The following is a 114016-nucleotide window of genomic DNA, read 5'->3' as shown; positions in this document are numbered from 1 at the left end:
CGCGCAGCCGGGACTGAGTACCCGTACTGAGCAGGACCGGCTGAGCAAGACTGGGCCCGGACGCCCGGGCCTAAGGTAGTTGCATGCGCTATCTACCACTCGGGACGTCCGGGCTGCTGGTGTCGGCGATAGGCCTGGGGTGCAACAACTTCGGTGGTCGGCTGGACGCGATCGGAACACGCGCGGTGGTCGACGCCGCGATCGAGGCCGGTATCACGCTGTTCGACACCGCCGACGGCTACGGCGGACGCGGGGCGTCGGAGACGTTGCTCGGTGAGGTCCTCGCCGGCCGTCGCGACGACGTCGTCCTGGCCACCAAGTTCGGGCACCAGCGCACCGACATGGGGTACGGCGCGGCGGCCGGAGCCAAGGGCGGCCGGGCGTACATCCGGCGTGCGGTCGAGGAATCCCTGCGGCGGTTGCGGACCGACCACATCGATCTGCTCCAGCTGCACACCCCCGACCCGGTGACGCCGATCAGCGAGACACTCACCGCGCTGGACGAGCTCGTGCGGGCCGGAAAGGTCCGGTACATCGGGCACTCGAACTTCACCGGCTGGCAGCTGGCCGAAGCCGCCCACGTCGCCCGCGAACAGGGCACGGTTCCGTTCGTCTCGGCGCAGAATCACTGGTCGCTGCTGGAGCGGGACGTCGAGCGCGAGGTGGTTCCGGCGGCCCGCCACTACGGGGTCGGCGTGCTGCCGTACTTCCCGCTGGCGAACGGATTGCTCACCGGCAAGGTGCGCCGCGGCCGGCCGGTGCCGGAGAACTCCCGGCTGGCCAGCCGCGACGGCTACATCACCGACGAGAAGCTGGACCGGGTCGAGGCGCTCGCGAAGTGGGGTGCGGAGGCGGGCCGTTCGCTGCTGGAGATCGCAATCGGCGGACTGGCGGCGCAGCCCGGCTGCAGTTCGGTGATCGCCGGTGCGATGACCCCCGAGCAGGTGCGGGCGAACGCTGCCGCGGGGGCGTGGGTGCCGACCGCCGACGAACTCGCCGCGATCAACGAGATCGTCCCGCCTCCGGCGGCGGCCTGACGGCTGGGCGCCCTGCCGCGGCGGAATTGTCGGACGGGCGGGTGAGAATCAGGACGTGCTGATCGCGCTCGTTCCGGGGTGGGGTGGCGGCGGCTCGCTGGCGGAGATCGACGCGGCGGGCCAGGTCGCCGGCCCCGTGCGGTGGTGCGCTGACGGGGCGGTGCTCGCCCGGGAGGTCGCCGCACGGGAACGGGCCGTCCGGCCGCGCTGGCTCTGGCCCACCGCCGCCGCTGCATACCCCGCGCTGCTCGAGGCCGGGGTGCGGGTGGAGCGCTGTCACGACTTGGAACTCGTCGAGTCGCTGCTGGTCGGGTACGAGGGGCACTGGGGTGAGCCACGGTCGCTCGCCGCGGCGCTCGCCCGGGCTCGTGGCCTCCCGATCCCGCGGGATCCGCCGCCGCGCCCGCGGGACGTCCAGCCGGTGCTCTTCGCCGCGGACGTGGAACCCGCGGCCGATACTGCTGTCCCGCCCGGCGACGAACCGGTCGCCGTGGTGGCCGAGGTCTACCGAGCTCAGCTGGCGCGGATGGCCACGGTCGCGCACCCCGACCGGTTCCGGCTGCTGGCCGCCGCCGAGTCGGCCGGTGCGCTCGCCGCCGCGGAGATGCGGCACGACGGCTTGCCGTGGGCATCCGAGCGGCACGACGCGCTGCTGGCCAAGCTGCTCGGTCCGCGTCCGCTCCCTGGTGACCTGCCGGTGCGCCTGCACGAACTCGCCGCCGAGGTGCGCGGGGCGTTCGGTGGCCTGAAGGTCAACCCGGACGCCCCGGCCGACGTCGTGCGGGCCTTCGGACGGGCCGGCATCCAGATTCCGTCGACCCGGTCCTGGGTGCTCAAGCGCATCGACCATCCGGCCGTCGCGCCGATCCTCGCGTACAAAGAGCTGTCCCGGCTGTTCGCCGCCAACGGATGGGCCTGGCAAGACACCTGGGTCTCCGGCGGCCGGTTGCGGCCGGAGTACGTGCCCGGCGGTGTCGTGTCCGGGCGGTGGGCCACCCGGGGCGGGGCTGCGCTCCAGCTCCCCAAGGCGGTCCGGCAGGCAGTGGTGGCCGATCCGGGCCACGTCCTGGTGGTGGCGGACGCCTCGGCGCTGGAACCTCGGGTGCTCGCCGCACTCTCCGGCGACCGGAAGATGGCCGAGGCCGCGGCCGCCGGCGACCTGTACGACGCGCTCGCCGCCGATGCGTTCGACAACGACCGCGCCCGGGCCAAGCTCGGGATGCTGGGTGCTCTCTACGGCCAGACCAGCGGCGAAGGCGGCCGGTTGGCGCACGTGCTCCGCCGCCGGTTTCCGGACGCCCTGGCGGTGGTGGACGGGGCGGCGAAGGCGGGGGAGGAAGGGCGCCTGGTGCGGTCGCGGTTGGGTCGCACCTGCCCGCCGGTCGGTGGGTCCGCGGACTGGTCGGAGGGCGGCGAGGGCTCGCCCAGTGGCGAGGGTTCACCCAGCGGCGTGGGTTCACCGAGAGGCGACGGCGCCACCGGCTCGGCCGACGGCGATCATTCCGGTGACCGCCCGGGCGCGGATCCGGCCGCCGTAGACCGGGCGCGGCGTGCCGCCCGGGGGCGCTTCACCCGGAACTTCCTCGTGCAGGCGACCGCGGCGGAGTGGGCCCTGATCCTGCTGGCGGGCTTGCGACGACGTCTGCACGCGATGGAGCCGGGGCCGACCGATCCGGACGGTGCGCGGCTGGTGTTCTTCCAGCACGACGAGGTCGTCGTGCACTGCCGGGAGGAGGCGGCCGACGAGGTGCGGCAGGCGGTTCTCGCCGCCGCCGACGAAGCCCGTCAGCTGCTCTTCGGCCCTACTCCGGTCAAGTTTCCCCTGGACCTGGCCGTGGTGAAGTCCTACGCGGACGCGTGAGCCTCGTTCCGGGACTCGAGCAGGGCGAGAACCTGGTTGTGCACCCGCCGCTCGATGACGAACGAGAGGAACGGGACCGTCCCGGCCAGCATGACGCCGATGATCTTGCGCACCGACCAGCGCAGCCGCAGCGCGAGGTCGAGCGTCACCGCGAGGTACACCATGTAGAGGAAGCCGTGGATCGGGCTGACCACCGCGCTGACCTCCGGAGTATCGCCGAGGTACTTCAGCGGCATCGCCACGAGCACCAGCACGAGCAGACCGACGCCCACGACGTACGCGGCGATCCGGAAGCGGGTCAGCGCCGACTTGACTGAGCGGTTCACGGGGAGGTCCTCCGGGCTGGAACGTCGACGGCTGGAACTTCGGCGGCTGGAACTTCGGTGACGGTACTCGGGGTGTTCAGCGCGGTCAGGTACGCGTTGTACGCGGCCAGCTGCTCGTCGTCCGGCTCATCGCTCCCCGGCGGCGGTGGGGCGACGGTCGGCCGGTACCGCCGCCGGACCTGCACGGTGCGCTGCCCGCCGGCTGCAGCGTCCGCCGGCGCGTCGGTTGTGGTCGTGGCGTCCGACTCGGCCGGTGGGCGCAGCTCCAACCGCAGCATCCGATACCAGGCGTATCCGACGAAGGCGGCGAAGGCCGGCCATTGAAGTGCGTAACCAATGTTCTGGGCACTGCCGGTGAGCGAGTTCGCGCGGCCCCACTGCCACCAGGCGAGCCCGAGGCACACCCCGATCAGCACGATCGCCACCGCATGGCGGACCAGCCACCGCGGGGAAAGTAGGAGCGACCGCACACCCCGAGGCTACCCGGCCTGTGCTGCCTCGTGTGGCGGCGTCCCCAGCTCGTGAGATCGGTCCCACGCCTGGTCGCGGCCTTGACGCCTACGCGAGGTCGAAGAGTGCGTCGACGCCGGTGATCTCCAGGATCCGGAGCACCGCAGGAGACGGCCGCGCCACCTGGAACTTCCCGCCGACGTTGCGGGCCTGGTGCCACAGCGTCACGAGTACGCCCAGGCCGGTCGAGTCGATGAACGACACGTCGGCGAGGTCGACGGTGAGGGTCGGGGGAGGGCCCGACGCGCGGAGCGCAGCCGTTCCTGCGGTCCGCACCTGGCCGGCCGTCTCGAGGTCGAGCGCACCGGCCGCGCGCAGCACGATCTCGCTCCCGACCTGCTCGGTCGTGAGCGACCAGGGCGTGTTCTCCAGCATCGGCTCCTCTCCGCCCTCGATTCGGCCGACCGGACCATTGTCCGGCACGATCTGATGACGGTGGTACAACGACCGCGGACGGTCATACGCCGGCATCGGGGTCCGTGTTTCGCTTCGGAGCGTAGTGCGGCACGTACTCCTGTCCGGAGAGTGCGCCGATTGCGGCCACGATCTGGTCGGTGACCGCACGCCGCGCCCTGGCCTTCCCGGCCTGACCTTTGTACTCGTCGAACATCATCGGCTCCCCGAAGCGGATTCCGACCCGTACCGGGCGGGGAACCGTCCGGCCGGGCGGCAGCGCCCGCTCCGTGTTGAACATCGCCACCGGGACGACCGGCACCTCGGCGGTGAGCGCGAGCCACGCGACGCCGGTGCGACCGCGGTACAGCCGGCCGTCGGGGGAGCGGGTGCCCTCCGGGTAGATACCGAACAGACGACCGGAGCGCAGCACGTCGAGGCTGGCGTCCAGCGCCTCCTGGGCGGCTCGGTTGTTGCCCCGGTTCACCGGCACCTGCCCGGCGCCGCGCATGAATCGCGCGGTCAGCCGGTCGATCGGCCGGGTGCCGGTGAAGTACTCCTGCTTCGCCACGTAGACCACGTCGCGATTCAGGACGAGTGGGACGAAGACCGAGTCCATGATCGAGAGATGGTTGGACGCGAGGATCGCGGCGCCGTTCGTCGGAACGTGCTCCTTACCCTCGACCCAGGGACGGAACGCCAGGTGGAGGATGGGGCCACCGACCTTCTTGCTCAGGCCGTACGCCATGGGAATTCCTCCTCAGGCACCGCAGTGATTCGCGATCACCCTAAGGCTCCTTCGATCGCGATGTGGCGGCCGGGAGGGGAAGTTGTCTGGCAAAGAGTGACTCGATGCACTCAGGGCGCGACGGACGGTTGTGACTCCGTGTCGCGGTGGATGGCGTCGTGCAAGGTGGACAGCCGGGCGCCGGTGCCGCCCCAGCGGCCAGCGACGATCTCGGCGGCGATGCTCACCGCGGTCTCCTCCGGGGTCCGGGCGCCGAGGTCGAGGCCGATCGGGGACGCCAGCCGGGCGGTCTCCGCAGGCGTCAGGCCGGCCTCGTACAGCCGCTGCAGCCGATCCTCGTGGGTGCGGCGCGAACCCATCGCCCCGACGTAGGCCGTCGGTAGCCGCAGGGCCACTTCCAGCACCGGCACGTCGAACTTCGGGTCGTGAGTGAGGACGCAGAGCACGGACCGCTCGTCCACCCGGCCGGCGTCGGCCTCGGCCCGCAGGTAGCGGTGCGGCCACTCGACGACCACCTCGTCGGCGTCCGGGAAACGCTTGGGAGTGGCGAAGACCGGACGGGCGTCGCAGACCGTGACCCGGTACCCGAGAAACGACCCGATCCGGGCCAGCGCGGCCGCGAAGTCGATCGCGCCGAACACGATCATCCGCGGCCGAGGAGCGAAACTGGACACGAACAGCGTCAGGTCGTCGCCCCGTCGCTCACCGTCGTGGCCGTAGTGGACGGTCGTGGTGCGGCCCGCCGCCAGCAGCCCGCGAACGTCGTCGGTCACCGCTTCGTCCAGCCGGGCCGACCCGAGCGTGCCGGCCACCCGGTCCGGCCAGACGATCAGCCGACGACCGACCCGGTCGTCGCCGGTGGGCGCCGCGGCACTGGCGATGCACGTCACGACCGCGACCGGGGCCCCGCCGCGGATCGCCGCGACGACGTCGCCGAACTCCGGAAAGCTCTCCCTGTCGAGCCGCTCCACCCAGACGTCGAGGATGCCGCCGCAGGTCAGGCCGACCGCGAACGCGTCGTCGTCGGAGACGCCGTAGCGCTCCAGGCTCGACTCGCCGGTCGTGATCGCGTCCTGGGCCCGTTCGTAGACCGCGCCCTCGACGCAGCCGCCGGAGACACTGCCGACCGCGGTGCCGTCCGGGCCGACCAGCATCGACGCACCGGCCGGCCGCGGGGCACTCTTCCAGGTCGCGACGACGGTGCCGACACCGACGGGCTCGCCGGCGCTCCACCAGGCATACAGGTCATCGAGCACCTCACGCATACGCCACCGCCTCCACGTACGGGCTCATCCCGCAACTATGACCGCTGTGCGGCGGGAGTGCTACGCGGCGTTCACGTCGTAGACGTAGCCGTAGAAGAAGCCACCGAGGAGCAGCGCGCCGACCCCGATGACGAAGATCCGGTTCCGGAAGGACATGCCCGGCATCCATTTGCGCTGCGCCCAGTTGAGCAGCAGGCCGGCCAGGATCACGAACACGATGATGATGAACGCGTTCGGGTTGTCCCGCAGCGTTCCATCCTCCTGACCGAGCAGCAGCACGCTCACCACGCTACGGCACCGGACAAATGCGCCGGGCGTCCACGAGGTGAGGGAACGTGAGTTCGGGCACGGCCGCGCCGACTCGGCCCGGCGGGGCGGGCCGGTGGGACAGAATCCGCGGATGGCTACTCGCTGGAAGAAGGCGGCCCCACCGTTGCTGGCCGGCCTGCTCGGCACGATGGGCGTACTGCACTTCGTCGCGCCGAAACCGTTCGCACGGATCATCCCGAAGGGTCTGCCGGCGCCCGACGCGCTGGTCGCGATCAGCGGGGCGGCCGAGCTGGCCTGCGCCGCGCTGGTGGCCGTGCCCAGGACCCGGCGCGTCGGGGCGCTGGCGTCCGCGGCGCTGTTCGTCGGCGTGTACCCCGCGAACGTGCAGATGGCGCTGGACGCCCGCCGGTCGTCGGACAGCCGCTACAAGGCGATCGCCTACGGACGCTTACCGTTCCAGGCGCCGCTGATCGCGTGGGCTCTGGGCGTGGCTAAGAACGCCCGCTAGCCCAGTCGAGTAGCTGCTCGGCGGGCCAGGTGTTGACGACCTTCTCGGGGTCCACGCCGCACGCTGCGGCCCGCGCGCACCCGTATGGCTGCCAGTCGAGCTGGCCCGGCGCGTGCGCGTCGGTGTCGACGGCGAAGTAGCAACCGGCCTCGACCGCCAGCCGCAGCAGGCGCTTTGGCGGGTCGAGGCGCTCCGGCCGGGAGTTGATCTCGACCGCCACGCCGCGCTCGGCGCAGGCGGCGAACACCGCGTCGGCGTCGAACTGGCTCTCCGGACGCTTGCCCTGCCCGGTGGCCTCCCGGCCGGTGACCAGCCGCCCGGTGCAGTGGCCGAGCACGTCGGTGTGCGGGTTCTCGATCGCGGCCAGCATCCGCTTCGTCATCACGTCGGCGGGCGCCCGCAGCTTGGAGTGGACGCTCGCCACGACGAGGTCGAGTCGGGCCAGCAACTCGTCTTCCTGGTCGAGGCTGCCGTCCTCGTTGATGTCGACCTCGATACCGGTGAGGATCCGGAACGGCGCCAGCTCGGCGTTCAGCTCGGCCACCACGTCCAGCTGCTTGCGCAGCCGGTCGGCCGAGAGCCCGTTCGCGACGGTCAGCCGCGGCGAATGATCGGTGAGGACGACGTACTCGTGGCCGATGTCGCGGGCCGCCTCGGCCATCTCCCGGATCGGCGAGCCGCCGTCCGACCAGTCCGAGTGCGTGTGGCAGTCACCGCGCAGCAGGGTCCGGAGCGCGGTGCCCGCCTCGTCCACCGAGGAGCCCGCGGTGTCCTCCAGCCGGCGCAGGTAGACCGGTACCTCGCCGCCCAGGGACTCGGCCACGCACCGCGCGGTCACTTCGCCGATGCCGGGTAGCTGCTTGAGCGTCCCTGCTTCGGCCCGCTCGCGCAGCTCGTTCTCGTCCAGCTTCCCCACCGCTGCGGCCGCCGAGCGGAACGCGCGCACACGGTAGGTCGCCTCGTGCGCCCGCTCCAGCAGGAACGCGATCCGCCGCAGGTCGGCGACGGGGTCACGGGCCTGATCGGTCACGACCTCACCGTACCGAAGGGGCCTGCCGGATGCAGGACGCCGCGATGCCGCATGCTTGCATCATGACCGCACGCAAGAGCATCGAGTGCTGGCTGATGGACATGGACGGGGTGCTCGTCCACGAGGGCATCCCGGTCCCGGGTGCCCCGGAGTTCCTCGGGAAGCTGGTCGAGAAGGGCCGGCCGCACCTGGTGCTGACGAACAACTCGATCTACACGCCGCGTGACCTCTCCGCGCGTCTGCAGCGAGCAGGCATCGCGGTGCCGCCGGAGTCGATTTGGACGTCTGCGCTGGCCACCGCGCGTTTCCTCGACGACCAGCGGCCGGGCGGCACCGCGCACGTGGTCGGCGAGGCCGGTCTGACGACCGCGCTGCACGAGATCGGCTACATCCTCACCGACGCCGACCCGGACTACGTCGTGCTGGGCGAGACGCGGAACTACAGCTTCGAGGCGATCACCACCGCCATTCGCCTGATCGATCGCGGCGCCCGGTTCATCGCCACCAACCCCGACCCGACCGGGCCGTCGCACGAGGGCGCGCTGCCGGCCACGGGGGCCGTGGCGGCGCTGATCAGCAAGGCGACCGGTGTCGAGCCGTACTTCGTCGGGAAGCCGAACCCGCTGATGATGCGATCGGCGCTCAACGCGGTCGACGGGCACAGCGAAAGCACGGTGATGATCGGCGACCGGATGGACACCGACGTGATCGCCGGCATGGAGGCCGGTCTGGAGACGGTGCTGGTGCTCACCGGCGTCACCCGCGCCGAGGACGTCAACCGGTTCCCGTTCCGGCCGTCGCGCATCCTGAACTCGGTCGCCGATCTCGTCGACGAGGTCTGAGCTTGCCCCCTGCGTGACCGGCTCGCCGTGGCACGATTGACGGCGAGATGGCGGGTGATCGAGTGGACGGCGAACAGCGACCCGACCGCCGCCCCGACGACGGTGAGACGCGGCGCCCGGTCGTCGATCGCCGGGTCGCCAGGCGCCTGGCGAACCGCCAGGTCATCGAGGACGCGGCCCTCCGGCTCTTCGCCGAGAAGGGCTTCGAGGCGACGACCGTCGACGAGATCGCGAGCGTGGCCGGGGTGAGCGTCCGGTCGTTCCACCACCACTTCCCGACGAAGCGGGACGTGCTGGTCGGCGACCTGAGCGAGCAGGCGGACGACTTGGGTGTCGCGCTGGCGGCCCAGCCCGACGGGCAGCATCCGCTGGTGGCGCTTCGAGCGGCGCTGCACCGGATCGGCTTGCAGCAGGACGTGCGCCACCGCGAGCGGACGCTGCTCCGCGCGCGCATCCTGCGGGCCGAGCCGCACCTGGTGCCGCTGGCGCACGAGCTGTTCCGGGGCTTCGGCCGGGTACTGGCGGAGGACGTCGCCCGCCGGGCCGGTCTCGATGCCGAACGGGACGCATACCCCCGCCTCGTCGCCTCGGTGGCGGTGGCGGCGCTCGGTGCGACCGTGATGTCGCTGGCACCGGAGCGGTGCGATCAGGCTGCGCTCGCGGAGGCCATCGACAACGCGCTCGGCTGCGTGCTCGCCGGGCTGCCCGCTCCGATGCCGGCCCCGACGCCCACGGCGTCGCCCTCGTCGTCGTCCTCGTCGTCCGGCTGAGGATCGGTCGCCCGGCCGGCGGCCGAAGGCGTCGGAAGATCGAGCGACGCCGCCGAGGACGCGGGGAAGATGGCCTTGCCGAGCAGCAGATAGCGGGCGAGGCCACCGACCGCGGACGCGACCAGCATGACGGTCAGCTGCAGGCTCGTGCCCGCGTCCGTCACCGTCAGGTCGAGGACGAGCAGCGCACCGGTCGTGATCAGGTACGACAGGACTACGGTGCCGGCCGCGGCGACCCGGGGAGGCAGGCCCCGCCGGTCGCTCCGGAACGTCCAGGAGCGGTGCGCCTCGTTCGAGAGCAGGGTGGAGACGATCGCCGCGACGGTGTTCGCCGCCGCGGACGGCATCAGCCCCAGCAGCGGCACGAAGATCACCGCCGAGAGCAGCGTCGAGGCGCTTCCCACCAGCACGAAGCGCACGAAAGGCCAGGCGTGCCGCCGGGCCAGCTGCCGTGCCCTGGCGACGGCGTTCGTGCGGGCGCGGCTCGGCTGCACCACGGCGAGCGCGACGACCAGCAGCGCGCAGCCGATGATGCCGTCCAGCCAGTAGTGGTTGCCGGTCACCACGACGATCACGACGGTGAAGACCGGATGCACGACCGCGAGCCACCGCCAGCGGCTGCGCACGGTCGCCACCAGCGCGATCGCGACCAGGGCAGCCCAGGCGACGTGGAGCGACGGCATCGCGGCGAACTGGTTGGCCAATCCGGTTCCGACCGGGCCGTAGACGGACTGGCCGTAGACGTGCGCGGTGTCGATCATGCCGTGGTCGGTGAGCATCCGCGGCGGGGCCAGCGGATAGATCACGTGCCCGACCAGGGCCATTCCGGTGAGCAGCACGAGCGTCCAGCGGAACCACGGATACGCCGACGGACGGCGTACGAACATCCAGACCAGGACCAGCAGCGTCGCCGGGAAGTGGACCCGGGCGTAGTAGACACCCATCGCCTCGACCAGCCACGGCCACTGCAGCGCGAACTGCTGGACGTCGTACTCGCTGGGTAACCCGATCAGCCGCTCGAACGTCCAGACCGATTCGGCGTGGCCGAACGCGGCGCCGGTGTGGTGCGCGGCGACCAGACGTCCGCCCATGTAGACCAGGTAGAGAACGGCGATCAGTGGCACTTCCCGGAGTGCGCGGTGCAGAAGCGCACTACCCCGGGGCGGCTCGACGACGACCAGTCCGGATGCGGGGGACAACCACAGCGACCTCATGCGCCACCTCCTACGCAACCGACACTACTGCGCAATGCAAACTAGTACTCAGTGCGCAGCACCGTCTGTTACGCACCGTGTTCGACGATGCGCGGTATGTATGGAGGAGGATTTCGGCGCCGGCTTGGGGAGGCTCCGTATCGTCGCTGCTCACGACTCTTACGTTCTACTAATTTTCATTCTCTGCAAAGTTGCTTTATACATGTGCTTCATCACAGCGCAAGATTCCCGACACTTGCGTAACATCACCCACGGCTACCGGACGGGCCGCGATCGCTCAGTCGGTCTGCTTGGGCGGGCCGCTGGAGGCCCGGACGACGAGCTCGGGGGAGAACCGCACTTGGCGGTGGACGTGCTGGTCGGTCGCGTCGGCCTCGGCGAGGAGTAACTCGGCGGCGGTGCGTCCCAGGAGATGCCGGGGCTGGCGTACGGAGCTGAGCGGTACCGCCGCAGCGGCCGCGAACTCGATGTCGTCGTAGCCCACGATCGACAGGTCGCCGGGGACCGAGAGGCCGCGCGCCACCATCACCTGCAGGACGCCGAGCGCGAGCAGGTCGTTGGCGCAGAAGACCGCCGTCGGGGGAGTGCGGAGTCCGAGCAGCCGTTCGCCGGCGTCCCGCCCGGACGCTACGTTCAGCGCCGCCCCGGCGATGATCTCCATCTCGCCGCCGGCGATCGCGCCCCGGTAGCGGTCGGCGCACTGCGCCAGGCTCATCGGTCCGCTGACGTACGCGATCCGCTCGTGGCCCAGGTCGCGGAGGTGGGCGGCGGCCAGCTCGCCGCCGAGGACGTCATCCACCGCGACCGAGCAGTGGTCGCCGTCGCTCGCGTGCCGGTCCACGAGGACCACCGGCACACCGCGCTGGCGCATCCGGGCCAGCCGGTCGCCGTCGACGTCGACCGGCGTGATCAGCACTCCTTGGACGCGCTGCTCCTCGAGCAGGTCCAGGTAGGCCTGTTCCTTGTCGCGCCGCTCGTCGGAGTTGCAGAGGATCACCGCGAGCCCGGCTTCGTTGGCCGCGTCCTCGACGCCGCGCGCGACGTCGGTGAAGAACGGGTTCGTGACGTCGAGGACCACCAGGCCCAGCGTCCGGCTGCGTCCGGCCCGCAAGTGCCGGGCCGACTCGTTGCGCACGAAGCCCAGTTCGTCGATCGCCCGCCGGACGCGTTCCCGGGTAGCTGGTGCCACCGCCTCCGGACGGTTGAGGACGTTGGAGACGGTGCCGACCGACACGCCGGCTCGCTCCGCGACTTCGCGGATGCTCGTCGTCCCCATGTGTGCCTCCTGTGCGCGGCCTTTGTCTCCGATGGCGCGGCCTGCGCCGGAGCGTACTGGTTGACCGAGCTGGTTTGAAACGTCTCAACCGATTACGAACGGTGCTCGCGACGTGGTCGCCCGTTAACCGCCCGGGTCACGAGAATGTCACGCAGCCGAAACCATTGACACGTGATGGCGCTCACTCGTACGGTCAGCGCCACCGCGTTGAAACGATTCATTCAACGGTCACCAGTTAGCACTGCTGCAACGGAGCGTGTCCCGTGTCCCACAGCGAGCCCTCCCGGCCGCTGCTCTCCCTGGAAGGGGTGGGCAAGACGTTCGGAGCGTTACGTGCGCTCGACGGCGTCTCGCTGGACCTCTACCCCGGCGAGGTGCACGCCCTCATGGGTGAGAACGGCGCCGGCAAGTCCACTCTGGTCCGCATCCTCGCGGGCGTCCACCGCCCCGACGCCGGTGTGGTCCGGCTCGACGGCGAGGAGATCACGTTCGCCGACCCGGCCGCCGCGCGCGACGCCGGCATCGCGGTGATCTACCAGGAGCCGACGCTCTTCGGCGACCTCTCGGTGACCGAGAACGTCTTTATGGGCCGCCAGCCGCTCGGCCGCTTCCGGTCCATCGACCGCAAGGCGATGCGCGAGCAGGTGGGGGCGCTGTTCGCCCGGCTCGGCGTCGCGCTCGACCCCGACCGTCCGGCCAGCGGCCTCTCGATCGCCGACCAGCAGCTCGTCGAGATCGCGAAGGCCCTCTCGCTCAACGCGCGCGTCATCATCATGGACGAGCCGACCGCGGCGCTCTCCTCCCGCGAGGTCGAGCGTCTGTTCACGGTCGCGCGGACGCTGCGCGCCGACGGCGCCGCCCTGGTCTTCATCTCGCACCGGCTCGACGAGGTCTACGCGCTCTGCGACCGGGTCACGGTGCTGCGCGACGGCAAGTTCGTCTCGTCCGACCCGCTCGCCGAGGTCACCGAGGACGAGTTGGTCCGCCGGATGGTCGGCCGTGACCTGGACGCCCTGTTCCCGAAGCTGGACACCACGCCGGGCGAGGTCGCGCTGAAGGTCGAGCGGCTCACCCGCGAGGGCGTCTTCACCGACGTCTCGTTCGAGGTGCGGGCCGGGGAGATCGTCGCGCTGGCGGGCCTGGTCGGCTCCGGCCGCAGCGAGGTCGCCCGGTGCGTCTTCGGCATCGACAAGTACGACGCCGGTTCGGTGACCGTTCGCGGTAAGGCGCTGAAGGGTTCGCGTCCGACCGCAGCGATCGACGCCGGGCTCGCGCTCGTTCCCGAGGACCGTCGCCAGCAGGGCCTGGTCATGGAGCTCTCGATCGAGCGCAACGCCACGATGACGCAGATGGGCGGGCTCTCCCGCTTCGGTCTGCTCAGCGGACGGGCGGAGCGGACCCGCGCCAAGGAGTGGGCCACCCGCCTGCAGCTGAAGTACCGGCGCCTCTCCGACGCCGTCGGCGTGCTTTCCGGCGGTAACCAGCAGAAGGTCGTGCTCGCCAAGTGGCTGGCGACGCAGCCCCGCGTGCTGATCGTCGACGAGCCCACCCGCGGCATCGACGTGGGGACCAAGGCCGAGGTGCACCGGCTGCTCTCCGAGCTGGCGTCCGAGGGCGTCGCGGTCCTGATGATCTCGTCGGAGCTCCCGGAGGTGCTCGGCATGGCCGATCGAGTGCTCGTGATGCGGGAAGGACGGCTCGCGGCCGAGTTCGACCGCGCCGACGCAACCGAGGAGACCGTGCTGTCCGCGGCCGTCGGTCGGACGGGACGGGCCGCATGAGCACGGCGGTGATCGAGAAACAGCGTTCCGCCGCTGCGCTGCTGGGCCGCCTCGCCCGGGCGCGCGAAGCCGGCCTGGTCGTCGCCCTGTTCCTGCTCTTCGGCGCCACCGCGATCGTCAACCCGCGGTTCATCGGCGTGCAGAGCCTCAAGGACATCCTGCTCAACACCGCGATCGTCGCGCTGCTCGCCGTCGGTCAGACGCTCGTCGTCGTCACCCGCAACATCGACCTCTCGGTCGGTTCGGTGCTGGGGCTCTCGGCGTTCGTCACCGGTCTGCTCTTCGCCGATCACGACATCCCGATCGCGGTCGCGTTCGTCGTCGGCATCGTGATCGGCGCCGTCTGCGGCGTGATCAACGGTGTGCTGGTCGCGGTCTGCCGCATTCCGGCGCTGGTGGTCACGCTCGGGACGATGTACGTCTTCCGGGGCCTCGACTACTGGCTGGCCGAAGGACGGCAGATCAACGCCGCCGACATGCCCGAAGCGTTCCTGAAGCTCGGTAGCGGCTCGTTCGTCGGCATCCCGATCCTGGTGCTGATCGCGCTGATCCTGCTGGCCGTCGCCGCGTGGGGCATGCGCAACCTGCGCTCCGGGCGCGAGCTGTACGCGATCGGCTCCAACCCGGACGCGGCCCGGCTCGCCGGTATCCCGGTGGGGCGTCGGCTGTTCGTCGCGTTCGTCCTCACCGGCACGCTCTCCGGTCTGGCCGGTGTGCTCTGGGCCGCCCGGTTCGGAACGATCGACGCCACGGCGGCGACCGGCTTCGAGCTGAACGTGGTCGCCGCGGTCGTCGTCGGTGGTGTCGCGATCTTCGGTGGTAGCGGAACCGTCGTCGGCGCGGCGCTCGGTGCGCTGCTGCTCTCCACGATCGGAAGCGCGCTGGTCGTCCTGAAGGTCGAAGCGCTCTGGGAGCGCGCCATCACCGGCGCGCTGCTGCTGCTCGCGATCACCCTCGACCGGGTGCTGGCGATCCGGGCCGAACGTGCCCTGCGCGCCAGTGCCAGCCGCGGCGCCACGACGGTGCCCACCAACGGCAACGGGAACAGCGCTGCCGCGCCGCCGCCGGAGTCCGCGCCGGTTGCTGAAAACCTCGCCGAGGGGAGCACGACCCGATGAGCACCACCGTCCTGCCCCCGGCGGACACGTCCGAGCCGCGGCCGTCGGCCTTCGCCGAGCACTCGCCGCTGCGTCGGCTGCTCTCCTGGGAAGGCGCGATCACCGCGCTGCTGATCTTCGCGGTACTGGTCGCGTCGTTCGGCGTCGAGGGCTTCGCCGACTCGTTCAACCTCGCCAACGCCCAGCTCGACATCGTCGAGATCGCGATCCTGTCGCTGACCCTCACGCTGCTGGTCGTGATCGGCGAGATCGACCTGTCGATCGCGTCCAACCTCGGCATGTGCAGCGCGCTGATGGGCGTGCTGTGGAACGGCGGCCTGTCGATCGAGACGATCATCCCGATCACGATCCTGGTCGGCGCGCTCGCCGGTGCGCTCAACGGCTTCCTGGTCACTTTCGTCGGCCTGCCGAGCCTCGCGGTCACGATCGGCACGCTCGCGCTCTACCGCGGCCTGGCCTACGTGCTGCTGGGTGACAAGGCGGTCGCCGACTTCCCGGTGAGCTACACGACCTGGCCCAGCAAGACGCTCGGCAGCCTGCCGATCCCGTACCCGACCGTGCTCGTGATCGTCCTGGCGATCGTCGTCGGCGTCATCCTGCACGCGACCCCGGTCGGCCGGTCGCTCTACGCGATCGGCTCGAACAAGGAGGCCGCCCGGTTCGCCGGCATCCGGGTCAAGCGGATCACGTTCTGGCTGTTCGTCGCGTCCGGGGCGTTCGCCGGCCTGGCCGCGATCATCTACACGCTCCGGTTCTCCAGCGCCCGCGCCGACAACGCGAACGGGCTCGAACTGACCGTCGTGGCGGCGGTGCTGCTCGGCGGCGTCTCGATCTTCGGCGGCCGGGGCACGTTGCCCGGTGTTCTCGTCGCGGTGCTGCTGGTCGGCGTCCTCCGCAACGCGCTCATCCTCGACGACGTCGAGTCCGAGACGTTGATGCTCGTCACCGGTGGGCTCCTGATCATCTCCGTGCTCGCTCCCAACGCCGTCACCTGGGGACGGGAGCGCTGGCGACTACGAAGGCTGGCCCAGAAGGCCGCCTCGACGTCTTGAACTTCCATCTCAAACCCCCACCACCACCCCGAAAGGGATCGACAATGATGTTGCTCCGTGCACGGAGAGCCACCGCGCTCTCCGCCGCGCTGGTCGCGGTGACGCTCGCCGCGGCCGCCTGCGGTGGCACCACCAAGGACTCCAACGAGGACACGGCCGCCGGCCCGGCGTCGTCCGCCTCCGCGAACCCGGACGCCCCCCTCAAGGAGGGGCTGAAGATCGCGTTCCTGCCCAAGCAGGTGAACAACCCGTACTTCACCGTCGCCGACAAGGGCGGCGAGAAGGCGGTCAAGGAGTTCAAGGGCGAGTACAAGGAGGTCGGTCCGTCCGACGCGAGCGCCTCCTCGCAGGTCCAGTACATCAACACGCTGACCCAGCAGGGCCAGGACGGCATCTGCGTCTCCGCGAACGACGCGAACGCGGTCGTCCCGGCTCTGACCCAGGCGCGTCAGCGTGGCGTCAAGGTCGTGACGTTCGACTCGGACGCCGCGAAGGCCGGCCGGGACGCGTTCGTGAACCAGGCCGACCCGGAGGCCCTCGGCCGCACCGAGGTCCAGCTGCTGGCGAAGCAGATCGGGGAGAAGGGCAAGATCGCGATCCTGTCCGCGACCCCGAACGCCACGAACCAGAACGCCTGGATCGAGTTCATGAAGGACGAGCTCAAGAAGTACCCGGGCATGCAGCTGGTGAAGGTCGCCTACGGCAACGACGACGACCAGAAGTCGTTCCAGGAGACCCAGGGTCTGCTCCAGGCCTACCCGGACCTGAAGGGCATCATCTCGCCGACGACGGTCGGTATCGCCGCGGCCGCGCGGTACCTGTCCAGCTCGCCGTACAAGGGCAAGGTCGCGCTGACCGGTCTGGGCACGCCGAACCAGATGCGTCAGTACGTCAAGGACGGCACGGTCAAGGAGTTCGAGCTCTGGGACCCGGCCAAGCTTGGTTACCTCTGCGCCTACGCCGCGGCGGCGCTGTCGTCCGGTCAGATCACCGGTGCCGAGGGCGAGAAGTTCAAGGCCGGTGAGCTGGGCGAGTACACGATCGGCAAGGACGGAGCGATCCTGCTCGGCCCGCCCCAGGTCTTCGACGCCAAAAACATCGACCAGTTCAACTTCTGATGTGGGCGGCCCGCTGAGGGCCACGCTGCCGAGCCGGCGCGACAACTTGAGTATTCACCTATACGCGGCGTCGTCGCGCCGGATCGGCACCGAGGCCCTCAGCGGGCTCCAGGTTCGAACAGAGGCAAAATGCAGCGGGTTTGTTTGCTTGGTCAGGTCGACCCGAACCGGCTCGACGAGTACCGGGAGCGGCACGCCGCGGTCTGGCCGGAGATGCTGGCCGCGCTCCGCAAGCACGGCTGGACGAACTACTCGCTGTTCATGAAGGACGACGGTCTCCTGATCGGTTACCTGGAGACCGAGGACTACGAAGCGGGGCTGGCCGGCATGGCCGGTGAGGAAGTCAACGCCCGCTGGCAGGCCGAGATGGGCCCGTTCTTCGTCGGGCTCGGTGACCGGCGCCCGGACGAGGGCTTCTTGGTCGTCCCCGAAGTTTTCCACCTCGACTGAAAGAACGCGCCATGACGGACCCTCGAGTCACTGAAGTACTCAACAGCCAGCACATCGAGCTGCCTTCGTGGGCGTTCGGCAACTCGGGGACCCGGTTCAAGGTGTTCGCCCAGGCCGGCGTCCCGCGCGACCCGTACGAGAAGATCGCCGACGCCGCCCAGGTGCACAAGTACACCGGTGCCGCCCCGACGGTCGCGCTGCACATCCCGTGGGACAAGGTCTCCGACTACGCCGACCTGGCCCGCCACGCCAAGGACCAGGGCGTCGCGATCGGCACGATCAACTCGAACGTGTTCCAGGACGACGACTACATGCTGGGCAGCGTCACCAACCCGGACCCCCGCGTCCGCCGGAAGGCGACCGACCACCTGCTCGAGTGCGTCGACGTCATGGACGCCACCGGCTCGCGGGACCTGAAGCTCTGGTTCTCCGACGGCATCAACTACCCGGGCCAGGACGACATCCGCGCCCGGCAGGACCGGCTCGCGGAGGCGCTCGCCGAGGTCTACGCCCGGCTCGGCGACCACCAGCGGATGTTGCTGGAGTACAAGCTGTTCGAGCCGGCGTTCTACGCCACCGATGTCCCGGACTGGGGCACTGCCTACGCGCACACGCTGGCGCTGGGCGAGCGGGCCGTGGTCTGTGTCGACACCGGACATCACGCCCCTTCGACCAACATCGAGTTCATCGTCGCGTTCCTGCTGCGGGCGAACAAGCTCGGCGCGTTCGACTTCAACTCCCGCTTCTACGCCGACGACGACCTGATGGTCGGTGCGGCGGACCCGTTCCAGCTGTTCCGCATCCTGTTCGAGGTGCTGCGCGGCGGCGGCTTCGACCGCGACCCCGGTGCGCTCGACGAGATCGCGTTCATGCTCGACCAGTGCCACAACATCGAGCCGAAGATCCCCGGCCAGATCCGCTCGGTGATGAACGTCCAGGAGGCCACCGCGAAGGCGTTACTGGTTGACCGGGACGCGCTGGCCGCGGCCCAGGCCGAGGGCGACGTGCTCGGCGCCAACGCGGTGTTCATGGACGCCTACAACACCGACGTCCGTCCGATGCTCGCCGAACTGCGGGCGGCCAAGGGCCGCGACCCGGACCCGATGGCCGCGTACAAGCGCTCCGGCTACGCCGAGCAGATCGTCACGGACCGCGTGGGCGGTCAGCAAGCTGGCTGGGGCGCCTGACCCCGCTTTCCCGGCGCGCCGCGCCGGGAACTGAGCCCCGGCTCGGGCGGGCCGGCCAGGAACCCCCGCCCGAGCCGGTAACGACGTCACACCGCACTCCGACAGCGAGGGAAGTCGAACAACATGACCAGTCCGACGGCCACGAACCCCCAGGCGGCGACCCCTAGCGTGGTCGAAGCGCTACTGGCCCGGTCGAACCGGCTGGGCGCGGACCCGCGCAACACCAACTACGCGGGGGGCAACACCTCCGCGAAGGGCACCGAGACCGACCCGGTCACCGGCGGTCCGGTCGAGCTGCTCTGGGTCAAGGGCTCCGGCGGGGACCTGGGCACGCTGAAGGAGTCCGGCTTGGCGGTGCTGCGCCTGGACCGGCTGCGCGGGCTCGTCGACGTCTACCCGGGCGTCGAGCGCGAGGACGAGATGGTCGCGGCGTTCGACTACTGCCTGCACGGCCGGGGTGGCGCCGCGCCGTCGATCGACACCGCGATGCACGGCCTGGTGGACGCCGCTCACGTCGACCACCTGCACCCCGACTCGGGCATCGCGATCGCGACCGCCGCCGACGGTGAGGCGCTGACCAAGGAGTGCTTCGGCGACAAGGTCGTCTGGATCCCGTGGCGTCGCCCCGGCTTCCAGCTCGGCCTGGACATCGCCGCGGTGAAGAAGGCGCACCCGCAGGCGATCGGCTGCATCCTGGGCGGACACGGCATCACCGCGTGGGGCGCGACCGCCGAGGAGTGCGAGGCCCGCTCGCTGGAGATCATCCGCACCGCGGAGGAGTTCATCGCTACCCGGGGTTCGACCGAGCCGTTCGGGGCGGTCGTCGCCGGGTTCGAGCCGCTGCCCGACGACGAGCGGCACGCGAAGGCCGCCGCGCTCGCCCCGGTGATCCGTGGCCTCGCGTCGACCGACAAGCCGCAGGTCGGGCACTACACCGACAGCGACGTCGTGCTGGACTTCCTGGCCCGGGAGAAGCTCGCGCCGCTGGCCGCGCTCGGCACGTCCTGCCCGGACCACTTCCTGCGCACCAAGGTCCGCCCGCTGGTGGTCGACCTGCCGGCGACGGCGTCGGTCGAGGAGATCGTTTCTCGGCTCGCCGAGCTGCACGCCGAGTACCGCGAGGAGTACCAGGCCTACTACGACCGGCACGCCGACGCCGACAGCCCCGCCCTCCGCGGCGCCGACCCGGCGATCGTCCTGGTGCCGGGCGTCGGCATGTTCAGCTTCGGTGCGAACAAGCAGACCGCTCGCGTCGCCGGTGAGTTCTACGTCAACGCGATCAACGTGATGCGCGGTGCCGAGGCGATCTCCACCTACGCCCCGATCCCGGAGTCGGAGAAGTTCCGGATCGAGTACTGGGCCCTCGAAGAGGCCAAGCTCCAGCGGATGCCGAAGCCGAAGCCGTTGGTCGGGCGGGTCGCGCTGGTCACCGGTGCGGCGTCGGGCATCGGCAAGGCGATCGCGGCCCGGTTCGCGGCTGAGGGCGCCTGCGTCGTCATCGCGGACCTGGACGCTGCCAAGGCCGCCGCGGCCGCCGAAGAGCTGGGCTCGTCCGATGTGGCCGTCGGGGTGGCTGCGAACGTCACCGACGCCGCCGGAGTGAAGGCCGCCTTCGACGCCGCCGCGCTCGCGTTCGGCGGCGTCGACCTGGTCGTCAACAACGCGGGCCTGTCGATCTCCAAGCCGCTCGCCGAGACCAGCGAGGCCGACTGGGACCTGCTCCACGACGTCTTGGCGAAGGGCTCGTTCCTGGTCTCCAAGGAGGCCGCACGGGTGATGACCGCTCAGAAGATGGGCGGCGACATCCTCTACATTTCGTCGAAGAACTCGGTCTTCGCGGGCCCGAACAACGTCGCTTACTCGGCGGCCAAGGCCGACCAGGCGCACCAGGTCCGGCTGCTCGCGGCCGAGCTGGGCGAGCACGGCATCCGGGTCAACGGCATCAACCCCGACGGTGTCGTCCGCGGCTCCGGCATCTTCGCCGGTGGCTGGGGCGCCTCCCGGGCCGCCGTCTACGGCGTCCCGGAGGAAGACCTGGGCAAGTTCTACGCCCAGCGGACGCTGCTCAAGCGGGAGGTGCTGCCGGAGCACGTCGCGAACGCGGCGTTCGCGCTGGTCGGCGGCGAGCTGACGCACACCACCGGCCTGCACGTTCCGGTCGACGCCGGCGTCGCGGCAGCGTTCTTGCGATGAGCCCGACGCTGTTCGCCGCGGTCGACCTCGGCGCGTCCTCCGGGCGCGTCGTGGCCGGCCGGGTCGGGCCGGACACAGTGGAGCTGACCGAGGCGCACCGGTTCGTCAACGAGCCGGTGCGCCTGGCCGGGACACTGCATTGGAACATCGCCGGGCTCTACACCGAGATCCTGCGCGGCCTGCGGTTCCTCGGCCGCGACCACGGCACGCCGGTCAGCGTCGGCGTCGACTCCTGGGCTGTCGACTACGGCCTGCTGGACGCCGACGGCGCGTTGCTGTCGGCTCCGGTGCACTACCGGGACGGCCGTACCGACGGCGTGGCCGAGACGATCAACGGCCAACTCGGTGCCGACGCGCTCTACCAGCGCACCGGCCTGCAGATCTTGCCGTTCAACACGATCTACCAGCTGGTCGCCGCACGGGACACGGCGGCGTACCGGACGGCCGACCGCCTGCTGCTGGTGCCGGACCTGATCGGCTACTGGCTCACCGGTGCGATCGGCGCGGAGGTCACCAACGCGTCGACCACCCAGCTGCTCGACGTCCACGACCGGACCTGGGACGTCGACCTGGCCTCGTCGTTGGGCCTCCGGCCGGAGCTGCTGCCGTCGCTGCGCCAGCCCGGGGACTTGCTCGGGCGGTTCCGGGCGGACGTCGCGGCCGAGGTCGGCTTCGATGCTCCGGTCGTCGCGGTGGCGTCGCACGACACCGCGTCGGCGGTGATCGGTGTCCCGGCGGTCGGCGACCGGTTCGCGTACATCTCCTGCGGTACCTGGGGGCTGGCCGGGCTGGAACTCGACCGTCCGGTGCTGAGCGAGGCCAGCCGGGAAGCCAACTTCACCAACGAGGCCGGGATCGACGGAACGGTCCGCTACCTGCGGAACGTGATGGGGCTCTGGCTGCTGCAGGAGTCGGTGCGCTGGTGGGAGCGCGAGGGCCGGCCCGCCGACCTCCCGACGTTGCTCGCCGACGCCGCCGGAGTACCGGCCGGCCGGACCGTCATCGAGGTGGACGACGCCCGCTTCCTGCCGCCCGGCGACATGCCGTCCCGGATCGCCGCGTACGCCCGGGAGACCGGCCAGCCGGTGCCGTCCGCGCCGGACGAGATCGTCCGCTGCATCCTGGACAGCCTGGCGCTGGCGTTCCGCCGCACGATCCGGGAGGCCATGGCGCTGGCCGATCACGCGGTCGACGTCGTCCACGCGGTCGGCGGCGGCGCGCGGAACGCGCTGCTGTGCCAGCTGACCGCCGACGCGACCGGCCTGCCGGTGGTGGCCGGCCCGGTCGAGGCGACCGCGCTGGGCAACCTGCTGGTCCAGGCCCGTGCCGCCGGGCTGGTCGCCGACCTGGCGGACGCCCGGCGTCTGCTCGCCGCCACCCAGGCGACGGTGTGCTACGAACCGCGACCCGGTATCGACTGGGACAGTCTGGCCAGTCGACTGGCGTCGACCGCTGCGAAGGTGTGAGCTGGTATCACGATGCGTGTTGCCCTGTTCCTGACGTGCTTCAACGACACCGTCTTCCCGGAGACCGGCAAGGCGGTGGTCCGGCTGCTGGAGCGGTTGGGGCACACGGTGGAGTTCCCGCTGGCTCAGACCTGCTGCGGCCAGATGCACTTCAACACCGGTTATCAGCGGGAAGCGATCCCGCTGGCGCGGAACTTCGTCGACGTGTTCGGCGAGTACGACGCGGTGGTCGCGCCGTCGGGGTCGTGCGCCGGGATGGTGCGGCACTTCTATCCGCGGCTCGCCGAGGTGGCCGGCGATCCGTCGCTGAGCAGCGTCGGGCCGCGGGTGTACGAGCTCAGTGAGTTCCTGATCGACGTCGCGAAGGTCGAGGACGTCGGGGCGTACTTCCCGCACCGCGTCACGTACCACCCGACCTGCCACTCGCTGCGGATGCTGCACGTCGACGACAAGCCGCTGCGGTTGCTGCGCAACGTACGCGGCCTGGAGCTGCTCGAGCTGAGCGGCGCCGAGGAGTGCTGCGGGTTCGGCGGCACGTTCGCGGTGAAGAACGCCGAGACGTCGACCGCGATGCTCGCCGACAAGGTCCGGCACGTCCTGGATACCGGGGCCGAGGTCTGCACGGCCGGTGACAACTCCTGCCTGATGCACATCGGCGGCGGGCTGTCCCGGCTGCGGACCGGCGTCGGCACCCTGCATCTGGCCGAGATCCTCGCGTCCACCGAGGACGATCCGTACGGAGTGCACTCATGAGTACCTTCCTCGGGATGCCTCCCGTCGGCCAGGGGCACCTGCACGGGCGACCGTTCCCCGGCGAGGCACGCAAGGCGCTCAGCAACGACCAGCAGCGCGCCAACCTGCGGAAGGCCACCGGCACGATCCGCGGCAAGCGCGCCGCGGTCGTCGGTGAGCTCGACGACTGGGAGCAGCTGCGGCTGGCCGGTGCGGCGATCAAGGATCAGGTTCTGTACGACCTGCCTGCGCTGCTCGATCAGTTCGAGGCGGCGTTCACCGCTGCGGGCGGGGTGGTCCACTGGGCCCGGGACGCGGACGAGGCCGGGCGGATCGTCACCGGCCTGGTGCAGGACGCCGGCGCGAAGCACGTGCTCAAGGTCAAGTCGATGGCCACCCAGGAGATCGAGCTCAACGAGGTCCTGGAGGCCGCCGGAATCACCGCTCGCGAGACCGACCTCGCCGAGCTCATCGTCCAACTGGGCCACGACCAGCCGTCGCACATCCTGGTGCCGGCGATCCACCGGAACCGGGCGGAGATCCGGGAGATCTTCAAGCGGGAGATCCCGGGCGTCGACCCGAGCCTCTCCGACCGCCCCGCCGACCTCGCCGGGGCTGCCCGCACCTACCTGCGCGAGCAGTTCCTCGACGCGACCGTGGCGATCTCCGGCGCGAACTTCGCGATCGCGGACACCGGCACGCTCTGCGTCGTCGAGTCCGAGGGCAACGGCCGGATGTGCCTGACGCTGCCGAAGACGCTGATCTCCGTGGTCGGTATCGAGAAGCTGCTGCCGACCTGGCAGGACCTCGAGGTGTTCCTGCAGCTGCTGCCCCGGTCGTCGACGGGGGAGCGGATGAACCCGTACACCTCGTTCTGGACCGGTGTCACCGAGGGCGACGGCCCGTCGGACGTGCACGTCGTGCTCATCGACAACGGCCGGACGCGGGTGCTCGCGGACGAGATCGGACGCCAGGCGCTGCGCTGCATCCGGTGCTCGGCGTGCCTGAACGTGTGCCCGGTGTACGAGCGGGTCGGCGGGCACGCGTACGGCTCGGTGTACCCGGGGCCGATCGGCGCGATCCTGTCGCCGATGCTCACCGGATTCGGCGCGCACGCGGACGTGAACACGACCTTGCCCTACGCGTCGACGCTCTGCGGGGCGTGTTTCGAGGCGTGCCCGGTCCGGATCGACATCCCGGAGGTGCTCGTCCACCTGCGCGCCGCCGCGGTCGACGCCAAGCGGGAGAAGAAGGTGCCGACCGCCGAGCAGCTGGCGATGAAGGCGCTCGGCTGGGTGTTCGAGAAGCCTTCGCGTCTGGCCGCCGCGCAGAAGGCGGGATGGGCCGGCTCGGCGCCGCTCGGCGGCAAGCGTGGTCGCATCGGAGCGTTGCCCGGTCCGGTGATCGGCGGCTGGACGTCGGCCCGGGACGCGCCTGTGGTCCCGAAGCAGAGCTTCCGCGCCTGGTGGAAGAAGTCCCGCCGGGCCGGGCCACCCACCACGACGCCGAGCCCACCGCCGGATCCGGAGCTGACCACGGGGGAGCCGTCGTGACCAGCGCCAAGGACGAGATCTTCGCCCGGCTGCGGGCCGCGGTGGACGAGCACCCGGGCCGGGGCGTCGGCCCGGTGCCCCGCGAGTACCACGGCGCGGGCGGGGTGGCGTCCGCCGAGGTCGACCTCGACCTGCTGGTCGAGCGGCTGGAGGACTACAAGGCGACGGTTCGCCGCACCGACCCGGCCGGACTGGCGGCCACGGTCGCGGCGGCACTGGCCGATCGCGGCGTGCGGCGGCTGGTGGTTCCCTCGGGCTTGCCGGAGGAGTGGATTCGCGACGTGCCGACGGCATCCGTCGAGTTCGTTGCGGACTCCCCGGCTCTCGGGTCGCGGGATCTGGATGCCACCGACGGGGTGATCACCGGGGGCGCGGTGGCGATCGTCGCGACCGGCACGATCGTGCTGGACGCCGGACCCGGCCAGGGGCGGCGGGCGCTGTCGCTGGTGCCGGACTACCACCTGTGCGTGGTCGCCGCGGACCAGGTCGTCGACGCCGTCCCCGCCGCTGTGCGGCGCCTGGACGCCACCCGTCCGCAGACCTGGATCAGCGGTCCGTCGGCCACCAGCGATATCGAGCTCAACCGGGTCGAGGGCGTGCACGGCCCGCGGACGCTGGAAGTGATCGTGGTCAGCGGCTCGTGAGCAGCTGGGCGTGGCCGGCTTCGGTACCGATGCCGGCGCGCGCGTCCGGGTTCGCGCGGTAGTACCGGATCGCCGCGGCGACCAGAGTGTGGTCGGTGGCGACGGCTCGCAGGTCGATCCAGACCCAGTCCCAGGCGTCGGTGCTCGCAGGGTCGTCGGTTCGTTCGGGGTTCTGGGTTCGTTCAGAGTGCTGGGTTCGTTCGGGGTTCTGGGATCCCTTGGGATCCTCGATTCGTCCGGGGGCCTCGGGATCCTCGGGGGCCGAGGGGGTTACCGGAAGGGGCAGGTCCCGAGCGCCGGGGGCGGGGTCCGCGGGACTGTCCGGCCCGATCGCGTCCCAGGGAATCAGCCGCGGCCGGAAGACACCGACGCGCAGACCGTCCGCGTCCAATTCAAGGTACGGCCGAAGAAACGCGGGCCCCGCCCATCGCACGACGAGGAACACCGCGACCGCCAGCCCCGCCGCGTCCATCGCCGGATTCGGCCAGGTGTTGCCGATGCGGGCGCCAACCAGGCTGATGCACAGGATCAGCCCTGCGCCGTGCGGTGCCTGCGGGCGGGGCGTCGCGAGCACCGGCGTCCCGTCGTGGGTACGCAGAAGGAACGCCTTCGGCAGGGTCCGGGACCGCCACCGGAGCCGCCGGAACGCGGCCTGGTGCGCGGCCGCGAGCACGACCGGTAGGGCGTGAGCGATCAGCGTCGCCGGGGGATCCCAGCCTCGCCTCGCCGCCCAGAACGCGGTGGTCACCCCTACCGCGGCGCACACCACCGCGGTGATGCGGCTCCGCCGCACGAGCGTCGCGGGCGGGGGAGCGATCACGTGGCGACTCTAGTGAATGCGCGCTGCACTCGACCGTGATCGAGAGGGTATGCACGTCCCACACGCCGCGGGCGATCGTCGTCTAGCAGCTGGGCGCCGGTCGTCGCGGCTATCCACCATTCTTCTCGGGCCGACCTCGTCCGCGCGGCGCACCCGACCTGCATGTTCCCCGGCTGCTCGCAGCCGTCCTACCGCTGCGACCTCGACCACAACGTCCGGCGCGTCGACGGCGGCCCTACTAGCGCCACCAACCTCGTGCCGCTCTGTCGACGCCATCACCGCGCCAAAGACGAAGCCGGCTGGGACCTCGTCCACGACCCGGTTACCGGATCGTGCACCTGGACCAGCCCTGCCGGCCACAGCTACACGGTGGACGCGCCCGTCCACGACACCGGCTTCTACCCGGGCCGTGAACCGACCGATTGGTCCACTCCGTTGATCCCGCGACCTGCACCCGCCGGGACGCGCGCCCCCGCAGCCTCCGCAGCCGACCCGGACGAGCCTCCGCCCTTCTGACCGATACGGCACCGCTCCCGGTGCCGGGCCTCCACTCCACGAGGCCCGGCACAGCCGCGTGTCCCGAGGCAGGATGGGTGGGTGGGCAACCTCCTGGCGGTCAGTGACCTGCACGTCGGCTACAAGGAGAATCGGGACGTCGTCCGGTCGCTGCGTCCGCGCGCCGAGGACGACTGGCTGATCGTCGCGGGAGACGTCGCCGAGCGGCTCGACCACGTCGCCTGGACGCTGAAGGTCCTGACGCTCTCGTTCGCGAAGGTGATTTGGGTACCGGGCAACCACGAACTCTGGTCGTCCCCGAAAGATCCGGGCGCACCCCGCGGCGAGACGAAGTATCGGACGCTGGTCGAGGCGTGCCGCGCGCTCGGAGTGACCACGCCGGAGGATCCCTACCCGGTATTCGACGGCGGCGCGGAGCCAGTGACGATCGCGCCACTGTTCACGCTCTACGACTACTCGTTCCGCGCTGAGGGACTCACCGCCGAGCAGGCGCTGGCGCAGGCCTACGACGCCGGGGTCGTGGCCACTGACGAGGCTCTGCTGCACCCCGATCCGTACCCCACGAGGGCCGACTGGTGCCGGGCCCGGGTGGAGCACACCCAGGCCCGGCTCGACGCCGAGCTGCCGTCGGACCAGCAGACCGTGCTCATCTCGCACTGGCCGCTGCACCCGACGCCGACCAAGCGCCTGCGCTACCCCGAGTTTGCCCAGTGGTGCGGGACGACGCTCACAGCGGACTGGCACCTGCGATACCGGGCCGCCGTGGCGGTCTACGGGCACCTGCACATCCCGCTGCGAGACGTCGTCGACGGGGTGCCGTTCGAGGAGGTGTCGCTGGGTTACCCCCGCGAGTGGCAGCCGCGTTCCCGTCCCCACGGCCTCCCCCGCCTGATCCTCCCCGCGGCTTAGGAGTCGTCGTCCTCCAAGGACTCGAGGACGACCTGCCGGAGCCAGTGCACGTACCGATCTCCCACCGTGGCCACGAGACCGGCGGCCAGCCAGATCATCGCGGGAACGACTTCGTCCCCGAGCGTGTCGAGCAGGTCTCCCACGGTCAGCTCACCGGATTTGCCGTAGAGCTCCTGCTGCGCAACAGGGTCTTTCACGCTGCACACCGGGATCGCCACCACGGCAGCCAGCCGGGCGTACTCGCGGCCGAGAGCGCCGTCGACCCATGCGGTGGCGTCGCGCAGATCGACCTCGTCGATACCGGCTCGTCGGGCGGCGAACAGCAGAACTAGGGCGCACCTCAGGACAGCCGTGTAGGCGGCCGCACCCGCTTCGTCGTCCGCCTCCTCGGAGACGCGTTCGGGGAGTTCGAGGATGGAGCGCGCCGCCGTGGCCCCGGCGGTTCCGGCGACCAAGGCGGAGATGATCTCGTACAGCTGCTCGGTGGCCTCCGCGCAGTACTCCGCACAGGGGTCGCAGGGTGCCTGGTCCAAGTGCCGGGAGAGCGCAGCCTCGTAATCCTCGACCTCCTGAACCGAGTAGAGGCGCTCGTTCTCCTCGGTGACGAAGTATCCGACCTCCACCGCCGCGCGCACGAGAGCGATGAGGTACTCGTCCCCAGACCTCTCGGCGGCCGCGGTCAGTGCCTCGTTGGGATCGCCCGTTCGCTCGACGACAAGAGCGGCGTGGCGTTCCGCCCGGCGCTCCCGTTCGGCCAGTCTGCGTGCGCGCTTCGGCATGTTCATCGGGGCGGCACCTCGCTCTCGGCAACCGGAGTGATTCGGTGCCGCCCATCGTCCAGCTAAGCGGACGTGGCCCACGGGTTGTCCACAGGCCGATCGAGAATCCCGTGCGGGTCAGACGCGGGCCAGCGTTTCGGCGATGAGCTTGCCGTAGCGGGCCAGGTGGCGATCGGCCGTGAAGAGGTCCAACGCCCGTTCGCGGCCCGCCGCGCCGATCTTCTCGGCGTAGTCGCTGTCGGTGAGCAAGCGCCGCAGCGCGTCGGCGAACCCTGGTAGGTCGGTCGCCTCCACGAGCAGCCCGGACTCGGCGTCCACGATCTGCTCCAGCAACCCGCCGACCGTGCTGCCCACCACCGGCGTTCCCTTGAGCATCGCCTCGACGACCGTGAGCCCGAACCCCTCCGAGATGCTCTTCTGGGTGACCACCGCCGCGTGGCGCTGCAGCGCGTTGATCACCAGCGCGTTCTCCTCCAGGTCGGTCATCGGGATGCACGCCAGGTGGATCCGTTCCCGCGCCGAGCCGGGCAGCGCGCGCCACGCGCTCATCGCCTCCAGCATCTGCTCGGCGCCCTCCGGGTCGTCGGCGTATCCGCTGATCGCCGGCCCGACGAGCGCCAGGTGTGCGTCGGTGTCGAGGAGGTGGTCGGCGAAGGCCCGCGCGACACCGGGCATGTCCTTCATCCGGTCCCATCGGGAGATCTGGACGACGAGCGGAGCGTCCGCCGGTGCGGGCGGTCCGGCTCGCAGGATGTCGGCTCGCCGGGTGACCCAGCCGGTCGAGCCGTCCTTCCGGGGGTAGGCCAGCGGACCGGGTTGCTCGCCGGCGATCAGCCCGTAGTGCACCAGCACGTCCCGGACGAACGCCGGCTCGAGCGGCCGGTTCTTCGGCGCCATCGGGTCGATCGACGACCGCACCGTCCGCAGCCGGCTCCGATCCATCCACTCCGGTGCGTACCCCACCCGGGTCAGCAGGTAGGTGTCGGCAGGCTCGGCGTACCGCCGGATGAACTCCCACCCTTCCACGTCGTGCGGGGTGCTGACGTCGACGCCGATGTGGCAGCGCCAGAGCACCGGGACGCCGAGCTGTTTGGCGAGCGGCACCAGCCCGGCGGGCTGCGGGTCGTGCACCACGACGATGTCGTCCGGGCCGACGATCTCCGCGAGCCGGTCCGCCACGCCCTGGTGGACGGCGAAGTAGTCGGCGTGCTCGGCCTCGCCCAGCGGACCGTCGTCCCCGGGTAAGCCGTAGATGTGGTTGTGGATCCGCTTGGTGATCTCGAAGAACCGGTCGTCGCCCTCGATGACGTGCCACTGGGCGTCGATGCCGAGCCCCCGGGCGTAGGAGACCAGGCTCTCCAGCATCTCGGCGACGCCGCCGCCGGCCGGGGTCGAGTTGATGTTGATGATCTTCCGGCCGTCGAAGCGCGCGGCGGTCTCCCGTCCGGCCGCGACGAACGCCGCGAACCGCTCCGCGCCGATCACCTGCTCCAGCAGCTGCGGGTCGCGAGCCGGGGGCGTGACGTCGTACAGGCGGTGCGCGCTCATGAGGCTCGGTCCTTCCGAGAGGCAGTGTCCACGTCGGGCGACGCTTCGGAGTGCGGTGGTGAGGTGCGGGGCGGGTGGTATCGCCACGGCCGGACGTCGATCGCGCTCATCCCGGCGCGTGCGGCCGCGAGGAGTCCTTCGTCGCTGTCCTCGTAGACCAGGCAGCGCTCCGGCGGCACCCCGACCCGCTCCGCCGCGAGCCGGAAGATGTCCGGCTCCGGCTTGCCCGCGCGGACGTCCTCCCTGGTCACCACCGTGTCGAACAGTCCGTCGAGGCCGAGCGTGCGCATCGTCGCCCGGATCACCGGCCCGGAGCCGCCGGAGGCGACCGCCAGCGGTATCCGTCCGGCGTGGGCCCGGGCGATGTCGACGACGACCGACAGTTCCCGTACCGCCCCCGGCGTCTGCAGGAACAGGGCGTCCCGCTCCGCGCTGACGGCGACGGCGTCCAGGGACCCGGCGGAGAGCACGTCGATCATCTCGTCGGACGACATGCCGGTCCTGGCGCGGTACCAGTCTTCGTCCAGCGTGATGCCGTAGCCGGCGAGCGTTCCGGCCAGCGCCCGGTAGTTCGCGGACGTGCTGTCCACCAGCGTGCCGTCCCAGTCGAAGACCAAGCAGTCGGCGTCCTCGGGCCGTGAGATCAACGGCACCTTCCACCTCGCCCTCTTCGGCCGGCGCCGAATCGACAGTACGAATCCCGGTGACGAACGGACAAGGGAAGTATCCGCCATCCGCCAATGGCAAGGTGATGAAAGACTTGCTCGAAAATTGTCGTGCGGTGATAACAGGCCCAGCCTGATTGTAATTATTCACAAGCGGCTTGACGGCTCCGGAAAGAAAAGTTATGGCCAGGAATTTGCCTCGATTCAGAAATTCGGATATTGACCACTCGCTGTCATCTGCATACGGTCTACTCGCCAGTAGGTGCCGGACGAGAAAGGCCATGAGGTGACGAGTCCGTCGGCGAAATGGGAAGTCCGGGCCGAGCTCGGAGTGCATTACGAGATCGTGGAAAGTGTCGATCTGTTGTCGGTGGACAATGTGGCTCTGCTCGGTTCGGTGGATCGATCGGACCCGAGCGACACCCAGCTGGTGCTGGTCGACACCACGATCGACCGGCTGTACGGCGACCGGCTCCGGGCGTACCTGGAGTACCACCGGGTGCCGTACCACCTGGTCTCGCTCCCGAGCGCGGAGGAGCAGAAGACGATCGACCTGGTGCTCTCGGTGGCCAGCGCGATGAACGAAGCCAAGGCGTTCCGGGTGCGCAACCCCCCGATCGCGATCGGGGGCGGCGTCATGCTCGACATCGTCGGCCTCGCGGCCAGCCTGTACCGGCGCGGCATTCCCTACATCCGGGTGCCGACGACGTTGCTCGGCCTGGTCGACGTGAGCGTCGCGGCGAAGACCGGGGTGAATTTCGAGGGATTTCGTAACCGGCTCGGTTCGTACTCGCCACCGCTCCGGACGTTGATCGACCGGAGTTTTCTCGCCACCCTCCCGACGCGTCAGCTCCGCAACGGAATGGGCGAGATCTTCAAGATGGCGCTGATCAAGGACGCGAGGTTGTTCGGGCTGCTGGAGCGGTACGGCGCCGAGCTGATCGAGGGCAAATTCCAGGATGCCGCGCCGCCCGGTGGGACGGCTGCCAGCGGTGGACCGCCCCTCTGGACGGGCGCAAATCCGGCGGACGAGGTGATCGGCCGGGCGATCCAGGGAATGGTCGAGGAACTGCAGCCAAATTTATGGGAAAAACAACTCGAACGCAGTGTCGACTACGGGCACTCGTTCTCGCCGCTGCTGGAGATGCGGGCGCTGCCCGACCTCTACCACGGTGAAGCGGTCACGCTCGACTGCGTGTTCTCCGCGTTCCTCGCCGCGCACCGCGGCCTGCTGCGGAGCGACGAAGTCCACCGGGTCGTGGCGTGCGCCCGGTCGCTCGGCCTCCCGGTCTGGCATCCGCTGTTCTGCGACGCGGACGCGCTCGGCGAGGCGCTCGCCGACACCGTCCGGCACCGCAACGGCGACCAGAACCTGCCGGTGATGGCCGGCATCGGCTCCGCGCGGTTCCTCAACGACGTCACGCCGGCCGAGCTCGATGCCGCCGCCGCCGCGATGGCGGAGCTCGCCCCGGTCGGTGCGCGATGAGCGCCCCGGTACCGGGCCTGGATGGGCGAGTCGTACTCGTCACCGGCGGCAGCACCGGCATCGGCCAGGGGGCCGCCGAGGTGTTCGCCGCAGCGGGGATGCGCGTGGTGATCGCCGCCAGGGACGCCGAGCGGGGTGAGGCCGCGGCCGCCGCGATCCGCGACGCCGGGGGAGAAGCCCGGTTCCACCGCGCCGACATCACCGACGGAAACGACGTCCGCGCGCTCGTCGAGGCGACGGTGGCCGGCTACGGCAGCCTGGACTTCGCGTTCAACAACGCGGGCGCTGCGCACGGCGGTGGCGTCGCCGACCTCACCGAAGAGGCGTTCGACGCCACGTTCGCGGTCAACTCGCGCGGACTCTGGCTGTGCCTGAAGTACGAGATCGCGCAGATGCGCAAGCAGGGCCACGGCGGGATCGTCAACAACACGTCGGTGCACGGCTTCCGTGCGGTGTTCGGAGGCGTCGCCGCGTACATCGCGTCCAAGCACGCCGCGGTGGCGCTCACCCGGGTGGCCGCGATGGAGGAGGCGGCGCACGGCATCCGCGTCAACGGTGTGGCGCCCGGCCCGATCGAGACCGCGATGCTCGCCGAGTCCGAGCGCACGGTCGGCGGGGCCACGGCCTGGAAAGCGCTGATCCCGGCCGGGCGGGTGGGCCGGGTCGACGAGGTCGCCGGCGTCGCGCTCTGGCTGTTCTCGTCCGCCGCGAGCTACGTCAACGGCCAGGTCGTCGCGGTCGACGGAGGCTTCCTTGCGAGTTGATCGAGCTGAAGCCGAGTACGACTACGTGGTGGTCGGCGCGGGGCTCGCCGGGTGCGTCGTCGCTGCCCGGCTCGCCGAGGACGCGCGAGTTCTCGTCCTGGAGGCGGGGCCGTGGGTCGAGGACGACCGGATCACCCGGCCGAGCGGCTGGCCCTGGCTGCTCGACTCCGACTACGACTGGCGCTACCGCACCGAACCGCAGCGCCACCTCGGTGGCCGGGTCCTGTCCTGGCCGCGCGGTCGGCTGGTCGGGGGCTCCGGCGCGATCAACGCGCTGGTGTGGATCCGTGGTGCGGCGTCCGACTTCGAGGCGTGGGCCCGCTACGGCGGGCCCTCCTGGGGTGCGGACGCCATGGGCGAGCGGTTTCGCGCGCTGGCGGCGTCGGGACGGGTGAGCGTCGAGCCACAGCACCGGCCGCACCCGTACGCGCTGGCGTTCGTCGAGGCGGCGACCGCCGCCGGGTTCCCGGCCAACCCGGACTTCAACGTGGGGAGCCAGGAGGGCATCGGCCTGTACCGGATCACCCGCCGCGGACCGAGCCGCCACCACACGGTCGAGGGGTACCTCCGTCCGGCGCTGGCCGGCGGCAACCTCACGGTGGTGCCCGACTCGCCGGTGGAGCGGATCGTCGTCGAGAGCGGCTGGGCCGTCGGAGTGGTCAGCGGTGGCCGCACGTACCGCGCAGCCCGCGAGATCGTGCTCACCGCCGGTACGGTCGCCAGCCCGCAGCTGCTCCTGCTCTCCGGGATCGGGCCGGCCGCGCAGCTCCGTTCGTGCGGGGTGACACCGTTGTACGACCTGCCGGGCGTCGGCGCGAACCTGCACGACCACGTGCAGGTCTCGGTCTCCTACCGGACGCGGGAGACGGTGCCGCTGGCGCGCGAGTCCAACCTGGGCGAGGCCGGCGGCTTTGTCGCGAGCCGCCCGGGACTGCCCGCGCCGGACATCCAGCTCTCGTTCGCCCCGATGGAGAACCTCAACCACGCCGACGCGCTCGGCGGTGGTTTCACGATCGGTCCGGCGGTGACCCGACCGCGCAGCCGGGGCACGCTCACGCTGCGCTCTCCGGCCCCCGGCGACCCGCCCCGCCTGGACCCGAACTACCTCGCCGACCCGGACGACGTCGAGACGCTGATCGAGGGTGTTCGGATCGCGCGCGCGATCGCGGGTACCAAGCCGCTCGCCGACCTCCGCGTGGACGGCGCCGCGGACCGTTCGCCGGAGCCCAGCCGCCGGGAACTCGAGGCCTTCGTGCGGGCAGGCGCGGAGACCCAGTTCCACCCGGTCGGTACCTGCCGCTTCGGCACCGACGACGACGCGGTGGTCGACCCCGAACTGCGGGTGCGCGGCGTGGAGGGCCTCCGGGTGGCCGACGCCTCGGTGATACCGGAGATGATCACCGGCAACATCCAGGCCGCGACGATCGTCGTCGCCGAGCGCGCGGCGGAGCTTCTGATCGGAGGACGCTCGTGAGGTGGGGAGTGCTGGGCGCCACCGGGTACATCAGCTCGCTACTGATGCCGGCCATTCAGGCGTCCGCCGGAAGCAGTTTGGTGGCGGTCGCCAGCCGGGACCGGCGCGGAGCAGAGGCCGTGGCCGACCGCTTCGGCTGTCGGGCGCAGCCCGACTACGCGGCGCTGGTGGCCGACCCCGACGTGGACGCGGTCTACGTACCGCTCCCCAACACCGAGCATCTGGAGTGGACGCTCCGCGCGCTGGCCGCGGGCAAGCACGTGCTGGTGGAGAAGCCGCTGGTGCTGCGCGGCGCCGACTTCGCGCGCATCGCGGACGCGGCCCGGGCAGCGGACCGGCTGGTGATGGAGGCGTTCATGTACCGCTTCCACCCGCAGCAGGCGCGGGCCGCCGCGCTGCTGGCCGAGGGCGCCGTCGGCCCGCTCCGCCTGGTACGGGCGTCGTTCGCGTACCCGATCGCCAGCGGGAGCGGGAACATCCGCCTGGACCCCGCGCTGGGCGGGGGAGCGACGTGGGACGTCGGTGTGTACGCCGTCGACGTGGCCTGTGCGGCCTTCGACCGCGCGCCGCTCACGGTCAGCGGGCAGTCGACCGTCCGGCCGGGGGAGTCGGTGGAGACCAGTCTGGCCGGGGTGCTGGACTTCGGTGACGGCCGGCGGGCGGTGCTCGACTACAGCATCGACTACGGGCCCTGCGCGGAATACCAGCTCCAAGGCGAGTCCGGCACGATCGTCGTGCCGAACGCCTGGGCGAAGGACGGAGAGCCGGGCGGGGTGATCGTGCGCACCGAGAAGGAGACCTGGAGCGAGGAGCTACCGGTCGTCGACCACTACCAGCTGCAGGTCGAGGCGTTCGTCGAGGCGGCGCGGGCCGGTGCGGCCAGCCCGCTGCCGCTCGCCGCGAGCGAGCGCACCGGCCGGGTGGCCGCGGCATTGCAGGCGGCGGCCGCGGACGCCACGCCGGTGACGGTGGCCGCTTTCAGCTGGTAGCGGTTCACGGTTCGACGACACGGACCACCCGGACGATCGGACCGACTTCGAGCGTCGCCACGTTGCCCCACTCCACCACCAGGTCGCCGTCGGCGGTCGAGTACTGCAGGCGCCCGCCGCGATGCAGATCTTGGTGGAACCGGCGCAGCGCGTCCTGGGGCGAACGCGCCACGATCCGAACCACCCGAGCCGTGCCGTCGATGGCCACCCGTACCCAGAATTCCCGAGCGGTCGCCGGGGGGATCCCGGTGCTCGCCGAGGCCACGTCCGCTGCTCGTTCTGACGGGTGTTCGCGCTGCATAGCGGCACAGTATCGAACGGAAGTTCGAAGCGTCGTGCGGGTGGTACCGGCGAGTTCGCCGAGACCGCAGGGGTGATTGAGTTGTTCGGGACGAAGGCCGCAGGTCGATTCACTCACGTTCCTTCGGCGTCTGGTCATACCGATTCCCAGCAACTCGTGATTTTCTGCAGATCACTCTTCAGAATTGAATAGGCACCCTCAGCGACGAGGGTTGCGTCCTACTGGTCCGTGGCGACGGGATCGGAGACAAGGGCATGGGGCGTTACGTCAAGGAGCGCGGCGAGGGCGCGCAGACGTATTACTGGTACCCCGGTCAGAAGGTTGACTGGGTACACGCCGGTATCGCCGTAGGCAGCGGGTTGATCGCGGCGGCGGCGATCCGGGTGGCCACCGGCAGCACGATGTGGGCGGCGGCGGTCGGGTTCTCGGTGTCGGCCGGGCTGGCCGGTACCTACCTCGGCCGGCGGGACGCGCGGGCGCTCGCCATCACGAACGTGAACCGATTGTCCGGCATCGTGCTGCTGGTCATGGCGTTCGTGCGGGCACTGGCCAAGGGCTCCGGTGCCGCCCTGGCCGCGATCGTGATCGCGCGGACGGCGACGCCGGGCTTCTGGACGGAGTGGGCCTTGCCGCTGGTACCCGCGGTGATCGGTGCGGTGGCCCACCATCTCGGCATGTTCTACGAGAACCTGGAGAAGGTGTCCCAGGTCCAGGTCAAGGCGTCCGAGTCGGAGATGGCCAAGTCCGCGGCCGAGCGGCGCGCGGCCAGGGAGGCCGCCGCGGCGAAGGCGCCCACCGAGCAGATCCCGGCCGTGCCGGAGCGCCAGGACGTCGCACCGCCCGCCGTCACGGCGTCGCCGTCCGCGGCCGCGCCGCAGGGGGTGGCCGCGTCGCTGCCCGGCGAGGTGGACGAACGGCCGGAGCCGACCGCTTTCCGTTCCGAGGGCGTCCCGACGAGCGGGCGGCGTGCGGTGTTCTCGCGTCGTCGGCCGGGTCTGAGTGAGGTGTACTGAGCCGGGGAATCCATCGGCGGGTTGACGTTTCCGAGGGCCCGCTGACGTCGTCCCCGCGGTTCGGCACACTCGGGGCATGCAGAGGTGGGGTTCCGGCGACGGTTGGCTGACGAGGGCCCGCCGTAACGGCGCCTACGAACGCTTCGTCGACCGCACCGACGACGTCATGCTGGTGCTCGCCCTGGTGTTCGTCGTGGTGCTGGTCTGGCCGTTGCTCAACCCCGACCTCCCGCCCGGCCTGCGGGAGGTCCTGCACTGGGCCGACGTCACGATCTGGGCGGTGTTCGCGGCCGAGTACAGCGTGCGGCTGCTGCTCGCCCCGAACCGGTGGCGATTCGTCCGGGAGCACATCCCGGACCTCGTCGTGGTGGCGGTGCCGCCGCTGCGCGGCCTGCGGTTCCTCGCCGTGCTGGCACGGCTGCTCGGTCTGGTCAGCATGGTGGGGCGGCTGTCCAGGCAGAGCCTGCAGGTGCGCACCGGGACCTATACCGGGATCCTCGCGATCGGCGTGCTGTTCACAGGTGCGGTGACGGTCTACGACGCCGAGCGGACGCATCCGGACGCCAACATCCGGACGTTCTCGGACGCCCTCTGGTGGGCGATGACGACGATGACGACCGTCGGGTACGGCGACCGATTCCCGGTGACCACCCAGGGCCGGCTGATGGCGGGCGTCCTGATGCTCGCTGGGATCGCGATCCTGGGCATCGTCACCGCGAGTATCGCGGCCTGGTTCATCGGACAGTTCTCCGCCGTCTCCGAGGCGGTGGAGAACGCGGTCGAGTCCGTCGAGTCGGTGGAGGACGCCGTCGAGTCGGTGGAGGACGCCACCGAGGAGACCGCGGAGGAGGTCGAGCGGGTCGTCGATCAGCAGGCGGAGCTGCTCGCCGCAGTGAGAGATCTCTCTCACCGGCTCTCGCGTTTGGAGAGTCGAGTTGACGATGCGGTGCGGCATCTTGACGCCCCGCGACACGCCGAAAAGGGCGGAACCGGTACAGAACCGGCTCTGATGCGCGACGATCAGGGCATCTGACCGGGTAGAACAGCTTGGCACGGCACCCGCCCCGAGGGCATCATGAGTGTCGACCACCTGAGTGGATGAGGGCGTTGGGGAAGGCGTACCTCGTTCCTTCGGGAGGTCTCCGGTGCCAGCACGTGGCGTTCTGTACGTCCACTCCTGCCCGCCTGCGGTGTGCCCGCATGTGGAGTGGGCTGTCGCACGGGTCCTTGGCGTGCCCGTGAACTTGAAGTGGACGGCGCAACCAGCCGATCCCACGACCCTGCGTACCGAGTCCCAGTGGACCGGTAGTCCAGGGACCGCGGGCGAGATCGCCACTGCTCTGCGCGCCTGGCCGATGACCAGGTTCGAGATCACCGAGGAGCCCAGCCCGGGCGTCGACGGCGAGCGGATCATGCACGTCCCGGGCCGGGGCGTCCACCGCAGCACGATGAGCGCCAACGGCGACATCATGGTGTCCGAGGACCGGCTCCGGAGCCTGCTGGCGACCGCGGCAGGTCCGGACGCGCTGGCGCACGGCCTGGAGAAGCTGCTCGCGGCCGAGTGGGACCTGGAGCTGGAGCCGTACCGCCATGCGGGCGACGGCGCCCCGGTCACGTGGCTCCACCGGACGGGCTGAGGCGGACAGGATGAGTACGGTGGGGAACCGTGCCCCGCACCGCACCGATCCTGCCGACCCGGTCCGACCGGCCGGGCCGAGGAGGGCCACGCCGGTCACTGCTGTTGGCGATCGTCGGCGTCGTCGTCCTCGGTCTCGTCGTCAGCGGCGTCTGGACGGCCTGCACCGGCCCGGACGACCGCGACGACGCGGCCACTGACCGGACGGCCGCGCCGTCTCCGTCGCCGTCCTTAGTCGTGCCGACCGGAGACCCCGCCACCCAGGCGCGCGCCATCGCTGGTCGGTTGGCCGACGTGGATTTGGTCGGGCAGATGCTGATGCCGTTCGTCTACGGCGACGATCCGGACGACGTCACCGACGCCACCCGGAAGTTGAACCTGGCCCGGACCGGTGCGGGGACGCCGTCCGAGATCGTCGCGAAGTACCGGCTCGGCGGCGTCATCCTGGTGCGCCGGGCCAGCGACGACCCCACGGCCGCCACCAACCCGGCATCCAACGTGGGGACACCCGAGCAGGTGCGCCGGTTCACCGACGGGCTACGGAAGAGCGCCGGGAAGCTGCCCGCGGGTGTTCCGCTGATGATCGGCGTCGACCAGGAGCACGGCACCGTGACCCGGATCCGGGACGGCGTCACCCGACTGCCGACCGCGATGGCGTTCGGTGCCGCCGACGACCCGGCGCTCACCGAGCAGGCCGCTCACGTGTCCGGTACCGAGCTCGCGACCCTCGGCATCGACGTCGACTTCGCACCGGACGCCGACGTGATCGGCGGCCCGGGCAACGTCGTGATCGGGTCGCGTTCGTACGGTGCCGATCCCACCGCCGTCGGCAAGCAGGTGACCGCGACCGTCCGGGGGTACCAAAAAGCAGGAGTGGCCACCGCACTCAAGCACTTCCCTGGCCACGGGCACACCGACGTCGACAGCCACGAGGCCCTTCCGGTGCTCGGGCAGGACCGGCGGACGCTGGAGCGCGAGGACCTGGCACCCTTCCGCGCCGGGATCGACGCGGGTAGCGAGATCGTGATGTCCGGTCACCTGGACGCGCAGGCGATCGACCCGGGGACGCCCGCCTCGCTGAGCCGCAAGGTCCTCATCGACCTGCTGCGCGGGGAGATGGGCTTCACCGGCATGGTCGTCACCGACGGCCTGGACATGAAGGCGCTGACCGACAAGTACTCGGCGGGTGAGGTGGCGGTGCGGGCGGTGCTGGCCGGGAACGACCTGCTGCTGTTGCCGCCGGACGTCGCGGCGGCGCAGCGGGCGCTACTGGCGGCGCTGAAGTCCGGACGCCTGCCGCGCGAGCGGGCGGTCGAGGCGGTCACCCGGATCCTCACCGTCAAGCTGACGCAGCGACCCACCCCGTCCGGCCTCGAGACGTTGCGGTCCCCCCAGCACCAGGCCGTCGTGGACGAGGTGGCCGCGAAGGCCGTGACGGTGTTGCGCGGGAAGTGCGACGGCGCGCTCGTTCGCGGGCCGGTGACGATCACCGGTGGCTCGGCGGAGGCGCGGGACTTCCTGACCGCCGCGCTCGGCAGGCAGGGTGTGCGGGTCGGCGCGGGCGGTGACTCGATCCACCTGACCGGGTACCTGGACGGGGCCGCGGATCTGCGGCCGGCGACGGTCACGGTCGCGACCGACACGCCGTACCTGCTGGCGTCCGCGAAGTCGCCGACGCTGGTGGCGACCTACGGCAACGTCGAGGCGTCGATGAAGGCGCTCGCGGCGGTGCTCACCGGGAAGGCGAAGGCGGGAGGCCGCTCACCCGTGCCAGTGAGCGGCCTGCCCCGTTCCGCCTGCTGATTCGCACCTGTTTCTGAATGGGCCGACGACTAGAGCGGGATGTTGCCGTGGGCTCCGCGCACCTCGGGGACGGACGCCAGCGCCTGGGCGAGCCGGCGCCGCGTGTGCGCGGGGTCGATCATCTCGTCGACCACTCCGAGCTCCAGCGCACGCTGCACACCGCCGGCCTCCTCCTCCTGCTTCGCGACGAGCGCGGCCCGGAGCGCCTCCCGTTCTTCGGCGGGCGCCGCGGCCAGCTTCTTCCGGTGGAGGACGTTGACGGCGGCGACCGCTCCCATGACCGCCGTTTCGGCGGTCGGCCATGCATACACGGCGGTCGCCCCCAGAGCCCGGGCGTTCATCGCGATGTACGCGCCGCCGTACGCCTTGCGCGTCACGAGCGTCACCCGGGGCACCACCGACTCGGCGAACGCGTGCAGCAGCTTCGCTCCGCGCCGCACGACGCCGTCCCACTCCTGCGCCACGCCAGGCAGGTAGCCCGGGACGTCCACCAGGACGACGAGCGGAACCCCGAACGCGTCACACATCCGGACGAACCGGGCTGCCTTCTCTGCGGCGGCCGAATCCAGGCAGCCGCCCATCCGCAGCGGGTTGTTCGCGAGCACGCCGATCGTGCGCCCGGCCAGCCGGCCGAGCGTGGTCACCATGTTCGGCGCCCACTTGGCGTGCAGGTCGACGCCCGGCTCGTCCAGGATGGCGGCGACCACCGGCCGCACGTCGTACGCGCGGTTCGCTTTCTCCGGCAGCAGCTCGGCCGGGTTCGGTCCGTCGACCGCGTCGTCCACCGAGAGCCGGCCCTGGCGGCCGAGCAGGACAGCGAGGTCCCGGGCCCGTCCCAGCGCCGCCTCTTCGGACTCGGTGACCACGTGCACGACGCCCGACCGGCGGCCGTGCGGCTCGGGGCCACCCAGCCGCGCCATGTCGACGTTCTCGCCGGTGACGCTGCGCACGACCTCGGGTCCGGTGACGAACACCCGCCCGGCCGGACCCATGATCACGATGTCGGTGAGCGCCGGTCCGTAGGCCGCGCCACCGGCGGCCGGGCCGAGCACGACCGAGATCTGCGGCACCTTGCCCGAGGCCCGCACCATCGCGGCGAACACCGTCCCGACCGCGTGCAGCGCGGAGACACCCTCAGCCAGCCGGGCGCCGCCGGAGTGCCAGACGCCGATCACCGGGGCGCGCTCGACGACCGCGGTGTCGATGGCCTCGACGACGTGCTGGCAGCCCAGCGTCCCCATTGCGCCGCCCATCGTGGTGGCGTCGGTGCAGTAGGCGATCGTGTCGACGCCGTCCACCTGGCCGCGCGCGGTCACCACGCCGGAGCCGTCCGGCCCGGCGATCAGCCGGAGCGTGTTCGGGTCGAAGAGGTTGCGTAGACGCAACTCCGGGTCACGGAAGTCGACCGCGTCCTCGAGGACGGTGGACGGATTACTGGCGAGCACGGTCACGATGGAGCTCCTTCAGGACGAGGCGCTCCCGGCGTCGGCTCGGGCGCGGCAGTGCGCGCACGACGACGGAAGACAGGACAAAAAGGACAGCGCCCCGCGCCAGAGCGTCCGCCACACGAAGTTGCTGTTCGAGCGCCGCCAGGCGCGCGCAGTTGTCTGAAACCTGGAGCCCGCCCAGGACGAGGCTGGCGTCCGCGCGCAAGGCCGCCTCGACCTTCTGGCGGTCTCAAGTCCTTGCGCGCGGCCGTCAGGCTCGCCCCCTGGGCGGGCCGCCCACTACAAAGAGCGGAAGGCTAGGGCTACGTTGTGTCCGCCGAAGCCGAACGAGTCGTTGATGGCTGCGGTGATCGACATCTTGCGCGCCGTGTTCGCCGCGATGTCGAGGCAGACCTCGTCGTCCGGGTCCTCGAGGTTGATCGTGGGCGGTACGACGCCGTCCCGGATCGCGAGGATGGTCGCGATCGCCTCCACCGCACCGGCCGCGCCGAGCAGGTGCCCGGTCATCGACTTGGTGGCGGTCACAACGGGGTGATCCCCGATGGCTGCCTTGAGGGCTTTCAGCTCACCCATGTCGCCAGCCGGAGTCGACGTCGAGTGGCCGTTCACGTGCTGGATATCGGCGCCGGTCAGATCGCCGTCCTCGAGTGCCTCGCGCACGGCACGCGCCTGTCCGGTGCCCGAGGGGTCCGGCTGGACGATGTCGTAACCGTCCGCGGTGATGCCGGCGCCGGCGAGCACCGCGTACCCGGAGCGTCCGCGCGCGCGGGCGAACTCGGCACGCTCCAGCACGACCATGCCGCCGCCCTCACCCAGGACGAAGCCGTCCCGGGCCTTGTCGAACGGACGCGACGCGCGCTCCGGCTCGTCGTTACGGGTGGACATCGCTCGCATGGCGGAGAAACCGGCCATCGGCAGCGGATGGATGCAGGCTTCCGCACCGCCGGCCACGACGACGTCCGCCTTGCCGGAGCGGATCAGCTCCAGACCCATGGCGATCGCCTCCGCGCCGGTCGCGCAGGCGCTGACCGGTGCTCGGACGGCGGCCTTCGCACCGAGTTCGAGGCCGACGTGCGCGGCCGGCCCGTTCGGCATCAGCATCGGGACGGTGAGCGGGGAGACCCGACGGGGGCCCTTCTCCCGCAGCACGTCCCACTGGCCGAGCAGGGTGAGCGCGCCACCGATGCCGGAGCCGACCACAACGGCGAGCCGCTCGGGATCGACCTCGGGGGCGCCGGCGTCCTGCCACGCCTCACGGGCGGCGACGACGGCGACCTGCTGGACCCGGTCCATCCGGCGGGCCTTGACGCGTTCGATGACCTCGGTGGGTTCGACCGCCAACCGGGCGGCGATCCGCACCGGCATCTCGGCGGCCCATTCTTCGGTGAGGGTCTTCACCCCGGACCGGCCTTCGAGCATGGCCTGCCAGGTGGTGGCGGTGTCGCCACCGAGCGGGGTGGTGGCACCCAGCCCGGTGACGAGCACCTCGACCTTGGACGAAGCGCCGGAACCGCCCGGCGCCGTTGCGGCGGAGACCTCAGCGGAGGGGCGCTCGGTCATATCGCTCAGGCCTGCGCCTGGGAGATGTAGGCCACCGCGTCACCCACGGTCTTCAGGCCCTGGACGTCGTCGTCCGGGATCTTGACGCCGAACTTCTCCTCCGCGGCCACGACCACCTCGACCATGGACAGCGAGTCCACATCCAGGTCGTCGGTGAACGACTTGTCGTCCGCCACGTCCTCCTTGGAGACGTCCGCGATCTCCTCGAGGATCTCGGCCAGCCCGGCGCGGATCTCGTCGTTGCTGCTCACAGTGAGTGTCTTCCCTTCGTTGTGGGTGCGGGGTCCGAACGGCTCAAGGGCTCTGTAACTGAAGAGCTAAGGCACAGTTACCACTTGGCCGGCGTAAGTGAGGCCGCCGCCGAAGCCGAAGAGCAGGGCCGGGCCGCCGGACGGCAGCTCACCCCGTTCGACCAGCTTGGACAGGGCCAGGGGGATCGAGGCCGACGACGTGTTGCCGGACTCGATGATGTCCCGGGCGATCACCGCGTTGGTGGCGCCCAGACGTTTGGCGATGTGGTCGATGATCCGCACGTTCGCCTGGTGCGGGACGAACGCGACCAGCTCGGTCGGGTCCACGCCGGCGCGCTCGCACGCCTGCCGGGCGAACGGCGCCAGCGCGGTGGTGGCCCAGCGGAACACCGCCTGGCCCTCCTGCCGGATGTAGCCGCCGTCGTCGATGTGGAGCACGTCGCCGCGCGGACCGTCACTGCCCCAGTACACCGGGCCGATGCCGTTCTGCTCGGACCCGGTGACGACCGCGGCACCGGCGCCGTCGGCGAACAGGATGCACGTGGTGCGGTCGGTGAAGTCCATGACATCGGTGAGCTTCTCCGCGCCGATGACCAGCGCGGTCTTCGACGCACCGGAGGTGATCGCGTGCTGTGCGGTCGCCAGCCCGTAGCTGAAGCCGGAGCAGGCGGTGTTGACGTCGAACGCACCCGGGGCGTTGATCCCGAGCCGGGCGGCGACCTGGCTGGCGACGTTCGGCAGCATGGTCGGCGGGGACAGCGTCGCGACCACGACGAGGTCGACGTCGGCCGCCTCGATGCCCGCGTTCGCCAGCGCCTTGCCGGCTGCGGCGACCGACATGTCGAGAGTGGTCTCGCCCTCGGCGGCGAACCGACGGGCCTTGATCCCGACCCGCTCCTGGATCCACGCGTCGTTGGTCTCGACACCCCACTCGCTGGCGAGGTCGTCGTTGGTGACGACCCGGGCCGGCTGGTAGTGGCCGAGACCGACGATGCGGGCGCCGGGTCCAGAGGTGAAGCTCATTCTGCGGCCTCCGAGCGAGCGGCGGGGTTGAGGCGAGCGAGCGGCTGACCGGTGGCGACCGGGTCGTCGGCCTCGGCGGCCCACTCGGCGAGCACGCCGCCCGAGCGGGTGGTCACGCTGACCGGGCCCTGCCGGGTCTCGATCTCGCCGACCGCGGCGCCGGGCGCGACGACGTCACCGGCGCGGAGCGCGGCGGGCCGGAACCGACCAGCGGCTGGTGCGACCGCCACCTGGAACGTCGGGGCGGGTTCGGAGCCGTCCACCGCTGCGTGCTCGGCGATCAGCGCCGCCGCGGCAGGCAGGTCGTCCGGCGTGTTGACGGTGACGACCTGGACGCCCTTCATCGCGCGCTTGGCGAGCCCGGCGAGCGTGCCGGCGGGCGCCAGCTCGATGGCGGCGGTGACGCCGAGGTCGAGCAGCGTGGCCTGGCAGCGGTCCCAGCGGACCGGCGCGGTGACCTGACGGACGATGCGGGCGAGCGCCTCGGCGCCGGTGAGCACGGCCGTGCCGTCGGCGTTCGAGAGCAGCAGGCGGGCCGGATCGCCGGTGGCTACCCCGCCGGCGACGGACGCCAGCGCCTCTTGCGCCGGACCCATGTACGGGGTGTGGAACGCACCGGCGACCTGCAGTGCGATCACGCGGGCGCGGGCCGGCGGGTCGTCGGCCAGCTTGGCCAGCGCGGGCAGCGGACCGGCCGCGACGATCTGGCCGGCGCCGTTGCGGTTCGCCGGGCTGAGCCCGAGCGCGTCCAGGCGCTCCAGGACGTCGGCCTCGACGCCGCCGAGCACGGCGCTCATGCCGGTCGGTTCGAGCGCGCACGCGGCGGCCATCTCCCGGCCCCGGACGGCGGCCAGCGCGACCGCGGCTTCGGGGGTGAGGACACCGGCGAGCGGCGCGGCGGTCAGCTCACCGATGCTGTGGCCGGCGACGACGGTCGCCTCGGTAGTCGGAAGGAAGGAACCGACCATCAGGCCGGCAGCCACGAGGAGGGGTTGGGTCTTGGCGGTGTCCCGGATCTCGTCGGCGTCGGCCTCGGTTCCCAGATGCACGAGGTCCAGACCGGCGACCGTCGAGTACCAGCGGAGCAGAGCGGTGGCCCGGTCGGCGCCGTCCCAACCGGTGAGCCACGGGGTGAGGAATCCTGGCTTCTGCGAGCCCTGTCCGGGGGCGAGTAGGGCGAGCACGTAATGAGCCTTCCAACTGAACGGCCGCTTTCGCGGTATGGCGAGCCACTAACTCCTACGCAGGTTTTTGGAGGTTTCCTCCAAAGGATGGCAGGTGCCGGTGACGCGGATCACCATCGGGCCCCGGACGCCAGCGATTGATGGTCTGAATCGGTACACCAGGTGCGGTTGTCACGACTGGCCGTGCATCCGTCCGATCGCGAGCGCCAGCCGCAGACTGAACGCATCACGCGGATTGGTCGGCGCCAGGCCGGTGATCTCCCCGATCCGCCGCAGCCGGTAACGCACGGTGTTGGGGTGAACGAACAACATTCGTGCGGTGCTCTCCAGGGCGCCACCGCTGTCGAGGTAGACCGAGAGCGTCTCGACCAGCGTCGGGCCCGCGGCGTCCAGTGGCTTGTAGACGTCGGACACCAATCGGCGGCGGGCCTCGGTGTCGCCGGCGAGGACGCGCTCGGGCAGCAGATCGGCCGCCGCCACCGGCCGGGGAGCCGCCGGCCAAGCCGCGACCGCCCGCCAACCCGCCTCGGCGGCGCGTGCGGACTCCGGTGCGCCGGAGAGCGTCGGCACCGCGTGGCCGACGACGATCGGCCCCGGCCCGAACTCGGCCAGCAACATCTGGGTCGCGCGCACCGGGTCGTCGGCGCCGCCCAGCACCGCGACCAGCCGCTGGCCCTGGACGCCTGCCAGCACGTCGAGCCCGGCGCGGCGGCCGGTGTGCACGAGGCTGTCGACGATCTGGTCCGAGTCGCTCACGGTCGCGGAGTTCGGCGCGGTGCCGATCACCACCGCCACCGGCGACAGATCGGTCCACCCCAGGGCGGCCGCGCGGCTGGCCAGCGCGTCCGCCGGGTCACCGCGGAGCAACGCGTCCACCAGCAGCGCTTGGAGCCGCAGGTCCCAGGCTCCGCGGGTCTCCGCTGCCCGGGCGTACACCTCGGCGGTCGCGAACGCGATCTCCCGCGAGTAGCGGAGTATCGCCTCCCGCAGCTCGGCCTCCTCGCCGGGTGCGGCCAACTCGCCGGCCTGCTCCTCGGCGACCTCGACGGTGATCTTCACCATCGCCAGGGCCTGCTGCAGCGTCACCGACCGGGCCATCTCCCGCGGCGCCGCGCCGAACACGTCGCCGGTCACCTTCGGGCGCATCTGCGGGCTGCGCATCCACTGCACGAGCGAGCCGATACCGGCCTGCACGACCAGCGTGACCCACGAGCGCTGGTCAGCCGGGAGCGACCGGAACCAGGGCAGCGTGTCGTCCATCCGCGCCACGCTGCGGGTCGCCAGCGCACCGGATGCGCGTTCGATCCGGCGGAGCGTCGCGACGAGCGGGGCGGTGGTCACGGGCGAAGCGTGCCATGTCGCGGGCGCGCCCGGCGCAGGTGCTCCCGGACTGGGACGAGCGCGGTTGGATAGGGCTTATGAGTGAGATGTTGCCAGGGGGAGGGGCGCCGGGCCGGCTGCTGCGCTACGGCGACGGTCCGGACCAGGTGGCCGAGTACTACCCGGGCACCGACCCGACGGCGCTGGTGCTGTTCGTCCACGGCGGCTTCTGGCGGGCGCGCTACGACCGGACGCACGCCCGCCCGCTGGCGGCCGCGCTGTCCGAGGCCGGGTTCGCGGTCCTCCTCCCGGAGTACCGCCGCGTAGGGCAGCCCGGCGGCGGGTGGCCCGGCACGCTGCACGACGTCGCCACCGCGGTCGACGAGCTCCCGGCGGCGGTGGCGCCGCAGCTGCCGCTGCTGGTGGCCGGGCACTCCGCCGGTGGGCACCTGGCGCTCTGGGCGGCGGCGCGTCACCACCTGCCACCGGACGCACCCGGCGCCCGCCCCGCAGCGCAGGGGATCCGTGGGGTGCTCGGGCTCGCGCCGGTCGCGGATCTGGCGTCCGCCTCTCGGCTCGGCCTGGGTGACGGCGCGACCGACGCGTTCCTCGGCGGTAGCCCCGCCGACCGTCCCGACCGTTACGCGGTCGCCGACCCGACGGCGCTGCCCCCGCCGGGTACGCCGGTGACCGTGCTGCACGGGCTCGCGGACGACATCGTGCCCACCGACGTCGTCCGGGGGTACGCCGCGGACGGACGGGCCGAGTTCGTCCTCCTGCCCGGCGCGGACCACTTCGGGGTGATCACGCCCGGCTCGGAGGACTGGCCGCACGTCGTCTCGGCGCTGCGAAAGCTGGCCGACGAGGCGAAAGGCGCTGAGGAACGGCAATAATCCGTTAAGTGCCTTAGTGCACGTAAGCTCCCCCCTAACGTCAGGCGTTACGGGGGGTATGAGGTGCGGGAAGGTTCGAGGAAGCCGGCCGTCGCTCCGACCGGAGTGGAGCGGACGCTCGGCGAGGACGAGTTGATCGTCAGCAAAACGGACCCGAAGGGGATCCTGACCTACGTCAACGACGTGTTCCTCCGGATCTCGGCCTACCCGGAGGACGCGGTCCTCGGCCAGCCGCACAACATGATCCGCCATCCCGACATGCCGCGATGCGTCTTCAAGCTGCTGTGGGACACGATCAAGTCCGGGCAGGAGATCTTCGCCTACGTCGTCAACCTGGCCGGGGACGGCGCTCACTACTGGGTCTTCGCCCACGTCACGCCCTCGTTCGGGCCGGCCGGCCAGATCGTCGGGTACCACTCGAACCGGCGGAGCCCCGATCGGCAGGCGATGGAGGTCATCCGCCCGCTCTACGGCCAGCTGGTGGCCGAGGAGCGTCGGCACTCGCGGCCCGCCGACGCGCTCACCGCGTCGACCGCGATGCTGCACGAACACGCGGACGCCGTCGGCGGCTACGAACGGTTCGTCTGGTCGCTGGAGGCGGCGAGGGTGGGCGCCCGGTGAGGTCGCGAGGGAGTGCCGACGGCCTGTCCGAGCTCGAGGTGTACCGGGCGGTGCTGCGGGGGATCGCGGCGACCTGCGAGGCCGGCAGTAAGGGCGACTTCGAGGCACGGGTGCCCCGGCTGCCGGGCGAGGACCGCTACCCGGACGTCGCCACGACCCGGCACAGCCTCAATCATCTGCTCGACATGACCGACGCGTTCGTCCGGGAAGCCGGAGCGTCGCTGGCATCGGCCACCGAGGGCAGGTTCCACCGGCGGTTCCTGGAGCGCGGCATGCAGGGCGCGTTCCGCACCGGCGCCCGGTCGATCAACCAGGCCCGGGACACCATGCAGACGAGCGCCCGCCGGGCCGAGGACGTGACGGGGCACCGGCTGGAGCTGGCCGCGGAGTTCGAGACCGCCGTGCTCTCGGTGGCCGAGCACGTCGCCGCCGCCTCCACCGAGCTGGGAGCGTCGGCGCAGACGCTCGCGACGGCGACCCGCAGCGCGGTGGACGCCACCGACCAGGCCACCGGCACGATCCGGACGATGAGTGAGGCCTCGGCGCAGATCGCGCAGATCGTCCAGATCATTACGAAGATCGCGGCGCAGACGCGGCTGCTCGCGCTGAACGCGACGATCGAGGCTGCCAGGGCCGGCGAGGCCGGTAAGGGCTTCGGCGTGGTGGCGACCGAGGTCAAGCAGCTCGCGGACGAGACGTCGCGCGCCAGCGAGCGGATCCTCGAGCAGGTCACCGACGCCGGATCGCGGACGGACGACGCGGTGGGGGCGATCCGCAGCGTCACGGCGTCGGTCTCGGAGATGGACCAGATGGCGGCCGGTATCGCCGAGGCCGTGGAGGGCGGCGGCGGGGTGGGTGGCCTGTCGCAGATGGCCGAGACGCTGAGCAGCGAGGTCACGAAGTTCCTGGGGATCCTGCGCCAGCAGTGATGAGCGCACCGATCCGGCGTGTCACATCCGTGTAATTACGTCACCGAAGTTCTAATCTGTGCACATGGCGAAGCATCGTGCGATATGTCCTTCTTTGGTCACCGTCGCGTCTCTCCTGACCCTGCTGCTCGGGGCCGCGGTCATGGCCGAGGTCGCGGTCGCTGCGGTGCCTGCTCTGCTGGTCTGGCAACTGGCCGTGGCCTGGGTGGCGTGTTCGGTCGCTCTCGGGCTGCGCGAGGGGCGCCGCTGGGCTCTGTACGCCACGGCGGGGCTGGCCGCGGTCAGCCCGGGCCTCGCGTTCGTCGCCGCGGACGAGGTCGGGCCGGTGGCCGCGGCTCCGTTCCTGCTGGCGCCGACCGCGCTGGCGCTCCTCATCCCCGAGCGATCGGCGCGCTGGTTGCGTCGTCGTCGGCCGGCTTCGAACTCCACCGGGCGGACGACCGTCAGCGCCCCGGTCCGGACGTCGGCCGGCACCCCGATCCCCGCATCGGCTGCGATCGCGGTCCAGAGCGACTACGTACTCGTCGGCGTCGCTCCGGGTGGCCGCGTGAGCGGCTGAGTTACCCGGGGTCGAGGGCTCCCCGGGCTGAGGGCCGGTCGACGACCGGTCGGGGAGCCACGGCCGGGCAGCGCGTGCGCGCTGCCCGGCCGCTTCGTGTTCGGGTCCGGCCTGGGCGCCGGAGCGGTGTGCACTTGGGCCGCCTATGGGTCGCCGGAACGCACACCGCTCGGCGCTGTGCGTACAGCGCTCGCGGCTCAGATGTCGCGGAGGCGGGGGAGGACCCGCTCGGTCACCTGGCTCGTCCAGGCGGACGGGTCGTCGGTGTTGCTCGGGCTGAGCCAGACCTGCTCGACGCCGACCTTCGCGTACGCCTCCATCGCGCGGAGGAACGCGTCGGTGTCGCCGAGCGGATCGAGGCTGGTGATGATCGTCTTCTCGATCTCGTTCACGTCGCGGCCCTCGTCCGCGCAGTGCCGGGTGAGGACGTCGATCTTGTGCGCCACGGTCTCGACGTCCGGCGCGAACAGGTTGCACGCGTCGCCGTACTTCGCGACGAACTTGAGCGTCTTCTTCTCGCCGGAGCCGCCGATCATCACCGGGGGACCGGTCCGTCGACCGGCGTTGGGCCGCTGGATGGGTTTGGGTTCGCAGATCGTCTCGGCGAGGTGGTAGTGCTTGCCCTGGTACGGGCCGTCGTTGTCGCTGAACATCTGCGCGGTGATCTGCAGCGTCTCCTCCAGCCGCTCGAATCGCTCCGCGGTGGGCGGGTACGGGACGCCGAGCGCGTGGTGCTCGCGCTCGTACCAGGCCGCGCCGATGCCGAACATCGCCCGGCCACCGGACAGCACGTCCAGCGTGGCGACGGTCTTCGCGAGCAGGCCGGGGTGCCGGTAGGTGACGCCGGTGACGAGCAGGCCGAGCCGGACCTTGCGGGTGATCCCGGCGAGGAATCCCAGTCCGGTGTAGCCCTCCAGCATCGGCTCGGTCGCCGGGGCCATCGCCTCCATCTGGAACCAGTGGTCCATCAGCGTGAACGTCGTCGCGCCACCCTCGTCGGCGGCCCGAGCGGTCGCGGCGAGCAACGGCGCGACCGCGGTGTTCCCGCCCGGGTAGGAGAAGTTCGGATAGTGGATCGCAAGTTTCACGACCCGAACCTAAATCCCCTCGCCGCCCCCTGCATCTCGCCACGTGGGCGTGGTGCGCCTGCGGGGTGCGCGCCGGGGGTAGGCCTTCGCGGCTTCAGCGAGCCGCTCCGCATGCTCGGCCTGGCGTCGCCAGTGCCCGTAGAGCGCTCCCCGGGCGGCGAGCCGGTCGAACGTCGTGATCGTCTCGGCCGCGACGAACGCCGGCTCGGCGTCCCGCCAGGGTGTGCCGGGCAGCGGCATGAACGTGTGCGCGTGGACCCGGCCGCCCAGGTCGGCGACCGCCTCGGCGAGCCGCAGCGACGCCTCGGCATCGGCCGCGTCCTCGCCAGGCATTCCGAACAGGAAGTCGACGTTCGGCCGGAATCCCGCCTCGGCCGCGATGCGTACCGCGTCGAGCACCGGCTCGGCGCCGTGGCCGCGCCGCGACGCCGCCAGCATCCGGTCGGATCCGGACTGCGCCCCGATGATGATGTTGTCGTTCGAGACGTACTTCCGGAGCATCCGCATCGCGTCCGGCGTCACGTGCTCGGGCCGCACCTCGGACGGGAACGAGCCGAAGAACACCCGGCCGTGCGGCGGCAACTCGGCCCGGACCGTCCCGAGCAACTCCTCGACCGCGTCCAGGTCGGGTTCCTCGGTCTGGGTGCCGTAGGAGAGCGACGTCGGCGTGGTGAACCGGACGTCCTTCATGCCGGCGTCCACCATGGCCTTCACGTGCCACCGGACGTTCTCCACGCTGCGGTGCCGGAACCGGGCCGAGAACATGAACGGCGTCTGGCAGAACCGGCAGGCGTAGATGCATCCGCGGGTCAGCTCGATCGGCCCGAACTTGGAGTACCGCAGCGAGAACGAGCCGAACGCGTCCAGCTCCCGGGTGATCGCCGGCCCGGTGCGCACCGCGACGCCGTCGGCGTCCCGCACGGCCAGACCGCGGACGCCGGTCAGCGGGGCGTCCGTGCCGACGGCGTCCAGCAGCCGGATCACGGTCGTCTCGCCCTCGCCGATCGCGGCCACGTCCCAGCCCGCGTCGAGTACCTGCTGCGGTTCGGCGGTCGCGTGCACACCGCCCGCCACGTGCAGGACCCGCGCGTCGTCCACGAGCGCACGGATCGTGGCGAGCTCGACGGCGAGCGCAGCGGCGTCCGGGGAGTAGAAGGACCAGAGGACCAACACGCGGTCCGCCGTCCGCAGACCCGCCGTGATCTCGGCCGCGGTCGCCTCCGGAGAGGTCGCGAACGCGACCGTGAATGGTGTCTGCGGTGGCTCGGCCTCCAGCGCGCCGAGTAGCGCGTGGTGGCCGTAGGTCACGGCCTTCCGGTACCGCAGCACGACAGCGACGCTCACGGCGCCATTCTGTCAGCGGGGCAGTCCCGCACGGCCGCCGCGGCGCTCCGGGCCGATCGGCCCGGGCGCCGGCCGCTCAGTGCGCCGGGCTGGTCGGCGGTGCGGCGCCGGGACGCTGAGTCGGGACGACCACACCCGGGGGCGGCCCGGGCGGGGCATCGGTCGCGGACGGCGGGCTCTCCGGCGCGATGTTCCACGTCAGAGTCACGGTCACCGGGGCGCGAGCGCCGGGCGCGGGGGGCTCGTACGTCACGTCCACCCGGTCCGGGCGCCCGGGGGCGCTGCTGCAGACGCACTCCGCGAGCCACGTCCCGGAGGGCGTCCGGTCCGGACCGTCCGGCGCGGAGTGGATGATGACGGCCGTTCCGTCGGGGAGTCGGACCTGGTCTGGCACGAGGGATCGCCTCCTTCGAGGACGCCCGGCCGATTGCGAGCATGCGGCGCCGTCACCATCGTCGGAGGCGGTACCGAGGTTGGGGGTCGATCAGGAACCCGGTCGCGCGCGGGGGCCGGGGTAACCGCGCGTTAGTGGCTGGTTACCCCATCGCTGCGGCGCTGAAAACGGCTAGGCGGATCGATCCAGACGAATAACCGGTGCGTCGGTTGTGGCCCGCAGGCGTACGCCCGTGGGCTGCTGTGCGGCAGCCCGTGCCTGGTTACCGTGGCCCGATGAGCGTTTCCGTGCGGCGTCAGCGGGTCGCGTCCCTGGTGCCGGTGACCGTCGTGGTCGTACTGGGGCTGCTCCTCGCTGCGGTCGAGATCGGGCGGCTCCACCAGGACGTCGTGCTCCTCGTCCCGGTCATCGTCGTGCTGGCCTGGCCGATCGTCGGGCTGCGCCGCCGTCCACTGCTCGCGCTGGTGCTGGTCCTGGTGCCCACCGCGGTGCTGACCCCGCTGCTCGGTGCGGAGATCGTCGGTCCGGTCAGCGTGCTGGCGATCGGCGTTGCGGTCGGCGTGCTCGCGGCCACCCGCTCCTGGCGGGTGTCGCTGCCCGGCGCGGGATTGGCGCTCGCGCTGGAGTTCGCCCTCGCCGCCGCGTACTACACGGCCGGCGCCGGCGACTCCCTGCGCAGCGCAGAGGTTCTCCTGCTGGCGATGGTCTGCGTCTGGACGGTCGGGAACTCGGTGCGGCAGCGGCGGCTGCGGCTGGAGGCCCGCCGGGTCGAGGACACCGAGCGCGCGGTCGCGGCCGAACGTCTGCGCATCGCCCGGGAGCTGCACGACATGATCGCCCACAGCATGGGCGTGATCGCGATCCAGGCGGGGGTCGGCCGACGCGTCATCGAGAGCCGGCCGGCCGAGGCCCGCAACGCCCTGGACGCGATCGAGACGACCAGCCGTCAGACGCTGGCCGAGCTGCGCCGGACGCTCACTGCGCTGCGCCGGTCCGATCCGGAGGGAGCGCCGGTCGGCCCGGCGCCCGGCCTCGCGGATCTCGACCGACTGGTCAGCACCGCCGGGGACGCCGGCGTCGAGGTGGCCGTCGAGCGCACCGGCCAGGTCCGTGAGCTGCCGGGCGACCTGGAGCTGTCCGCGTACCGGATCGTCCAGGAGGCCGTGACGAACGTCGTGCGCCACGCCGCCACCGACCGGTGCCGGGTGCTGCTGGACTACCGGGACGACGAGCTGTCGATCGAAGTGCTCGACGACGGGCCGGGCACCGGTGCGTCCGGCAGCGGATACGGCCTGGTCGGGATGCGCGAGCGGGTGACGCTGCTGGACGGACGGTTCGCGGCCGGACCGCGTCCCGAAGGCGGGTTCCGGGTGGCGGCACAGCTCCCGACACCGGTCGACGCATGAGCGTCACGATCGTCCTCGCTGACGACCAGCCGCTGATCCGCGCCGGGCTGCGTGTCCTGCTCTCCGAGACGCCGGACCTGGAGCTGCTCGGCGAGGCGGCCACCGGCACCGAAGCGGTGGCACTGGCCGAGCAGCACCGTCCGGACGTCGTCGTGATGGACCTGCGGATGCCGGAGATGGACGGCGTCGACGCGACCCGGGAGATCACCGCGCGGGTCGCCGACACCCGCGTCCTGGTGCTGACGACGTTCGACGACGACGAGTACGTCTACGCGGCGCTGCAAGCCGGCGCCAGCGGATTTCTCGTCAAGGACATGGGGCTGGACGAGATCCTGGCGGCGATCCGGGTGGTGGCCGGTGGCGACGCGCTGATCGCGCCGAGCGTCACCCGGCGCCTGATCGACACGCTGGCCGGTCGGGGGTCCACCGGACCGGGCGCCACCGGGCTGGGCGCCACCGGGAAGGGCGCCGTGAGGGCGGCCGGCCGGGGCCTTGGTGGCCGTGCGGGCCGCACCGGCGGCCCCGCGGGGCCGACCGCGCGCGGCCCGGCGTCCGACCTGATCACCCAGCGGGAGCGCGAGGTCCTGACGCTGGTGGGGCGCGGACTGTCGAACGCGGAGATCGCCGGCGAACTCGTCATCAGCGTGGCCACCGCCAAGGCGCACGTCGCGCGCCTGCTGACCAAGCTGGACGCCCGGGACCGGATCCACCTCGTGATCCTCGCCTACGAATTCGGCCTCGTCAGCCCACAGGCGTAGTCCCGCCGACCACCGGCCGAGCCCGGGACGTAAGCCTGTGGGAGGCATCTGACCTGCACAGACTGTCGTCCACAGGTCGATGTGGACGGACGGCGCGCGGCGGCACCGTGAGCGCATGTCGAAACTGCGCGTGGTGTTCGGGGCACAGGTACTGGCGGTGGTGGCGTTCGCCCTGCTCTGGAATCCGCTGGACTTCTTCATCTACCGGCTCGGCGGCCAGGTCGTCGGCGACGGCACCCGGCTCTACCTCGAGCAGCAGGCCGCGCACTGGTTCACCTACACCCCGTTCGCGGCGGTGACGTTCGTGCCGCTGTCGGTCGTGCCGCTCGTTCTCGCCCGGCTGCTCTGGGCGCTGGCGTCGGTCGCGGCGTTCGTCTGGGTGTGTCGCACCGTGCTGCTGCTGGCCGGTCGCCGGCCGACCGAGCGGGTGCTGCTCGGGGCCGCGGCGGTGGGCCTGGTGCTCGAACCGGTCTGGCACTCGCTGTTCCTGGGCCAGATCAACCTGCTGTTGCTGGCGCTGGTCGTCACCGACCTGCGGCGGGCCGCGCTCGGCAAGTCCGCGGGGATCGGCATCGGCCTCGCCGCCGCGATCAAGCTGACGCCGGGCATCTTCGTGGTGCTGCTGCTGGCCGCCGGGCGGATCCGCGCGGCGATGGTCGCCGCGGTGACGTTCGCTGCCGGGACGCTCGTCGGGTGGCTGGTCGCGCCGGAGGCGTCGCTGGTGTACTGGCGGGACGTCTTCTACGACACGACCCGGGTCGGCGTCCCGTACGTCAGCAACCAGTCGCCGTACGGCGCGCTGGTGCGGATCCTGGGGAGCCGGGAGGACGTCGGCGCCTGGTACGTCCTGATCCCGCTGACGCTCGGCGCGGCCGGACTCGCGGCGGGCGCGGTGTACGCCCGGCGGGGTGACTGGCTCGCCGCCCTGGCGGCGACCGGGCTGACCGGGCTGCTCGTGTCGCCGATCTCGTGGAGTCACCACTGGGTGTGGGCGTTACCGGCGCTGGTGGTGCTCTGGCGGGACGGTTACCGCCGGGCCGCTCTCGCCGCGGGCGCGGTGTTCGTGGCGTCCCCGATGTGGTTCACGCGGCTGCTCGACTGGCCGGACGAGATCGAGGCCGTACGGGTGGTCGTCGCCAACACGTACTTGCTCCTCGGGCTCGGGCTGCTGGCTCACCTGGCCGTGGCGGTCCGCCGGTCCGCGTCGCGGCCGGACGACGTCGGCACGCTCACCGAGGAGCAGCCCGTCGGGGAGCCGCCGCTCGACGAGCGGTCCCTCGACGCGGCGGCGCCGCGGGCCTGACCCCTGACCACCGCCCGGCACGGAAGGGCCCCGGCACCTGTGCGGTGCCGGGGCTCTCCCGTCGTGCTCGGCGTCGCGTCAGGACGCGCCGCCGGTCTCGCCGGCCCGAGGGTCGGTGCTGCGGGCGCCGCCGGTCAGGTTGCGCCGCCGGTCTCGCCGGCCCGAGGGTCGGTGCTGCGGGCGCCGCCGGTCAGGTTGCGCCGCCGGTCTCGCCGGCCCGAGGGTCGGTGCTGCGGGCGCCGCCGGTCAGGTTGCGCCGCCGGTCTCGCCGGCCCGAGGGTCGGTGCTGCGGGCGCCGCCGGTCAGGTTGCGCCGCCGGTCTCGCCGGGCGGCGCGGCGGTCACGTCGTCGATGCGGTACTTCGCGACCGCGTCCGCCGCCACCGAGGCCTCGATCTCGCCCCGGCGCGCCAGCGCCCGCAGCGTCGCCACCGCGATCGACTCGGCGTCCACCTTGAAGTGCCGCCGCAGGGCGTGCCGGGTGTCGGACGCGCCGAACCCGTCGGTGCCCAGCGAGGTGTAGTCGCTCGGAACCCAGCGGGAGATCTGGTCCGGTACCGCCCGCATCCAGTCGCTGGACGCGATGACCGGCCCTTCGGCGTCGGCCAGCTGGGCGGTCACCCACGGCGTCCGCGGCTCGGCGTCCGGCTGCAGGAGCGCGTCACCGTCCGCGGCGACCGCGTCCCGCCGGAGCTCGGTCCAGGACGTCACCGACCACACGTCGGCGGAGACGTTCCAGTCCTCGGCCAGCAGCTGCTGGGCCCGCAGGGCCCAGGGGAGCGCCACACCGGACGCGAGCAGCTGCGCCCTGGCCGCCCCCTCGGCGGCCTTCGGCGCCGGCGCGAACCGGTACATGCCGCGGAGGATGCCCTCCTCGGTCACGTGATCCGGCATCGCCGGCTGCGCCATCGGCTCGTTGTAGACGGTCAGGTAGTAGTAGATGTTCTCCGGGTTCTCCCCGTACATCCGCCGGAGAGCGTCCTCGGTGATCACCGCCACCTCGTAGGACCACGCCGGGTCGTACGAGACGACCGCCGGGTTGGTCGAGGCCAGCAGCAGCGAGTGACCGTCCTCGTGCTGGAGCCCCTCGCCGTTCAGCGTCGTGCGGCCGGCGGTGGCGCCGAGCACGAACCCGCGGGCCAGCTGGTCGGCGGCGGCCCAGAACGCGTCGCCGGTGCGCTGGAAGCCGAACATCGAGTAGAAGATGTAGACCGGAATCATCGGTTCGCCCTGGGTGGCGTAGGACGTCCCGGCCGCGGTGAACGATGCGACCGAACCGGCCTCGTTGATGCCCTCGTGCAGGATCTGGCCCTGCTTCGACTCCTTGTACGCCAGCATCAGCTCGCGGTCGACCGAGGTGTAGCCCTGGCCGTGGGGCGAGTAGATCTTGGCGGTCGGGAATAGCGAGTCCATGCCGAACGTCCGCGCCTCGTCCGGGATGATCGGTACGAAGCGGGCCCCGATGTTCTTGTCCTTCATCAGGTCCTTGAGCTGCCGGACGAAGGCCATCGTGGTGGCGACCTTCTGCTTGCCGGAGCCCTTCTTCAGCTGGGCGTACATCTCCTTGCCCGGGAGAGCCAGCGGCGTGGACCGGTCCACGCGCCGCGGCAGCGACCCGCCGAGCTGGCGACGGCGCTCCATCAGGTACTGGTGCTCGTCGGAGTCCTCCGCGGGGCGGTAGTACGGCGGCAGGTACTTGTCGAGCTTCTCGTCCGGGATGTCCAGATAGAGCCGGTCGCGGAACTCCTTCAGGTCGTCCTGAGTGAGCTTCTTCATCTGGTGCGTGGCGTTGCGGGCCTCGAAGTGGCTGCCGAGCGTCCAGCCCTTGATCGTCTTGGCGAGGATCACGGTCGGCTGGCCGGAGTGCTCGGTCGCGGCCTTGTAGGCGGCGTAGAGCTTCCGGTAGTCGTGGCCACCACGCTTGAGGTTCCAGATCTCGTCGTCCGAGAGGTGCTCGACCATCTTGCGGGTGCGCGGGTCGCGTCCGAAAAAGTGTTCGCGGACGAACGCGCCGGACTCGGCCTTGTAGGTCTGGTAGTCACCGTCGGGCGTGGTGTTCATCAGGTTGACCAGCGCGCCGTCGGTGTCGGCGGCCAGCAGCGGGTCCCACTCGCGACCCCAGACGACCTTGATGACGTTCCAGCCGGCGCCGCGGAAGAACGACTCCAGCTCCTGGATCACCTTGCCGTTGCCGCGCACCGGCCCGTCGAGTCGCTGCAGGTTGCAGTTGATGACGAACGTGAGGTTGTCCAGCTCCTCGCGGGCGGCCAGGCCGATCGCACCGAGCGACTCGGGCTCGTCCATCTCGCCGTCGCCGAGGAACGCCCACACGTGCTGCTTGCTGGTGTCGCGGATCCCGCGCGAGTGCAGGTACCGGTTGAACCGGGCCTGGTAGATCGCGTTGATCGGGCCCAGACCCATCGAGACGGTGGGGAACTCCCAGAACTCCGGCATCAGCCGCGGGTGCGGGTAGCTGGACAGGCCGCCGCCGGGGTGGGAGAACTCCTGCCGGAATCCGTCGAGCTGGTGCTCGGTTAGCCGGCCCTCGAGGTACGCCCGGGCGTACATACCGGGCGACGCGTGACCCTGGAAGAAGATCTGGTCACCGCCGCCGGGGTCGTCGTGCCCGCGGAAGAAGTGGTTGAACCCCACTTCGTACAGGCTCGCGCTCGACGCGTACGTCGAGATGTGTCCGCCGACCTCGATGCCGGGACGCTGGGCCCGGTGCACGAGGATCGCGGCGTTCCATCGCATGTACGCCCGGAGCCGGCGCTCGATGTGCTCGTCGCCGGGGAACCACGGCTCCCGCTCCGGCGGGATGGTGTTGATGTAGTCGGTGCTGCGCAGGGCCGGAACCCCGACCTGCTTCTCGCGGGCACGCTCCAACAGCCGCAGCATGATGTACCGGGCCCGCTGGCGGCCGGCGTTGTCGATCACCGCATCCAGCGACTCGAGCCACTCGGACGTCTCCCCGGGATCGATGTCCGGGAGCTGGCTGGGCAGCCCGTCGCTGATCACCGGGAGCCGTTCGCGTGAGTTCGCCACGTCGATCCTCGTCACACTCGTCGGTGGGTAGGTCCGGTCGATCACGGTCGGCGACCGGCCGAGGCCACTTTTCGCTTTACCGATCCATCCTGCCTCCTGGGGGCCTGGATGGTTAGCGCCGGGGGACCGTTACCGGCGGGTAGTGTCACCGCCTGACCACACCCGTCGCGGCAGACTCGGGAGCGACGGGCAGGATAGGGGACGTGGACAGCGAGATCATCACCGTCCGTACCGGATCCAAGCCGGTCGTGCTCGACCTCACCGACAAGGCCGAGGCCTTCGTGCGGGAACGCGGCGACGGGCTGCTGCACGTCTTCGTGCCGCACGCGACCGCCGGGCTCGCCGTGCTCGAGACCGGCGCGGGCAGCGACGACGACCTCCTGGCAGCCCTGGAGGACCTGCTGCCGGCCGACGATCGGTGGAAGCACCGGCACGGTAGTCGGGGACACGGCCGCAGCCACGTGATGCCCGGTTTGATCCCGCCCTATGCGACCCTGCCGGTGCTCGGTGGACGGCTCGCGTTGGGAACCTGGCAAAGTCTCTGTCTGGTCGACCTCAATGTCGACAACCACGACCGTCAGGTGCGGTTCTCGTTCCTGACGGGCTGACCCGGCGGGTGTGAACCGCTCTGACCTGCGGGTAGGACTGGGTTGCCCGGCAGGTAGGACCGGAACGCAGGTGGTCCGTCAATACCCGGTGGGCGCGACGCGTCCGGGTCGATCGTGGCCAACACTTGCGTTGCGCTGGATGTATGTGTGGACTACCGGACTAGGCGGCGACGCGCCGCCATTAGTAGGAGGAGGGAACCGAAGAGTGAGCGCGACCGCGGGTCACGCCGACGGCGTCAAGAGCCCGGCCGACCGGCTCGGCATCCAGCCGGGCATGGTGGTCATGGAGATCGGCTACGACGACGATTGCGCCGTCGAACTGCGTGACGCCGTTGCCGACCGGGTGGGTGACGATCTGGTCGACGAGGACTCCGACGAGGTCGTCGACGTCGTGATGCTCTGGTGGCGGGAAGACGACGGTGATCTGTTCGAAGCGCTGGTGGACGCATTGAGTCCCCTCGCGGACAACGGAGTCGTCTGGCTGCTGACGCCCAAGGCCGGTCGGCCAGGGCACGTCGAGCCGAGCGACATCAGCGAGATCGCCCCGACCGCCGGCCTGCAGCAGACGTCGAGCATCAGCGCCGCGCAGGATTGGTCCGGTGCGCGACTGGTCGCACCGAAGGCGGCGCGCTCCAAGCGCTGACCTGGGCCGTCCGCCGACACCGGCAGCGTCTGCACCACGCTCCCGGTGGGCTTCACCATGCGCTCGCTCCGTTTCGTGCCTCGGTTGTGTGGCTGAGGTCACTCCTGGCGATTACTTCGGCTGAGGAAGGACGCACCAATGCCCGTCGAGGTCGGTGACCTGGCTCCGGACTTCACGCTGCGCGACCAGAACAATCAGCCGGTGTCGCTGTCGGCGTTCCGCGGCGAGAAGAGCGTTCTTGTCGTGTTCTACCCGTTGGCGTTCTCTGGGGTGTGCTCCGGTGAACTCTGCGCGCTCCGTGACGACCTGCCGCGATTCCAGAACGACCGGGTGCAGGTCCTGACGATCAGCGTCGACTCGTTCTTCGTCCACCGGGTCTGGGCCGATCAGGAGAAGTTCGACTTCCCGCTGCTGTCCGACTTCTGGCCGCACGGCGCGGTGGCGCAGACCTACGGCGTTTTCGACGAGCAGAAGGGCTCCGCGCGGCGAGGGACCTTCCTCGTCGACCCCGAGGGTGTGGTGCGGTGGAAGGTCGTGACCGAACTCGGAGTTGCCCGGTCGACGACCGACTACGCGAGCGCGCTCGCGGCGCTGGAGTCCTGAGGGGGCGCACGTTTCGAGCGGCGGGGTGCGGCCCGCTACCCTCGTAGGAGTCCCACCCGGGCGCATAGCTCAGCGGAAGAGCACTCGCCTTACAAGCGAGGGGTCGTAGGTTCGAACCCTACTGCGCCCACTGCACGGCCCGTCCAGGTGCGAGCCTGACGGCCGAGCGCGCCTCCTTGTGGCACGAGCGGTGAGGCCACGACGTCGGCGCACTCGGACCCCAGCCTCGTCCTGGACGGGCTCCACCGCCGTTGTGTGGACGTTGTGGCGCGCGGCATCGTGGGCGATGCACGGATGCGGCCGCTATCGGGGCGGGAAGTGTGCATCGTTTCGGCCAGCGCGCGGCGGAAAAAGTGGCGGCGGCGGGGATTGGATCGGTTCCAGCTTGGTAACCCGCGCTCGTGGTGACGACGACTGACGAGAACCGTGAGCGGCTGCGTTCGGCCGGCCTCCGGGTCACTACGCCCCGGCTGGCTGTGCTCACGCTGCTCTCGCAGGGTGGCCACCACACGGTCGACGAGCTCACCGACGCCGTCCGCGCACGGATCGGCGCGGTGTCGACCCAAGCGATCTACGACGTGCTCGCTGCCCTCGTCGACACCGGTATGGCCCGGCTGATCGAGCCGGCCGGCAGCGCGCGGCGGTACGAGGCCCGGGTGGCCGACAACCACCATCACCTGGTGTGCCGGAAGTGCGGGCGGATCGAGGACGTCGACTGCGCGGTCGGCGAGGCACCCTGCCTGGCGCCGTCCGATGCGCACGGTTTCCTGCTAGACGAGGCCGAGGTGACGTGGTGGGGCCGGTGCCCCACCTGCCGCGCCAGTAGCTGACGAGCCCGCCCGCTGACCACCTTCGCACACCGCGGCGCCGGCGCGGCTGGACTTAGCAGGGGGCCAGGGTTGCGCTGGATTCCCAGAGATCGCGCAGAGACGTCTCCAGCGATCGGGTAGGTGCCCACCCCAAAAACTCGCGGGCCGCCGTCACGTCGCAGCACTGCCACTGCACCGACGTGTCCCGGTGCGCGCCGCCTCCGTCCATCCGCAGGCCACCGGTGAACCCGGCGAGCGTCAGAAGCGACTCCACCATCCTGCGCGTCGGCGTCCCGACACCGCTGCCCACGTTGAGCACCGCGGGCAGCGCCCGGCCGTGCGGTCGGAGTGCCGCCGCGGCGACGGCGTCGGCCACGTCCCGCACGTCGACGTAGTCGCGGACGTCCTCCAGCGGCCCGGTGGTGATCCCGCCGCTGCCCTCGGTCGCGACCTGGCGCAGCTGGGCCGCCACCCGCCCCAGCAGTCCGGACGCGGGCGCTTCCGGGCCGATCGGCGTGGTCACCCGGAGCGCCACGGCGTCCAGGCCGGCCGCGGCCGCGGTGTGGACGAGCCGGGTCGCCGCCAGCTTCGACAGGCCGTACACGGTGACCGGCCGCTCCGCGGCGTCCTCACGAATGGCGGTGCCGGCCGGGACGCGGCCGTACTCGGACGCCGAGCCGAGGTGCACGAGCCGGATCGGACGCCCGGCGGTCAGCAGGGCGTCCACCGTGTTGGCGACCGCCACCAGGTTGTTGGCCGCCAGCGCCGCGGGTTCGCCGACCGCGGACCCGGCGCAGTTGACCACGATCTCCGGCGCGTACTCCCGGATCGCGTGCGCCACCGCGACACCGCTCTCGGTGAGGTCGAGTTGCAGGTCCGGCATGACGTCTTCGCGCCGGGCCACGGTCGTGACGACGACGTCCGGCTCCTGGGCCAGCCGGGCCCGGACGTGTTGCCCGAAGAATCCGTCGGCGCCCAGCAGCATCAGCCGCACAGCCATGAGCTTCCCTCCACACGGGGTGCGAGCTACCTAAAAAGAACTAATCAGTGCTTAGCACGTGTATCGCTCTCACAGGTGCTGACTGTCCGTGAACAGGGGAACGGTTCAGGGCGAGTGACCTGCGCCGCAGCCGAACGCGATTCGTGTTGGTCCCGGTGGGGCACCATGGGGGCGGCGCCCGAACTTGTAGGACGAACCGGACGACGGTGAGGACTGATGTGTTGCCGGGAATTTACCGGCACCTCACGGCTTGGGTACGCAAGCCGGGAACCATCAGGGCTCGCTTGTCCAGCCGCCACCGGGCGGCGCACGCATAAGGCGGTGGGTAGTGGGCGAACAGCGAGAGGCCGTGGTGACGACGGAGCCACGACAAGCGGGAGGCGCCGCCACGGTCCGGGCATCCGAGCCGTTGACCCTCGGCGTCGAGGAGGAGTTCCACGTCGTCGACCTGGACAGCCGTGAGCTGGTCCCGCGCGCACCGGAACTCCTCGCGCACCTGCCGACCTCGTCGTTCTCGCCCGAGCTGCACCGCTCCGTGGTCGAGACGAACACCAAGGTGCACACCAACCTGGAGCGCCTGCGCGACGAGTTGGTCGCGCTCCGCCGACAGGTCTGCGAGGTCGCGGACGCCGCCGGCCTGGGCGTCGTCGCGGCCGGCACGGTCCCGCTGGTGGACACCGAAGAGCTGGCGGTCACCCCGAACGCGCGCTTCGAGCGGATGCTCGACGACTACCAGCTGCTCGCCCGCGAACAACTGATCTGCGGCGCCCAGGTACACGTCGGCATGCCCGACCGGGACGTCGCGGTCGCCGTCGCCCAGCGGGTCTCCCAGTACCTCCCGGTGCTGCTGGCGATCTCGGCCAGCTCCCCGTTCTGGATGGGTGAGGACACCGGTTACGCGAGCATCCGGTCGCTGCTCTGGCAACGCTGGCCCACCGCGGGCGCGAGCGGCCTGGTCGAGTCCGCCGAGGACCACGACGCGCTGGTGGCCGAGCTGATCGCGTCCGGAACGATCACCGACCCGGCGATGATCTACTTCGACGTCCGGCCGTCGGCCCACGTCCCCACGCTCGAACTGCGGGTCACCGACGCGTGCCCCGCGATCGACGACGTCGTCCTGCTGGCCGGTCTCTTCCGGGCCCTGGTCCGGCGCGAGTGGGACGCGGTGGCCAACAACTACCCGTTGCCGCGCATCCGCGGACCGCTCCAGCGGGCCGCGATGTGGCGGGCGGCGCGCTCCGGCCTGGAGGGCGATCTCGTCGACCTCTCCGGGTTCGCGCGTCCGGTACCGGCCGCGGAGGCGGTCCGCGGGCTGGTCGACTCGCTGCGGCCCCAATTGGAGGCGGCGGACGACTGGGAGTACGTCTCCGCGCTGGCCAACCAGGCCCTGGCCCGGGGCAGCGCCGCCGATCGTGCGCGGCGCGCGTTCGCCCGCCGTGGCCGGCTCTCCGACGTCGTCGACGCGCTGCTGGCCGAGACGCGGGCCGGCGGCGCCGTCACGGTCGGCGGTTTCGGCGGCCAGGAGGCGCTGCTCGCCGGCTACCTGAAGGGCGACGTGCTGGCGCGCCCGGACGGCGACGAGGTGATCGCCGAGGACGGCGGTGTCATCCCCGGGTACGAACCGATGCTGCAGTTGCTGGAGCGGCTCGGCGCCGGGGGCATCCGCGACCGGGAGAAGGAGCGGGACGCCGAGCAGCGCTCCCACCGGATGACGTTCCGGGTGGCCGGCGAGACCACCGCCCGGCTGTTCCCGTTCGACGTGATCCCGCGCATCGTCCACGGCGACGACTGGGAGGCGCTCGGCCGCGGGCTGGTGCAGCGGGTGCGGGCGCTGGACGCGTTCCTCAAGGACGTCTACGCCGACCGGGAGGTCGTCAACGACGGGATCATTCCGGCCTGGGTGATCGACGGGGCGCCCGGCCTGCTGCCGCTGGCCGCGCTGATCCGCCAGCCGGTCCGCGCGCACATCGCCGGGATGGACCTCGTCCACGACGCCGCCGGCCACTGGAGCGTCCTCGAAGACAACCTGCGGGTGCCCTCCGGCCTGGGGTACGCGCTGCAGAACCGGCGGTTGACCGACCACATCTGGCCCGACCTGCCGCGGCCGCCGGGGTTGCGGTCGGTGGAGGCCCTGCCCGCCTTACTGCGGTCGACGCTGGAAGCGGCCGCACCGCCGCGGATGTCCGGACGCGGTACCGGCCCCCAGGTCGTCGTGTTGAGCCAGGGACCGGTCGACTCGGCCTGGTTCGAACACCAGCTGCTCGCCGAGGAGATGGGAGTGCCGGTAGTCCGCACGACCGACCTCGTCGTCGACGACCGGGTGGTCTACCTGCACCGGCACGGCACCCGGCGGCGAGTCGACGTGATCTATCTGCGGCTCGACGAGGACACGCTGGTCCACGCACCCGCCGGGGACGGACGGCCGCTCGGCCCGCCGCTGCTCTCGGCGGTCGGTGCGGGCACGGTGACGCTCGCGAACGCGCCTGGCAACGGCGTCGGCGACGACAAGGCGGTCTACGCGTACGTCCCGGACTTCATCGAGTACTACCTGGGCGAGAAGCCGCTGCTCGCGCACGTGCCCACCTACCTGTGCGGCGACGGGGAGCAGCGCGACGAGGTGCTGCGCCGGCTGGATCAGCTGGTGGTCAAGCCGGTCGACGGGTACGGCGGTGAAGGGGTCCTGATCGGCCCCCGCGCGAACGACGAGGAGATCGACGCGGTCCGCCGCCAGATCCGGGCGGCGCCGCACCGCTGGATCGCCCAGGAGACCATGCACCTGTCCACCCACCCCGTCTTCGACGGCAGCCGGCTCACGCCGCGCCACGTCGACCTGCGGGCGTTCGTGTTCATGGGCGAGAACCCGACGGTCGCGCCCGCAGCGTTGACGCGCGTGGCTCCGGAAGGCAGCCTGGTCGTCAACTCCTCCCGGGGCGGCGGAGCCAAGGACACCTGGATTTTGGGGTCCTGAGTAGGGGGAACCGCGCACCGAACAGCGGTGTGGCGGACGACCACGTCGGGCTGTGCATGAACTCCGGTAACGGCGGACACCAAACGGGGAACGTTACAACTGAACTCTTTTCGACCGGCGGCGGCTGAAGTTGCTTGATCTCAACACTGGCCGGAGGTTGAAAAGAGTCACTGAGACACGCCCGCGTAACTCGGTCGGCCGACAATCGGAGCCTGTCGAGTTCTGCTCCGGCGTGAGAAGGAGGACTCGATGTGCGGATTCGGCGGTGAGCTGCGCCTCGACGGCCGTGCGGCGGATGTCGACGCGGTCGCCCGGATGGTGCCCTGCCTCACGAACCGTGGACCCGACAGCGGCGGCTACTGGTCGAAGGGCCCGCTCGCGCTGGCGCACCGCCGACTGCAGATCATCGACCTGTCGGAGGCGGGAACGCAGCCGATGGTCGACGAGGAGCTCGGGCTCGTACTCGTGTTCAACGGGATCATCTACAACTACAAGGAGCTGCGCGAGGAGCTGAAGAGCGCCGGGTACCGGTTCTTCTCCACCTCCGACACCGAAGTCGTCCTGAAGGCGTACCACCGCTGGGGCACGCGCTGCGTCGAGAAGTTCCTCGGCATGTTCGCGTTCGTGATCAGCGAGTGGGAGACCGGCCGGGTCGTGCTCGGCCGCGACCGGCTCGGCATCAAGCCGCTCTACCTGTCCGAGGTGCCCGGCCGGCTGCGCTTCGCCTCGACGCTGCCCGCGCTGGTCGCCGCCGGCGACCTGGACACCTCCGTGGACCCGGTCGCGCTGCACCACTACATGACGTTCCACTCGGTCGTCCCCGCGCCGCGGACGATCCTCAACGGCGTGCGGAAGCTGCCCCCGGCGACCGTGCGGGTGATCGAGCCGGACGGAACCACCGACGAGATCCTTTACTGGAAGCCCGAGTTCACCCGCACCGAGCAGCTGTCCGACGAGGAGTGGCGCGACCGCACGCTCGCCGCGCTGCGCCTGGCCGTCGAGCGCCGGATGGTCGCCGACGTTCCGGTGGGCGTCCTGCTCTCCGGCGGCCTGGACTCCAGCTTCGTCGTCGCGTTGCTGGCCGAGTCGGGCCAGACCGGCCTGCAGACGTTCAGCATCGGCTTCGAGGACGCCGGCGGGGAGAGCGGCAACGAGTTCGTCTACTCCGACCTGATCGCCGAGCGGTTCGCCACCGATCACCACCAGATCAAGATCGAGACCCGCAACATGGTCCCGGCCGTCGACGCGGCGATCAACGCGATGAGCGAACCCATGGTCAGCCACGACTGCGTCGCGTTCTACCTGCTCTCCGAGCAGGTCTCGAAGCACGTGAAGGTGGTCCAGTCCGGACAGGGCGCGGACGAGGTGTTCGCCGGGTACGACTGGTACCCGCCGCTGGCCGACGTTCCCCGCCGGGACGCGGTGGACGCCTACGCGAGCGTGTTCGGCGACCGGACGCACGCCGCGCTCAACGACCTGCTGCAGCCCGAGTGGCGGCTCGCCACCGACGTCAGCAAGGCGTTCGTCCAGGCTCACTTCGCGGTGCCGGGCGCCGAGGAGACCGTCGATGCGGCCTTACGGATCGACAGCCAGATCATGCTCGTGGACGACCCGGTGAAGCGCGTCGACAACATGACGATGGCGTGGGGGCTGGAAGCCCGGGTACCGTTCCTCGACCACGAGTTGGTGGAGCTGGCGGCGGCGTGCCCGCCCCGGCTCAAGCTCGCGGCCGGTGGCAAGGGCATCCTCAAGGCCGCCGCCCGCGGGGTCGTCCCGGACGAGGTCATCGACCGGACCAAGGGGTACTTCCCGGTCCCGGCGATCCGGCACCTCTCCGGGCCGCTGCTGGAGCAGGTCGCCGACGCACTCACGTCGGACGCCGCCCGGCAGCGCGGGATCTTCGATAGTGGGCAAGTCTCGGCCCTGCTCGACAAGCCGAACGACACCCGTACGACACTCGGCTCCAACGCGCTCTGGCAGCTGGGCCTGCTGGAGATGTGGCTGCAGAAGATGGGAGTTGGATGACCACTGGGTTGGGTACCGGCGACGGTACGCACTGGGCCATCTCGCCGGAGCCCGACCCGGCGCCGTACGCGGGGGATCCCGCGGCCGCTCCGGCCAGCTGGGGCGCGACGCTCGCGCCGGCGGGGGACACGATCGCATACGTGTCCGACCGGGGCGGGGAGCCTCGGCTCTGGATCAGTCCCGTCGACGGTGGCCACCCGGTGTTGCTCGACACCGGACCCGAACCCGTCGAGGAAGTGCGGTGGTCACCGGCGGGCGAGTGGCTCGCCGTGCTGCTCGCTCCCGGCGGTTCCGACCGGACCGAGATCTGGGTGATCCGGTCGGACGGCTCCGACCTGCACCAGGTCGGCGGGTTCGGCGGCACCAACGGGTTCTTCGGCCACTGGAGCCAGGACGGTACCTGGCTGGCCGTGGCCGAGGCGGACTCCGCCGGGCGCAGCGTCGCGCACGTGATCGACCCGTCCACCGGCTGGCGGGTGACCGTCGGCGAGGCCGAACTGCGGGCCGCGATCGACGTGAGCCGCGACGGGAAGACCGCGCTGGTGCGCTGCGGCCCGCGCAGCGCCCGCTGGCTGGAGGTCGTCGACGTCGAGCCCGGTGGCGCTTACAGCGCCCACCGGCTCTTCCCGGCCGACGGTGAAGGCTCCACCGATCTCGGTCAGCTCGCCGCCGACGGTGCCTCCGTCTACGTGCGTACGGACGTCGGGCGACGCCTGCCCGCGCTGGTCGCGGTGCCGGTCGGGACCGACGGCCACCCCCGGGTGCTGGCCGCCAGGGACGACGCCGAGCTGGAGTACTTCACGCTCAGCGAGGACGGTGGCACCGCCGCCCTGCTCTGGAACGTGCTCGGCGGCCGCAGCGCGGTCTCCGTGCTCGACCTGCGGACCGGCGAGGAGCGGGAACTGACCGATCTGCCCGGTGACGTGGTGGGTGACCTCGACCTGTCCCGGGACGGAGCGACGCTGGCCCTGACCGCCGAGGGCCCGTCGCTGCCCCCGACGATCTGGGTGGTGGAGGTGGCGAGCGGTGCGGCCAAGCCGGTGACGTACCCGCCGCCGCTGCCGGCCGCGTCGATCGTCCCGGAGCTGCACCGGTTCACCGCGCACGACGGCCTGGAGCTGACCGGGTGGCTGTACCCCGGCGCCGGGACGTCCGGCGCCGGGCCGCTGGTGCTGCACTTCCACGGCGGGCCGGAGGCGCAGGAGCGGCCGTACTGGAACCCGCTCTTCCGGGAGATCGTCTCCCGCGGGATCTCGGTGTTCGCGCCCAACGTCCGCGGCTCGTCGGGGTTCGGCCGGGCGTTCGTCAACGCCGACAACGGCACCAAGCGGTACGACGGCATCGAGGACGTCCGGTCTGCGGCGCGGTACGTCATCGACGCAGGGCTGGCCGATCCGGCGCGGCTCGGGGTGTTCGGTCGCTCGTACGGTGGTTACCTCACGCTGGTGGCGCTGACCCAGTTCCCGGAGCTGTTCGCGGTCGGCGTCGACACCTGCGGAATGGCCGATCTGCAGACGTTCTACGAGCGCACCGAGCCGTGGGTCGCCGCCGCCGCGATCAGCAAGTACGGCCACCCGGACGAGGACCGCGAACTGCTGCACGACCTCTCGCCGATCCACCGCATCGACCGGGTGACCGCCCCGCTGCTCGTCGCGCACGGCGCCAACGACACGAACGTGCCGCTCTACGAGGCCGAGCAGGTGGTGGCGGCGCTGGAGGCACGCAACCACCCGGTGCAGTACCTGCGGTTCGACGACGAGGGCCACGTGATCCTGAACAAGGCCAGCAAGGTCGTGTACGTCCGCGCGGTCGGTGTGTTCCTCGAGCAGCATCTGATCGGGTGACCTCGGCGGCGCTCGATCCGGGCGGTCCGGTGCGGCGGACGGTGAGTGCGGTGGTGACGCTCGGGGACGAGTGTTGCGGGGAGGTCGGGCCCTTCCCGGTCGACGTCCCGTGGTGGGCGGAGGCGTGGCCGGTGGTCGACGCCGTCGAAGCGGCGCTCGGCGTGCCGGTCGTCGTTCTGCGGCTGCTCACCGTCTCCGGCGGCGAGGGTGCCCGCGGCGGGCACGTCACCTACCACGTCGAGGCCTCGGCCCGGCCGGGGTCGCCGCTGCGGCCGGTGGAATTCCGCCCGGATGTTCAGCCGCTGAGGCTTCCGTGGGCGACCGCGTCCGGCGTCCGCGAACTGCTCGCCTGGGCGGCGGACGCGGTGCCGCTGACCGGACGTCCGCGGCAGCACAAGACGTGGAACCTGGCCGCGCTGTTCCGCCTCCCGACCGCGGACGGCGCGGCCTGGCTCAAGGCCACCCCACCGTTCGCCGCCGACGAGGCGAGCGCCATCCGGACGCTCGGCGCGGTCGACCCCGGCCTGGTGCCGCAGGTCCTGGCGTCCGCGCCCGGGCGGCTGCTGCTGGGCGACGTCCCCGGCGAGGACCTGTGGAACGCGTCCGAGGCCCAGGTCGTGAGCACGATCGCCCGCTTCGTGACCGCCCAGGCCACGGTGGCGACGACTTTTCGGCCTTATCCCGCGGCGGATGACGCCGAAAGCTCGTCGCCCCTCCGATCCCGGACGCCGACGGTGCTCGCCGAACAGGTCGCCGCGCTGATCGACGGCCCGGCCGCGGCGGAGCTCAGCGCGGCCGAGCGGGCCGAGGCCCGTGTGCTGAACGAGCGCTGGGCGGCGCTGGACGAGTGCGGTCTCCCGGACACGTTCGTGCACGGCGACTTCCACCCGGGTAACTGGCGCGGCACCCCGGACGGCCCGCCGACGGTGATCGACTACGCGGACGCCTACTGGGGCAACCCCGTGCAGGACGGCCTCCGGGCGATCGACTACCTGCCGTCGGGGCGGCGCGGGACCGCGGCGAAGACCTGGGTCGAGGCGTGGCGCGCCGCCGTCCCCGGGTCGCGCCCCGGCGACGCGCTGCGGATCGCCGAGCCGCTGGCGCACCTCGCCTACGCCGTGCGCTACCAGGAGTTCCTCGACGGCATCGAGCCGAGCGAACGGATCTACCACGCCGGCGACCCGGCCGCCGCGATCCGGGCCGCGCTGGCGGTGGCTTAGCCTGCTGACGTGGTCACGATCGCGAGAATCGCCAAGGTGTTCGACGAGCTGTACCCGCCGCACTTGGCCGAGAGCTGGGACGCGGTGGGCCTGGTGTGCGGTGATCCCTCGACGGACGTGCGCAAGGTGTACTTCTGCGTCGACGTCGTCGCCGACACCGTGGACGAAGCGCTCACCTGGGGCGCCGACCTCGTCGTCGCCCACCACCCGCTGCTGCTGCGCGGCGTGACCGCGATCCCCACCACCACGCCGAAGGGCCGCACGCTGCATCGGCTGATCCGTGCCGGTGCCGGGCTGTTCGTCGCCCACACCAACGCCGACTCGGCCAGCCCCGGCGTCTCCGACGCGCTCGCCGCCCGGCTCGATCTCCGGGACCTGCGCCCGCTGCGTCCGGTACCGAAGCAGCCGATCTACGGCATCGGCCGGATCGGCACGCTCCCGACGCCGCTGCGGCTCGCCCGCCTCGCCGAGCTGGCCGCCGCGGCACTGCCTGCCACGCCCGGCGGCATCCGCTACACCGGCGACCCCGATCGCCTCGTACGGACGGTGGCCGTCAGCGGTGGTGCCGGTGACAGCTACCTGGGGGACGCCACGCAGGCGGGCGTCGACGCGTTCCTCACCGCCGACCTGCGCCACCACCCGGCCTCCGAGCACTCCGAGGCGGGCGGTCCCGCGCTGCTCGACGCCGCACACTGGGCCACCGAGCAACCGTGGCTGGAGCAGGCCGCCGCCGCGCTCACCGAAAGGCTGGCGCCCGCTACGGTGGAGGTCCTCGTATCCGACCTCGTCACCGACCCGTGGACGCGTGCGGTGGTGCCAGCCCGGTCGTCGTCCTGAGCCGCTCGGCGCATCCACTCCGCCCACTAGGTGAGAAGGAGAACCGTGAAGGCATCCGCCGCAGACCAGCTCCGCCTACTCGACCTGCAGGCGGTGGACCTCTCGATCGACCAGCTCGCCCACCGGAAGCGCACGCTGGCCGAGCACGCCGAGATCGAGAAGACCGCCGCCGCGCTGGCCGCGCTCCGCGACGAGCTGTCCGGTGCCGAATCGGTGGTGGAATCGCTCGACACGAAGATCCGGAAGCTGGAGAACGAGGTCGAGCAGGTGCGGGCGAAGGCGGACCGTGACCGGCAGCGGATGGACTCCGGGGCGGTCGCGGCGAAGGAGCTGGAGCGGCTGCAGCACGAGGTCGAGACGCTGGCCTCGCGTCAGTCGTCGTTGGAGGACGACGAGCTGGCGCTGATGGAGGAGCGGGAGACCGCCGATGCTGCCCGGTCGGAGGTGCAGTCCCGCTTCGACGCGGCGACCGAGGCCCTCGCCGAGCTGGAACTGCGCCGGGACACGCTGGAGACCCAGATCGACGCCGACGTCGCCGCCCGCACGGCCGAGCGTGAGCCGCTGTCGGCCGCGATCCCGGACGACCTCCGTGCGCTCTACGAGAAGCTGCGGGCCTCCAGCGGTGGCATCGGCGCCGCGGCGCTCCGGGCCCGCCGCTGCGGTGGCTGCCGGATCGAGCTGTACGGCACCGCGCTGCAGGAGGCCATGGCCGCCGACGAGGACGAAGTCCTGCGCTGCGAGGAGTGCCGCCGCATTCTGGTGCGCACAGCGGAGTCCGGCCTGTGAGCTTCGACCACGTCGTGGTGGAGGCCGACGGTGGATCGCGCGGCAACCCCGGCAACGCCGGATACGGCGCGGTCGTCCTCGATCCGGAGACCGGCGCGGTGCTCGCCGAGCGGGCCAAAGGGCTCGGGATCACGACGAACAACGTCGCGGAGTACTCGGGGCTGATCGCCGGGCTGGAGGCCGCCCAGGCGGTCGGCGCCCGCCGGGTCGATGTCCGGATGGACTCCAAACTGGTCATCGAGCAGTGCTCGGGGCGGTGGCAGGTCAAGCAGCCGCACCTGCGACCGCTGGTGAGTCGGGCCACCGAGTTGCTGGGCTCGTTCGAGGCGACGACGCTCAGCTGGATCCCGCGGGCGGAGAACAAGGCCGCGGACGCGTTGGCCAACAGGGCGATGGACGGCGAGGACGTCGTTCGTGACCTCGTCGCCGGCGGCGGCTCGGCCGGTCGCCCCGGGCCCCCGGCCGACGTGCGCACGGACGCGGCTGCCGCGCCGCGTGCGGGTACCGCGGCGCGCGGTGGTGCGATGGCGGCCGCGGAGCCGGCGGAGAAAGCCGCGGCGGCTTCGGCCACCGGTAAGGCCAAGCCCGCGGCGGCTCCGGCCGCTGGCAAGGCCAAGGCCGCCGACCGGCGCGCGGACGCCCCGACGCTGTTCGACGCCGCCGACGCGGGGCCGACGAGCGCTGCGTCAGCCGGTGGCACTGACCCGACCGCGACCGCACCGGCGGAGGCGTCCCGTGGTGACGCGCCGCAGAACCGTCCTGCGGTGGCGACCGGGCACGCGTCGATGAAAAGCGCGGTACCGGGGTGGAGCAGCGGACCGCAACGGCGGACGACCACGACGGTGCTGGTCCGGCATGCCTCGTCGCTGCTCTCGCCGGAGCGGCGGTTCTCCGGACGTGGTGACGTGCCGCTGTCGGAGGACGGTGTCGCGCAGGCCGAGCGGGTCGCGGCGCGGCTCGGTGCGCGACCGGGTATCGATCTGGTCATCAGCTCGCCGCTGCGGCGCGCCCGGCACACCGCCGAGTTGATCGCGAAGGCCGCCGACGTCGACCTGGTTACCGACGACGACCTGGTCGAGGCCGACTTCGGCGCCTGGGAAGGGCTGACGTTCAGCGAGGCGCGGCGGGCCGATCCGGCCGCGCTGGACGCCTGGCTGGCCTCGCCGGACGTGGCTCCCCCGGGCGGGGAGAGCTTCGCGCAGGTCGCCGAGCGGGTGAACGCATGGCGGGAGCGGTTGCTCGCCGAGTACGCCGGGCAGACGCTCGTCGTGGTCTCGCACGTCACGCCGTTGAAGACGTTGCTGCGCCTGGCGCTGGAGGCGCCGCCGAGCATGCTCTACCGATTGCAGCTCGACGTCACCGGGGTCTCCGAGGTGGACTGGTACGCGGACGGCCCGGCGAACGTGCGCCTGGTGAACGACGCGCACCATCTCGCGGGGTAGTCGACCGCCGGGCGCGCAGGCGGGACCGCTGGGCGCGGTATCGGTTCCCGGTGGGGCATTTGCGGGCTAGTGTCTTGTGACCTGCACCACTGCGACTCGGTGTAAGGAGACCGCTATGTCCGCTACCGAGGAGACGCCGACGCCTCCTTCGGAACCGCCGGCTCGGTCCGATCGCAACCACTGGTACTGGTTGCTGCTCGTGCCGATCGTCGTACCGCTGCTGCCGATGCTCTACAACCATACGGATCCGACGATCTGGGGTATCCCGCGTTTCTACTGGCTCCAGCTGCTGTTCGTCGTGCTCAGCGTCGCCATCACGCTGGTCGTCTACCGACAGACGCGGGGGCGGTGACCCATGGAAGTCCAAGTCACCGAGCTGACGATCTTCATCGTGCTGTTCGCGTTCGTCAGCGTTCTGGGGTTCGTGGCCTCGCGCTGGCGCCGGCCGGACACCATGGAGCACCTCGACGAGTGGGGTCTCGGCGGGCGGAACTTCGGCGGCTGGATCACCTGGTTCCTGCTCGGCGGTGACCTCTACACGGCGTACACGTTCGTCGCCGTGCCCGCGCTGATGTTCGGCGCCGGCGCGATGGGCTTTTTCGCGTTGCCGTACACGGTCGTGCTCTATCCGCTGGTGCTGATTCCGCTGGTGCGGCTCTGGTCGGTGTCGCACGTGCACGGGTTCGTGACGCCCGCCGACTTCGTCCGCGCCCGGTTCGGGTCGTCGACGATGGCACTGCTGGTCGCGATCACCGGCATCGTCGCGACGATGCCGTACATCGCGCTGCAGCTGGTCGGCATCGAAGCCGTCCTGAAGGCGATGGGCGTCGAGGGCAAGTGGCCGATCACGATCGCGTTCCTGATCCTGGCCATCTACACCTACAACTCGGGCCTGCGGGCACCGGCGCTGATCGCGTTCGTCAAGGACACGCTGATCTACCTGACCGTCATCGTCGCGATCGTGGTGATCCCGACGAAGCTCGGCGGCTGGGACGCGATCTTCGCCGCCGCGGGGGAGAAGTTCAGTCAACCCGCCGCGCAGGCGGCCGGGTCGGGTCTGTTGCTCAACGCGAACAACCAGCTGAACTACGTGACGCTCGCGTTCGGGTCGGCGTTGGCGCTGTTCCTCTATCCGCACTCGTTGACCGGAGTGCTGGCCGCCCGTTCGCGGGACACCGTGAAGCGGAACATGGCGGCGTTGCCCGCGTACTCGTTCGTCCTCGGGCTGCTGGCGCTGCTGGGCCTGATGGCGATCGCGGCGGAGATCGTGCCGGTCGGGGCCGACCCCGCGGCCGGGGTGCCCGGCGACCGGAACACGGTCGTGCCGCTGCTGTTCGGCTGGGCGTTCCCATCGTGGTTCGCCGGTATCGCCTTCGCGGCGATCGGAATCGGGGCGCTGGTGCCGGCGGCGGTCATGTCGATCGCGGCGGCGAACCTGTTCACCCGGAACATCTACACCGAGTACATCCGGCGCGACGCCTCCCCGCGAGAGGAAGCACAGGTCAGCAAGCTGGTGTCGCTCGTCGTGAAGTTCGTCGCGGTCGTGCTGGTGCTGGGCCTGGACACCCAGTACTCGATCGACCTGCAGCTGATCGGCGGCGTCATCATCCTGCAGACGCTGCCCGCGGTGGCACTCGGGGTGTTCACCCGCTGGTTCCACAAGTGGGCGTTGGTGGCCGGGTGGGTCGCCGGGATGGTGTTCGGGTTCTGGATGCTGTGGACGATCCCGAACCCGGCGACCGACCGGAAGCACTTCGGCGGCTCGGCCTTCAAACTCTCCGAGCTGGGCGTGGACACCAAGTGGACGATCTACGCCGGCTTCCTGTCGGTGGCGCTGAACCTGATCGTGGTGGCGCTGGTGACGTGGGGCCTGCGGGCGGGCAAGGTCGCGGACGGCGAGGACGTCACGAAGCCGTCGGACTACACCGCGGAGCAGGGCGACCCGAAGGTGCGCGACATCCCGGAGCTCGTCGGGGACGGGCGGCCGTCGGCCACGTGATGGAGCAGCCGGGTGGCCCGCCGTCCCGGTCGGCGGGCCACCCGGCCTACTGCGGGTCTACCCGTGCTGACGGTTCCCGCATCATCGCTCCTTTTCAGGCTGGTGGGACGGGGCAGGCTCGGGCCGCGCGGACCTCTTTCAGGCTGGTGGGACGGGGCGGGCTCGGGCCGCGCGGACCTCTTTTCAGGCAGGTGGGACGGGGCGGGCCTGGGCCGCGCGGACCCCTTTTCAGGCAGGTGGGACGGGGCGGGCCTGGGCCGCGCGGACCGCGGCTGTGTAGTCCGCCGGGCGCAGGAACCCGGCGTCCCGTGCCTTCGCCGCCGCCGCGGTGTACCGCGTGACGTAGGCGGCGTGCGTCGGGTAGAGGCTGCGGAGCTTCGCGGCGTCGAACGCGGTCGTCGTGCCGAGCAGGAGGCATGCGCCGGGGACGTTGCCACCGCTGTTCGTCGGGCCGTAACTCGCGATCGGCGCCTCGATGTCGGGCAGCCGGATGCCGCCCTTCACGTTCTGGTTGCCGTCCCGGCTCAACAGCGGGCCCAGGCCCTCGATGCGCGGAGCGCGCGGTGCGGGCTTGCCCGTCCGGATCCACTGGTCGAGCGCGTGGTATGCCGCGTTGTGGGCGTAGTGCGCGGGCATCGCGTTGAGCGGCTTGTCGCACCGCACCGGGTTGCCGTTGTCGATGATCTTCTCCCGGGCGTTCACCTTGTCGAGCGACTCGGTGAGGTACGCGTCGCCGTGCGCGGTGCCCGCCACCTCCCAGGTGCGGAGGTTCGTCGCGTCGGGCTGGCGGCTGATGCTGTACACGAGCGTGTCGGTCTCCGCCTGCACCTGCAGCGTCGGGACACCGAGGTCATCGCGGATGTTCGAGATCAGCGGCGTCGACTGGCCGGAGGCGATCTCGGCGGCGCCGGTCGAGCGGCCGTGGATCAGGAACCCGTCGAAGATCCGGTCCCGGGGCTGGATCGCGTTCGCGTACGTGACCAGGCGTAACGCGGACTGCGAGTGCCCGGAGGCGATCATTCTTTTGGCGTTCAACTGTTGGCCGGCGGCCTTCGCTGCCTGCGAGAAGATGTCGTAGGACGCCGCGTCGCCGGGCGTGGTGACATCGGGGTAGCGGACCGGGTCGTAGCTTTTGAGCTTGTCGATGCCCACCTTCTGCGCAGAGACACCGACGTACGCGTAGCCCTCGCGGACGAACTCCTCCCAGGACTGCCCGAACTCCACCGGGATGTCGACGCCGAAGCTGACGTTGACCCACTCGACGACGACCGTGCCGTTGAACTTGGCGGGGTTCGTCGGCCGGCGGACCACGACGCGGGTCGTGTACGGCGCTTGGCTCGCGGGCTTGACGTTCCACTTGCCGTCGCTGCCGAGGTTGCCGTCGGCGGTGTAGCTGGTGGCCGTGCCCTCGACCTTGAACTCTTCCTCGGTGTACCCGAGCGCGGGCAGGTCCTGCGCCGTCGGGCTGACCCGTCCCTGGATGCCCTTGCCGAGGTCGGCGGGGATCGGCGTGAGCGTCGGGGTTTCGGCAGCCTGCACGGGCGCCGTGAGTCCGGCCGCGACGAGTGCGGCGAGGACGAGGACGCCGCTCCAGCGGCGTTTTCGCGGGGCTGACATGTCGCTCCTCAGCGGTGAGGGGGTGTGGGGCCCGCGACGCTAGCTTTGACTTACGCCGTTTCGCAGGGGATTCGGGTGATAAGGGCAGTTCTTGTCACGCGGGGTCGGGGAGTGCGCGGGATGCGGCGCTGGTGCTGACAACTAGCTGGGTGTCGCCCGCCGCCCGGCGAGTGGACACCGCCGGGTGGAGACCCCCGGCGGGTGAATACCGCCCGGGCCGCCGCCCGCAGAGTCACACCGCCCGGGGCCGCCGCGCTCCGCTCCATGGTTGCTGCGATTTCCGGGTGAGTCGGAGATGGTTGTCGCGAATGCCGCGCCATGGCACGGGTAGCGCGACATTCATCCCGCCCGGCACCCGGAATGCACGCCAACCATGGGGTCCGGCGCCCGGGAAGCGCGCCAACCATCGGTTCGGGCACCCGGGAAGCGCGCCAGCCATGGGGTCTGGCGCCCGGGAAGCGCGCCAACCATCGGTTCCGGCACCCGGGAAGCGCGCCAGCCATGGGGTCTGGCGCCCGGGAAGCGCGCCAACCATCGGTTCCGGCACCCGGGAAGCGCGCCAGCCATGAGGTCTGGCGCCCGGAAAGCGCGCCAACCATCGGTTCGGGCACCCGGGAAGCGCGCCAACCATCCGGGCCGGCGCCGGGAAACGGCGACAACCACGACTCGGTACCGGCGTGGGAGCCGTTGAGGGCCGGGTCAACTCCAGATCGCGCGGTACAACAGGATCAGGCCGACCACCGTGCCGAAGACAACGATCGTCCAGCGCAGCGTCCGCGCCGACAGCCGCCGGGCGACACGTGCGCCGAGGTAACCGCCCGCGACCGTCGCCGGCGCCACGACCGCGACACCCAGCCACGAGACCGGGCCGAATATCGCGTAGACCGCGACGGTCACGGCCCCCACCGTCGCCGACAGGACGTTCTTCAGCGCGTTGACCCGCTGCAGCGTCTCGTCGAGCACCAATGCCAGCACGGCCACCAGCACGACGCCGAGCGCCGCGCCGAAGTAACCGCCGTACGCGGCGCCCAGGAGCGTCAAAACCGTGAGCGTGGCCCGTCGACGCAGGGGCGAGAGGTCGGCGGGATGTCCGATCAGCCCCTGCAGCTTGGTCTGGAAGCCCAGCACCGCGGTGGCGCTGAGCACCAGGAACGGCGTGACCACCTCGAAGACCGACGGCGGGGTCAGCAGGAGCAGGACACACCCGCCGACGCCGCCGACCAGCGCCAGCGGAACCAGCCACCGCGCGCGCTTAGCTTGCCCCGCCAACTCGGCCCGGCTACCCCAGACGCTCGACCAGTACCCCGGCGTCACCGACAGCGAGTTCGTCACGTTCGCGGCCACGGCGGGCAGGCCGGTGGCGATCAGCGCGGGGAACGTCAGCAGCGACCCGCCACCGGCGATCGCGTTCACCATGCCGGCGGCGAGGCCCGCGACGACCAGGAGTGTGACGTCGATCAGTGACAGGTGCATCGGCCTCACCGTACGGGGCAGGGTGCGTAACATGGGCACCGCGGCGGACGAGCCGGCCGGGCGGTCGCGTCAGTACCCCAGTGGTGCTGCCGAGGAACGTCCGGGCTCCAGAGGGCAGGGTGGTTGTTAACGGCAACCCGGGGTGACCCGCGGGAAAGTGCCACAGAAAACAGACCGCCGGGCACCGTACGGTGACCCGGTAAGGGTGAAACGGTGGTGTAAGAGACCACCAGCGCCCCGGGCGACCGGGGCGGCTCGGTAAACCCCACCCGGAGCAAGGTCAAGAGGAGCAGCCTGGCTGCTCTGCGTGGACGCTCGAGGGCTGCCCGCCCGAGTCCACGGGTAGACCGCTAGAGCCTGTCGGCAACGGCAGGCCGAGATGGATGGCCGCCGGCCAGGGCAGTGCCGCAAGGCGCCCTGGCAACAGGACCCGGCGTACAGGCCGACTCGTCCGCTGCCCCACAGGTGCAGCCCTCCGACCTGCGCTGACGATGGGCGGCGTCGGGCGTCATTGGCCAGAACTGGTCGGCAGTTGACGCCCCTGGACGCCCCATTCTGGTTCAGCGGGGCGAGGAGCCTCACCCGGGTCCTGCACCTGAGCGCTCCGATACTGGGCGGATGACGAAGAAGAGGCGACCGAAGAATCAGACCTTCGCTGAGATCGCGGATCAGGTGCGTTCCGAGGTCGAGATCACGGGAACCTCGCACGGACCGCGGCCCAGTCCCGTCTTCGAGGGCAGCTATGCGGACGACGAGGGCGTGATGTGGCAGCTGCGGCGTCGGGTAGGGCTCAGCTACTCCCAGGCAACGAAGCTGCTGCCACTGGCCGACGTCATGTTGTTCGACTCCTTCCCGTTCGGTGAAACGCGCACGGTGTCGGTGCAGGAGCGGGCCGCCTTGCTGGAGTCGGCGGAAGAAGAATGGGAGGCGTATGACCTGGAGACTCCGGGCTCACAGGGCTACGAGGCCTACGAATTCAACGACGAGAGCGGCCGACGAATGCTCTACCTCCAGCACTGGTACGACTAGGCGCTGCCAGGAGCGCGTCGCTGACGGTCGCCTACGAGTCGGCGCGTTGCCCGGCCGCAGGCGCCTGGTACAGCGCAACTCCGCAGTGAAACAGTCAGTCGAGGCGGGACCCCGGCCCTACCCTCGGCAACAGCGCGTCGGGCAAATGGGGATGGGAAAGCCCCCTCTAGCGATTGCCGCTAGCGCCTGCGAAGGCTGAGCCGGTTCGAGTCCGGGTAGTCCGGCGCGCCCAGGCCCCATCCAAAGACAGCCGACCGAGCAGGGGTACGCATCCAGGCACTCGGCGTCTACCTCGGTGACGCTGACCCGGGCTTCACGCTCCCTGTCTACACGCACCTCATGAAGGCGAGCGAGGCGCGCACCCGAAGCGCGATCGACGCGCTGTTCGATCAGACGCCCTACTGGGGCGTGGCCGCCGCCGGGGCGGCCGGGCGGCGAACCGTGAGGACGTCCCACGCAGCCAGGGCGCTCTCGGCCACGGCGGCCAGGGCGGCACGGGAAGCTCCGTCGCGTGCTTCCAGGGACATGCCTTGCAGGACGGTGTGGTAGAAGGCCGCTAGTGCGGCGGCGTCCGTGCCGGCGGGCACGTCTCCGTCATTGATGCCGCGCTCGATCCGCTCCCGGAACCCCCGTTCGGTGCTCCGGCGCAGCTCGGCAACGTGGCTCCGCAGGCCTTCGCTGTAGTCGGCCTCGGCGGTGGCGGCGAGGACGATCATGCAGCCGCGCGGCTTGTCCGGGTCGGTGTAGGCCTCGACGTTGATCCGGAACACTTCGGCGATGGCGTCGCGGGCGGTGGGCCCCGCGTGCAGAGCCTCGGCCGCTGCGGCGCTCTCGACCTCGTCGTAGTAGGTCACGGCCTCGCGGAACAGCTGCTCCTTCGAGCCGAACGCCGCATAGAGGCTGGGGGAGTTGATGCCCATCGCCCCGGTGAGGTCGGTCATCGACGCGCCGGCGTACCCGCGTGTCCAGAAGACCGCCATGGCACGGCGCAGCGCTGTCGTCCGGTCGAACGCGCGCGGCCTGCCCCGACCCGCCACGGGTGCCCCCTAATTCTGTGTCGACCGTCATGAAATTCCTTGACAAGGGTAGAGCGCGCCGACCAGTCTAATTATGTATTGGACGACACAGAAATGAGGCGGCGTGTTCGATCTCGAAGGCAAGGCAGCTCTGGTGACCGGCGGCGGGCGGGGAATCGGCGCGGCGATCGCCCTGCGCTTGGCCGAACTGGGGGCTGACGTCGCGATCACGTACGTCAGCGCGAAGGACCGCGCGGAAGGGATGGTCGAGCAGATCGAGGGCTACGGAGGACGTGGGGTCGCCATCGCCGCCGACAACACGGACGCCGCCGCGGTCGTCGCCGCGGTCGAACGGACGACCGCCGAGTTCGGGCGGCTGGACATCCTGGTCAACAACGCGGGCGTCGCCGCGGAGGGCGTGATCGACGACGTCTCACTGGAGGACGTCGATCGTGTCCTGAGCATCCACACCCGCGCCGTCTACGTGGCGAGCCAGGCGGCGGTCCGGCACATGAGCAGCGGCGGCCGGATCATCTCGATCGGCAGCAGCCTCGCCGAGCGAGTGCCCTACCCGGGCATGGCGCTGTACTCGATGAGCAAGTCCGCCCTGATCGGCTTCACCAAGGGCCTGGCTCGTGACCTGGGCGATCGGGGCATCACCGTGAACCTCGTGCATCCGGGTTCGACCGACACCGACATGAACCCGGCCGACGGCGAGAGCGCGGAGCTCGAGCGTGCGCTGATCCCGCTCGGCCGCTACGGCGCCGCCGCCGACATCGCCGACGCCGTGGCCTTCCTCGCGGGTCGTAGCGGCCGCCACATCACCGGCACGGCGATCACCGTCGACGGGGGCTCGAACGCGTGACGCCGACGCGGACCCCGCGACCATGATCGGAGCGAAGGGCGCATCGATGGCGTGGACCATTCTCGTGATCGCGGGCCTCCTGGAAGTCGTCTGGGCCACCGCGCTCAAGCAGTCCGACGGCTTCACCCGGCTGGGGCCGAGCATCGTCGCCACCACCGGTGCTCTGGTGAGCTTTCTTCTCCTGGCCGTCGCCCTGAAACACCTTCCGGCGGGCACCGGCTACGCGGTGTGGGTCGGCATCGGCACCGTGGGGGTGGCGATCGCGGGCACGGTGGCTTTCCAGGAAGCGCTCACCGCGGGACGGGTGTTCTTCCTGTCGGTGATCGTCGTCGGCGTCGTGGGGCTTCACCTGGTCGAACGGTGAGGGCCGGAGCTGGGACGGCGGACCGGTCGTCTCCGCTTAGGGCGGCGGGGACGACCGGTCGGCTGACGGTGGCGGGTCAGCGGGCGGCGGGGGTGTTGGTACGGGTGGCGCGGCGGCGTTCCGCGTAGGCGAAGGTGGCGACGCCGAGAGCGATACCCCAGGGCAGCCAGAGCAGGCCCGGAGCGGCGGTGGCGTGCACCTGCCCGTCCGCCACCGCGAAGCGGATGATCGCGACGCCGGCGATGGTCACGGCCGTCGCGACGACCGAGGCGGGGATCACCGCGAGCGACACCGGCACGCGTCGGCCGCGCAGCAGCGGGACCCACCGCGGGATCCGCTCACCCCACCGCATGATCAGCCCGAGCGTCAGCAGCACGCCGACGACGTCCGGGATGACCAGACCCCAGGCGGCGAGCGGGTGCAGCCCCTTGGCGGCGACGTCGGCCGCCAGGTCGTCGACGAACTGCTCGGACACCCCGAGCGGGATGCCGAGGTTCCACGCGGCCCGCTGCGCCGCGTAGGGGAGTGGCGCGAGCACCGCGACCAGCGTCGCCCAGCGGCCGATCGTCCGCCAGCGCGCGGCGGCGCTCCGCACCGCGTCCCCGGCGGCAACCGACGGCGCTGCGTCGTCGGAGGCCACCACCGACGGCGTCCCGTCCGCCGGGGATCTCACCAGCACGAGCCCAGTCCGGGCCAGTAGGCCCGCGCCGGCGACGCATAGGGCCTGGTTGAGCACCGGCCAGTCGACGAGTCCGAAGTAGCCGCCCAGGCTGTAGGCCAGGTTCTGCAGCAGGCGGACGTCCGGCACGACCGCGAGCAGGACCGCGGCCGCCACCAGCAGGACGACGCCGTGCGCCCGCCGGGGACGCCGCAGCGCGGACCCCGCGGCGACGAGCGCGATCGCGCAACCGGTCGCGAAGAGGACGCCGGTCGGTCCGGGGTCGGCGGTGGCGAGCAGGCTGCCCATCTCCGGGCCACGCGTATCGGCGGCACCGAACGGGAAGCCGGGCGCTCCGAGCGCCCAGGCGAGGCAACACACTCCGTAGACGAGACACCAGGCGGCGGCGAGAACGAGGGAAGTCATGTCAGGAGCCTGGATCCTTCGCCGTGCCGCCCACCATCTGCCGATCGGCAGAGGCGCCGCCGCACCCGCCGCTTCTATCGTGGACGGATGAGACAGGCCCTGACCGTCGTCGGCACGGCGGCGGTCCTCGCGCTGGCCGTGGCGCGCGAGCCGAATCCGCGCCCGGCCTACGCGATCCCCACGGTGCTCGGCGTGCTGGTTCTCGCCGGCCTGATCGGGACGTGGCCGATCGGTCGACGCTGGATCGCGGGTGCCACCGGGCTGGTCACGGCCGCGACGCTGGTCGGTGCCGGTGCGTGGTTCGCGCGGCCGACCGCAGGCGGCGGGATCTGGTCACTGCTGTTGACCGCGGTGCTGATGGTGCTGCTCGCGCTGCTCTGCCGGTGGGTGCCCCCGATCCAGGCCGCGACGATCGGACCCGCGGCGGTGCTCGCGGAGTCGACGCTGGTCCTGCTGACGACGGGCGCGCCGGTGCTGCGGGGCTGGGAGGCCGTCGGCGCCTGCGTGTTCTGGTCGCTGGCCGGTCTGGTCGGCGCGGGAGCGGGCGTCTACCTGCGGCTACTGGACGGTCGACGCGCCGCAGCGGTGCGGGACGCGCGTCGCGCGCAGCGGGTGCGGCTCGCCGCCGACCTGCACGACCACGTGGCGCACGACGTGAGTGCGATGGTGCTGCAGGCGCAGGCCGCGCGCGTACTGCTGGGCGACCGGGCCGGTGAGGTGGGAGCGGTGCTGGACCGGATCGAGACCGACGGGGCGCGCGCGCTGGAGTCGATGCAGCGGTCGATCCAGGTGTTACGCGAGCAGGAGCAGGAGCGGGAGGTCGAGCCGGAGCCGATGAGTCTGCGGGAGCTGAGAACGCGCCATCCGGACGCGCGGTTCGAGATCGGCGACGGGCTGGAGGACGTCGGGCCGGTGCTGCGGCGGGTCGTCGCCGAGGCGCTGACGAACGTGGCGAAGCACGCCCCGGGGAGTGCGGTGGTGCGCCTCGGACGTGCGCAGGGGGATATCGTCCTGACGGTCACCAACCCGCTGCCGGGAACGGCCGGCCCCGACGCCCCGGGTCTTCGTTACGGCCTGCAAGGGCTGGCCGACCAGGTGCACGCCGCCGGCGGTACGTTCACCGCCGGACCGGTCGGCGACCACTGGGAAGTGCGGGCTGAGCTGCCATGACGATCCGGGTACTGATCGCGGACGACCAGGAGGCCGTGCGGTTCAGCTTCCGGACGATCCTCGGCGCGGCGCCGGACGTCCGGGTGGTCGGTGAGGCGGCTGACGGCAACGCGGCCCTCACGCTGGCCGGGCAACTCCACCCGGACGTCGCGCTCGTCGACATCCGGATGCCGGGGATGAACGGTCTGGAGCTGACCCGGGTACTGGCCGAGACCGAGCCGGGCACCCGCGTCGTGGTGGTGACCACCTACGACCTGGACGCGTACGTGCACACCGCACTCCGCAACGGGGCCTGCGGCTTCCTGCTCAAGCACTCCGGCGCTCCGCTCCTGGTCGAAGCGGTCCGCGCGGCCGCGGCCGGGGACGCGCTGATCAGTCCGGAGGTCACCGTCCGGCTGCTCCGCGAGCTGGCGACGCCGCGCCCCGCGCAGCACCCGCTCACCGACCGCGAGCTGGACATCGTCGCGCTGGTCGCGGAGGGCAAGACGAACGCCGAGATCGGCGCTGCGCTCTACATCACGGCGGGCACGGTCAAGACGCACCTCGCCAACATCCAGCAGAAGCTCGGCGTCGACAACCGCGTCGCGATCGCGGCGTGGGCGTGGGATACCGGCCACTGCACGCCCGGCCGCACGGCGCGGTCCGGCAAACAACCCTAGGCTCGAATTATGGTGACCTTCGTACCCCAGCACCTGACCCTCCGCCCGGAAACTTTCGCGATCGAGCGGCACGACACCGAGGACGTCGTCGGCACGGCCGACTGGATCGCGCTGGTCCGCGGACCGGATGGTCTGACCGTCATCCGCACCGTGACCGACGGGGACGACGGCTGGCGCGCCTTCCAGGGGCAGGACGCCCACGAGCTCGACGTCCCGGGAATGCTGCTCTCGATCATCACTCCGCTGAGCGAAGCGGACCTGCCGATCTTCGCCGCGTCCACCTACGCCGCCGACCTGGTGCTGGTTCCGGCGTCGCACGCGGAGAAGGCGGTCGCCCTTCTCCGGACGGCCGGTCACGATGTAGCGGAGTGAAAGCCAATCCCTACCAGTAAGGTGGGAATCATGGGTGTCGATCAACACGGTCTGCGGACGACCGCAGCGAATCCGGCCGCGCTCGACCACTACGACCGCGCAGTCGACGAGCTGCTGCACTTCCGCGCCGAGGTGGTCGCCGAGTCCGACGCCGCGCTCGCGGAGGACCCGACGTTCCCGATGGCGGTCGCGCTCCGTGGTTACCTCGGCCTGCTCACCACCGACTTCGACGACGCGGTGGCGACCAGGGCCTACCTCGCCGAGTACGAACCAGGAGAGGTCCTGCCCCGCGAGCAGGCCCACCTCAAAGCGGTCGGAACACTGGCTGCGGGCGACTACCACGGCGCCGGTCGCATCCTCGCCGACCTGACGATCGAGTACCCCCGGGACGCGCTCGCGCTCGCCGTCGGCCACCAGATCGACTTCTTCACCGGCAACGCCACGAGCCTGCGCGACCGCATCGGTGCCGCGCTGACGTCGTGGCACCCGGACGATCGCCACTACCCGAACGTCCTCGGCATGTACGCGTTCGGTCTCGAAGAGGCCGGTCACTACGACCGGTCCGAGGACATCGGCCGGGAAGCCGTCGAGCGGAACCACCGGGACGTGTGGGGAATCCACGCGGTCGTGCACACCTACGAGATGCAGGGGCGGTTCGGCGAAGGCATTAGCTACCTCGACGCTCGTCTGGACGACTGGTCGACCGGCACGTTCTTCAACGTCCACAACTGGTGGCACTACGGGCTCTACGCGATCGAGGCCGGCGACCGGAAGCGTGCGCTGGAGATCTACGACACGGTGCTGCACGGCCCGTTCGCGTCCGGAGTGGCGCTGGAACTGCTGGACGCCGCCGCGCTGCTCTGGCGCTTCGAGCTGGCCGGCGACCCCCAGCCGGAGCGCTTCACGGCGCTGGTGGACAGCTGGCAGCAGCGCGCCGCCGAGCCCCACTACGCGTTCAACGACGCCCACGCGGTCATGGCCTACGTCGGCGCGGGCCGGTTCGATCTCGCCGACGCCCTGATCGCCGACCGGGTCGAGTGGCTGCGCACCGACCGTCCCGGCGTCACCAACCAGGCGATGACCGCCCGGGTGGGCCTGCCGGTCTGCCAGGCGCTGGTCGCGTTCGGCCGCGGCGAGTACGAGGCCGTCGTCGACCTGCTGTACCCGATCCGGGGTTACGTCAACGAGTTCGGCGGCAGCCACGCGCAGCGGGACGCGGTCTACAAGACCCTGGTCGAGGCGGCCCTGCGGGCCGGGCGCCTCCCGTTGGCGCGGGCGTTGGTCAGCGAGCGGCTGAACGTCCGGCCGTGCAGCCCGTACAACTGGCTCAAGCAGGCCGAGCTGGCCCGCGCCCTCGGCGACGAGGCCGCCGCGGTGGTGGCGGGCGAACGCGCCGCCGCGTTGGCGCGCGCCGGCGGTTCGGTGCCGGTCCCTTAGGCCGACGCCGTCCTGCGCGCCGACGCCCGGCCGCGCGCCACCGCTGTTCGTCCCGCGCGGCGCGCCGCCGCTGATCGTCCGCGCCGCGGGTCGTCGTTTGTGAGAATCGGGCGGCGGGCACGTGCAGTCTGAGAGAGGCAGGTGATCGTCGTGGCTGAAGAGACCCGGTACTGGTGGAACCTCAAGCACAAGCGCGTCGAGACGGACGAGGACAAGGGCAAGGCCGTTGACCGGCTCGGTCCGTACCCGACCCGGGCCGCCGCGGAGAAGGCACTCGACACCGTCGCGGCACGCAACCAGGCCGCGGACGCCGAAGATCGACGCTGGAACGACTGAACGGTCGAGGCCCCGAGGTACCGTCGAGAGCGGACTCGTTTGGACCGAGGTCTGCTCAAGTCGCTTGACGTGAGTGCAGACCGGAGGTGGAAACGGGTTCGTGGAGTACCTCGGGAGGCAGCATGGCCCAGCACGGCTCCGAGCCCGACCGCCCGCCGGTGCGAGCGTCCGACGGTGACCGCCAGCGGGTGGCGGACCTGTTGCGGCAGCACACCACCGACGGCCGCCTGACGATCGAGGAGTACGACCAGCGCGTCGATGCGGCCTACGCCGCACGGACGGTCGCCGACCTGCGTCCGTTACTGGCCGACCTGCCGGTGCCGCTGGACGAGGTACTGCCGCTGCACAACCCGTCGGCCGCGGTCGCCCATCCGTCGGCGGCGGCGGTCGCCCGGCGGCGCGACGAGTCCGACCGGTTGGTGGGGGTGGCGCTGGTCGTCATCGCGGTGCTACTGGTCGGGACCGCGCTGGCGGCGGCGAGCCGGGGTGTGTTCGCGTTCTGGCCGCTGCTGCTGATCGGCATTTTCCTGTTCGGCGGCCGCGGTGGTGGCCATCGCCACCACCGCTGACCGCCGCGTGCACGAACTCAGTGGAAGGTGTGCTCTTCCGCGGGGAACGATCCGGCCCGGACGTCCTCGGCGAATCGGCGCGCCGCGTCGTCGAGGATCGCGTCGAGATCCGCGTACTGCTTGACGAAGCGGGGGAGCCGGCCGGTGCGTAGGCCGGCCATGTCCTGCCAGACCAGCACCTGGGCGTCGGTGTAGGGACCGGCGCCGATGCCGATCGTGGGAATCCGGACGGCATCCGTGACGCGCTTGGCGACGTCGGACGTCACCATCTCCAGCACCACCGCGATCGCGCCGGCGTCGGCCAGCGTCACCGCGTCCTCGACGATCCGGTCGGCGTCGTCGCCGCGGCCCTGGACGCGGTAGCCGGAGAGCAGGTTCTCGTGCTGCGGCGTGAAGCCGACGTGGGCGAACACCGGGATGCCCGCGCCGGTCAGCGCGTCCACCTGCGGTGCGACCCGCGCACCGCCCTCCAGCTTGACCGCGTGCGCACGTCCCTCCTTGAGGAACCGCGCTCCGGTGGCCAGCGCCTGCGCCGGACCGGACTCGAACGAGCCGAACGGGAAGTCGGCCACCACCATCGCGCGCTTCGCGGCGCCGCTCACCGCGCGGACCAGCGGGATCAGCTCGTCGACGGTCACCGGCAGCGAGGTCTCGTTGCCGAACACGTTGTTCGACGCGGAGTCGCCGACCAGCAGCACCGGGATGCCCACCCGATCGAACAGGGCGGCGGTGTACTGGTCGTAGGACGTGAGCATCGCCCACCGCTCACCGCGCTCCTTGGCGGCGACCAGGTCACGGGCGCGGACCCGGCGCTGCGCCGGACCCCCGTACAGAGACGTCTCTTCGGACATCATCGTCCCCTTTCCTCCTCGAGGCCCGCGTGCGCGGGTCCCCGGGTACGGCCCCATCGTCGCACCGGAGCGGCCACTGCGGGCGTGGGGTTCGTCACCCCTGTGGAGGCTCGGATTCGTCGGGCCCGCGCTGTAGGGAGCGGTGCGCGTTCGGGCGACCTCTGCGTCGCCGGAACGCACAGCGCTCCGCGGACCCGGCAGTAGGATTACCCGCTTCCCCCGCCTTACGCGCAGCGCTCGGTGAGCTTGCTCAGCGCTTTGTCGTCGCCACTCAGCGAAGCGCTGCGCGACGCCTGGTCGTAGTGGGCCGCCGCGGCCCGGATATCGGCGGCGAGCGCGGCGTCGGCGGCGGTGTCGGCCTCGGCCCGGAGGTCCGCGGCTGCCTGCCGGTAGTACCCCTGCGCCTTGGTCTGCGCCGCGTTGAGTTTCGCCTGGTCACCGGTTTGCAGCGCCGGGGTGAGCGCGGCGATCGCCTGGCGGCCGGCGTCCTGGACGATCTTCACCACGCGGGTGCACACCGCCTTGGAGTCACTGCCGCCTCGTACCGGACTGCCGGTCGAGGCCGGGCTGGCGGTGCGCGTCCCGGTCGGGTCGGTGGACGGTGTGGCGGCGGGTGCGGTGGTGGGAACCGCGGTGCTGGCGCTGCTGGCTCGCGGAGCGTCGTCCGACGACGAACACCCGGCCGTGCCGAGGAGTAACGCGCCCACCAGCGCGAGTCCACCGATCAGGGTGGCTGGGCCGGACGGCCCCGGCGGGGCCGGGCGCATGCGGAGGGGCGACGGAGGGTTGGCCTGCTGAGACACACGAGCTCCCGAGGACGACGACGGACAGCCGCGACGCTACTGGTGGGTAACGTCCGCGGTGAGCGCTTCGCCCGTTTTTGTGCAAGTGGTATAGCTCGCCTGTGCAGGAACTCGCCGAATAGGATGAAAGTTGATCGGGTCGGATGTGATGAGGGCGTCAATCCGGGGCCACAACCGGCGATTCCCCACAGGGTGCCCCAAGCCCGTAACGTCGCCGTAACACCGCCCCGGAAGACTCCGGGCCACGCTTCGTGCACCAACTGGAGGGGAAGGCATCGTGGACCGTCAGCAGGATTTTGTGCTGCGCACGCTGGAAGAGCGAGACATTCGCTTCGTCCGGCTGTGGTTCACCGATGTGCTCGGGACGCTCAAGAGCGTGTCGGTCGCGCCGGCCGAGCTGGAAGCCGCGTTCGAAGAGGGCATCGGCTTCGACGGGTCGGCGATCGAGGGTTTCACCCGGGTCTACGAGGCCGACATGGTCGCGATGCCCGACCCGTCGACGTTCCAGGTCTTCCCGTTCGAGGGCGCCGGATCCGGTGAGAGCGCGCGGATGTTCTGCGACATCCAGATGCCCGACGGGTCGCCGTCCTGGGCCGACCCGCGGCACGTCCTGCGCCGGGCCCTGCGGAAGGCCGCCGATAAGGGGTTCACGTTCTACACGCACCCCGAGATCGAGTTCTTCCTGCTCGCCGACCACCCGACCGACGGCAGGCGGCCCACCCCGGTGGACTCCGGCGGGTACTTCGACCACACCACCCACGCGACCGCGCGGGACTTCCGCCGCCAGGCCGTGCTGGCGCTGGAGCGGATCGGCATCTCGGTGGAGTTCAGCCACCACGAGACCGCGCCCGGCCAGCAGGAGATCGACCTCCGCTACGCCGACGCGCTGGCCACCGCCGACAACATCATGACGTTCCGGCACGTCATCAAGGAGGTCGCGCTCTTCCAGGGCGTCTCCGCGACGTTCATGCCGAAGCCCTTCACCGACCTGGCCGGTAACGGCATGCACACCCACCTGTCGCTGTTCGAGGGCGAGCGCAACGCGTTCCACGACCCGGGCGACCCGATGACGCTGTCGAAGACCGCCAAGGCCTTCATCGCGGGCATGCTGTTCCACGCCCGGGAGTACACCGCGGTCACCAACCAGTGGGTGAACTCGTACAAGCGGCTCTTCGGCGCTCCGCAGCCGAACGCGGTCAACGAGGCGCCGAGCTCGGTCTGCTGGGGTCATCTCAACCGGTCGGCGCTGGTCCGGGTGCCCCGCTACGGCAAGCCGCACTCGGCCCGGGTGGAGATCCGGTCGGTCGACGCGGCCTGCAACCCGTACCTGACGTTCGCAGTGCTGCTGGCGGCCGGCCTCAAGGGCATCGAAGAGGGCTACGAGCTCCCGCCCGGCGCCGAGGACGACGTGTGGTCGCTCTCGCCCGAGGAGCGGCGCGCGCTGGGCTACCAGGACCTGCCGCACGACCTCTCCGAGGCGCTCGGCTACATGGAGAAGAGCGAGCTGGTCGCGGAGACGCTCGGCGAGCAGATCTTCGACTTCTTCCTGCGGAACAAGCGCACCGAGTGGGACGACTACCGCCGCCAGGTGACCGCCTACGAACGGCGTCGTTACCTGCCGTTCCTCTGAGCGGGTCGGGCACGGTCGGGCGGTGTCACCGCCCGGCCGTCGTTGGTTGCGGTGGGCGGGTAAGCGTCGCGCGCACACTCGATAGCCTGCAATGGTGAGCAACCCACGACTGCTGGTCGTCCAGAACGACGCCGAGGACGACGCCCGCCGGTTGGGAGACTGGCTCACCGACGCCGGTGCGGATCTCCACGTCGTCCGGGCGCACGACGGCGAGCCGCTGCCGGACGACCTGACCGGCTACCGCGGCTTGGTCGTGCTCGGTGGCGCGCAGCCCGCCTACGACGTCGACGGCGAACCGGCGTCACCCTGGTTCCCGCGGCTGCGCGCGCTGCTGCGCGAAGCGGTCGCCACCCGGGTGGCGACGCTCGGGGTCTGCCTCGGGGGTCAGCTGCTCGCCGGTGCGCTCGGTGGCCGGGTGGAGCCGGCGAGCAGCGGTCCGGAGATCGGGGCCTTCCTGGTGGCGAAGCGCGACGTCGCGGAGACCGATCCGCTCTTCGCGATGCTGCCGTTCACCCCGGACGTGTACCAGTGGCACGTCGACGAGATCACCGCGCTGCCGCCGGGAGCCGTCCTCCTCGCCTCCTCGCCCCGAGTGCCGAATCAGGCGTTCCGGCTCGGCGACCGGGTGTGGGGCATCCAGTTCCACATCGAGTGCGACGTCGCGATGCTGCGGTCCTGGGCGGCGAGCGACGACGGTTCGCTGGCGCGCGCCGGCCTCGACGCCGAGGACGTGCTGGCTCGATGCGCCGCGGTGGAGGACGACGTCGAAGAGGTGTGGCGTCCGTTCGCCGAACGGTTCGTGGCGCTGGCCGCCGGTCGTCTCTCCGGCCGGGGCATACCGCTTCCGGTGGTAAATCAGTGACCGTGTTCCCGAGCGCCCTCCTCCGCTCCGCTCCTCGGTCGCTGGAGCTCTCTGCGACGCGCACTCCGGAGGACGCCGCATGACCCGCCCTCTTCCGGTCGGCACGAGCCGGCTGGCGCGGCTCGGATTCCGCGACCCCGGCCGCGCGGCGGAGCTGCTCGGCCCCGACGGGCTGGGCTGGTGGAGCCCGGCAACGTCCACACCGGCCGGTCCGGACGGCGAAACGCTGATCACCGCCGTGGCCGGTGCCGCCGACCCGGACCTGGCGGTACTGACGCTGCACCGGCTCGACGCCGCCCAGAAGGAGCCGACCGCGCTGGCCACGGCGCTCCGGTCGGACCTCGGGTTCCGGCGCCGGCTGCTGGGGGTGCTCGGCGCGTCCGCCGCGCTCGGTGACCACCTGTGCGCGTTCCCGGACGAGTGGCAGGCACTGGTGACCGGCGTGTGGGAGCCTTCCTCGCCCTCTCCGGAGCGCCTCCGGAAGATTCTTCTCGACGCCGTTGGCGCACCGACCGACGCCGGGGAAACCTGGGGCAGCGGCGGGGTGAAGGCTCGGGGGTCCGAGCCGGACGTCATCGCTGACCTGCGGCTGGTCTACCGTCGCTGCCTGCTGCGGACCGTCGCCAGGGATCTGAGCGACGCCGGGCCGGCCGGTCGCTCCGACGTCGCGGTGATCGCCACCGAGCTCGCCGACCTCGCCGAGGCGACGGTGCGGGCCGCGCTCGCGGTGGCCGCTGCCGGGCTGCCGGACGACGCACCCGCGGTGCGGCTCGGCGTCATCGGGATGGGCAAGTGCGGGGGCCGGGAGCTCAACTACCTCAGCGACGTCGACGTGGTGTTCGTGGCCGAGCCGGGCGCTCCGGGCGAGGAGCTCCCGGACAACGACAACCCGGGGCCGGCGCTCCGCACGGCGTCCACGCTCGCGAGCACGATGATCCGGATCTGCGCGGACGTCGCCTGGCAAGTGGACGCCGCCCTGCGCCCGGAGGGGAAGGACGGACCGCTCGTCCGCACCCTGGCCAGCCACGCCGCCTACTACAAGCAGTGGGCACGCACCTGGGAGTTCCAGGCGCTGATCAAGGCCCGCCCGATCGCCGGTGACCTGGACCTGGGCATGGCCTGGATGGGGGAGGTCACGCCGCTGGTCTGGGGCACCACCACCGGTTCATCGCGTCGGGAGGGGGCCGCCGGGCGCGAGGGGGCGGTCGCCGAGATTCGGGCGATGCGGCAGCGCGTGGAGCAGAGCCTGCCGGTCAAGGAGGCCCCCCGGGAGATCAAGCTCGGCCCCGGCGGCCTGCGCGACATCGAGTTCGCGGTGCAGCTGCTCCAGCTCGTCCACGGCCGGGGCGACGCGACGCTGCGCAGCGGCAACACGCTGGACGCGCTGCGGGCGCTGATCGACGGCGGATACGTGGGCCGCCTCGACGGCGAGGCGCTCGACTCGTCCTACCGGTTCCTCCGCACGGTCGAGCACCGGCTGCAGCTGCAGCGCCTGCGCCGCACCCACCGGCTCCCGACCGACCGCGACGAACTGCGCTGGCTCGCCGCGACGCTCGGGCACCGCGGCGGCGGCGACCCGGTGGAGGGTTTCTCCGCCGAGTGGTCCCGGCACGCGCGTGAGGTCCGGCGGCTGCACGAGAAGCTCTTCTACCGGCCGCTCCTGGAAGCCGTCGCCACGGTGTCGAACGAGGACCTGCGGATGGTCCCGGCGTCCGCCCAGGCACGGCTGGAGGCGCTCGGGTTCAGCGATCCGGCCGGCGCGCTGCGGCACGTCCAGGCGTTGACGCAGGGCGTCTCCCGGCGGGCCCACATCCAGCGGGCGCTGCTGCCGGCGATGCTCGGCCTGTTCGCCGACGCGCCGGACCCGGACGCCGGGCTGCTGGCCTACCGGCAGGTGTCCGACCGGCTCGGTGCGACGCCCTGGTTCCTCCGGCTGGTCCGGGACGAAGGGCTGGTCGCCGAGCGGCTGCCCACCCTGCTCGGCACCAGCGCCTACGTCGCGGATCTGCTCACCCACGACCCGGAAGGGCTGCGGCTCCTGGCCGAGGACGCCGAGCTGCAACCGCGCTCGCGGGACGTGCTGCACGGTGCGCTGCGGGCCGCGGCCGGACGGCACGCGCAGGCGGAGACGTCGGTGGTGGCCGCCCGGGCGCTGCGCCGCCGGGAGCTGCTGCGGACCGCGTTCGCGGACCTGCTCGGTTTCGACGACGTCTCGACGGTCGGCCGCGCGCTGACCGACGTGTCGGACGCCGTCCTGGTGGCCGCGCTGTCGGTCGCGGAACGGGCGGTCGCGGAGAACCGCGGCGGCTCGCTGCCGATGCGGCTGACGATCATCGGAATGGGGCGGCTCGGCGGCGGGGAGATGTCCTACTCGTCCGACGCCGACGTGATGTTCGTCCACGAGCCGCTGGACGGAGCCGACGAGCGGGAGGCGGCCGTGGCGGCGCGCGCCGTCGCCGAGGAGCTGCGCCGGTTGCTCAGCGCCCCGGCACCGGACCCGCCGCTGGGTATCGACGCGAACCTCCGGCCGGAGGGCAGGCAGGGGCCGCTGGTGCGCAGCCTCGCCTCCTACAGCGAGTACTACCGGCGCTGGTCGAAGCCGTGGGAGTGGCAGGCGCTGCTCCGGGCCCGGCCGGTCGCCGGTGACGAGGACCTGGGGCGGCGGTTCATCGAGCTGATCGACCCGCTGCGGTACCCGGCCGACGGCCTGGACGCGTCCGCGATCACCGAGATCCGCCGGATCAAGGCCCGGGTGGACGTGGAGCGGCTGCCGCGCGGCGCCGACCCGGCGACCCATACGAAACTCGGCCGCGGTGGGCTCGCCGACGTCGAGTGGACCGTCCAGCTGCTGCAGCTGCGCTCGGGGGCGGAGGTGCCGGGGTTGCGGACGACGCAGACCATCGCAGCGTTGGAGGCGGCGCGCGACGCCGACCTGATCACCGGGGCGGACCACGACGCGCTGGTTGCGGCGTGGGAAATGGCGGCGGAGGTGCGGAACGCGTTGATGCTCGTGCGGGGGCGTCCGTCGGACCAGTTGCCGCGGCACGGGAAGGAACTGCTCGGGATCGCGCGGGCGCTGGGCCGACCCGCCGACGCGGACACCGGCGAGTTCCTCGACGACTACCTGCGGACGATGCGGCACGGACGGCAAGCGGTGGAGCGAGTGTTCTATGCCTGACACGGTGTCGCCGGCGTCGTCGCACCGCGACGCGCCGGCATCCGACGCGGTGGAACCGGACCCGCCGGTGCGGGAACCGGACCCGGCCGAAGCGGTCGCTCCGGCCGAGGCGAGCGCTGCGGCCGAGGCGAGCGCTGCGGCCGAGAGGGCCGCTCCGGTGTCGCCCGGTTCGGAGCCGGTTCCGGCCGCGCCGGAGCAGCGGGACGCGGAGGCCGGGGATCGGGCGCCGGCCGTCGGCGACGACCCGGCGCCGGTTTCGCCTGCGGCGTCTCCGCCGGTCTCACCCGCGGCGTCCCCGCCGATCGAGGCGCCGATCGGGGGGATCGGAGGCGTGAGCCTCCGGCTGCCGATCGGCACCGAGCCACCCCCCTCGCGCGGGCGCTGGGACGGCTTCTTCGACCGCCTCCTGCCGGAGTCCCACCGCATGCCGGTGACCGTCACGTTCCTGACGTCCCTGCTGCTCGCGGTCGGCTTCCTGTCGCTCCCGCTGGCCGGAACGGATCTCTCCGCCCAGGTCGCCCGCGGCCACTTCTTCGACGAGCACGGCTTCGTCCCGATCGACTTCCGCTGGTACGGCGGCGTCTACCCGTTCGGCTACAGCGCGTTCACCGGGCCGGCGAACGCGGTCTTCGGCTCCCGCGGCGTGGGCGCGATCTCGGTCGTCGTCTCGGCGGTGGCGTTCGCCTGGCTGCTCGCCCAGGTCGGCGCCCGGCGTCCGCTGACGGCCGGCGTCCTGGGCGCCGTCACCGGCGTGTTCAACCTGGTCAGTGGCCGGACGACGTTCGCGATGGGCATCGCGCTCGGGATGCTCGCGCTCTGCGTCGTCGCCGCTTCGGTGCACCGGTACCGGCCGCCGTACGTGCACTCGAGGCACTGGATCCGCAACCTTTTCCGATCCCGCGCGAGCTGGTGGGAACTCCTGCTGGCCGGCTCCCTGGCTGCGGCGAGCACCGCGGCAAGCCCGGTCGCCGGTCTGTTCGTCGGGCTGTGCGGCGCCGCACTGCTGCTCTCCGGCGTCGTCACCGAGGGCCTCGTGCTGGGCATCGGCGCGGCGATCGCGATGACCGTCCCGACGTTCGTCTTCCACGACGGTGGCGTCCAGCCGTTCAGCGAAGAGTCGATGAAGGTCTGCGTCGCCGCGTGCCTCGCGGTCGTCCTGCTGGTGCCGCGCCGCGGCTATCAGGCGGTGCGGATCGCAGCCGCGCTGTCGGCGATCGGCGCCGCGCTCACGTACTACACGGACAACCCGGTCGGCAGCAACGTCGTCCGGCTGTCGATGCTGTTCGCGGCCCCGGTCGTGGTCGCGATCTCCACCCTCGACCGACGTTTCCTGGTCGGCGTCGTCGCGATGCTCTGCTGGTGGCAGCCGCCGCTGATCGGCAGCGACCTCGCCTACGCGGGGACGCGCGAAGCAACTCGGCTGTACTACCAGCCGCTGATCGACCAGCTGAAGGCGCGTGGTCCGTTGGGCCGCGTCGAGGTCGTGCCGCTCCGCGACCACTGGGAGTCGACGTACGTCGCGGACGCCGTACCGATCGCTCGCGGCTGGGAGCGGCAGGTGGACGTCGACCGCAACCCGCTCTTCTACGACGACACGCTGACGCCGACGACCTACCTCTCCTGGCTCCACGAGAACGCGGTCAGCTACGTGGCGGTGCCCCGGGACACCCGGCTGGACCCGGCCGGCCGCGCGGAAGCCGCGCTGATCGAGGCGGACCTCGCCTTCCTGCGCAAGGAGTGGGAGAGCAGCGACTGGTCGCTCTACCGCGTCGTGGGCGGGCCGTCGGTGGTTCCGTACCCGGCGCGGTTGGAGTCCTCCGGCGCCACCGGTGTCCGCTTCACCAGCCCGGTCGCGACCGATCTCACCGTGCGCGTGCGCTGGTCGCCGTGGCTGACGCTCCGCGGGCCGCAGGGCTGCATCGAGCCGGACGGCACCTGGGTCAAGGTGCGGCTCCAGCGTGGCGGTACGTACTTCCTGACCGGGACGTTCGACCGGCCTTGGCGCTCCCGCTGCTAGCCCGGCGGTCGGTGGTCAGCCGGCCAACGCCGTGCGCCCGGCCCGGGACGCGGTGAGCTGCTCCACGGCGTGGACCTGCGCGAGCACCGTCGCAGAGCCGGTGGCCTCGCCGATCGCCCGGCTCTGCGCGGCGGCCCGTAGCGCCTGGTCGGTCGCGCCGGCTCGGGCGGACGCCTCGGCGAGCCAGCCGAGGACCAGCCCGCGGTTGCGCCGGTAGACCGGGGCCAGACCGGTCAGCGCCGCCCGGAGCAGCAGCGCCGCTTCGCCGGGGGTGTCGAACCGGAGCGCGCACGCCCCCCGGTGGGCCAGCACCCACGCCCGGGTGCAGTGGCCGCCGTACCCGGCCCGGCCGTCGCCGGCGGTCTCGCGCGCGTCGGCGATCGGTGCCGCCCGGTCGAGCAACCCTTCGCAGCGGCGCCGGTCACCGCGCATCGAGTAGGCCCACGCCTGCTGGACGCGGAGCGCCGCCGCCAGCGGTGGGTCCACGTCCGCCCCGGAGCGCCGTGCCGCCCGCACGAGCGAGAGGGCGCCCGCGGCGTCGCCCTCGGCGGCCCGCAGCTGGCTCCGCCGGTGCAGCACCCACGCGAGCGCGCTGTTGTCGCCGCTCTCGTGGGCCCAGTCCAGCGCGCGGTCGGCCCAGACCGCCGCGTCGTCGAGGTGCCCGGTGTCCTGGTGCAGCCACGCGGCCGTCTCGGCGTACCGGACGGCGAGGCCGAGCAGCGCGAGGCGGGGCGCCCCGACGGCGTCCCGGAGCAGGACCGTCAGCGTCGAGAGGTGCTCCAGGGCGATCGGCAGGGCGGTCTGCGGCCCCAGCAGGTTGTCGGTGCGGACGAGCAGGTGCCAGTGCTGCCGGAGGTGCTCGATCGCCTCCGTGCGCGGGATCGGATCGAGCTGGCCGACCGGCGCGGCGGCCTTCCCGGCGCTGCGGCTGTCCGTCGCGGACACGCGGCGACGGGAGGTGGCCGCGGCGAGCGACCGGCGCGTCGTCTCGAGGGTGCCACCGGTGCGAAGCACGGCGTCGCAGCGGCGGTAGAACTCGGCGCTGCGGACGTCACCCGTCTCGGCGTTGGCGATCGTCGACCGGCTGTACCCCACCCGCCGGGCGAGCTGCTGCTGGGTGAGGCCCGCGCGGGTGCGGTGCTGTCGGAGCGCCGACGCCAACCGTTGGGCGTCGGTGACCGCCGATACCCGGTCCGACCGATCCATTCGCGTCTCCCTCCCCGGCGAATCCGCCCGGCTCCCGGCCGTGGTGGCCGGTCGGTGCCCGCGGACGTCCGGACCTGGCCCGGTCTTGTCCGGCTGTCCGTCCGGTGTCCGGCATCCTAGAAGCGCTGTCGGACATTTCCCCGGACCGACTTTTCTGCCTCCACGAACGCCGGAACCGCCGGCGTCCGACGGGGGAGGATCTCCGATGGCCGAGCGCAACCCGTGGTTCGACCCCACTCCGGTACGCGCGTCGCGGCCGGCTCCGCCGTCGGGGCGATCCGGATCCGCCGTCGAGGATCCGCCGTCGCCGTGGCGCGTCCGGCCCCATCCGCGGACCCGATGGCTGCTGCTCCGCGAGGAGGTGCCGATCGCCGAGCTCGGAGTGCTGAGCACCGGTGAGTGGTGGATCTGCCCGCTCGGAGAGGCGCTGCCCTGGGCCGAGACGTACGGCTCGCGCGGCGCGGCGGTCCGCGCGGTGCTGGTCTGGTGGCTGCACACCCACCCGTTCGGGGACGGATGAGCCCGGACGAGCGGCTCGGCTTTTTGCTCGCCCCGGCCGGGTGGCGCCGGTACTGTGGCGTGGTCCGAGTCCGTGGACGAGTCGAGGAGGTGAGACCCATCAACGTTCTGTTCGGCTGGGTGCTCTCCTCCGATTGTCGTTCGGTCACCCTGCGGTAGCGGTGACCGCGAGAGCGCCCTTCCAGGTGAAAGGCCCTCGCATGTCGGCTTACTCGCTGTACCCCTCGGAGTCGGTCATCATCGATCGGCTGCGCGACGCCGGGTGCGTCTTCGCAGAGGACGAAGCCCAGTTGCTCATCGCGGCGTCGCCGTCGCCCGCGGAGCTGGCCGCCATGGTCGACCAGCGCGTCGCCGGTCTACCGCTCGAACACGTCCTCGGGTGGGCGGAGTTCTGCGGCCACCGGATCACCGTCGACCCCGGTGTGTTCGTCCCCCGGCGCCGGACCGAGCTCCTCGTCCGGCAGGCCGCGGCGCTGACCCCGCGCGGAGCCACCGTGGTGGACCTGTGCTGTGGCTCGGGCGCGCTCGGCGTCGTCCTGGCGGCCGGCCGGGACGACGTCGAACTGCACGCGGTCGACATCGATCCGGCCGCCGTCCGCTCCGCGCGGCGCAACGCCGGTCCGGTCGGCGGACGGGTGTACCAGGGCGACCTCTACGAACCGCTGCCGCCGACGCTGCGCGGGCGGATCGACGTCCTGCTCGCCAACGCACCGTACGTACCCACCGAGGCGATCCGGCTCCTCCCACCGGAGGCTCGGGTCCACGAGCACCGGGTGGCGCTCGACGGCGGAGCCGACGGTCTCGACGTGCTGCGCCGGGTCGTCGTGGAGGCGCCGCACTGGCTGGCGCCCGGCGGGAGCCTGCTGGTCGAGACCAGCGAGCGTCAGGGCCCGGCGCTCGCGGCGTTCGTCGCGGTGGCCGGCCTGGACTGCCGGACGGTGGCCGCGGACGAGGCGCACGTCGTCATCGCGACACGCCGTACTCCAGGTACAGCGTTCGTCCCTGCGCAGCGGCGGCGTACGCGCTCGTGAGCCGGGCCGTCATCCGCGGAATGGTGAATCCGTCGAGGTCGGCGAGCGGCACGTAGCGGTACTCGGACAGCTCGGACTCCTGGAGGCGGATCGCGGCGTGCTCGGCGTCAGTGAGCCGGGCCGCCGCGAAAACGAACAGGTACTTGTCGCCAGTGACCGGGTGCGGTGCCCAGTCGACGACGAGCAGGTCGCCGATCGCGGCGCGCAGGCCCAGCTCCTCCTCCACCTCGCGCAGACAGGCGTCCCGTGGACTCTCCCCGGCTTCGATCATGCCGCCGGGAATCTCCCAGTGGTCTTTGTACGTGGGTCGGACCAGCATCACCCGGTCCTGGCCGTCCAGGAACAGCGCGCCGGCTGCAGCCGTCGCGCGCGTCAGCGTCGTCACGCACCGACCCTAGAAGGTGCACGCACCGTCGATCTGTCCCGTGGTCGGCGGCGAGGCCGGAACGTCGAAGGCCGCCGACCCCCGCTGCTTCGCAGTGAAGCAGCGGCGGCCGGCGGCCCGGCGACGTCCTGACGAGGACTTCAGTCCTGCGTTACCGCAGGTCAGAGGAGCTCGATCGATCAGATGTCGTAGTACAGCGCGAACTCGTGCGGGGTCGGGCGCAGACGCACCGGGTCGACCTCGTTGCTCCGCTTGTAGTCGATCCAGGTCGAGATGAGGTCCGGCGTGAAGACGCCGCCCTCGAGCAGGTAGTCGTGGTCGACCTCGAGGCGGTCGAGCACCTCGGGGAGCGAGCCCGGCACCTGCGCGACCTCGGCCAGCTCGTCCGGCGGGAGCTCGTAGAGGTCCTTGTCGACCGGCGTCGGCGGCTCGATCTTGTTCTTGATGCCGTCGAGACCGGCCATCAGCATCGCGGAGAACGCGAGGTACGGGTTGGCCGACGGGTCCGGCACGCGGAACTCGATCCGCTTCGCCTTCGGGCTGCTCACGATCGGGATACGCGTGCAGGCCGACCGGTTGCGCTGCGAGTAGACCAGGTTCACCGGGGCCTCGTAGCCCGGCACCAGCCGGCGGTACGAGTTGACGGTCGGGTTGGTGAACGCGAGCAGCGACGGGGCGTGCTTGAGCAGACCACCGATGTACCAGCGCGCCGTGTCCGAGAGACCGGCGTAGCCGACCTCGTCGTACATGAGCGGGTTGCCGTCCTTCCAGAGGCTCTGGTGGGTGTGCATACCCGAGCCGTTGTCACCGAAGAGCGGCTTCGGCATGAAGGTGACGGTCTTACCGGCGGCCCACGCGGTGTTCTTGATGATGTACTTGAACAGCATCAGGTTGTCGGCCGAGTGCAGCAGCGTCGAGAACTTGTAGTTGATCTCGGCCTGGCCGCCGGTGCCGACCTCGTGGTGACCGCGCTCGACGGTGAGGCCCGCCTGCATCAGGTTGGTGACCATCAGGTCACGCAGGTCGGCGAAGTGGTCGACCGGCGGGACCGGGAAGTACCCGCCCTTGTAGCCGGTCTTGTAACCCCGGTTGCCGCCCTCTTCCTCACGGCCGCTGTTCCACGCGCCCTCGATCGAGTCCACGTAGTAGAACGAGCTGTGCTGGTTCGTGTCGAACCGGATCGAGTCGAAGATGTAGAACTCCGCCTCGGCACCGAAGTAGGCGGTGTCGGCGATGCCGCTGCTGGCCAGGTACTGCTCGGCCTTCTTCGCGACGTTCCGCGGGTCACGCGAGTAGGCCTCGCGGGTGAACGGGTCGGCGATGAAGAAGTTCAGGGCGACCGTCTTCTGGGCGCGGAACGGATCGATGAAGGCCGTCGACACGTCCGGCGTGAGCAGCATGTCCGACTCGTGGATCGCCTGGAAGCCACGGATCGACGACCCGTCGAACGCGAGACCCTCTTCGAGGATGTCGGTGTCGAACGTCTCGACCGGGATCGTGAAGTGCTGCATGACACCCGGGAGGTCACAGAACCGGACGTCCACGAAGCGAACGCCCTCGTCCTGGATGTACCGGATCAGTTCGTCGGGCTGGGAAAACATCCGTCCTCCGTCAGTGTGGGTCGCTGGCCACAACGTAGGAAGCGCCCGTTGCCTGCCAATGTCCCATCAGTTTCGCGGATGTTAACCAGGGTGACGGTACGAAGGCGGGAGCGCCCATTTTCGGACAGCTTAGGACGAAGCAGCGACCGTGCGTAGCCCAGCGGGGCTCTGTCGTACCGAACCTTCCCACGCTGGGAGTTCGCGCGTGCACGGGCCCGGTGTGCGCGGTACCGCGCGGGGCCTAGGCTCGTGGGTGTGAGCGAGGACAGCCGTCGATCCGACCCGTCGCGTGGCGGCCCGGCCGCCGTCGGGGTCCCGTCCGACCTGCCCACTGCGTCATTCGGACGCCGGGCCGCGGCGTTTCTCGTCGACGGCGTGCTGTGCGCCATGGTCGCCGGGCTGTTCACCTACCCGGACCCGCCGGGGGGCTGGAGCACGCTGGTGTTCCTGGTGGCCTACACGCTGTTCGTCGGGCTCTTCGCGGAGTCGCCGGGGATGCGGCTGCTCAAGCTGCGGTGCGAGGGTGTGGCCGACGGCCGCCCGATCGGTCTGTTCCGGGCACTGCTGCGCACGCTGCTGATCATCCTGCTCATCCCGGCGCTGCTCACCACCGCCGACGGCCGCCGCTGGCACGACAAGATCGCCGGCTCGACAGTGGTGGCGGCCCGCCCAGAACGACGCTGACAGGCGAGCGCGAGGCCTTGAGACCACCCAAAGGGCCGACGCGCTCGAGACCAGCGTCCAGGAACAGCTCGAGGGCGCCGAGACGATCGCGGAGGCGCAGGCGGAGGCGGCCGCCCGGCTGCGGGCATCCGCCCCGGTCTACGCGGACGCGCTGACCGGCGGCGCTCCGGCTCCGGCCGCCGTGCCCGCTCTCCCACCGCTTCCAGCGAACCGCGGATTGCCGAGAAGTCGACGCCTGCACGGGCGCACGGACGTTGGCTTCTCGGCAAACGACGGGAACCCGCGCCTGTCGGCGCGGGCACATTGTTACCTTCCTCTGTACATCTGTTGCTTGGCGCCCTTCATGGCGCGGGAGCTCTTCGGCATCGGGCCCTTGGGGATCGGGGGGCGGGCGCCGCCCAGCCCCTGCAGGCGCTGCGCCACCTGGCTCACCTGGCCCGGCGTCAGGCTCTTCGGCAGCTTCTGCAGGTGCGACTGGAGCTTGCGGATCGGAACCTTGTCCTCGTCCTCGCCCACCAGCACGTCGTGGATCGGCACGTCGGTGAGCACCCGGCTGACCCGCTTGCGCTCGGTGTTGAGCAGCTGCTTCACCCGGTGGGGTGCGCCTTCGCCGAGCAGGATCACACCGGGCCGCCCGACGACCCGGTGGATGACGTCCTGCTGCTGGCTCACCTGCACGGCCGGCGTGAACTTCCAGTTCCGCTGGTTCCGGTTACCCGGCATCGACTCCAGCACCGCCAGCGCGGCTCCGGGCTGGCCCTCCACCTGCGCGTAAGTGGCCTTCTGGACCCGTCGGCTGAATACGATCAGCGCGGCGAGGACGGCGATCAGCACCGCGAGCGGGATGATCACCCACAGCCCGGTGAACCACGCGACGCCGATGCCGATGAGCAGTGGCACCAGGAACGCCACGAGCATCAGCGGAACGATCAGACGATCGTGCCCCCGAACGAACTTGAATACCTGGACGATCTGCCGAAGTCGCTGCCGAAAGCCGACTTTCTCGGGGGTGGTGGAGGCCATAAGTCAAGTCTAGAGCGCCTCGAGCCGCATGGAACCGTGAGCCTGCAGTTCAGCGCGTGGGACGCGCGCCCCGGTTCACGTGGTGAGTGGCCGCCGACGTCACCGCGAAAGCGGTGGCGGCTTCCCGGCGGTCACGGGCACGACGGTTGTCCTCGCTCATCGCGGCCCAGGCGTTACGACGCGCGGTGCGCTGTCCTCCCTCAGGAAGGAGCGCGATCGCGGACGTGAACAGCTGGCGCAGCGGCTCGACGGGAGTCACAGGCACCTCCTGCTTACTGTAAGTAGTAGGGCGTTTGCGGTCCGCACACATCACTATGCCGGACCGTGATGTCCGATGTGTGTCCTCCGGATAACTGATCCGGGACAGGCGACACCTAACGGTGGTCGCTGAACAGTGCTAACTGATCGCAGCGGCCGGTACCGATGCGGCCGAGCGGGCCTCGATCGCCTGCTGGTAGAGGCGGCCGGCGCGGTACGAGGAGCGCACCAGCGGCCCGGAGAGCACCCCGGCGAAGCCGATCCGCTCGGCCTCCTCACGGAACGTGACGAACTCCTCCGGCTTCACCCAGCGGGAGACCGGGTGGTGCCGCGGTGAGGGGCGGAGGTACTGGGTGATCGTCACCAGGTCGCAGCCGGCCTCGTGCAGGTCGCGCAGCGCCTCGGTGACCTCCTCCGGCTCCTCGCCCATGCCCAGGATCAGGTTGGACTTCGTGACCAGACCGGCCGCGCGGGCCTGGCGGATGACGTCCAGTGACCGCTCGTAACGGAAACCGGGACGGATCCGCTTGAAGATCCGCGGCACGGTCTCGATGTTGTGGGCGAGCACCTCGGGGGCGGCGTCGAAGACCTCCGCCAGCAGTTCGGGGCGCGCGTTGAAGTCGGGGATCAGCAGTTCGACGCCGGTGCCCTGACCCAGCCCGTGGATCTGCCGCACGGTCTCGGCGTAGAGCCACGCGCCACCGTCCGCGAGGTCGTCGCGGGCGACGCCGGTGATCGTCGCGTAGCGCAGGCCCATCGTCGCGACGCTCTCCGCGACCCGCCGCGGTTCGTCCCGGTCGAGCGCGGCGGGCTTGCCGGTGTCGATCTGGCAGAAGTCGCAGCGCCGGGTGCACTGGTCGCCGCCGATCAGGAACGTGGCTTCGCGGTCTTCCCAGCATTCGTAGATGTTGGGGCAGCCGGCCTCTTCGCACACGGTGTGCAGGCCCTCGCGCTTCACCAGGCCTTTGAGCTCGGTGTACTCGGGGCCCATCTTGGCCGTCACGCGGATCCAGGGTGGCTTGCGCTCGATCGGGGTCTCCGCATTGCGGGCCTCCAACCGAAGCAGTTTGCGTCCTTCGGGCTGCACCGTCGTCACGTTCATTGAGCCTACGCCGGTTCCGCGGACATGCCCGCCGCGTCGCGGAACGGGGATTTGGTCGGACGCCGTCCGGTGGAAGTTGTTACCGGCCTGTCAGTGCGGATTGCCGCTGTTGGCTGGGGCGCAATGATACTTACGAACCGACTTGTCCGGATCTTCTGACCTCGCTAGCGTGCGGGCGCCCCACCCGAGGTGTCGAAGCTCACCCGAAGGGACTCCCGCCGTGCGCTTATCCGCTCTGTTACTCGCCTTGCTGGTGGCGTGCGGCGTGCTCGCGCCGGTCGCCAGAGCCGACGAGAAATTCAGTGTCCGGTTCGTCGATCTCGCCGGGCAGGACGGCGTCAAGCTCGGCGCGAACGTGGTGACGCCGACGACGGCGGGGCCGCACCCGCTCGTCGTCCTTCCGGGGTCGTGGGGTGGCGGCAACACCCAGAACCTGCTCTGGTCGACCGAGCTGGCGAAGCGCGGCTTCATCGCGGTCAACTACGCGACTCGGGGCGCGGGCGACTCCGGCGGCACCGTCGACTTCGCCGGGCCGGACGACGTCCGGGACGTGCGGGCGGTGGTCGACTGGGCGCTCGCGCACACCGACGCCGACCCGGCGCGGATCGGGCTGGCCGGGATCTCCTACGCCGGTCCGATCATGCTCAACGCGGCCGCCGTCGACCCGCGGATCAAGGCGGTGGTGATGACCAGCGGACTGGTCGACATCGAGGAGATGCTGATCCGGCAGGAGACGCGGTACGGGATGCTCGCGCTCGGTTTCCGGCTGACCGCCGCGGTCACCGCCCGCACCGCGCCGGACTTCACCACGAAGCTCGACGACTTCTTCGCGAACCGGAACATGGACGAACTGCGTGCCTGGGCCCGGGAGCGGTCGCCGGTCACCCGGCTCGACGCGCTCAACCGCAACGGCACCGCGGTGTTCATGGCCCACGCCTGGAACGACTCGGTCGCGCGGAACGGGCAGATCATGCGGTTCTACGACCGGCTCACCGGTCCGAAGCAGTTGGGGCTCTACCCCGGCGACCACGTCAGCCCGGAGGCCGGCGGTGTGCTGACGCTGCCCAACGAGGTGTTCGATTCGGTCTATCGGTGGCTGGAGGCCCACGTCGCCGGGGAGCCGGAGCAGCCGGACGCGCCGATCCGGTTGCGTCCGCGGACGCCGAATCGCGCCGGCCCGGTGGAGACCTACCGGTCGACCGCGGAGTTCGAGGCGCCGGCGACCCGGTACGGACTCGGCGCGCCCGGCAGCCCGCTGGCGCCGGGGACCGCACCGGCCTGGCAGGCGAGTGTGACCGCCGATCCGACGACGTCCGACGCGGGCATCACGATGGGGACCTCGACGCTGGAAGCCCTGACCGGGCGTCCGCCGACCGTGTGGCTGCCCGGGGTGGACCGGCGCCGGGCGCTGGTCTGGCAGTCGGCGCCGCTGACCGGGCCGGCTCGGTTACGGGGAACGGTGGCGATGCACCTCACGGTGGTCCCGGATGATGCGGTCGGGACCGTCTTCGGCTACCTCTACGCGGTCGACGGCGGCGGCACCGGTGAGCTGATCAACCATGCGCCGTTCACGTGGACCGGTGCGACGCCCGGCCGCCCGCTCCGCCTCGACGTCGCGTTCGACCCGATGGCGTTCGACGTTCCGGCCGGGCGTCGCCTGGCTCTCGTGGTGGACGCCCGGGACCTGATGTACCTGGACGAGAACACTGCGGGAGAGCGGCTGCGGTTCGCCGGACCGTCGTGGCTGGACCTGCCGCTCAGTCGAGCGTGATCTCCAGGCCGATCTGGCCGGGTCGGGCGATGCCGATCACCCGGCCGATCGCGGCACCCAGCCGGGACATCCGGAACTGCCAGCCGTACTTGGCCGTCATCGCGGCGTTCAGTGCGGGGGTTTCGTCCTTACGCATGATGCGGGCGTGAGCGGCGACCGGTTCGCCGAGCAGCGAGCCTCCGCGGTCACACGGGGCGACCGTCGCGACCGGAGTGTGCCGGAGCCGCTTGACCTTGCCCGACTCGGCGCCGGTCCAGATCAACAGCCGACCGTCGCGCGGTGCGGCCCAGACCGGCGTCGGGATCGCACTGCCGTTCCGGCGGTAGGTGGTGAGGCTCAGGAAAGGCTCGGAGGCCAATGCGTCGAACGTGTCCGACGGGGCGCCGCTGTCCGGGAGTGGTGTGCCGTCCATGTGGGACATCTGGCCACCTCCGGTGGGGCGGATACGACCGGGTCTGCCTACCACGGAAGTGGTCGTCCTGTCGGCCCCTACCCCGGAACCGATTTCCCAAACGTCAGGTGCGGTCGGGGCCGCCGGCGAGGGTGGGTAGGCGCGGCTCCACCAGGTCGACGACGTCGTCGACGGTCACCCTCCGGCCCAACTCGGCGGTGAGCGACGTGACGCCCGCGTCCTGGATGCCACAGGGGACGATGCGTCCGAACGCGGCCAGGTCCGGATTGCAGTTGAGAGCGAAGCCGTGCATGGTGACCCGGCGGCTGACCCGGACGCCGATCGCGGCGATCTTCCGGTCCGGGCCCCGATGATCGGCCGGTACCCAGACGCCGCTGCGGCCTTCGACCCGGGTGGTCGCGAGGCCGAACTCGGCACAGACCTCGATCAGCAGGCCTTCGATCCGCCGCACGTACGCGACCACGTCCAGCGGCCGGGGCAGCTGGACGATCGGGTAGCCGACCAGCTGGCCGGGGCCGTGCCAGGTGATCTTGCCGCCGCGGTCCACGTCGACGACGGGCGTGCCGTCGAACGGACGCTCCCCGTCCTCGGTGCGACGGCCTGCGGTGTAGACGTCGGGATGCTGCAGGAGCAGGACCGTGTCCGGGATTTCGCCGGCGACCCGGGCGGCGTGCAGACGACGCTGCTCGTCCCACGCGTCCCGGTATTCGGTCAGGCCGGGCAGCCGCCGGACGTCGGTCGGTGCCGTCGGGACCAGCATCTCGGTCATGCTGCCGAGCCTACGCCGGGGCGGCGGGCGCGACCGTGCGCCAGGTCACGTCCTCACTCACGGCGCTCACCGCACCATCGGAGGCGGGCAACGATAGCGTCGCTGACGGCCTTGGATCTTGAGTCCGCGGAGGACGCCGGATGAGCAACGCCCGCCGGCGCTGGCTGCTGCCCGCGCTGCTGGTTCTCGGTTGGTTGGTCGTCGGTGGGGTGTTCGGGCCGTACCAGGGCAAGCTGTCCGAGGTCCAGAAGAACGACAACGCCGCGTTCCTGCCCAGCAGCGCGGAGGCCACCGAGGTCGCCGAGCTCCAGGAACGTTTCGTGGACGAGCCGACGGTCCCGGCGATCGTCGTCTATCTGCACCGCGGTGGCCTGACCCTCGACGACGCCCGCACGATCCAGGGCGACATCGCGAAGATCCGGGCGGCGAACCTCGCGGTGGGGGAGATTTCGCCGATCATCCCGTCCCGCGACGGTGAGGCCGCTCAGGTCATCGTGCCGCTCGCCGGCGCCGATGGAGACGTCACCGAGCGCGAAGTCTCGGCGCTCCGCGAGATCGTGCAGCGTCCGGGGCCGCTCACCGCGCACGTCGCCGGGCCGTCCGGCATCATCGCCGACTTCTTCGAGGTGTTCGGTGCGATCGACGGCCTGCTGATCGGCGTCACCGCGCTCGTCGTCGCCGTGATCCTGGTCGTGGTGTACCGCAGCCCGATCCTGCCGGTCATCGTGCTGACCACGGTCGGGTTGGCACTCGGCCTCTCGGCCGGCGTCGTCTACACGCTCACGAAGAACGGGACGCTCGACCTCAACGGTCAGTCGCAGGGCATCCTGTCGGTGTTGGTGTTCGGTGCCACCACCGACTACGCGCTGCTGCTGATCGCCCGTGTGCGGGAGGAGTTCGGCCGGCACGCCCGCCGCTGGGACGCCGTCCGCGCGGCCTACCGGGGCGCGTTCGAGCCGATCGTCGCCTCCGGGGGCACCGTCATCGCGGGCCTGCTGTGCCTACTCTTCTCCGATCTGGCGTCCAACCGCAGCCTCGGGCCGATCGGCGCGATCGGCATCGTCGCGGCGTTGCTCGCCTCGCTCACGTTCCTGCCCGCGGTCCTGGTCCTGGTCGGACGGGCGGCTTTCTGGCCGTTCCAGCCGCGGTACGGGTCGGACAGGGAGCTCCGGCACGGCATCTGGGAGCGGGTGGCGCGGATGGTCGACCGGCGCCACCGCCGGATCTGGATCACCACGATGGTGGTGCTGCTGATCGCCGCCGCGTTCGCGCCGACGTTCCGAGCCAGCGGCGTCACCCAGACCGACGCGTTCCTCGAACGGGTGGACTCGGTGCGGGGCGAGGAGATCCTGCAGGGATACTTCCCGGCCGGGTTCGCCACGCCGGTGATCGTGATCGGCCGGGCGGACGCGCTGCAACCGATGATCACGGCGGCGAACACCGTCGACGGCGTCGAGGCGGTCACGCCGTTCACCGGCGCGCTGGAGTTCGATCCGAACGCCCCGGCGAAGGCGCCGAAGGTCGTCGACGGCCTGGTCGAGATCGACGTGACCCTGGCGGACGCCGCGGACAGCCCGACAGCGATCCGCGCGCTCCGCGAACTCCGGGACGTCATGCACGACGTGCCGGGCGCCGACGCCAAGGTCGGCGGGTACACCGCGACGCTGCTGGACACCCAGGACACGACCAGCCGCGATCTGCGGACGATCGTCCCGATCGTGCTCGCGGTGATCTTCGTGATCCTCGCCCTGCTGCTCCGTGCGCTGGTCGCGCCGGTGATGCTGATCGCGACCGTCGTGCTCTCGTTCGGCGCGACGCTCGGCGTCGCCGCGCTCGTGTTCGAGCACCTGTTCGGGTTCCCGGGGTCGGACCCGGTGGTGCCGCTGTTCGCGTTCGTGTTCCTCGTCGCGCTGGGGATCGACTACAACATCTTCCTGATGACGCGGGTCCGCGAGGAGTCGCTCCGGCACGGCACCCGGGCGGGGACGCTCACCGGCCTCCGGGTCACCGGCGGCGTGATCACGTCGGCCGGTGTCGTGCTGGCCGCGACGTTCGCCGCGCTCTCGGTGCTACCGATCCTGTTCCTCGCGCAGATGGCGTTCCTGGTCGCGTTCGGCGTGTTGCTCGACACGCTGGTGGTGCGGTCGCTGCTGGTGCCGGCCGCGACGCTGGAGCTGGGGCGGCGGAGCTGGTGGCCCAGCCGCGCCGCCCGAATCGTGGACGAAGTCTCAGTGCAGGACGCCCGACCACCCGTGGCTGCGGGCGATCGCGCCGAGCGTTGAGTCGTCCAACGCGCTCAACGCGTCGGAGTCGTTGCCGAGCTGAGCGGCGACCGCCGTCGCCAGGTCACCGGCCCGGTACGGCGCCAGCTCGAGCAGGTCGAGCGCGATCCGCCACCAGCCAGGATCGGCGTCCACCGCGAGCGGACCACCACAGCGGTACCAGGCGGCCAGGCCCTCGATCAGGTCGGCGCCGAGACCGTCCGGATCGGTGAGGCGGGCGACCGCGGCGACCGTGCGGGCCGCACCGCCGTCCCACCCGTCGAGGTGGCGGAGGACCAGCGGGTGCAGCGAGTGGTCGCCGAGGGCGCCGGCCGCCTCCACCTCGAGCAGCCAGACGTCGGATCGGCACAGGGCGGCCCGGACCGCGGGCAGCGCGCGTGGGTCGCGCCGACGGGCCAGTCCGATCAGCGCTTCCCGGCGCGCCTCGCCGTGCCGGTCGGCGAGCCGAGCGGCCAGCGCTTCGCGGACCGTCGGGCCGTCGATCTCGTCCATCTGCGTACCGAGGCCGAAGCAGGCCCAGTTGCGGACGTCACCGTTCGGGTCAGCCGTGAGGCTGATCAGTGCGTCGACCGCCAGCGGTGCGAAGGGAGCGTTGATCTCCATCGCGGCCAAGTGCGGCAGGGCACGGGCCACCGCCGTGCGCACTGCGGGGGCGTCGTGGTCGACGAGCCCCAAGACAGGCCCGAACGCCGCGACCTCTCCGGCGGCCGCGTCGACGGCGCCCGCGAGGTCGTCCGGCTCCGAGGTCGGGTCCCCGGCGAGTGTGGTGAGGTCCATGCGATTCACCGTCCCCCGAACGCGAACGCCTTACACCGAAACGATCGCACCGTCGGCGTCGAGAAGAGACTACGGCGCGCCGTGCCGTTCGCCTCCAACTCATGTGGCTGCTTGTGGACAACTACGTTTGTGAGCCGCGGGATGTCCGGAACGCTCGGGTATGGCCCCGATGGTCTGAATGCGGCTGTGGACAGCCGCGGCGGCGCCACTCCGCGACGGCCTAGCGTCCTCGGGCCATGGACGGAATCTCACTCGCCGAGGTGCTCGCGCGGGTCGACCGGGTGCGGTGTGGCGAGGCGGTCGCGGTGTTCGCGCCACTCGCCGACGCGCTGGCGGCCGCGCACGCCGCCGGCGGTACCCACGGAGTCGTCCGGGCCGACACGGTTCTGCTCGCGCCCGACGGCATCCCGTACTTCGACGCGGTCACGGCGCCGGGAACGCCTCCGGACGACGTCCGCGACCTCGCCGTGCTCCTGGTGGCCGCGCTGCTGGGGGAGTGCGGTGCGGACGACTGGGCCGAGCGTGCCTTCGCGCTCGGCGTGCCGGCCGGGCTGGTGACGGTGCTGGCCGGTGCGCTCGCGATCGAGCCCCAGCGGCGTCCCACCGCAGCCGAGGTCGCCACCGCACTCCGGAAGACGTGCGATCCGATCCCGCTCGACCGGCTGCTCGGAACGGACGGCGTCAGCGCAGCGCGTACCGCAGTGCCGACGCAGGCGTCGGATCGGTGAAGGTGAAGCCGTGGTCCAGCAGCACCCCCGGGACCGCTCGCAGCCCTCTCAGTACGCCCTCGTCGGCGAAGTCGGCCAGCGCGATCCGCAGCGCGAACGCCGGCACCTTCAGCACGGTGGGGCGGTGGAGCTGGCGGCCGAACTCGGCCGTGAACTCCGCGTTGGTCACCGGCTCCGGCGTGGTCAGATTCACCGGGCCGGAGATGCTCTCGGTAACGATCAGGAATTGGATCGCGGCGACCACGTCGCGCAGCGAGACAACCGGCCAGTACTGGCGTCCGGTGCCCAGTGGGCCGCCCAGGCCGAGTTTGAACAGCGGCTTCAGCCGACCGAGCAGGCCGCCCGACGGGGAGAGCACCAAACTGGTCCGCAGATGCACGACCCGTACGCCGGCTTCGGCGGCCGGTGCCGTCGACCCTTCCCACGCGCGGCAGAGGTCGGCGAGGAACGTGTTGCCGGGCGGTGCGTCCTCCCGGATCTCCCGGTCGCCGGTGTCTCCGTAGTAGTCGATGCCGGACGCCGAGATCAACGTACGCGGTGGTTTGTCGGCGCGCGCGGCGGCGGTGGCGATCGTGGTGGTGCCGTCGACCCGGCTGTCGATCAGCGTCGCCTTGTACCCCGAGGTCCAGCGTCGGTCGCCGACCCCGGCGCCGGCCAGGTGCACCACCGCGTCGGCGCCGGAGAGCACGTCCGGGTCGAGGCGCCCGCCGGCCGGATCCCAGCGCTGCTCGTCGGGGCGGGTCGGCTCGCGGCGCACCAGCCGGGTCACCTCGTGCCCGTCCAGCCGCAGCGCGTCGACGAGGGCCGACCCGATCAGGCCGCTGGCACCGCTCACCACGATCCGCATGGGTCGATCCTCTCCCGCCGGCCCGGCCCGCGCGACTCGGACGCGCGGCGCGGCCGGGCAATCGGGGGTCGACGCCCACCGGACACGGCACCGGCCCGCCCCTGACGGGACGGGCCGGTGCCGGTGTCGGGCCGGATGGCTCCGGGCTGGCTCAGGCCAGGCCGAGCTCACCCTCGAACGCGCCACCCTCCAGGCGCTCCTTGATCGCCGTGAGGAACCGTGCGGCGTCCGCGCCATCGACGATCCGGTGGTCGTAGGAGAGCGCCAGGTACACCATCGACCGCGGCGCGATGACCTCGCCGAGGTTCGGGTCGTTGATCACGACCGCGCGCTTCACCACGGCGCCGGTGCCGAGGATCGCCGAGTTCGGCTGGAAGATGATCGGCGTGTCGAAGAGCGCGCCCCGGCTGCCGGTGTTGGTCAGCGTGAACGTGGCGCCGGCCAGCTCGTCCGGGCTGACCTTGTTGTTCCGCGTCCGGTCGGCGAGGTCGGCGATCTTCCGGGCCATCCCGGCCAGGTTCAGGTCACCGGCGTCCCGCACGGTCGCCACCAGCAGGCCGCGCTCGGTGTCGACTGCGATGCCGAGGTGCTCGGCGTCCGGGTAGGTGACGGTGCCCTCGTCCAGGTTGAGGATCGAGTTCACCTGCGGGTACTGCTGCAGCGCCTCGACGGCGGCGACCGCGAAGAACGGCAGGAACGACAGCTTCACGCCGTGGCGGGCCTGGAAGTCGGCCTTGGCACGCTGCCGCAGTTGGGCGATCTTCGTGACGTCCACCTCGACCACGGTGGTCAGCTGCGCCGCCACCTGCAGCGACTCGTGCATCCGCTGCGCGATCACCTTGCGCAGGCGGCTCAGCTTCTCGGTACGACCACGCAGCGGCGACGGCTGGGCCGGCGCCTTCGGGGCGGCTGGCGCGCCGCCCGACGCGGCGGCCGGAGCCGGTGCCGCGGCGGCGGCCTTCTTGGCCTCGGCGGCGTCGAGGATGTCCTGCTTGCGGATCCGGCCACCGACGCCGGTGCCCTTGACGCTGTTCAGGTCGATGCCGTGCTCGTTCGCGAGCTTGCGCACCAGCGGCGTCACGTAGGCGCCCTGGCCGTTCTCGGACGACTCGGCGGCCGGAGCGCTCGGGGCCGACGCGGCCGGCGCCGGCGTGGACGTCGCCGCGGCGCGGGCCGGAGCCTCGGACTCCTCGGCCGGCGGGTTCTGCGGTTCGACCGACTGCGGCTCGGGCTTCGGCTCCGACTTCGGCTCGGGCTGCGCCGCGGGCTCGGGCTGCGACGGCGCCGACTGCGGGGCGGCCCCGGAGGCCCCGATCACGCCGAGCTCGCCGCC

At 71.4% G+C, this 114016-nt stretch carries 107 protein-coding genes, 1 tRNA gene, 1 other RNA gene and 1 pseudogene (1 of these 110 cut by a window edge); 68 read left to right on the top strand and 42 right to left on the bottom strand.

The annotated features are described in order from the left end of the window. From ABEB28_RS15315 to ABEB28_RS15305, 3 genes are all read left to right on the top strand, one after another. Positions 1-17, top strand: the final stretch of a protein-coding gene (locus tag ABEB28_RS15315) for a DUF6158 family protein (RefSeq protein ID WP_345728755.1). Its footprint begins 229 nt before the window's first position; the window shows 17 of its 246 coding nt (coding positions 230-246); the start codon falls outside the window, past its left edge; its stop codon occupies positions 15-17. 66 nt (positions 18-83) lie between these two features. Further along, positions 84-1037 (top strand): aldo/keto reductase, encoded by a 954-nt coding sequence (locus ABEB28_RS15310; RefSeq protein ID WP_345728754.1) that lies wholly within the window; start codon positions 84-86, stop codon positions 1035-1037. Between the two features lie 55 nt (positions 1038-1092). Next, positions 1093-2898: a bifunctional 3'-5' exonuclease/DNA polymerase gene (locus tag ABEB28_RS15305; RefSeq protein ID WP_345728753.1), complete on the top strand. Its 1806-nt coding sequence runs from the start codon at positions 1093-1095 to the stop codon at positions 2896-2898. On the opposite strand, the gene ABEB28_RS15300 is transcribed toward ABEB28_RS15305, so the two are convergent. The 6 genes from ABEB28_RS15300 to ABEB28_RS15275 all read right to left on the bottom strand — a co-directional run bounded on the left by ABEB28_RS15300 (position 2883) and on the right by ABEB28_RS15275 (position 6419). Next, on the bottom strand, positions 2883-3224 hold the full coding sequence (locus ABEB28_RS15300) for a DUF3817 domain-containing protein (RefSeq protein WP_345728752.1): 342 nt from the start codon (positions 3222-3224) through the stop codon (positions 2883-2885). The genes ABEB28_RS15305 and ABEB28_RS15300 overlap by 16 nt on opposite strands. Then, on the bottom strand, positions 3221-3694 hold the full coding sequence (locus ABEB28_RS15295) for a hypothetical protein (protein WP_345728751.1): 474 nt from the start codon (positions 3692-3694) through the stop codon (positions 3221-3223). Before ABEB28_RS15295 ends, ABEB28_RS15300 begins: the two co-directional genes overlap by 4 nt. Before the next feature lie 88 nt (positions 3695-3782). Continuing rightward, complete coding sequence (locus ABEB28_RS15290; RefSeq protein WP_345728750.1) at positions 3783-4109, bottom strand: STAS domain-containing protein; 327 nt, start codon at positions 4107-4109, stop codon at positions 3783-3785. Between the two features lie 82 nt (positions 4110-4191). Beyond that, complete coding sequence (locus tag ABEB28_RS15285) at positions 4192-4875, bottom strand: lysophospholipid acyltransferase family protein (RefSeq protein ID WP_345728749.1); 684 nt, start codon at positions 4873-4875, stop codon at positions 4192-4194. A gap of 110 nt (positions 4876-4985) precedes the next feature. Beyond that, complete coding sequence (locus tag ABEB28_RS15280) at positions 4986-6140, bottom strand: XdhC family protein (RefSeq protein ID WP_345728748.1); 1155 nt, start codon at positions 6138-6140, stop codon at positions 4986-4988. Between the two features lie 60 nt (positions 6141-6200). Beyond that, on the bottom strand, positions 6201-6419 hold the full coding sequence (locus ABEB28_RS15275; protein ID WP_345728747.1) for a hypothetical protein: 219 nt from the start codon (positions 6417-6419) through the stop codon (positions 6201-6203). 121 nt (positions 6420-6540) lie between these two features. Here ABEB28_RS15275 and ABEB28_RS15270 point away from each other — a divergent pair, with 121 nt between their 5' ends. Next, positions 6541-6918 (top strand): DoxX family protein, encoded by a 378-nt coding sequence (locus ABEB28_RS15270; RefSeq protein ID WP_345728746.1) that lies wholly within the window; start codon positions 6541-6543, stop codon positions 6916-6918. Here ABEB28_RS15270 and ABEB28_RS15265 read toward each other — a convergent pair. Beyond that, positions 6902-7948 (bottom strand): PHP domain-containing protein, encoded by a 1047-nt coding sequence (locus ABEB28_RS15265; RefSeq protein ID WP_345728745.1) that lies wholly within the window; start codon positions 7946-7948, stop codon positions 6902-6904. The genes ABEB28_RS15270 and ABEB28_RS15265 overlap by 17 nt on opposite strands. Positions 7949-8010: 62 nt before the next feature. Between ABEB28_RS15265 and ABEB28_RS15260 the strand changes: the two genes are divergently transcribed. Next, positions 8011-8790, top strand: coding sequence for an HAD-IIA family hydrolase (locus ABEB28_RS15260; protein ID WP_345728744.1), 780 nt, complete (start codon positions 8011-8013; stop codon positions 8788-8790). Positions 8791-8837: 47 nt separating this feature from the next. Next, positions 8838-9437: pseudogene (locus tag ABEB28_RS15255) on the top strand (TetR/AcrR family transcriptional regulator); the annotation flags it as partial. On the opposite strand, the gene ABEB28_RS15250 reads toward ABEB28_RS15255, so the two are convergent. Both ABEB28_RS15250 and ABEB28_RS15245 read right to left on the bottom strand, forming a co-directional pair. Then, positions 9437-10774, bottom strand: a complete 1338-nt coding sequence (locus tag ABEB28_RS15250) for a phosphatase PAP2 family protein (RefSeq protein WP_345728743.1) — start codon at positions 10772-10774, stop codon at positions 9437-9439. The pseudogene ABEB28_RS15255 and the gene ABEB28_RS15250 sit on opposite strands and share 1 nt — an antisense overlap. 277 nt (positions 10775-11051) lie before the next feature. Beyond that, the gene (locus ABEB28_RS15245; protein WP_345728742.1) at positions 11052-12050 is read right to left on the bottom strand and encodes a LacI family DNA-binding transcriptional regulator; all 999 of its coding nucleotides are present in this window, start codon (positions 12048-12050) and stop codon (positions 11052-11054) included. Between the two features lie 263 nt (positions 12051-12313). Between ABEB28_RS15245 and ABEB28_RS15240 the strand changes: the two genes are divergently transcribed. The 11 genes from ABEB28_RS15240 (at position 12314) to ABEB28_RS15190 (ending at position 25344) form a co-directional block, all read left to right on the top strand. After that, the gene (locus ABEB28_RS15240; protein WP_345728741.1) at positions 12314-13831 is read left to right on the top strand and encodes a sugar ABC transporter ATP-binding protein; all 1518 of its coding nucleotides are present in this window, start codon (positions 12314-12316) and stop codon (positions 13829-13831) included. Then, positions 13828-14949 (top strand): ABC transporter permease, encoded by a 1122-nt coding sequence (locus tag ABEB28_RS15235; protein ID WP_345728740.1) that lies wholly within the window; start codon positions 13828-13830, stop codon positions 14947-14949. The genes ABEB28_RS15240 and ABEB28_RS15235 overlap by 4 nt, the downstream gene beginning before the upstream one ends. Next, positions 14946-16001, top strand: a complete 1056-nt coding sequence (locus ABEB28_RS15230) for an ABC transporter permease (RefSeq protein WP_345728739.1) — start codon at positions 14946-14948, stop codon at positions 15999-16001. The genes ABEB28_RS15235 and ABEB28_RS15230 overlap by 4 nt, the downstream gene beginning before the upstream one ends. A gap of 47 nt (positions 16002-16048) precedes the next feature. Then, a complete protein-coding gene (rhaS, locus tag ABEB28_RS15225; protein WP_345728819.1) occupies positions 16049-17119 on the top strand; it encodes a rhamnose ABC transporter substrate-binding protein in 1071 nt (356 codons plus the stop codon). A gap of 129 nt (positions 17120-17248) precedes the next feature. After that, positions 17249-17569, top strand: coding sequence for an L-rhamnose mutarotase (locus ABEB28_RS15220; RefSeq protein ID WP_345728738.1), 321 nt, complete (start codon positions 17249-17251; stop codon positions 17567-17569). An 11-nt stretch (positions 17570-17580) separates the two neighbouring features. After that, positions 17581-18756, top strand: a complete 1176-nt coding sequence (gene rhaI, locus ABEB28_RS15215) for an L-rhamnose isomerase (protein WP_345728737.1) — start codon at positions 17581-17583, stop codon at positions 18754-18756. A gap of 123 nt (positions 18757-18879) precedes the next feature. Continuing rightward, the gene (locus ABEB28_RS15210; RefSeq protein WP_345728736.1) at positions 18880-20949 is read left to right on the top strand and encodes a bifunctional aldolase/short-chain dehydrogenase; all 2070 of its coding nucleotides are present in this window, start codon (positions 18880-18882) and stop codon (positions 20947-20949) included. Further along, positions 20946-22415 (top strand): rhamnulokinase, encoded by a 1470-nt coding sequence (locus ABEB28_RS15205; RefSeq protein ID WP_345728735.1) that lies wholly within the window; start codon positions 20946-20948, stop codon positions 22413-22415. The genes ABEB28_RS15210 and ABEB28_RS15205 overlap by 4 nt, the downstream gene beginning before the upstream one ends. A 12-nt stretch (positions 22416-22427) precedes the next feature. After that, a complete protein-coding gene (locus ABEB28_RS15200) occupies positions 22428-23168 on the top strand; it encodes a (Fe-S)-binding protein (protein WP_345728734.1) in 741 nt (246 codons plus the stop codon). Beyond that, positions 23165-24700, top strand: coding sequence for a LutB/LldF family L-lactate oxidation iron-sulfur protein (locus ABEB28_RS15195; RefSeq protein ID WP_345728733.1), 1536 nt, complete (start codon positions 23165-23167; stop codon positions 24698-24700). The genes ABEB28_RS15200 and ABEB28_RS15195 overlap by 4 nt, the downstream gene beginning before the upstream one ends. Then, complete coding sequence (locus ABEB28_RS15190) at positions 24697-25344, top strand: LutC/YkgG family protein (RefSeq protein ID WP_345728732.1); 648 nt, start codon at positions 24697-24699, stop codon at positions 25342-25344. Before ABEB28_RS15195 ends, ABEB28_RS15190 begins: the two co-directional genes overlap by 4 nt. On the opposite strand, the gene ABEB28_RS15185 is transcribed toward ABEB28_RS15190, so the two are convergent. Continuing rightward, complete coding sequence (locus ABEB28_RS15185) at positions 25331-26164, bottom strand: hypothetical protein (RefSeq protein WP_345728731.1); 834 nt, start codon at positions 26162-26164, stop codon at positions 25331-25333. The genes ABEB28_RS15190 and ABEB28_RS15185 overlap by 14 nt on opposite strands. Before the next feature lie 162 nt (positions 26165-26326). Here ABEB28_RS15185 and ABEB28_RS43145 point away from each other — a divergent pair, with 162 nt between their 5' ends. Next, positions 26327-26680, top strand: a complete 354-nt coding sequence (locus tag ABEB28_RS43145; protein ID WP_376980849.1) for an HNH endonuclease signature motif containing protein — start codon at positions 26327-26329, stop codon at positions 26678-26680. An 81-nt stretch (positions 26681-26761) separates the two neighbouring features. Further along, a complete protein-coding gene (locus tag ABEB28_RS15180) occupies positions 26762-27589 on the top strand; it encodes a metallophosphoesterase family protein (RefSeq protein WP_345728730.1) in 828 nt (275 codons plus the stop codon). On the opposite strand, the gene ABEB28_RS15175 is transcribed toward ABEB28_RS15180, so the two are convergent. From ABEB28_RS15175 to ABEB28_RS15165, 3 genes are all read right to left on the bottom strand, one after another. After that, on the bottom strand, positions 27586-28374 hold the full coding sequence (locus ABEB28_RS15175) for a hypothetical protein (protein ID WP_345728729.1): 789 nt from the start codon (positions 28372-28374) through the stop codon (positions 27586-27588). The two genes, ABEB28_RS15180 and ABEB28_RS15175, sit on opposite strands and share 4 nt — an antisense overlap. Before the next feature lie 111 nt (positions 28375-28485). Continuing rightward, the gene (locus ABEB28_RS15170; protein WP_345728728.1) at positions 28486-29916 is read right to left on the bottom strand and encodes a glycosyltransferase; all 1431 of its coding nucleotides are present in this window, start codon (positions 29914-29916) and stop codon (positions 28486-28488) included. Further along, complete coding sequence (locus ABEB28_RS15165; protein WP_345728727.1) at positions 29913-30569, bottom strand: HAD family hydrolase; 657 nt, start codon at positions 30567-30569, stop codon at positions 29913-29915. Before ABEB28_RS15165 ends, ABEB28_RS15170 begins: the two co-directional genes overlap by 4 nt. Before the next feature lie 409 nt (positions 30570-30978). On the opposite strand from ABEB28_RS15165, the gene ABEB28_RS15160 reads away from it, so the two are divergent. From ABEB28_RS15160 to ABEB28_RS15145, 4 genes are read left to right on the top strand one after another with little or no spacing between them, the layout of a single operon-like run. Continuing rightward, positions 30979-32067: a sedoheptulose 7-phosphate cyclase gene (locus ABEB28_RS15160; protein WP_345728726.1), complete on the top strand. Its 1089-nt coding sequence runs from the start codon at positions 30979-30981 to the stop codon at positions 32065-32067. After that, positions 32064-32831 (top strand): SDR family NAD(P)-dependent oxidoreductase, encoded by a 768-nt coding sequence (locus ABEB28_RS15155; protein WP_345728725.1) that lies wholly within the window; start codon positions 32064-32066, stop codon positions 32829-32831. Before ABEB28_RS15160 ends, ABEB28_RS15155 begins: the two co-directional genes overlap by 4 nt. Then, entirely contained in the window at positions 32821-34305 is a 1485-nt protein-coding gene (locus ABEB28_RS15150) for a GMC family oxidoreductase (RefSeq protein ID WP_345728724.1), read from the top strand. Before ABEB28_RS15155 ends, ABEB28_RS15150 begins: the two co-directional genes overlap by 11 nt. Further along, the gene (locus ABEB28_RS15145) at positions 34302-35294 is read left to right on the top strand and encodes a Gfo/Idh/MocA family protein (protein ID WP_345728723.1); all 993 of its coding nucleotides are present in this window, start codon (positions 34302-34304) and stop codon (positions 35292-35294) included. The genes ABEB28_RS15150 and ABEB28_RS15145 overlap by 4 nt, the downstream gene beginning before the upstream one ends. 4 nt (positions 35295-35298) lie before the next feature. Here ABEB28_RS15145 and ABEB28_RS15140 read toward each other — a convergent pair whose 3' ends face one another. Beyond that, on the bottom strand, positions 35299-35595 hold the full coding sequence (locus ABEB28_RS15140) for a hypothetical protein (protein WP_345728722.1): 297 nt from the start codon (positions 35593-35595) through the stop codon (positions 35299-35301). 254 nt (positions 35596-35849) lie between these two features. Between ABEB28_RS15140 and ABEB28_RS15135 the strand changes: the two genes are divergently transcribed. The 4 genes from ABEB28_RS15135 to ABEB28_RS15120 all read left to right on the top strand — a co-directional run bounded on the left by ABEB28_RS15135 (position 35850) and on the right by ABEB28_RS15120 (position 40047). Then, the gene (locus tag ABEB28_RS15135) at positions 35850-36608 is read left to right on the top strand and encodes a hypothetical protein (protein ID WP_345728721.1); all 759 of its coding nucleotides are present in this window, start codon (positions 35850-35852) and stop codon (positions 36606-36608) included. 76 nt (positions 36609-36684) lie between these two features. Continuing rightward, entirely contained in the window at positions 36685-37641 is a 957-nt protein-coding gene (locus ABEB28_RS15130; RefSeq protein ID WP_345728720.1) for a potassium channel family protein, read from the top strand. A gap of 112 nt (positions 37642-37753) precedes the next feature. Further along, on the top strand, positions 37754-38245 hold the full coding sequence (locus ABEB28_RS15125; protein ID WP_345728719.1) for a DUF3145 domain-containing protein: 492 nt from the start codon (positions 37754-37756) through the stop codon (positions 38243-38245). A 98-nt stretch (positions 38246-38343) separates the two neighbouring features. Beyond that, positions 38344-40047, top strand: coding sequence for a glycoside hydrolase family 3 protein (locus ABEB28_RS15120; RefSeq protein WP_345728818.1), 1704 nt, complete (start codon positions 38344-38346; stop codon positions 40045-40047). A 29-nt stretch (positions 40048-40076) separates the two neighbouring features. Here ABEB28_RS15120 and ABEB28_RS15115 read toward each other — a convergent pair whose 3' ends face one another. The 6 genes from ABEB28_RS15115 to ABEB28_RS15090 all read right to left on the bottom strand — a co-directional run bounded on the left by ABEB28_RS15115 (position 40077) and on the right by ABEB28_RS15090 (position 46854). Next, entirely contained in the window at positions 40077-41492 is a 1416-nt protein-coding gene (locus tag ABEB28_RS15115; protein ID WP_345728817.1) for an acyl-CoA carboxylase subunit beta, read from the bottom strand. A 282-nt stretch (positions 41493-41774) separates the two neighbouring features. Beyond that, the gene (gene fabF, locus ABEB28_RS15110) at positions 41775-43055 is read right to left on the bottom strand and encodes a beta-ketoacyl-ACP synthase II (RefSeq protein WP_345728718.1); all 1281 of its coding nucleotides are present in this window, start codon (positions 43053-43055) and stop codon (positions 41775-41777) included. 5 nt (positions 43056-43060) lie between these two features. Continuing rightward, a complete protein-coding gene (locus ABEB28_RS15105; RefSeq protein WP_073260485.1) occupies positions 43061-43306 on the bottom strand; it encodes an acyl carrier protein in 246 nt (81 codons plus the stop codon). A gap of 66 nt (positions 43307-43372) precedes the next feature. Beyond that, positions 43373-44329, bottom strand: a complete 957-nt coding sequence (locus tag ABEB28_RS15100; RefSeq protein ID WP_345728717.1) for a beta-ketoacyl-ACP synthase III — start codon at positions 44327-44329, stop codon at positions 43373-43375. Further along, positions 44326-45513 (bottom strand): acyltransferase domain-containing protein, encoded by a 1188-nt coding sequence (locus ABEB28_RS15095; RefSeq protein WP_345728716.1) that lies wholly within the window; start codon positions 45511-45513, stop codon positions 44326-44328. Before ABEB28_RS15095 ends, ABEB28_RS15100 begins: the two co-directional genes overlap by 4 nt. 171 nt (positions 45514-45684) lie before the next feature. Beyond that, positions 45685-46854, bottom strand: a complete 1170-nt coding sequence (locus tag ABEB28_RS15090) for a PucR family transcriptional regulator (RefSeq protein ID WP_345728715.1) — start codon at positions 46852-46854, stop codon at positions 45685-45687. A 77-nt stretch (positions 46855-46931) separates the two neighbouring features. Between ABEB28_RS15090 and ABEB28_RS15085 the strand changes: the two genes are divergently transcribed. The 4 genes from ABEB28_RS15085 (at position 46932) to ABEB28_RS15070 (ending at position 49835) form a co-directional block, all read left to right on the top strand. Continuing rightward, the gene (locus tag ABEB28_RS15085; protein ID WP_345728714.1) at positions 46932-47726 is read left to right on the top strand and encodes an alpha/beta hydrolase family protein; all 795 of its coding nucleotides are present in this window, start codon (positions 46932-46934) and stop codon (positions 47724-47726) included. 63 nt (positions 47727-47789) lie between these two features. Further along, the gene (locus ABEB28_RS15080) at positions 47790-48347 is read left to right on the top strand and encodes a PAS domain-containing protein (RefSeq protein WP_345728713.1); all 558 of its coding nucleotides are present in this window, start codon (positions 47790-47792) and stop codon (positions 48345-48347) included. Next, complete coding sequence (locus tag ABEB28_RS15075; protein ID WP_345728712.1) at positions 48344-49276, top strand: methyl-accepting chemotaxis protein; 933 nt, start codon at positions 48344-48346, stop codon at positions 49274-49276. Before ABEB28_RS15080 ends, ABEB28_RS15075 begins: the two co-directional genes overlap by 4 nt. Before the next feature lie 64 nt (positions 49277-49340). Beyond that, on the top strand, positions 49341-49835 hold the full coding sequence (locus ABEB28_RS15070; RefSeq protein WP_345728711.1) for a hypothetical protein: 495 nt from the start codon (positions 49341-49343) through the stop codon (positions 49833-49835). 197 nt (positions 49836-50032) lie between these two features. On the opposite strand, the gene ABEB28_RS15065 is transcribed toward ABEB28_RS15070, so the two are convergent. The 3 genes from ABEB28_RS15065 to ABEB28_RS15055 all read right to left on the bottom strand — a co-directional run bounded on the left by ABEB28_RS15065 (position 50033) and on the right by ABEB28_RS15055 (position 52661). After that, positions 50033-50923: an LLM class F420-dependent oxidoreductase gene (locus ABEB28_RS15065; protein WP_345728710.1), complete on the bottom strand. Its 891-nt coding sequence runs from the start codon at positions 50921-50923 to the stop codon at positions 50033-50035. A 9-nt stretch (positions 50924-50932) separates the two neighbouring features. Beyond that, entirely contained in the window at positions 50933-52267 is a 1335-nt protein-coding gene (locus ABEB28_RS15060; protein ID WP_345728709.1) for a TIGR04013 family B12-binding domain/radical SAM domain-containing protein, read from the bottom strand. Positions 52268-52343: 76 nt separating this feature from the next. Beyond that, on the bottom strand, positions 52344-52661 hold the full coding sequence (locus tag ABEB28_RS15055; RefSeq protein ID WP_345728708.1) for a hypothetical protein: 318 nt from the start codon (positions 52659-52661) through the stop codon (positions 52344-52346). 275 nt (positions 52662-52936) lie between these two features. Here ABEB28_RS15055 and ABEB28_RS15050 point away from each other — a divergent pair, with 275 nt between their 5' ends. The 3 genes from ABEB28_RS15050 to ABEB28_RS15040 all read left to right on the top strand — a co-directional run bounded on the left by ABEB28_RS15050 (position 52937) and on the right by ABEB28_RS15040 (position 56128). Next, the gene (locus ABEB28_RS15050) at positions 52937-54067 is read left to right on the top strand and encodes a sensor histidine kinase (RefSeq protein WP_345728707.1); all 1131 of its coding nucleotides are present in this window, start codon (positions 52937-52939) and stop codon (positions 54065-54067) included. Continuing rightward, positions 54064-54825: a response regulator gene (locus tag ABEB28_RS15045; protein ID WP_345728706.1), complete on the top strand. Its 762-nt coding sequence runs from the start codon at positions 54064-54066 to the stop codon at positions 54823-54825. Before ABEB28_RS15050 ends, ABEB28_RS15045 begins: the two co-directional genes overlap by 4 nt. 115 nt (positions 54826-54940) lie before the next feature. Next, positions 54941-56128 carry a glycosyltransferase 87 family protein gene (locus ABEB28_RS15040; protein WP_345728705.1) on the top strand — a complete coding sequence of 396 codons (1188 nt, stop codon included), beginning with the start codon at positions 54941-54943 and terminating at the stop codon, positions 56126-56128. Between the two features lie 302 nt (positions 56129-56430). On the opposite strand, the gene aceE is transcribed toward ABEB28_RS15040, so the two are convergent. Then, complete coding sequence (gene aceE, locus ABEB28_RS15035; RefSeq protein ID WP_345728704.1) at positions 56431-59172, bottom strand: pyruvate dehydrogenase (acetyl-transferring), homodimeric type; 2742 nt, start codon at positions 59170-59172, stop codon at positions 56431-56433. A 203-nt stretch (positions 59173-59375) separates the two neighbouring features. Here aceE and ABEB28_RS15030 point away from each other — a divergent pair, with 203 nt between their 5' ends. The 5 genes from ABEB28_RS15030 (at position 59376) to ABEB28_RS15010 (ending at position 61856) form a co-directional block, all read left to right on the top strand. Further along, a complete protein-coding gene (locus ABEB28_RS15030; RefSeq protein WP_345728703.1) occupies positions 59376-59780 on the top strand; it encodes a YjbQ family protein in 405 nt (134 codons plus the stop codon). Between the two features lie 205 nt (positions 59781-59985). Beyond that, a complete protein-coding gene (locus ABEB28_RS15025; RefSeq protein ID WP_345728702.1) occupies positions 59986-60423 on the top strand; it encodes a DUF3052 domain-containing protein in 438 nt (145 codons plus the stop codon). Positions 60424-60561: 138 nt separating this feature from the next. Further along, positions 60562-61026: a peroxiredoxin gene (locus ABEB28_RS15020; RefSeq protein ID WP_345728701.1), complete on the top strand. Its 465-nt coding sequence runs from the start codon at positions 60562-60564 to the stop codon at positions 61024-61026. A gap of 58 nt (positions 61027-61084) precedes the next feature. Beyond that, a tRNA-Val gene (locus ABEB28_RS15015) sits at positions 61085-61156 on the top strand. A 271-nt stretch (positions 61157-61427) separates the two neighbouring features. After that, complete coding sequence (locus ABEB28_RS15010) at positions 61428-61856, top strand: Fur family transcriptional regulator (RefSeq protein WP_345728700.1); 429 nt, start codon at positions 61428-61430, stop codon at positions 61854-61856. 52 nt (positions 61857-61908) lie between these two features. Here the strand turns inward: ABEB28_RS15010 and ABEB28_RS15005 are convergent, their stop codons facing one another. Next, the gene (locus tag ABEB28_RS15005; protein ID WP_345728699.1) at positions 61909-62835 is read right to left on the bottom strand and encodes an NAD-dependent epimerase/dehydratase family protein; all 927 of its coding nucleotides are present in this window, start codon (positions 62833-62835) and stop codon (positions 61909-61911) included. 352 nt (positions 62836-63187) lie between these two features. Between ABEB28_RS15005 and ABEB28_RS15000 the strand changes: the two genes are divergently transcribed. From ABEB28_RS15000 to mctP, 9 genes are all read left to right on the top strand, one after another. Continuing rightward, on the top strand, positions 63188-65803 hold the full coding sequence (locus ABEB28_RS15000) for a glutamate--cysteine ligase (RefSeq protein ID WP_376981879.1): 2616 nt from the start codon (positions 63188-63190) through the stop codon (positions 65801-65803). 249 nt (positions 65804-66052) lie between these two features. Continuing rightward, a complete protein-coding gene (locus ABEB28_RS14995; protein WP_345728698.1) occupies positions 66053-67828 on the top strand; it encodes an N-acetylglutaminylglutamine amidotransferase in 1776 nt (591 codons plus the stop codon). Beyond that, complete coding sequence (locus ABEB28_RS14990) at positions 67825-69672, top strand: S9 family peptidase (RefSeq protein WP_345728697.1); 1848 nt, start codon at positions 67825-67827, stop codon at positions 69670-69672. Before ABEB28_RS14995 ends, ABEB28_RS14990 begins: the two co-directional genes overlap by 4 nt. Then, positions 69669-70892, top strand: coding sequence for an aminoglycoside phosphotransferase family protein (locus tag ABEB28_RS14985; RefSeq protein ID WP_345728696.1), 1224 nt, complete (start codon positions 69669-69671; stop codon positions 70890-70892). Before ABEB28_RS14990 ends, ABEB28_RS14985 begins: the two co-directional genes overlap by 4 nt. Positions 70893-70901: 9 nt before the next feature. After that, on the top strand, positions 70902-71729 hold the full coding sequence (locus ABEB28_RS14980) for a Nif3-like dinuclear metal center hexameric protein (protein ID WP_345728695.1): 828 nt from the start codon (positions 70902-70904) through the stop codon (positions 71727-71729). A gap of 45 nt (positions 71730-71774) precedes the next feature. Next, positions 71775-72515 carry a zinc ribbon domain-containing protein gene (locus tag ABEB28_RS14975; RefSeq protein WP_345728694.1) on the top strand — a complete coding sequence of 247 codons (741 nt, stop codon included), beginning with the start codon at positions 71775-71777 and terminating at the stop codon, positions 72513-72515. Continuing rightward, the gene (locus tag ABEB28_RS14970; protein ID WP_345728693.1) at positions 72512-73957 is read left to right on the top strand and encodes a bifunctional RNase H/acid phosphatase; all 1446 of its coding nucleotides are present in this window, start codon (positions 72512-72514) and stop codon (positions 73955-73957) included. Before ABEB28_RS14975 ends, ABEB28_RS14970 begins: the two co-directional genes overlap by 4 nt. A gap of 115 nt (positions 73958-74072) precedes the next feature. Next, positions 74073-74309 (top strand): DUF3311 domain-containing protein, encoded by a 237-nt coding sequence (locus ABEB28_RS14965; protein ID WP_345728692.1) that lies wholly within the window; start codon positions 74073-74075, stop codon positions 74307-74309. 3 nt (positions 74310-74312) lie between these two features. Then, positions 74313-75956, top strand: a complete 1644-nt coding sequence (mctP, locus tag ABEB28_RS14960) for a monocarboxylate uptake permease MctP (RefSeq protein WP_345728691.1) — start codon at positions 74313-74315, stop codon at positions 75954-75956. A 228-nt stretch (positions 75957-76184) separates the two neighbouring features. Here the strand turns inward: mctP and ABEB28_RS14955 are convergent, their stop codons facing one another. Both ABEB28_RS14955 and ABEB28_RS14950 read right to left on the bottom strand, forming a co-directional pair. Beyond that, positions 76185-77573 carry an alpha/beta hydrolase domain-containing protein gene (locus ABEB28_RS14955; protein ID WP_345728690.1) on the bottom strand — a complete coding sequence of 463 codons (1389 nt, stop codon included), beginning with the start codon at positions 77571-77573 and terminating at the stop codon, positions 76185-76187. Between the two features lie 699 nt (positions 77574-78272). Beyond that, entirely contained in the window at positions 78273-79040 is a 768-nt protein-coding gene (locus ABEB28_RS14950) for a sulfite exporter TauE/SafE family protein (protein WP_376980670.1), read from the bottom strand. Positions 79041-79094: 54 nt separating this feature from the next. Here ABEB28_RS14950 and rnpB point away from each other — a divergent pair. Together rnpB and ABEB28_RS14940 are read left to right on the top strand one after the other, a co-directional pair. Next, positions 79095-79500: RNase P RNA component class A (gene rnpB / locus ABEB28_RS14945), an RNA gene on the top strand. A gap of 164 nt (positions 79501-79664) precedes the next feature. Further along, on the top strand, positions 79665-80075 hold the full coding sequence (locus ABEB28_RS14940; protein ID WP_345728688.1) for a hypothetical protein: 411 nt from the start codon (positions 79665-79667) through the stop codon (positions 80073-80075). A 398-nt stretch (positions 80076-80473) separates the two neighbouring features. Here the strand turns inward: ABEB28_RS14940 and ABEB28_RS14935 are convergent, their stop codons facing one another. Further along, on the bottom strand, positions 80474-81112 hold the full coding sequence (locus tag ABEB28_RS14935) for a TetR/AcrR family transcriptional regulator (protein ID WP_345728687.1): 639 nt from the start codon (positions 81110-81112) through the stop codon (positions 80474-80476). Between the two features lie 103 nt (positions 81113-81215). Between ABEB28_RS14935 and ABEB28_RS14930 the strand changes: the two genes are divergently transcribed. Continuing rightward, entirely contained in the window at positions 81216-81956 is a 741-nt protein-coding gene (locus tag ABEB28_RS14930) for an SDR family oxidoreductase (protein ID WP_345728686.1), read from the top strand. Between the two features lie 46 nt (positions 81957-82002). Then, positions 82003-82320 carry a DMT family transporter gene (locus ABEB28_RS14925; protein WP_345728685.1) on the top strand — a complete coding sequence of 106 codons (318 nt, stop codon included), beginning with the start codon at positions 82003-82005 and terminating at the stop codon, positions 82318-82320. Between the two features lie 76 nt (positions 82321-82396). Here ABEB28_RS14925 and ABEB28_RS14920 read toward each other — a convergent pair whose 3' ends face one another. Beyond that, complete coding sequence (locus ABEB28_RS14920; RefSeq protein WP_345728684.1) at positions 82397-83404, bottom strand: hypothetical protein; 1008 nt, start codon at positions 83402-83404, stop codon at positions 82397-82399. A gap of 87 nt (positions 83405-83491) precedes the next feature. On the opposite strand from ABEB28_RS14920, the gene ABEB28_RS14915 reads away from it, so the two are divergent. From ABEB28_RS14915 to ABEB28_RS14890, 6 genes are all read left to right on the top strand, one after another. Next, complete coding sequence (locus tag ABEB28_RS14915) at positions 83492-84574, top strand: sensor histidine kinase (RefSeq protein ID WP_345728683.1); 1083 nt, start codon at positions 83492-83494, stop codon at positions 84572-84574. Next, positions 84571-85233: a response regulator gene (locus tag ABEB28_RS14910; RefSeq protein ID WP_345728682.1), complete on the top strand. Its 663-nt coding sequence runs from the start codon at positions 84571-84573 to the stop codon at positions 85231-85233. The genes ABEB28_RS14915 and ABEB28_RS14910 overlap by 4 nt, the downstream gene beginning before the upstream one ends. 9 nt (positions 85234-85242) lie before the next feature. Continuing rightward, positions 85243-85605, top strand: coding sequence for an ACT domain-containing protein (locus ABEB28_RS14905; RefSeq protein WP_345728681.1), 363 nt, complete (start codon positions 85243-85245; stop codon positions 85603-85605). A gap of 30 nt (positions 85606-85635) precedes the next feature. Then, positions 85636-87042: a tetratricopeptide repeat protein gene (locus ABEB28_RS14900; protein WP_345728680.1), complete on the top strand. Its 1407-nt coding sequence runs from the start codon at positions 85636-85638 to the stop codon at positions 87040-87042. A gap of 150 nt (positions 87043-87192) precedes the next feature. Then, complete coding sequence (locus ABEB28_RS14895; RefSeq protein ID WP_345728679.1) at positions 87193-87378, top strand: SPOR domain-containing protein; 186 nt, start codon at positions 87193-87195, stop codon at positions 87376-87378. Between the two features lie 122 nt (positions 87379-87500). After that, positions 87501-87947: a DUF1707 domain-containing protein gene (locus ABEB28_RS14890; protein WP_345728678.1), complete on the top strand. Its 447-nt coding sequence runs from the start codon at positions 87501-87503 to the stop codon at positions 87945-87947. A gap of 17 nt (positions 87948-87964) precedes the next feature. Here ABEB28_RS14890 and panB read toward each other — a convergent pair whose 3' ends face one another. Next, positions 87965-88801: a 3-methyl-2-oxobutanoate hydroxymethyltransferase gene (gene panB, locus ABEB28_RS14885; protein ID WP_345728677.1), complete on the bottom strand. Its 837-nt coding sequence runs from the start codon at positions 88799-88801 to the stop codon at positions 87965-87967. A 221-nt stretch (positions 88802-89022) separates the two neighbouring features. Continuing rightward, positions 89023-89565, bottom strand: coding sequence for a hypothetical protein (locus ABEB28_RS14880; protein ID WP_345728676.1), 543 nt, complete (start codon positions 89563-89565; stop codon positions 89023-89025). Between the two features lie 313 nt (positions 89566-89878). Between ABEB28_RS14880 and ABEB28_RS14875 the strand changes: the two genes are divergently transcribed. The 4 genes from ABEB28_RS14875 to ABEB28_RS14860 all read left to right on the top strand — a co-directional run bounded on the left by ABEB28_RS14875 (position 89879) and on the right by ABEB28_RS14860 (position 97288). Then, positions 89879-91231: a glutamine synthetase family protein gene (locus ABEB28_RS14875; RefSeq protein WP_345728675.1), complete on the top strand. Its 1353-nt coding sequence runs from the start codon at positions 89879-89881 to the stop codon at positions 91229-91231. A 94-nt stretch (positions 91232-91325) separates the two neighbouring features. Next, the gene (locus ABEB28_RS14870; RefSeq protein ID WP_376980638.1) at positions 91326-92093 is read left to right on the top strand and encodes a type 1 glutamine amidotransferase; all 768 of its coding nucleotides are present in this window, start codon (positions 91326-91328) and stop codon (positions 92091-92093) included. Positions 92094-92172: 79 nt separating this feature from the next. Beyond that, on the top strand, positions 92173-95271 hold the full coding sequence (locus tag ABEB28_RS14865) for a bifunctional [glutamine synthetase] adenylyltransferase/[glutamine synthetase]-adenylyl-L-tyrosine phosphorylase (protein WP_345728673.1): 3099 nt from the start codon (positions 92173-92175) through the stop codon (positions 95269-95271). After that, positions 95264-97288, top strand: a complete 2025-nt coding sequence (locus tag ABEB28_RS14860; protein WP_345728672.1) for a hypothetical protein — start codon at positions 95264-95266, stop codon at positions 97286-97288. The genes ABEB28_RS14865 and ABEB28_RS14860 overlap by 8 nt, the downstream gene beginning before the upstream one ends. Before the next feature lie 15 nt (positions 97289-97303). Here the strand turns inward: ABEB28_RS14860 and ABEB28_RS14855 are convergent, their stop codons facing one another. Beyond that, positions 97304-98494: an NsdA family TPR-like regulatory protein gene (locus ABEB28_RS14855; RefSeq protein ID WP_345728671.1), complete on the bottom strand. Its 1191-nt coding sequence runs from the start codon at positions 98492-98494 to the stop codon at positions 97304-97306. A 205-nt stretch (positions 98495-98699) separates the two neighbouring features. On the opposite strand from ABEB28_RS14855, the gene ABEB28_RS14850 reads away from it, so the two are divergent. Both ABEB28_RS14850 and ABEB28_RS14845 read left to right on the top strand, forming a co-directional pair. Next, positions 98700-99014, top strand: a complete 315-nt coding sequence (locus ABEB28_RS14850) for a hypothetical protein (RefSeq protein WP_345728670.1) — start codon at positions 98700-98702, stop codon at positions 99012-99014. 199 nt (positions 99015-99213) lie between these two features. Continuing rightward, entirely contained in the window at positions 99214-100044 is an 831-nt protein-coding gene (locus ABEB28_RS14845) for a putative protein N(5)-glutamine methyltransferase (RefSeq protein ID WP_345728669.1), read from the top strand. Here the strand turns inward: ABEB28_RS14845 and ABEB28_RS14840 are convergent. Both ABEB28_RS14840 and glnA read right to left on the bottom strand, forming a co-directional pair. Next, complete coding sequence (locus tag ABEB28_RS14840; RefSeq protein WP_345728668.1) at positions 99977-100429, bottom strand: NUDIX domain-containing protein; 453 nt, start codon at positions 100427-100429, stop codon at positions 99977-99979. The genes ABEB28_RS14845 and ABEB28_RS14840 overlap by 68 nt on opposite strands. 179 nt (positions 100430-100608) lie before the next feature. Then, the gene (gene glnA / locus ABEB28_RS14835; RefSeq protein ID WP_345728667.1) at positions 100609-102030 is read right to left on the bottom strand and encodes a type I glutamate--ammonia ligase; all 1422 of its coding nucleotides are present in this window, start codon (positions 102028-102030) and stop codon (positions 100609-100611) included. A 255-nt stretch (positions 102031-102285) separates the two neighbouring features. Here glnA and ABEB28_RS14830 point away from each other — a divergent pair, with 255 nt between their 5' ends. After that, entirely contained in the window at positions 102286-102714 is a 429-nt protein-coding gene (locus ABEB28_RS14830; protein ID WP_345728666.1) for an RDD family protein, read from the top strand. Between the two features lie 306 nt (positions 102715-103020). Here the strand turns inward: ABEB28_RS14830 and ABEB28_RS14825 are convergent, their stop codons facing one another. The 3 genes from ABEB28_RS14825 to lipA all read right to left on the bottom strand — a co-directional run bounded on the left by ABEB28_RS14825 (position 103021) and on the right by lipA (position 105091). Continuing rightward, complete coding sequence (locus ABEB28_RS14825) at positions 103021-103737, bottom strand: DUF4191 domain-containing protein (protein WP_345728665.1); 717 nt, start codon at positions 103735-103737, stop codon at positions 103021-103023. Positions 103738-103786: 49 nt separating this feature from the next. After that, a complete protein-coding gene (locus ABEB28_RS14820; RefSeq protein ID WP_345728664.1) occupies positions 103787-103996 on the bottom strand; it encodes a hypothetical protein in 210 nt (69 codons plus the stop codon). A 138-nt stretch (positions 103997-104134) separates the two neighbouring features. Further along, positions 104135-105091: a lipoyl synthase gene (gene lipA, locus ABEB28_RS14815; protein WP_345728663.1), complete on the bottom strand. Its 957-nt coding sequence runs from the start codon at positions 105089-105091 to the stop codon at positions 104135-104137. A gap of 226 nt (positions 105092-105317) precedes the next feature. Here lipA and ABEB28_RS14810 point away from each other — a divergent pair, with 226 nt between their 5' ends. Beyond that, a complete protein-coding gene (locus ABEB28_RS14810; protein ID WP_345728662.1) occupies positions 105318-106868 on the top strand; it encodes a CocE/NonD family hydrolase in 1551 nt (516 codons plus the stop codon). On the opposite strand, the gene ABEB28_RS14805 is transcribed toward ABEB28_RS14810, so the two are convergent. Both ABEB28_RS14805 and lipB read right to left on the bottom strand, forming a co-directional pair. Further along, positions 106855-107289 carry a PPOX class F420-dependent oxidoreductase gene (locus ABEB28_RS14805; protein WP_345728661.1) on the bottom strand — a complete coding sequence of 145 codons (435 nt, stop codon included), beginning with the start codon at positions 107287-107289 and terminating at the stop codon, positions 106855-106857. The genes ABEB28_RS14810 and ABEB28_RS14805 overlap by 14 nt on opposite strands. A 94-nt stretch (positions 107290-107383) precedes the next feature. Continuing rightward, a complete protein-coding gene (gene lipB, locus ABEB28_RS14800; RefSeq protein ID WP_345728815.1) occupies positions 107384-108040 on the bottom strand; it encodes a lipoyl(octanoyl) transferase LipB in 657 nt (218 codons plus the stop codon). Between the two features lie 149 nt (positions 108041-108189). On the opposite strand from lipB, the gene ABEB28_RS14795 reads away from it, so the two are divergent. Continuing rightward, on the top strand, positions 108190-110331 hold the full coding sequence (locus ABEB28_RS14795) for an MMPL family transporter (protein ID WP_345728660.1): 2142 nt from the start codon (positions 108190-108192) through the stop codon (positions 110329-110331). Here ABEB28_RS14795 and ABEB28_RS14790 read toward each other — a convergent pair. Further along, positions 110278-111108 carry a HEAT repeat domain-containing protein gene (locus ABEB28_RS14790; RefSeq protein WP_345728659.1) on the bottom strand — a complete coding sequence of 277 codons (831 nt, stop codon included), beginning with the start codon at positions 111106-111108 and terminating at the stop codon, positions 110278-110280. The two genes, ABEB28_RS14795 and ABEB28_RS14790, sit on opposite strands and share 54 nt — an antisense overlap. 236 nt (positions 111109-111344) lie before the next feature. Between ABEB28_RS14790 and ABEB28_RS14785 the strand changes: the two genes are divergently transcribed. Next, positions 111345-111836, top strand: a complete 492-nt coding sequence (locus ABEB28_RS14785; RefSeq protein ID WP_345728658.1) for a hypothetical protein — start codon at positions 111345-111347, stop codon at positions 111834-111836. Here ABEB28_RS14785 and ABEB28_RS14780 read toward each other — a convergent pair. Both ABEB28_RS14780 and sucB read right to left on the bottom strand, forming a co-directional pair. After that, positions 111790-112683: a TIGR01777 family oxidoreductase gene (locus ABEB28_RS14780; protein WP_345728657.1), complete on the bottom strand. Its 894-nt coding sequence runs from the start codon at positions 112681-112683 to the stop codon at positions 111790-111792. The genes ABEB28_RS14785 and ABEB28_RS14780 overlap by 47 nt on opposite strands. Before the next feature lie 151 nt (positions 112684-112834). Then, a partial coding sequence (gene sucB / locus ABEB28_RS14775; protein ID WP_345728656.1) for a 2-oxoglutarate dehydrogenase, E2 component, dihydrolipoamide succinyltransferase occupies positions 112835-114016 on the bottom strand: 1182 nt, incomplete at its 5' end.

Origin of the sequence: Cryptosporangium minutisporangium, assembly GCF_039536245.1 — a bacterium.
Classification (GTDB): Bacteria; Actinomycetota; Actinomycetes; order Mycobacteriales; family Cryptosporangiaceae; genus Cryptosporangium; species Cryptosporangium minutisporangium.
This window is presented reverse-complemented; position numbering and strand designations above follow the sequence as displayed.

What these genes read in the sequence shown, in the direction of transcription:
- ABEB28_RS15205 (WP_345728735.1), top strand. Translation starts at nt 20,946, where the DNA reads ATGAGCCCGACGCTGTTCGCCGCGGTCGACCTCGGCGCGTCCTCCGGG.
- ABEB28_RS14845 (WP_345728669.1), top strand. Translation starts at nt 99,214, where the DNA reads ATGTCGGCTTACTCGCTGTACCCCTCGGAGTCGGTCATCATCGATCGG.
- fabF (WP_345728718.1), bottom strand. Translation starts at nt 43,055, where the DNA reads ATGACCGAGCGCCCCTCCGCTGAGGTCTCCGCCGCAACGGCGCCGGGC.
- ABEB28_RS14915 (WP_345728683.1), top strand. Translation starts at nt 83,492, where the DNA reads ATGAGACAGGCCCTGACCGTCGTCGGCACGGCGGCGGTCCTCGCGCTG.
- ABEB28_RS14955 (WP_345728690.1), bottom strand. Translation starts at nt 77,573, where the DNA reads ATGTCAGCCCCGCGAAAACGCCGCTGGAGCGGCGTCCTCGTCCTCGCC.
- ABEB28_RS14925 (WP_345728685.1), top strand. Translation starts at nt 82,003, where the DNA reads ATGGCGTGGACCATTCTCGTGATCGCGGGCCTCCTGGAAGTCGTCTGG.
- panB (WP_345728677.1), bottom strand. Translation starts at nt 88,801, where the DNA reads ATGATGTCCGAAGAGACGTCTCTGTACGGGGGTCCGGCGCAGCGCCGG.
- ABEB28_RS15045 (WP_345728706.1), top strand. Translation starts at nt 54,064, where the DNA reads ATGAGCGTCACGATCGTCCTCGCTGACGACCAGCCGCTGATCCGCGCC.
- ABEB28_RS15005 (WP_345728699.1), bottom strand. Translation starts at nt 62,835, where the DNA reads ATGGCTGTGCGGCTGATGCTGCTGGGCGCCGACGGATTCTTCGGGCAA.
- mctP (WP_345728691.1), top strand. Translation starts at nt 74,313, where the DNA reads ATGGAAGTCCAAGTCACCGAGCTGACGATCTTCATCGTGCTGTTCGCG.
- ABEB28_RS14900 (WP_345728680.1), top strand. Translation starts at nt 85,636, where the DNA reads ATGGGTGTCGATCAACACGGTCTGCGGACGACCGCAGCGAATCCGGCC.
- ABEB28_RS15285 (WP_345728749.1), bottom strand. Translation starts at nt 4,875, where the DNA reads ATGGCGTACGGCCTGAGCAAGAAGGTCGGTGGCCCCATCCTCCACCTG.
- ABEB28_RS15140 (WP_345728722.1), bottom strand. Translation starts at nt 35,595, where the DNA reads ATGCAGCGCGAACACCCGTCAGAACGAGCAGCGGACGTGGCCTCGGCG.
- ABEB28_RS14920 (WP_345728684.1), bottom strand. Translation starts at nt 83,404, where the DNA reads ATGACTTCCCTCGTTCTCGCCGCCGCCTGGTGTCTCGTCTACGGAGTG.
- ABEB28_RS14825 (WP_345728665.1), bottom strand. Translation starts at nt 103,737, where the DNA reads ATGGCCTCCACCACCCCCGAGAAAGTCGGCTTTCGGCAGCGACTTCGG.
- ABEB28_RS15280 (WP_345728748.1), bottom strand. Translation starts at nt 6,140, where the DNA reads ATGCGTGAGGTGCTCGATGACCTGTATGCCTGGTGGAGCGCCGGCGAG.
- ABEB28_RS14865 (WP_345728673.1), top strand. Translation starts at nt 92,173, where the DNA reads ATGACCCGCCCTCTTCCGGTCGGCACGAGCCGGCTGGCGCGGCTCGGA.
- ABEB28_RS14905 (WP_345728681.1), top strand. Translation starts at nt 85,243, where the DNA reads ATGGTGACCTTCGTACCCCAGCACCTGACCCTCCGCCCGGAAACTTTC.
- ABEB28_RS15310 (WP_345728754.1), top strand. Translation starts at nt 84, where the DNA reads ATGCGCTATCTACCACTCGGGACGTCCGGGCTGCTGGTGTCGGCGATA.
- ABEB28_RS14780 (WP_345728657.1), bottom strand. Translation starts at nt 112,683, where the DNA reads ATGCGGATCGTGGTGAGCGGTGCCAGCGGCCTGATCGGGTCGGCCCTC.
- ABEB28_RS15260 (WP_345728744.1), top strand. Translation starts at nt 8,011, where the DNA reads ATGACCGCACGCAAGAGCATCGAGTGCTGGCTGATGGACATGGACGGG.
- ABEB28_RS14860 (WP_345728672.1), top strand. Translation starts at nt 95,264, where the DNA reads ATGCCTGACACGGTGTCGCCGGCGTCGTCGCACCGCGACGCGCCGGCA.
- rhaI (WP_345728737.1), top strand. Translation starts at nt 17,581, where the DNA reads ATGACGGACCCTCGAGTCACTGAAGTACTCAACAGCCAGCACATCGAG.
- ABEB28_RS14790 (WP_345728659.1), bottom strand. Translation starts at nt 111,108, where the DNA reads ATGGACCTCACCACACTCGCCGGGGACCCGACCTCGGAGCCGGACGAC.
- ABEB28_RS15130 (WP_345728720.1), top strand. Translation starts at nt 36,685, where the DNA reads ATGCAGAGGTGGGGTTCCGGCGACGGTTGGCTGACGAGGGCCCGCCGT.
- rhaS (WP_345728819.1), top strand. Translation starts at nt 16,049, where the DNA reads ATGTTGCTCCGTGCACGGAGAGCCACCGCGCTCTCCGCCGCGCTGGTC.
- ABEB28_RS15170 (WP_345728728.1), bottom strand. Translation starts at nt 29,916, where the DNA reads ATGAGCGCGCACCGCCTGTACGACGTCACGCCCCCGGCTCGCGACCCG.
- ABEB28_RS14805 (WP_345728661.1), bottom strand. Translation starts at nt 107,289, where the DNA reads ATGTCCCACATGGACGGCACACCACTCCCGGACAGCGGCGCCCCGTCG.
- ABEB28_RS14910 (WP_345728682.1), top strand. Translation starts at nt 84,571, where the DNA reads ATGACGATCCGGGTACTGATCGCGGACGACCAGGAGGCCGTGCGGTTC.
- ABEB28_RS14785 (WP_345728658.1), top strand. Translation starts at nt 111,345, where the DNA reads ATGGACGGAATCTCACTCGCCGAGGTGCTCGCGCGGGTCGACCGGGTG.
- ABEB28_RS14990 (WP_345728697.1), top strand. Translation starts at nt 67,825, where the DNA reads ATGACCACTGGGTTGGGTACCGGCGACGGTACGCACTGGGCCATCTCG.
- ABEB28_RS15200 (WP_345728734.1), top strand. Translation starts at nt 22,428, where the DNA reads ATGCGTGTTGCCCTGTTCCTGACGTGCTTCAACGACACCGTCTTCCCG.
- ABEB28_RS15040 (WP_345728705.1), top strand. Translation starts at nt 54,941, where the DNA reads ATGTCGAAACTGCGCGTGGTGTTCGGGGCACAGGTACTGGCGGTGGTG.
- ABEB28_RS15135 (WP_345728721.1), top strand. Translation starts at nt 35,850, where the DNA reads ATGGGGCGTTACGTCAAGGAGCGCGGCGAGGGCGCGCAGACGTATTAC.
- ABEB28_RS15270 (WP_345728746.1), top strand. Translation starts at nt 6,541, where the DNA reads ATGGCTACTCGCTGGAAGAAGGCGGCCCCACCGTTGCTGGCCGGCCTG.
- ABEB28_RS14855 (WP_345728671.1), bottom strand. Translation starts at nt 98,494, where the DNA reads ATGGATCGGTCGGACCGGGTATCGGCGGTCACCGACGCCCAACGGTTG.
- lipB (WP_345728815.1), bottom strand. Translation starts at nt 108,040, where the DNA reads ATGCTGGTCCCGACGGCACCGACCGACGTCCGGCGGCTGCCCGGCCTG.
- ABEB28_RS14940 (WP_345728688.1), top strand. Translation starts at nt 79,665, where the DNA reads ATGACGAAGAAGAGGCGACCGAAGAATCAGACCTTCGCTGAGATCGCG.
- ABEB28_RS15245 (WP_345728742.1), bottom strand. Translation starts at nt 12,050, where the DNA reads ATGGGGACGACGAGCATCCGCGAAGTCGCGGAGCGAGCCGGCGTGTCG.
- ABEB28_RS14995 (WP_345728698.1), top strand. Translation starts at nt 66,053, where the DNA reads ATGTGCGGATTCGGCGGTGAGCTGCGCCTCGACGGCCGTGCGGCGGAT.
- ABEB28_RS15070 (WP_345728711.1), top strand. Translation starts at nt 49,341, where the DNA reads ATGGCGAAGCATCGTGCGATATGTCCTTCTTTGGTCACCGTCGCGTCT.
- ABEB28_RS15195 (WP_345728733.1), top strand. Translation starts at nt 23,165, where the DNA reads ATGAGTACCTTCCTCGGGATGCCTCCCGTCGGCCAGGGGCACCTGCAC.
- ABEB28_RS15210 (WP_345728736.1), top strand. Translation starts at nt 18,880, where the DNA reads ATGACCAGTCCGACGGCCACGAACCCCCAGGCGGCGACCCCTAGCGTG.
- ABEB28_RS15220 (WP_345728738.1), top strand. Translation starts at nt 17,249, where the DNA reads ATGCAGCGGGTTTGTTTGCTTGGTCAGGTCGACCCGAACCGGCTCGAC.
- ABEB28_RS14850 (WP_345728670.1), top strand. Translation starts at nt 98,700, where the DNA reads ATGGCCGAGCGCAACCCGTGGTTCGACCCCACTCCGGTACGCGCGTCG.
- ABEB28_RS15155 (WP_345728725.1), top strand. Translation starts at nt 32,064, where the DNA reads ATGAGCGCCCCGGTACCGGGCCTGGATGGGCGAGTCGTACTCGTCACC.
- ABEB28_RS14890 (WP_345728678.1), top strand. Translation starts at nt 87,501, where the DNA reads ATGGCCCAGCACGGCTCCGAGCCCGACCGCCCGCCGGTGCGAGCGTCC.
- ABEB28_RS15250 (WP_345728743.1), bottom strand. Translation starts at nt 10,774, where the DNA reads ATGAGGTCGCTGTGGTTGTCCCCCGCATCCGGACTGGTCGTCGTCGAG.
- ABEB28_RS15020 (WP_345728701.1), top strand. Translation starts at nt 60,562, where the DNA reads ATGCCCGTCGAGGTCGGTGACCTGGCTCCGGACTTCACGCTGCGCGAC.
- glnA (WP_345728667.1), bottom strand. Translation starts at nt 102,030, where the DNA reads ATGTTTTCCCAGCCCGACGAACTGATCCGGTACATCCAGGACGAGGGC.
- ABEB28_RS15050 (WP_345728707.1), top strand. Translation starts at nt 52,937, where the DNA reads ATGAGCGTTTCCGTGCGGCGTCAGCGGGTCGCGTCCCTGGTGCCGGTG.
- ABEB28_RS15290 (WP_345728750.1), bottom strand. Translation starts at nt 4,109, where the DNA reads ATGCTGGAGAACACGCCCTGGTCGCTCACGACCGAGCAGGTCGGGAGC.
- ABEB28_RS14880 (WP_345728676.1), bottom strand. Translation starts at nt 89,565, where the DNA reads ATGCGCCCGGCCCCGCCGGGGCCGTCCGGCCCAGCCACCCTGATCGGT.
- ABEB28_RS15235 (WP_345728740.1), top strand. Translation starts at nt 13,828, where the DNA reads ATGAGCACGGCGGTGATCGAGAAACAGCGTTCCGCCGCTGCGCTGCTG.
- ABEB28_RS15175 (WP_345728729.1), bottom strand. Translation starts at nt 28,374, where the DNA reads ATGAACATGCCGAAGCGCGCACGCAGACTGGCCGAACGGGAGCGCCGG.
- ABEB28_RS15230 (WP_345728739.1), top strand. Translation starts at nt 14,946, where the DNA reads ATGAGCACCACCGTCCTGCCCCCGGCGGACACGTCCGAGCCGCGGCCG.
- ABEB28_RS15085 (WP_345728714.1), top strand. Translation starts at nt 46,932, where the DNA reads ATGAGTGAGATGTTGCCAGGGGGAGGGGCGCCGGGCCGGCTGCTGCGC.
- ABEB28_RS15100 (WP_345728717.1), bottom strand. Translation starts at nt 44,329, where the DNA reads ATGAGCTTCACCTCTGGACCCGGCGCCCGCATCGTCGGTCTCGGCCAC.
- ABEB28_RS43145 (WP_376980849.1), top strand. Translation starts at nt 26,327, where the DNA reads ATGTTCCCCGGCTGCTCGCAGCCGTCCTACCGCTGCGACCTCGACCAC.
- ABEB28_RS14965 (WP_345728692.1), top strand. Translation starts at nt 74,073, where the DNA reads ATGTCCGCTACCGAGGAGACGCCGACGCCTCCTTCGGAACCGCCGGCT.
- ABEB28_RS14795 (WP_345728660.1), top strand. Translation starts at nt 108,190, where the DNA reads ATGAGCAACGCCCGCCGGCGCTGGCTGCTGCCCGCGCTGCTGGTTCTC.